This window comes from Sphingomonas chlorellae (genome assembly GCF_056485145.1).
The window spans coordinates 1,337,878-1,424,634 of the sequence record NZ_JBQXXM010000001.1 but is presented as its reverse complement, the minus strand read 5'-3'; the positions used below and the strand labels follow the sequence as shown (position 1 = coordinate 1,424,634).

Sequence of the window (86,757 nt, the reverse complement as noted above, 5' to 3'; positions counted from 1 at the left end):
CCCTCCACCACCGGCCTGCGGCCGGCGGTCCCCCTCCCCGGCGGGGCCGGGGAGGATTGGGATGGGGCTTGGCGGGGGGTGTTCCGCCGCTCGCGCGGCGGCCCCTCCACCACCGGCCTTGTGGGAGGCGGTCCCCCTCCCCGGCGGGGCCGGGGAGGATTGGGTTGGTCAGCCGGAGCGGAGGAGCGTGACGGCGGCGTCGCGTTCGAAGAGGTAGAGCGCGATGCGGGCGGCCTGGCCGCGCGGGGCCTGGAGGCCGCCGTCGCGGTCGACGAGCAGCCGGGCATCGTCATTGGCCGAGGCGATCAGCCGCGGCAGCATCTCCGGCGTCGCGAGGCGGAACTGCATCTCGCCCGACTGGCGCGTGCCGAGCAGCTCGCCCGCGCCGCGCAGCCGCAGATCCTCCTCGGCGATGCGGAAGCCGTCATTGGTCTCGCGCATCAGCGCCAGCCGCGCGCGCGCGGTCTCGCTGAGCGCGGCGCCGCGCAGCAACAGGCACACCGAACGCCCGCCGCCGCGCCCGACGCGCCCGCGCAACTGGTGGAGCTGCGCCAGCCCGAAGCGGTCGGCATGTTCGATCACGATCAGCGTCGCGTTGGGCACATCGACCCCGACCTCGATCACCGTCGTCGCGACGAGCACCGACAGCGCGCCGCCCGCGAAGCGCGCCATCACCGCGTCCTTTTCCGGCCCCTTCATCCGCCCATGGATGAGGCCCACGCGATCGCCGAAGCGCGCCTGAAGCTGCGCGGCGCGTTCCTCGGCGGCGGCGAGGTCGATCTTCTCGCTCTCCTCGACGAGCGGACAGACCCAATAGGCCTGCTTGCCCGCGGCAAGGTGGCGGCCGAGCCCCTCGACCACCTCGGCCAGACGATCCTCGGAAATCACGCTCGTCTCGATCGGCTCGCGCCCCGGCGGCATCTCGTCGAGGCGGCTGACGTCCATCTCGCCGTGCGTCGCGAGCTGGAGCGTGCGCGGGATCGGCGTCGCGGTCATCACGAGCAGGTGCGGCGGCACCTGCGCCTTGGCCTGGAGCATCAGCCGTTCGGCGACGCCGAAGCGATGCTGCTCGTCGACGACGACGAGGCCGAGGTCGCGATACTGCACCCCCTGCTGAAAGATCGCGTGCGTGCCGACGAGGATGTCGATCTCGCCCGCGGCGAGCCCCATCAGCGTCGCCTCGCGGGCGCGGCCCTTGTCTCGGCCGGTGAGGATCGCGACGCGCACGCCGAGCCCCGACAGGAGCCGGTTGAGCGTTTCGAAATGCTGGCGCGCAAGGATTTCGGTCGGCGCGAGCATCGCCCCCTGTGCCCCGGCCTCGGCCGCGATCAGCAGCGCCATCGTCGCGACGAGCGTCTTGCCCGCGCCGACATCGCCCTGAAGCAGCCGCAGCATCGGCTGGGCCTGCGCCATATCGCCTTCGATCTCGCGGATGGTGCGCGCCTGGGCGCCGGTGGGACGATAGGGAAGCCGGAGCGCGGCGCGCAGCCGCCCGTCGCCGCTGAGCGGCCGCCCGCGCTTGGCCCGCGCCTCGCCGCGCACGAGCATCAGCGCGAGCTGCGTCGCGAAGATCTCGTCATAGGCGAGCCGTTCGCGCGCGAGCGCATCGGCGGGATCGGCATGGATCCGCGCCAGCGCGTCGCGCCAGTCGGGCCAGCCATGCTGCGCCTTGAGGCTGGGTTCGATCCATTCGGGCAATTCGGGCGCGCGCGCGATCGCCTGGGCCGCCAGCCCCGCGATCCGGCGCGACGTGATCCCTTCCGAACAGGGATAGATCGCCTCGCGCCCGGCCACCTCGGCCGCCTGGTCGAGCGGGACGACATGGTCGGGATGGACGATCTGAAGCTGGTCGCCATAGGCTTCGAGCTTGCCCGAGACCCAGCGCGGCTCGTCGAGCGGGAGCAGCTTCCTGGCCCAGCCCGAACTGCCGCCGAAAAAGACGAGGCTGACGACGTTGCCGTGCCGGTCCTGCGCCTGGACGCGCGCCGGCGAGCGCGCGCCGCCGCCGAAGCGATAGGCGACCGGGGTAAGCTCGATCGCGATCACGCGGCCGACATCGGCCGAATCGAGCGCATCGCGTTCGACCCGGTCGACAAAGCCCGTCGGCAGGTGGAACGCGACATCGACGACGCGCGCGAGTCCCAGCCGCTCGAGCGGCCGCGACAGCGCGGCACCGATGCCCTTCAGCGCGGACACTTCCGCGAACAGTGGATTGAGAATGTCGGGTCGCATGACTATTTGCCGGGCACCTATAGACCAGCCGGCCGCGCTTTCCAGCGCCGTCGGCCATTGCCCGTTGAGGAAACCGATGGACCGCGAACACCGTCTCAAGCGCCTCCGCTTTCGTGCCTGGCACCGCGGGACCAAGGAAGCCGACCTGCTGATCGGCGGTTTTTTCGACCGGCACGGCGCCGGATGGGACGATGGCGAGATCGCGCTGTTCGAGGCGCTGCTCGAGGAACAGGATGTCGACATCATGGCATGGGCGACGGGAACGCAGCCCGTCCCCGAACGCTATGCCGGCACCGTGACCGAGGCGCTGAAGACGCTGAACTACGTGCCGATCGCGCGCTGAACCGGCCGCGGCGCCACCCCGCCCCGCCCCGCCAGCCCGCCCGCATCCCCGACGCGAGACCTTGATGCCCGACCTTCAGAAGATCCGATCCGCCGCTGCCCCGCTGACGCTGGCGGGCACGCCGACGGGGTTCCTGCCGTGGATGCTGGCGGACCTGACGCGCGCGAGCGGGGTGGCGGTGTTCATCGCGCCCGACGAAGCGGCGATGCGGGCGATCGCGGCGACGGCGCCGTTCTTTGCCCCCGAGATCGAGGTGCTGGCCTATCCGGCGTGGGACTGCCTTCCCTATGACCGCGCGAGCCCGACGCTGCGCGTGATGGCCGAGCGGCTGGCGACGCTCCACGCGCTCCAGGCCAAGCGCGACGTGCCGCGGCTGATCCTGACCACGGTGAACGCCGCGACGCAGCGCACGCTGACGCCGTTCCGCGTGCGCCAGCTCGTCGCGCGGCTGGCCCCCGGCGAGCGCATCTCGCTCGACCGGCTGTCGCACCTGTTGCAGGCCAACGGCTATGTCCGCGTCGACACGGTGAACGACGCGGGCGAGTTCGCGGTGCGCGGCGGGCTGGTCGACCTGTTCCCGAGCGGTGCCGAGCAGGCGCTGCGGCTCGACTTTTTCGGCGACGAGATCGAGAGCGTGCGGACCTTTTCGCCCGAGGACCAGCGCACCACGGGGCGGATCGACGGCTTCACGCTGCTGCCCGCGTCGGAAGCGCTGCTCGACGAGGAATCGATCAAGCGGTTCCGCACGCGCTATCGCGAGAAGTTCGGCGCGACCGCGACCGGCGACCCGCTGTACCAGGCGATCAGCGACGGGCGGCGGCTGGCGGGGATGGAGCATTGGCTGCCGCTGTTCGAGGAACGGCTGGAGACGCTGTTCGAGCATCTGCCCGCGGGGCACGTGATCGTGCGCGACGCCGCGACGCAGGGCGCGGGACAGCAACGGTTCGAGGCGATCGCCGATTACCAGCAGAACCGCGTGCGCGCCGAGTCGAGCGCGCCGGGCAGCTATCGCCCGCTCGACGCCGCCGCGCTCTATCTGACGCCCGACGAATGGCAGGCGCGCGTGGCCGCCGCGCCGGTGCACATCGCGACGCCGTTCCACGAACCCGAAAGCGCGACGGTGCTCGACTTCCAGGTCGACGGCCCGCGCGACTTCGCCCCCGAGCGCGCGGCGGGCAGCAATGTGTACGAGGCGGTGGTCGCGCACCTCGCCAAGGTGCGGCGCGACAAGCGCAAGCCCGTGCTCGCCAGCTATTCCAAGGGCGCGCGCGAGCGGCTGGCGGGGCTGCTCGCCGACCATGGGCTGAAGGGCGCGCGGCCCGCCGAGAGCTGGCAGGAGGCGCTGGGAATCGCGGGCAGCGGAATCGCGCTGATCGTGCTGCCGCTCGACCATGGCTTTACCACGCCCGACGTCGCGCTGTTGACCGAGCAGGACATGCTGGGCGACCGGCTGGTGCGCCGGTCGAAGCGGCGCAAGAATACCGATGCGTTCCTGCAGGAACTGGCGACGCTCTCCCCCGGCGACCTGGTGGTGCATGTCGAGCACGGCATCGGGCGCTACGAGGGGCTGACGCAGATCCCGGTGCAGAAGGCGCCGCACGACTGCGTCGCGCTGGAATATGCCGGCGGCGACAAGCTGTACGTCCCGGTCGAGAATCTGGAAGTGCTGACCCGATACGGGTCGAGCGAGGAAGGCGCGACGCTCGACAAGCTGGGCGGCGAGGCGTGGCAGCGGCGCAAGGCGCGGATGAAGGAGCGCATCCGCGAGATCGCGGGCGAGCTGATCGCCACCGCGGCCAAGCGCGCGACACGCCCGGCCGAGATCGCCGAGCCCGATGCCGGCGGCTATCCGGCGTTCGTCGACCGTTTCCCCTATGAGGAGACCGACGACCAGGACCGCGCGATCGGCGACGTGCTGGAGGACCTGGCCGCAGGACGCCCGATGGACCGGCTGATCGTCGGCGATGTCGGTTTCGGCAAGACCGAGGTGGCGCTGCGCGCGGCATTCGTCGCGGCGATGGCGGGGATGCAGGTGGCGGTGGTGTGCCCGACGACGCTGCTCGCCCGCCAGCACCATCGCAACTTTTCGGAACGCTTCCAGGGCTTTCCGATCGAGGTCGGGCGGCTGTCGCGGCTGGTCCCCGCCGCCGAGGCCAAGGCGACCAAGGAAGGGCTTGCGGCGGGAACGATCGACGTGGTGGTGGGCACGCACGCGGTGCTCGCCAAGACGATCGACTTCAAGCGGCTGGGGCTCGTCATCGTCGACGAGGAACAGCGGTTCGGCGTGACGCACAAGGAGCGGCTGAAGAACCTGAAGGCCGATGTCCACATGCTGACGCTGACCGCGACGCCGATCCCGCGCACGCTGCAGATGGCGATGTCGGGGCTGCGCGAGCTGTCGGTGATCCAGACGCCGCCGGTCGACCGGCTGGCGGTGCGCACCTATGTGATGCCGTGGGACCCGGTGGTGGTGCGCGAGGCGCTGCTGCGCGAGCATTATCGCGGCGGCCAGGCCTATTTCGTCACGCCGCGCATTTCCGACCTGCCCGAGATCGAGGAATTCCTGCGCGAGCAGGTGCCCGAGGTGCGGTACGTCGTCGCGCACGGCCAGATGACCCCGACCGAGGTCGAGGAACGCATGTCGGCCTTTTACGACAAGAAGTTCGAGGTGCTGGTGTCGACGACGATCGTCGAGAGCGGGCTCGACATCCCGAGCGCCAACACGCTGATCGTCAACCGCGCTGACAAGTTCGGGCTGGCCCAGCTCTATCAGCTTCGCGGGCGCGTCGGGCGGGCGAAGACGCGCGCCTATGCCTATCTGACCACACCCGCCGAGCGGATGATGACCGACGCGGCGGAAAAGCGGCTGAAGGTGCTGTCCGACCTCGAATCGCTGGGGGCGGGATTCCAGCTCGCGAGCCACGACCTCGACATCCGCGGCGCGGGCAACCTGCTGGGCGACGAACAGTCGGGGCACATCAAGGAAGTCGGCTACGAACTCTATCAGTCGATGCTCGAGGAGGCGATCCTCGACGCCAAGGCGGGCGGGCTGCGCGACGACGACCGGCCGCGCGACCTGTCGCCGCAGATCACCGTCGACGCGCCGATCCTGATCCCCGAGGACTATGTCCCCGACCTGGACCTGCGCATGGGGCTGTATCGCCGCCTGAACGAGGTCGAGGACAAGGCGGGGCTGGAAGCCTTTGCCGCCGAGCTGATCGACCGTTTCGGCAAGCTGCCCGAGCCGACCGAGAACCTGTTGCAGCTGATCGAGACCAAGATGAACGCCAAGCGCGCGTGCGTCGCCAAGATCGACGTGGGGCCGAAGGGCGCGCTGGTGAGCTTCCACGAGGACCGTTTCCCCAGGGTCGACGCGCTGATCGCCTATGTCGAGCGGCTGGGCGAGACCGCCCGGCTGCGCCCCGACATGAAGCTGGTGATCAACCGCGCCTGGTCCGGACCGCGCGCGCGGCTGCACGGCGCGCTGCAGCTTTCGCGCGGGCTGGCCAAGGCGGCGGGCTGAACCGCCCGTCGCCCCGGCGCCGGACCGGCCCCCCGAACTGTCTCATTGTGGCACTCCGGAAGATTACGTACCTGTCCCAAGGAACAGGGGCGTCGCTTCGTCCTAAAATGGAAGGGTGCGCGTGGGCCACCTCCCACGCGGCGCATGCCAATGGGAGCGACCAGTGAGTCAAGAAATGCGTACACGTCTGACGTTCATGGAACTGTCAGACGAACAGCGCGAAACACTGCGGGCTACGCAGGGTGTTATCAAGCAATATATAGGAAAAGCGCTCGACCGTTTCTATAGCAGAGCGAAGTTAACGCCGGAGACGGCACGATTTTTTCGTGACGATGCGCATATGGGCCAGGCCAAGGCCGCCCAGATCAAGCACTGGTCACATCTGGCAGCCGGCGATTTCGAGGGGGGATATTACGCCAGCGTCCGCCGGATCGGGGCCACGCATGCCCGCATCGGGCTGGAGCCGCGCTGGTATGTCGGCGGCTATGCGCTGATCGTCGAGGAGCTGCTGCGCGCGGTTGCCCGGCAGAATACGCCGTGGCGGCGGATGCTGCGCCTGTTCCGCGGGCCGAGCCAGGCCGATGCGAGCATCGCCGTGGTCAAGGCCGCGCTGCTCGACATGGAGCTTTCGCTGTCGATCTATTTCGAGGAAGCGCAGGCGACGCGCGAAAAGGCCGCGCACCGGCTGGAGACCGCGCTGGCACAGCTGGCCGAGGGCGACCTGACCAACCAGCTGAAGGACATGCCGAAGGACTTCGCGCATATCGAGCACAGCTATAACGACACCATCGCGAAGATCCGGGGCATGATCGGATCGGTGACCGACGGCACCCACCGCATCAACCAGGGCATCGCCGAGATCGCGGCGGCGGCCGACGACCTGGCGCACCGCACGCAGAGCAACGCGGCCTCGCTTGAGCAGACCGCCGCGGCGGTGAGCCAGATGGACCAGCGACTGCGCGCGACCGCGCATGCGGCGACCGAGACGGTCGAACGCGCCGACCAGGCGATCGCCACGGTCGACAGCGGGCGCGAGGTCGCCGATTCGGCGGTGCAGTCGATGCATCGCGTGCTCGAATGCGCCAAGGGCATCGACGGCGTGATCGAGGGCCTCGACAAGATCTCGTTCCAGACGCGCGTGCTGGCGATGAACGCCGCGGTCGAAGCGGGCCGCGCGGGCGATGCCGGGCGCGGCTTTGCCGTCGTCGCCGACCTGGTTTCGGCGCTGGCGATGCGCGCCGAGGAAGAGGCGAAGCGCGCGCGCGAACAGCTTTCGACCACCCAGGCCGAAATCGGCACCGCGGTCGAGGCGGTGCGCCGCGTCGACACCGCGCTGTCCGACATTTCGGGCGATGTCGGCCAGGTCCACGGCCTGCTTTCGGGCATGGCGACCGACAATGGCGCGCAGTCGAGCGCGGTGAGCGAGATCGCGATCGTGATCGGCGCGATGGACCAGTCGACGCAGCAGAATGCGGCAATGGTCGAGCAAACGTCGGCGGCGACGCGGACGTTGCAGCAGGAAGTCGATTCGCTGTGCGCGATGACGCGCAGCTTCCGCACCGATACGGCAAGCGGCGGGCGCGACGCGTCCGCAGCGTTCCGCAACCCGGTGAAGCCGCTGCCCGCGGCTGCGGTATCGGCGCTGGTCCGCCGCGCCTGACCGGCAAGGCGACGCGGGGCGCGCATGCGGGCGGGGCAATCCCCCGCCCGCTGCGCGCCCCGCGGCCGAGCGGGCATGGCGTATGGTGAGAGCGCGGTGCCGGCCAACGTCCGCCGTCAGATTGCCAGCAATAGCAATCTGATGGACAACGACACGGATGTTCTCGAAACTTCCCCCAACATCTTGTGGGGGGGGGACCATGCTGGTATCGCACAGCTTTCTGACACTCCTGATCGTATCCGTGGCGGTGACAGGCTGCGGGCGTCAGCCCGAAGCGGCGACGCAAAACGCGACCCGCGCGACAAAGCCTCCCGAGGCTCAGAATGCTCTCCCCGTATTCGAATTTCGCGGACTTATTCCGGGTGTGACCTCCTATCAGGAGGCGGTCAGTTCACGCGTCGTCCAGTACTGTCAAAACTCGGTAGGACGGCTTAGCTGCGAACTGACGAAGCCCAAGATCGGAGATGTTAACACCTTTCTTGCTTCGGTCGATTTCACCGGCGGCAAGGTTGGCCATATCGGGATGGGGTTCGCGTCGAGTGAATACAGGCGGGTCCGGGAAACACTGATCAAAGCCTATGGCACGCCTTGTCGAACTGGCTCGCAAAAAATGACCAATGCCTTCGGCGCGGAATTTGATTCGGCTACAACAATCTGGTGTTTTAGAGGCGGCGAACTAGCGCTTTGGGAGCATTCTACAGGCCCGAACGGGCGGTATAACGGCTCGCTGGATTACTCGCCCCCAATGCGTGAGAAGCCGATCAAGGCATACACGCCGAAAACGCTTTAGTGGAAAGAAGCGCGAATGGTTCGCAGCCGGGCGCTTGCCGCCGCCCTTTCGTTCGCGCGGTAGCCTACGGTAGCCTGCGGGTGCCTAGCCCGCGACGAGCGCGGTGAGTGCGGGGACGCCGAGCGGCGGGGCGCAGAGGAAGCCCTGATAATATTGGCATCCCTCCTTCGCGAGCAGGTCGAGCTGTGCCTCGGTCTCCACCCCTTCGGCGATGACGGCGAGGCCGAGCGAGCGCGCCATGTCGATCACGCCGCGCACGACGACGCGGTCGCGATGCGAGCCGGTGATGTCGTGACTGAGGCCCTTGTCGATCTTGAGATAATCGAGCGGCAGCGCCTTGAGATAGGCGAGGCTGGAATAGCCGGTGCCGAAATCGTCGATCGCGACGCGGCAGCCGCCGCTGCGCAACTGGGCGAGCAGGCGGGCGGCCTCGCTCAGTTCCTCCATGATCCCGCTTTCGGTGATCTCGACCGTCAGCCGGTTGCGCGGAAAGCCGCTGGCGTCGATGCGCGCGAGCAGGCTGTCGGCGAAACCCGGCCGCGCGACATCGCCCGCGGTGACGTTGATCGACAGCCGCAGCGCGCCGAGCCGCGCGGGCCATTGCGCCGCGCCGATCAGCGCCCGCCGCTGGACATGCTCGCTGAGCGCGGGCTCGATCCCGGCGCGCTGCGCGGCAGCGAAGAGCAATTCGGCGCCGACCTCGCCATGCCGCGGATGCTGCCAGCGCGCGAGCGCCTCGACCCCGACGACGCGGCCCGAGGCGATGTCGACCTGGGGCTGATAGAGCACCCCGATCTCGCCGCGCTCCATCGCGCGGTGGAGATCGTTGACGAGCGCATCGACCGGCGGGCCGCCCGGGGTGGCGGGCGCAGCCTCGCCGAACAGCGCCTCGCTGGCGCGCCGGAGCAGCCGTGCGGCATTGTCGCCCGCGATGCCGGCGACATCGGCAAGCCGCGCGCCGATCGGCACGATGTCGGTGCCGGCGACGAAGGGGCGGCCGAGCGCCTCGTCGAGCCGCACGCGCGCCTCGGCCAGCCGCGCCTCGCCGCCGACATCGGCGAGTTCGGCGGCGACGACGAATTCTGATCCGCCGATCCGCGCGACGATGACGTCGTGCCCGAGCGTGGCGCGCGCGACCTCGGCCACGCGGCGCGACACCGCGCGCAGCAGCTCGTCGCCCACCGCGCGGCCATAGGCGGTGTTGATCGTCTCGAACCGGGTGAGCCCGACGAGCACCAGCCCGACCGCCGCGCCGTCGGCGAGCCGCTGATCGAGCCAGCGCCGCGCGCTGGCGCCGTCGCGCGCGCCGGTGAGCGCGTCGCGGACCGCACGCGCCGCATCGGGGGCGACGCCGAGCACCTCGACGAGGCCATGGATGCGGCCGGTGGCCGAATCGCGCTGAAGATGCTGGACGACGCGACCGACGCCCGCGACGTCGTGCGCGAAGGCGGTGGTGCTGTTGATCGCGTCGAGCCGGCCGAGCGCCATGCGCAGCAGCCCGCGATCGGCCGGCGCGATCCGCGCGAGCACGGGGCGCACGCCGGGCGTCTCGCCCAGTTCGAGCAACCGCGCGAGCGCGGGCGTCAGCTCGATCGAGCGCGTTTCGGGATCATAGTTCCACCCGATCGGATCAGCGGCACCGGCGATCACCGCGGTGCCGCCCGCCAGCCGCTCGACATGACGCTGGGCGAAGCGGATCGCATGCGCCATCGCCGCCGAGGACATCGGGCTGCTGAGGAAATGCGTGGCGCCGGCGTCGTAGAAATGGCGCATATGGACGGTGTCGCTCTGCGCCATCAGCATCAGCAGCGCGCCGCCCTGCGCCTCGACCGTGCGGCCGAGCGCGCGCGCGGCCTGGAGCCCGTCACTGAGCGCGCCGCGCGCGTCGATCACCGCGACCGAGGCGCCGCTGGCCAGGAAGCGCTGTTCGAGCCCTTCGGGCCGGCGCGCGGCGACGACGCGCCAGCCGCCCCCCGCCGCCGCCGCCGCCACTTCGTCACGATGACGGAACGAAAGGACGAACACCGGAACCTCAGGCGTGGCGGCCCGTCCCTCTACGATCGTGAAACTGTCTTCCATTACGCTCCTGGATAGCGACATCGCGTCGCCACCGCCAATCCCATGCCGTGCCAATGCTGTCTCTTGTTTGCGCGAAGGCGAGCCCTTACGCCAGCGCCATGCCTGCTCCCGCTTTCCGCAACCGCACGCACCCCCGCCCCCGCTGTTCGCAGCCGGGCCCGCGCAGGGGCGGTGCGGCATGATCCCGCGCGCGCTGCTCGCCTCCCCCACCCCGGCCGCGCAGGCCGCGGCGGAGGAACTCGCCGACGCCTATGACTGGGTGCCGATCGAGGCGGCCGAACAGGTCGTCGCGCTGGGCGGCGACGGTTTCATGCTCCAGACGCTGCACGCGATGCTCGAGCGGCGGCGAACGTTGCCCGTGTTCGGGATGAACCTGGGCACCGTCGGGTTCCTGATGAACGACTGGAAGCTCGAGGGGCTGATCGACCGGCTGGGCCGCGCCAAGCCGTTCCGCGTCGCGCCGCTGACGATGACCGCGACGAGCATGGACGGCGAACAGTTCACGCTGCCCGCGATCAACGAGGTGTCGCTGCTGCGCGAGACGCGCCAGACGGCGAAGCTGGAAGTGACGGTGAACGGCCGCGTCGTGCTGCCCGAACTGGTGTGCGACGGCATCCTGGTCGCGACGCCGGCGGGATCGACCGCGTACAACCTGTCGGCGAACGGGCCGATCCTGCCGCTGGGATCGGCGCTGCTCGCACTGACGCCGATCAGCCCGTTCCGCCCGCGGCGCTGGCGCGGCGCGATCCTGCCCGAGCGCACGCGGATCGGGCTGCGCGTGCTGGAGGCCGAGAAGCGGCCGGTGAGCGCCGTCGCCGACCAGCGCGAGGTGCGCGAGGTCGCCGAGGTGCAGATCGCGATCGACCAGATGCGCGACCTGACGCTGTTGTTCGATCCCGAACACGCGCTCGACGACCGGATCACGATGGAGCAGTTCGTCGGCTGAGGCGCAAAAAACGGCGGCGGATGCGGGCGAGCGAAAAAGTTTCAAAAAGGGGCTTGCCAGTTCAAAAAACCCGCTGCTATAGGCGCGCCTCCGATGCGGTCCCGGACTGCTTCGGAAGCTGAAAAGACAGTGTTCCCCGGTAGCTCAGCGGTAGAGCAATCGACTGTTAATCGATCGGTCGCCTGTTCGAATCAGGCCCGGGGAGCCACTTTTCAGAACGATCCGAAATCCGAGACGAACAGCCCGGCGGGAACACCCGACCGGGTTTTTTCGTATCCGGCCGGGGCGCGGCTGCACGCCCTGCCCCCCTGCCGAGGGAGACGCGCGATGCGCCAGGCGACGGGAAACGTTGCGATCGACACGCCCGGCCGCGGGCTGCACGAGATCACCGCCGCGGTGACGCGATGGACAGCGGCGCAACGGCTGGACGAAGGGCTGCTGACGCTGTTCTGTCGCCACAGTTCGGCATCGCTGCTGATCCAGGAAAACGCCGCCCCCGAAGTGCGCGACGACATCGAGGCGTGGATGGCGACGATCGCGCCCGAGGCGCCCGGCCGTTACGCGCATGACGACGAAGGCCCCGACGACATGCCCGCGCATCTGCGCACGCTGCTGACCGGCGTGAACCTGTCGATCCCGCTGATCGGCGGCCGACTGGCGCTGGGAACGTGGCAGGGCGTGTACCTGTACGAGCATCGGCGACGGCCGCACCGGCGCGAGGTGGCGCTGCACCTGATCGGCGCCTGACCCGGCTCAGCCACGATCGTCCCCTGTCCCCGCGTCGTCGAGACGAAAGGCGAAGCGACCGCGGATGCGATGATTGAAATAGCGCCCCTTCGACACCGCACGCGCCAGCCCGCGGGCGATCGCGGCCGGCACCGCCGCGTAGCGATAGCGACGCCCGCTGGTGAAACGGATCGTCAGCCGACGGGCATCGGCATCATAGTCCCAGCCCTGGATCACGCTGGACGGCATGGCGGCAGAACGCCGGGCGGCGGCGGATCGTTGCGGTGCGGGCGTTTCGAGCGGCGCCGGGTGCGGAACCGGGAAACGCGGAGGAACCATTTGACGTGTCGCCTTGCGACTCGGGGGACCGTCCGGCAATGCTCGCGCATGACCGATCTCGACGCGTTCATCGCCGGCCTGCCCAAGGCCGAACTCCACCTCCACATCGAAGGCAGCCTGGAGCCCGAGATGATGTTCGCGCTGGCCCGGCGCAACGGGATGACGATCCCCTTCGCCTCGGTCGAGGCGGTGCGCGCGGCCTATGCGTTCAGCAACCTCCAGGACTTTCTCGACATCTATTATGCCGGCGCGGCCGTGCTGCGGACCGAACAGGACTTTCACGACCTGGCGCTCGCCTATTTCGCGCGCGCGGCGGCCGACGGCGTCGTCCATGCCGAGATCTTCTTCGATCCCCAGACGCACACCGAACGCGGCATCCCGTTCGGCGTGGTGGCCGAGGGGCTGCTCGCGGGGATGCGCGCGGCCGAGGCGCAGTACGGCATCACCAGCCAGCTGATCCTGTGCTTCCTGCGCCACCTCGACGAGGACGCCGCGCTGGCGACGCTGGCGGCGGCCGAGCCCTGGCTCGACCGGATCGTCGGCGTGGGGCTCGATTCGTCCGAGCTGGGGCACCCGCCGTCGAAATTCGCGCGCGTGTTCGCGCGGGCGGGCGCGATGGGGCTGCGCCGCGTCGCCCATGCCGGCGAGGAAGGCCCCGCCGCCTATGTCCGCGAGGCGATCGAGTTGCTCCATGTCGACCGGATCGACCATGGCAACCGCGCGCTGGAAGACCCGTTGCTGGTGACGCAGCTTGCGCGCAGCGGCATGACGCTGACCGTCTGTCCGCTGTCGAACGTCAAGCTCTGCAACGTCGCCGGGATCGACGCGCATCCGATCGACACGATGCTGCGGCTGGGGCTCCGCGCGACGGTCAATTCGGATGACCCCGCCTATTTCGGCGGATACATCGCCGATAATTACCGCGCCGTCGCGCGTGCCCGCGGGCTCGACCGCGCCGCGCTCGCCACGCTGGCGCGCAACAGCTTTCTGGGCGCGTTCCTGCCCGATGCGACCGTGACCGCGCTGCTCGCGCGGCTCGACGCTTATGTTGAGGCTCATTGATGTCGAAGATCGTCTTCAACCATTTCACCCATGAGGCGCTGGTCGCCGGGATCGAGGCCATCGCCACCACGCTGGAACAGGAGCCGTGGCGCCCCGCGCTGCTGGTCGGCGTCGGGCGCGGCGGGCTGACGCCGGCCGTCTATCTGTCGCACCGCATGGGGCTGCCGCTGGTCTCGATCGACCATTCGACCAAGATCGACCAGTTCGGCGACGCGCTGGTCGCCGTGCTCGCCGAGCGCACGCGCGCGGGCGAGAAGCTGTTGTTCGTCGAGGACATCAACGACAGCGGCCGGACGATCGGCGAGCTGCGCGCCGCGCTGACCGCACATGGCGGCGTGGCCGCGCAGGTGCGCTTTGCCGTGCTGCTCGACAATATCCGGTCGCAGCAGCAGGTCGAATATCGCGCGCAGACGATCGACCGGGACGTGACCAAGGACTGGTTCATCTTTCCCTGGGAGGCGATGGCCCCGCGCGAGGCGATCGAGGACGACGCCGCCGAAGTGCCCGCGCGGATCGCCTGATTGGTTCGTTCATCCTCCATCAATCGACGATGCGGCACGCTTCATCGTCTCCCCCGGGGGACATAAGCCGGTTGCGGTGCGTTACCCGTGCCACCACGGCTTGGCCCATGACCAAAGGACAGATCCCATGCTGAAAATCAGCAGCAAAGGCCGGCGCATTCGAGCGATTGCACTGGCAGTGGCGGGCGGCCTTTCGCTCGCCGCGTGCATGACGGCGACCCCCTATCGCCCCGCCACGGGGACGGGCGAGTCGCGCACCGGCTATTCGGACGAGCGGATCGAGGACAATCGGTTCCGCGTGACCTTCGCCGGCAACAGCCTGACCTCGCGCGAGACGGTCGAGCGCTATCTGCTCTATCGTGCCGCCGAACTGACCGTTCAGAACGGTTTCGACTATTTCGTGCTGGCCAATCGCGACACCGAGAAAAAGACCGAGGTGTATCGCACCGGCAGTTCGTTCGGTCCCGGGCCGTGGGGATATTGGAGCCCCTATTGGCGCTTCTATCGCCCGCGCTGGGGCTGGCGGAGCTGGGATCCCTTTTATGACGATCCCTTCTGGTACGACCGCGACTTCGACTATCGCACCGTGAACCGGTACGAGGCGATGGCCGAGATCATCACCGGCAAGGGCCCCAAGCCCGCCGACAATCTGCGCGCGTTCGACGCCCGCGAAGTGCTGTCGCGGCTCGGCCCGAACATCCAGGCGCCGCAGCCGCGCTGAACGACCGGCCGCGGGGCCTGGCGGGCGACTTCAGCCCCCGCCGCCAGGCCCCGCCGGTCCGGACATGAAAAGGGCCTCTCCAGCCGATGCCGGAGAGGCCCTTTTTTCGTGCCGGTGCCGCGCCGGCGGCGCGCGCGACGCCCGCCGCCCCCGCCCGAAGCCGTGCCGGGCGGAGCGGCGGCGACCGATCAGGCGGTCAGCGCGCCGTGGCAGTGCTTGTACTTGCGCCCCGAGCCGCAGGGGCACGGCGCGTTGCGGCTGACGACGCCTTCCCATTCGGCGGGATCGGTGCCGAGCGCGTCGGCCGACGGCTGGGGGATGCCGAGCTGCGGCAGCCGCGTCGTGACGAGCCCCGCCGCGCCGCCGTCGAAATCGGCGGTGTCGTCGTCGCCGGTGATCGGATCGATATGCGTCGTCAGGAACTCGGGAAGCTGCGGCAGTTCGGGCGGCGGCGCCATCTGGAACTGGGCGAAGGCGAGCGTGCGCGTCACATCCTCGCGGATGTTGGTGAGCATGCGTTCGAACAGCGCGAACGCCTCCTGCTTATATTCGTTGATCGGCGTCTTCTGCGCATAGGCACGCAGGTGGATCACCTGGCGCAGCGCATCGAGCATCGCGAGATGCTCCTTCCAGTGATGGTCGAGATTCTGGAGGAGGATCGACTTTTCGATCTGGGTCCAGGTCTCGGGCTCGAGCTCGGCGCCCTTGGCGGCGATGAGCGCGTCGGCGGCGTCGCGGATACGCTGCTCGACCATCTCGGGCTCGATCGATTCCTCCTCGGCGATCCACTGATCGACGGGCGCCTCGATGTTGAGCGTCGCGGCGACGCGCTCCTTGAGCGCGGCGACGTCCCACTGCTCGGGATAGGAATTGGGCGGGCAGGCATCGCCGACGATGGCGTTGACCGTCTCCGCCCGCATGTCGGCCACGACCTCGCCCACCGTTTCGGCATCCATGATGTCGGCGCGCTGTTCGTAGATGACCTTGCGCTGGTCGTTCATCACGTCGTCATATTCGACGACCTGCTTGCGGATGTCGTAGTTGCGCGCCTCGACCTTCTTCTGCGCGGTCTCGATCGCCTTGGTCAGCCAGCGCGACGGCGGCATCGCCTCGCCGTCCTCGAGGCTGGAGCGCATCATGCGCGCGAACAGCGTGTTCGAGCCGAAGATGCGCAGCAGATCGTCGTCGAGGCTGAGGTAGAAGCGGCTGAGGCCCGGATCGCCCTGACGCCCCGAACGGCCGCGGAGCTGGTTGTCGATGCGGCGGCTTTCGTGGCGTTCGGTGCCGAGCACGAACAGACCGCCCGCGTCGAGCACGCGCTGCTTCTCGGCGGCGATCTCTTCACGGATGGTTTCGGCCTGCGCGTCATATTCGGGGGTGCCGGCGACGAGATCGGGATGCTCGTCGCGCATGCGGAACTCAAGGTTGCCGCCGAGCTGGATGTCGGTGCCGCGACCCGCCATGTTGGTGGCGATCGTCACCGCGCCCATGCGGCCCGCCTGGGCGACGATATGCGCTTCGGATTCATGGTGACGCGCGTTGAGCACGGCGTGCTTGACGCCCTCGCGCGTCAGGAACTCGGACAGCATTTCCGACTTTTCGATCGACACCGTGCCGACGAGCACCGGCTGGCCCTTGTCGGCGTGCTGGCGGATCGTCTTGGCGATACCGGCGAACTTGTCCTCGATCGACTTGTAGAAGACGTCGTCCTCGTCGAGCCGGCGCACGGGCAGGTTGGTCGGGATGGTGACGACGTTCATCTTGTAGATGTCGTAGAACTCGGCCGCCTCGGTCGCGGCGGTGCCGGTCATCCCCGACAGCTTGGGATACATGCGGAAATAGTTCTGGAAGGTGATCGAGGCCAGCGTCTGGTTCTCGGGCTCGATGTTGACGCCTTCCTTGGCCTCGACCGCCTGGTGCAGGCCGTCCGACCAGCGGCGGCCGTCCATCATGCGGCCGGTGAACTCGTCGATGATGACGACCTTGCCGTCCTTGACGATGTAATCGATGTCGCGCTTGAACATCACGTTCGCGCGCAGCGACTGGTTGAGGTGGTGGACCACCTGGGTGTTTTCGAAGTCGTAGAGGTTGCTGCCCTTGAGCAGCCCCGCCGCCTCGAGCATCCGCTCGACCCGTTCGGTGCCGTCCTCGGTCAGGACGATGCTGCGCTGCTTCTCGTCCTTCTCGTAATCCTCGGGCGAAAGCTGCTTCACCACGGCGTCGACGCCCATGTAGAGTTCCGACCGGTCGTCGGTCGGCCCCGAGATGATGAGCGGGGTGCGCGCCTCGTCGATCAGGATCGAGTCGACCTCGTCGACGATCGCGAAGTTGAAGGGCCGCTGGACCATCGAGGCGCGATCATATTTCATGTTGTCGCGCAGATAGTCGAAGCCGAACTCGTTGTTCGTGCCGTAGGTGATGTCCGCCGCATAGGCGTCGCGGCGTTCCTGATCGGAAAGGTTGGGGATGATGACCCCGGTGGTGAGCCCGAGGAAGCCGTAGACGCGGCTCATCCATTCGGCGTCGCGCTTGGCGAGATAGTCGTTGACGGTGACGACGTGGACGCCCTCGCCCGGCAGCGCATTGAGATAGGTGGCGAGCGTCGCGACCAGCGTCTTGCCCTCACCCGTCCGCATCTCGGCGATCTCGCCGCGATGGAGAACGATGCCGCCGATCATCTGAACGTCATAGTGCCGCTGGCCCAGCACGCGGCGCGCGGCCTCGCGCACGGTCGCGAAGGCTTCGGGCAGCAGCGCGTCGAGCTTTTCGCCATTGGCAAGGCGTTCGCGGAACTTGACCGTCTGCGCCGCCAGCGTGGCATCGTCCATCGCCTGAAGCGTCGGTTCGAAACCGTTGATCTTGTTGACGATCGCGCGCAGCGACTTGACGTAGCGTTCGTTCGACGAACCGAAAAGGGACTTGGCAAGGCTGCCGAGCATGGAGATTCCTGACCTGGTTTGATGGGGTTCGAGCGGGCACGACCCGAAGGGGCGCGGCATCCGCGGAAACGCCGCCGCACGACATCGGCGGCAGCGGCAAGGACAAGGGCACCGCCCCCCGGGGGACGGCGCCGGCAGACGCTATTCGCGCCGTTGATCGAAGGCGAGGCGAAGCGCGGGCCGCGGCGCGGCGGCGCGGTGCAAGACCGGCAGGGCGCCGACGCGGACGAGCGCGGGCAGCACCGCCGCAGCGGCGACGATATGGCGCGAGGGCTGCACCGCCGCCTGCGCCGCCTCCGCCACGCGCACCACGGCCACGCCCTGCATCGGACGCAGCCCATGCTCGCCCGACCCGCCGGCCAGGCTTGCAAAAAGCGCAGTGAGGAGCAGCAGCAGTTCCAAGCGAAACCCTGTGATACACGGTGACGGCGCCGCAGCCGACGGGCCGCAACGCACGACACATAGGGATCGACGCACGCTTCGTCTAATCAAAAGCTAGGGCTTGGCGGGCGCGTCGACGCGGAATGAGACGATATACTCTTGGGGCCCGGCCGCAGGCGCGGATCTGGCCGTCTCGTCCGGAGAAAGCAATCGGAGCTGCGCACAGGCCGCACGGTCGACGGCCGGGCTGCCGCTCGATTCGACGATGCGACAGTCGGTGACGCGGTGATCCTTGTCGAACAGGACGCCCGCCTTGACCGGCTGTCGATAGCCGGAGGGCAAGGCCGCCACGGTCAGTTCGAGCTGGCCGACCTGCGCGACGGGCAGCGAACCGGCGGTACCGTCAGCATCGCGGGCAGGCCCGAACGGATAGGGTGCATCGGTGCGCAACAAGACTGTATACAGCCCGTCATTCTTGCCGGGTGCGCTCGACTTTCCTGCACCGGGAATGGCCAGACGCTGAAGTTGCTGACACGCAAACCGATCGAGGGCGGGCGACCCGCTCGATTGCGAGATCTCGCAATCGACGACGTCGCCTGTTGGCCCGAACACCACCTTCGTTTCAATCGGGCGATTGTAGGCGGCCGAAACCGGCTTCGGGAATGCAAGTTCGATCACATTCGGTGCTGCGGAGTGACTGCGCATGCTCTTCTCCGGCGATTCCCCTGGAAGAGACCAGCGGAACTTTCCGAAATAATATCCGTGCGTCGCCTTTCCCGTTACGCTTATGGCAGGTGAAAATCGTGCACGCCTCATCAGAATGTCACAGGTCGCCTTGTCCAGCACCGGATAGCCGGACGACACGGCGATCGTGCACCGGGCCGGAAGACCGGCGGGGCTCACCAGAAGAATGAAGCTAAGACTTCCCACATGCCCCTGTCGGTTTTCCGAGGCCGGATAGTCATCATGGGTCATCCAGGGACCTCTGGACGCGGGGGTAGCGGCCGGGAGTTCGAGGGGCGGCAGCGACCACGTCATCCGCGTGGAATACGAAGCCGCTATGGGCTTGCCCTTTGGATCGCGCGCCGGGGAAAAGCGCGCGCGATTCGTCAGGATGCTGCACGTCCGCCGGTCGAGTTCCTCGAAGCCGGACGAACTGATGATGCTGCAACCGACAGGAAGTCCGGTCGAATCGATCTCGAGCCGAACCCCCACCTTCCCTTCATGATTGTCACGCATTGCCTCGGCCGGATAATCGTCGGGCATCACCCAGCTCGCCGGGCTGGACAGCGGTTTCAAAGGAGTCGCCAGTCCAGGCACGGACTGTGCCTGCGCCGCCAGCAGCGCCATCACCAAAAGCATTGATCTTTGCCCCCCCATGCACGAAGCACGCGCCAGTTTATTCACCTGAGGCCGGTTCATGTCCACCAGCATCTCCCCGCTTGCGCTTCCGTTTCCCGTCCTGCCCGAGATTGCCGGCGTCGTGCCGCGCGTGGCGCGGGCGCGATACAAGGCGTGGGATCGCTGTGACCTGACGTTCGTCACGTTCGACGAGGGCACCAGCGTCGCGGGCGTGCTGACCAACAGCAAATGCCCGTCCCCCGAGGTCGAGTGGTGCCGCAAGGCGCTGCCGCTGGGGCAGGCGCGTGCGCTGATCGTCAATGCGGGCAATTCGAACGCCTTTACCGGCAATCGCGGCCGCGCCGCCGTTGAGGCGATCACCGCGCGCGTCGCGCAGCAGCTCGGTTGCCAGCCGTCCGACGTGTTCGTCGCGTCGACCGGCGTGATCGGCGTGCCGTTGCCGATCGACAAGGCCGAGGCCGGGCTGGACGCCGCCTTCGCCGCCCCGCGCTGTGGCTGGGAAGACGCCGCAGCGACGATCATGACCACCGACACCTTCACCAAGGGCGCCGTCGCGACCGCAGTGGTCGACGGGCGCACGGTGACGCTGACCGGGATCATCAAGGGTTCGGGGATGATCGCTCCCGACATGGCGACGATGCTGGGCTTCATCTTCACCGATGCAGCAGTGGCGCCGGCCTTTCTCCAGCGTGCGCTGGCCGACGCCAATCGCCACAGCTTTTCGTGCATCACCGTCGACGGCGACACCTCGACCAGCGACACCGTGCTGGCGTTCGCGACGGGCAAGGCGGGCAACGCGCCGCTGACCGAGGACGACGATGCGGGTGCCGACGCCTTCCGCGCGGCGCTGGCGGCGCTGTGCCGCGAACTCGCGCTGCTCGTCGTGCGCGATGGCGAAGGCGCGCAGAAGCTGATCGAGATCACCGTCGAGGGCGCGGTTTCGGACGAGAGCGCGCACCGCATCGCGATGTCGATCGCCAATTCGCCGCTGGTCAAGACTGCCGTGGCGGGCGAGGACGCCAACTGGGGACGCGTCGTGATGGCGGTGGGCAAGGCGGGCGAGCCCGCCGAGCGCGACCGGCTGGCGATCCGGTTCGGCGCGACGCAGGTGGCGCGCGGCGGGCTGGCGGTCGAAGGCTATGACGAGGCGCCGGTGGCGGCGCACCTGAAGGGCCGCGAGATCGAGATCGGCGTCGAACTGGGGCTGGGCGACGGGCGCGCGACGGTTTGGACGTGCGACCTGACGCACGGCTATATCTCGATCAACGCCGACTATCGGAGCTGATCCGCGCTCCAGGACGCAGCCGCAGCATTACCGACACGAAAAGGGGCCGGCATCCGTGCGATGCCGGCCCCTTTTCGATGCGGGCGGTGGGGCGGCAGGGCAACCGCCCCGCTCGCCCCGGGCCGTTCAGGCGATCAGAGCGCGCCTTCGATCCACTGACGGATCGCGTTCTTGGGCAGCGCGCCGACCTGAGTCGCGGCCTGCTTGCCGTCCTTGAACAGGATCATCGTCGGGATGCCGCGCACGCCGAAACGGGTCGGCGTATCGGGGTTTTCGTCGATGTTGATCTTCACGATGTCGAGCTTGTCGCCCAGTTCCTCGCCCAGCTCCTCGAGCGCGGGGGCGATCATCCGGCACGGGCCGCACCATTCGGCCCAGAAATCGACGAGCACGGGCTTGCCGGACTGAAGAACGTCGGCTTCGAAGCTGGCGTCGGTGGTCGCCTGGGTGGCCATCGGGAAAATCTCCTCGGGGGTAAGTGTCGGCGCCCTATCTATGAAGGCAAGGGGCCGGGCTCAAGCACCGAGCGGCAAGCTTTGCTGCGCATCGTTCAATCCCGGCTTGTGCGCCGCGAGCAGCGCGTCGGAAAGACGGTGGAGCACCGGACCGCTCGCATAGAGCAGCGCCGCCTCGATCGTCCGCCCCGGAAAGATCACCGCGAGCGCGGCGGCATAGGCCGCCATCTGGCGCAGGTGATAGACCGGGATGTCCGCGGGCACGCGCGGCGCGCGGCGGCCGGTCTTGAAGTCGATCACGCGCACGCAGTCGGGGGTGACGACCAGCCGGTCGACCGTGCCCGAGACGACGTGCCCGCCCGCCACGACTGCCGCGATCGGCGCCTCCGCCAGCGCATCGCCCGCGAACAGGTCGGCGAAACGCGGATCCTCGGTTACGGCAAGCGCGGCTTCGACGAGTTCGACGCGCACCGCCGCGTCGGCCACGCCCCCCGCCCCCGCGAGCCAGCGATCGGCCGCCGCGCGACGCGCGGGAGGCGCGACCGCGGGCAGTCGCTGAAAGAGCGCATGGAGCAGCCGGCCACGCTCGGCCGCCTGCCGCAAGGCGGGCCCGGGCGGCGGATCGGCGACCCGATCGTCGCCCAGCGCCGAAGGAGCGAGCGGCCGCGGCGGCCGCGACTCTTCTGGCGCGGGGCGGCTCGCCCAATCGGGGAGCGGGGCGCGCGCGACCGCGGCGGCGGGCGTCGCTGCGGCACGGCGCGGCGGCACGATCGGCCGCGGCGGCACGATCCCGCGGAACTGGCGGCGCTCACCCTCGGGTACGCCGAGCGCATCGAAGGCGCCCGAACAGGCGGCGTACCAGCTCATCGCGGGCGCGACGCCCTTGGCCCTCGGCCCCAGCGCGCCGGCGATCACGAGATGCTCCTCGGCGCGGGTCGCCGCGACATAGAAGAGACGCCAATGCTCCTCGAGCTCGCGCCGCTCGGTCCGAGCGACGAGCGGCCCCAGCGCCTCGCCGCGCTCTGCCGAGCCGGGGCGCGGGATCGGAAAGGCCGGACCGTCATGATTGTCCGGCGTCCAGTCGAGGATGTCGCGGCGGGCATTGCGCGGATCGAGCGTCGCGTCGGCAAGGATGACGAGCGGCGCCTGCAGCCCCTTCGATCCGTGCGCGGTCATCACGCGCACCGCCCCCTGCGGCTGGCCGGCATCGCGGACGATCTCGACATCGCCGCGATCGAACCAGTCGAGGAAACGCTGAAGCGTCGGCGTCGCCGTGGTTTCGAAGTTGAGCGCGGCGTTGAGCAGTTCCTCGATCGGATCGCGCGCTTCCTCGCCGAGGCGACAAAGCAGCCGGCGGCGGCCCTGCATCGGCCCCGACAGGATTTCCTCGAGAAAGCGATAGGGCGTCGCGATGTCGGCGCGGCGAAGCAGCGCATGGAGCGGCGCGAGGCGTTCGGTCGGCTGCGTGGCGCGCAGGTGACGCCACAACCCGCCATTCTCGCGCAGCGCCGCGGCCATCAGTTCGTCCTGGCTCCACCCGATCAGCGGCGAGACGAGCAGCGCGGCGAGCGACAGATCGTCCTCCGGCTGAAGCGCGAAGCGGACCGCGGCGAGCAGATCCTGCACCGCGAGCGGCGCGTTGAGCCGCAGGCGGTCGACGCCGGCGACGGGCACCCCCTCCGCATAGAGCCGCGCGACGAGGAGCGAGGCGAGTTCGCTGCGCCGCTTGACGAGGATCATCACGTCCTCGGCACGGAGCGTGCGGCCCTTGCTCTCGAGTTCGAGATTGCCGATCCAGTGGCGGATCGTCGCAGCGAGATCGGTGGCGAGCTTGCGCGTCGCATCGTCGACCCAGCCTTCCTCGTCCTCGTCGCTGCCCCCGGCGACGGTGGGCGCCCAGAGCGTGACCGTGCCCGGGCCGGGCACTTCGCTAGCGTGCGGTTCGAGATCGCTGAACTCGCCCATGCCGGGTTCGGGAAGCGCCGCGAGCGCGGCATCGACAAATTCGAGGACGGGGCGCGTCGTGCGGAAGCTGTGCGTGAGCGACAGCGTCTCGATCGGCGGGGCGGCGACCTCGAAATCGGGGTCGGGCTGGGCGAGGCGGACGAAGCGATCGAGCGCGGCGCGGAAATAGATCGGGTCGGTCCCCTGAAAGCCGAAGATCGCCTGTTTGTAATCGCCGACCGCGAACAGCGTGCGCAGTGTTTCACGCGCGCCCTCGCCGGCGAAGAATTCGTCGGCAATCGCGCCGACGATCGCCCATTGCGCGGGGTTGGTATCCTGTGCCTCGTCGATCAGCACATGCTCGGTGACCTGATCGAGCTTGTAGCGCACCCATTCACCCATGCCGGGACGGCCGAGCAGATCGACCGCGCGGCGGATGAGATCGTTGAAATCGACCGCGCCCTGGCGCCGCTTGGCGCGCGCATAGGCCTCGGCATAGGCGCGGCCCGCGGCGAGTCCGCCGGCCAGCAGATCGGCGAACCGCGCGCGGGCGCGCAGGTCGAGCAGCGCGGCGCAACGATCATAGAGGCGCGTGGCGTGCTCGGCATAACCGTCGTCGGGCGGGGCGTAGCGCTTGGCGAACGAACGCAGCTTGCCCGCCCCCGTCGCCCAGACGAGGTGCAGCCGGTCGAGCGCCGCCGCGCGATCGGGCGGCGCCATCGCCAGCCAGGCGGCGATCGTATCGGCGCGTTCCAGCCCGGCGGGCGCGCCCCATGCGGCGTTCATCGCGGCGACGGCACGAAGGCTGGTGCAATCGAAGGCCGCATCGGCACAGGCGCGTTCGAGTTCGAGATCGATCGGCCCGTGCGGCAGGCCCAGCGAGTCGCGCAGGAAGCCCGGCAGATCGGCGGGGAGCGCCGCCATCGCATCGGGCACCGCGGCACAGGCGCGCAGAAACGCCTCGGCCTTGCCCTCGCCCAGCCGCGTGCTGAGCGCACCGACCGCATCGATGAGCGCCCCCTGCCCCGCCCCTTCGGCCGCAACGAGCATCTCCGCCAGCGCCTCCCGCGCGAGCTGTTCGGCCTCGCGCGCTTCGAGCGGACGGAAGCCGGGGGTGAGCCCGGCCTCAAGCGGGAATGCGGCGAGCAGGCTCTGGCAGAAGCTGTGGATCGTCTGGATGCGGATGCCGCCGCCGGGGGCGTCGAGCACCTTGGCGAACAGCGTGCGGGCGCGATCGAGCCCGTCGGGCGAGATGCTTTCGCCCAGCGCCTCGAGGTCGGCGACGAGCACGGCATCGTCGGCACGGACCCAGGCGGCAAGGCGACCGGTGATGCGTTCGGACATCTCCGCAGCGCCGGCCTTGGTGAAGGTGAGGCACAGGATCGCCGACGGATCGACGCCGGCGAGCAGCAGCCGCCAGACGCGCGCGGCGAGCACCTGGGTCTTGCCCGTGCCCGCCGAGGCGGAGAGCCAGATGTGCCGATCGGGCTCGCTCGCCAGGCGCTGATTGCCCTTGAGCGGATGGAGCGGGCGCAGCTCAGCCATGCGCGGCCTCAATCACGGCCGTACCATTCGTCGCGGCGCATGAGCTGGTCGTAATCGGCATAGGGGGCATATTCCGGATGAAGCTTGGCGGTGAACGGCACGTCGCCGGTCAGCAGCGCCTCGACCGCCTCGCCCAGCGTCGAGGCCGCGCGCGCGACGAATTCGTCGGCGGCGAGCGCCCCCCGCCGCCTGGGGTCGCAAGGCGACTCGACATAGCCGAAACCGCCGTCACGATTGCGCGAGAGCGACCAGTATTCGAAGCCGGTCGCCCGCCCCGCGATCCGATCGAAGCCGCCGCGTTCGGCGATGAGGCCGAGCAAGCCGAGCTGAAGGCTGAACCCCTCGCGCACCGCGGCGATCGAGGGAGGCTTGCCCGTCTTGTAGTCGACGATGACGAGCCCGCCGTCGGTCCCGCGGTCGATGCGATCGAAGGTGCCGCTGAGTTCGACGCCGGCAAAGTCGATCACGCCGCGCGTTTCCACCGCAAGCACGCGGCGCCCGGCAGCGCGGGCCTCGGCGATCTGTGCGGCGATCCAGTCGATCGCCTCCATCAGCCGCGGCTTCCAGAGCGCGCGCATCATCGGATGGGTACGCGCGTCGTCGAGCATCGCCTCGGCGCGCGCGCGCAACCGTTCGGGCGCGCAATCATCCTCGCGGAACCAGCGTTCGAGCACGGCATGGACCGCGGTGCCGCGCCATGCCGCGCTGGGATCGGCGTCGATCGGATCGAGCGGCATCAGCCGGAGCATGCGGCGGGCGTAGAAGGCGTAAGGATCGGCCTTGAGCCGGTCCACCTCGGTGACCGAGATGCGGCGCGGACGATCGGCAGCGGGCGGGCACGGCGCGGGGCGCGCGGCGGGTCGGTAATCGCCGGGATCGTCGAGCCGGCGCACCCAGTCGGCCAGCTCCTGCGCGCGTTCCAGCCCGCCCGACAGCGCCTCGAGCCGCAACCAGAAGCGCGATGCGATCGTGGGCGCGCTGGCGTCGCGCCGCGCGCGGGTGAGCAAGACCTCGGGCGCGCCGAGCGCCCCGGCCAGATCGTGCGCCGACAGGCCGATCCGGCGTTCGAGCCCGGGCAGCCCGAGTTCGGCGCGGATCCGCGGCGCGAGCCACGGGTCGGGCGCGGGCAGACCGGGCCAGACGCCTTCGTTGAGCCCGCCCAGGATCATCAGGTCGGCGGTCTGAAGCCGCGCTTCGAGCAGGCCGAGCACCGCGATGCGGGGATGTCCGCCCTGGGGCGGGCGCACGGGCACCTCGTCCATCAGCGTGCGCAGGATCGGCGCGAGCGATCCGGGATCGGCGCGGTGCGGGCCGTGGATCGATTCGCGTTCGAGCGCATCGAGCAGGTCGGCGGCGGCGCGCCCCTCTGCCCGGCTCCACAAACCATCGCCGCCGAGCGCCTGCGCCGCCTCGCGCAACGCCGCGAGCAGCTCGGGAAGCGGCTGGGGCCCGCGCGCGAACAGCGTTTCGAGCGGCGCGAGCAACGGCCGCGCCGCCTCGCTCCACCAGCGCTGCGCGGCGCGGCGCAGCGGTGCGTCACGTCCCGACTGATCGGCAAGATGATCGTCGATCCCGACCAGCCCCGGCGCCGGCCGCGGCCCGCGCAGCGCGCGATCGAGCGTGCGTGCGCCCTCGAGCCAGCCGAGCCGGTCCTCCGGCTGGACCAGCGGGTGCTTGAGGAGGCTGAGGAGCGGCATCGGAGCGAAGCCCTGTGCCGCTGCCTCGGCCAGCGCGAGCAGCAGCGTGCCCGGCGGCAGCAGCGACAGGGGCTGCCCCGCGCTGTCGTCGACCACCAGGTTCCAGCGCGCGCAATGCGCCGCGACGCGGCGGGCCAGCGCGCGATCGGGGGTGACGAGTGCTGCGGTGCGGCCCGGCGTCTCCAGCGCCCCGCGCAGTGCGAGCGCGATCGCCTGCGCTTCCTCGGCCGGCGTGGCCACTTCGAGCACGCGGACGCCGCGCAGGCGCCGTTCGCCCTCGGGCAATTGCGTCCAGCGATGGGTGAATTCGGGCGGTGCCATCGCCGAGGCGATCGCCTTGCTGCGTGCCGGGGCGGCATCATGGTCGCTGGCGCCGCGCCATGTTTCGAACTCGTGCCGGTGGACACCCATGCGGTCGAGCAGCAGCTTGAGATGGAACTGCGGATGCGTTTCGACCGATCGGCGGCGGCGGCCAGTGACGGGATCGGGACGATGCGGACCGAGCGAATCCCATTCGGCATCACTGATCGCGGTGGCCAGCCCGGGAAGCACGACCATCCCGCCCTTCATTCCCGCGACGACACGCAGCAGCCGGGCGATCGCGGGCGCGGCACTGGTGATGCCCGCGGCGCAGACGAAACCGCCGGGCGGCTGTGCCCGCCAGCGCGCCGCGACGCGATCGATCAGCGCGCGTCGCCGCTCGACCAGATCGACGCGGCCGAGCCGTTCGAGCTCGCGCGGCCAGTGATCGAGCACGATCGCGAACTGAGCGAGCGAATGCTGCCAATGCGCCGACAGCGTATCGTCAAGATCGAGCGCGCGCAGCCGCGCCGGCGGCACCTCCTCGACCAGTAGTTCATCGAGCGTCCCGGCAAGCTCACCGGCGAGGCGCACGGCCTCGGCCGCGTCGGCGGCAGGGTTCGCGGCCTGGACGAGCCGGGCGAGGATCATCCGGCGTTGCAGCGGATCGACCGCAGGCGGCAGCGGATCGGCCTCGCCGATCCCTTCGAACACGGCCTCGTCGAGATCGGGATCGCCCACCGCCACCAGGCGCGGGAGCAGCAACCCGCCGCCGCTGGCGCGGACGAACGCGTCCTGGATGGCACGGCGCGCGCGATTGTTGGGAACCAGCACCACGCCGCGCGCCAACGTCATCGGATCGGCGCCGAAACGGCGGATGAGCCCGCTCGCCAATGCATCGGCAAAGGCACGGTGCGGGGGAATGGTAAAGAGATTCAAGCGGCTGGTGTCGGGCATGCGACGCGGAGCCTAGAACAAATCAGGCCCGCACGGAATGGGGCGTGCGGCGGCACCCGCCGACGACGCTGCGGAGCAATCGGTGGACAAGCTGTGGATAGTTTCGGGATATCGGGTGGAGCAGTCGTTGGCGACACGCCCGGGCGGCGGGACAGGCATGTGGACAAGATGTGGGCAGGCTGTGGAGCAGCGGTGGAAGGTGCCGGGACGGGCTGTGCATTGCGCTGCGACACCGGCCGCGGCGGCTGCATGGTTGTCGAAGCTGTGGACAAGATCGGGGATAAGGCGGGGAGAACGACGGGATCGTCGGCGCGCAGCCGCCTTGCCGGGCGCACGCGTGCTGCCACGCCGCGTTATCCACGGCGCGTCGGGGATAAGCCTGTGGACAAGTGTGTCACGGGGCGGCGACGCGACGCGCGGGAAGGCGGCAAGCCCCCTTCCCGGTCCCGGCGACCCGCCGGCGGCGCCGATCAGAGGTTGGCGAGCACCGCCTCGGTTGCGCCGATCGCACGCGGCGAGCCGACGTCGAACCACAGCCCCTCATGCACCACCGCCCAGAGCCGGCCGGCGGCGAGCGCCCGGTCCCAGAACAGGTTGGTCGAGAACGGGCCTTCGGGCCAGTCGCGGATCAGCCGCGGCGAGAGGATCTGGACCCCGGTAAAGACGAAGGGCGCAAGCCGGCCAGGCCGGCGCCGTTCGATCACGCGCCCCTGCGCGTCGAGGCGGAAGTCGCCCGTGCCGGGATGGTTGTGCGCGCGCGCCAGCGGCACGACGAGCAGCAACGCGTCCATGCGATCGGCATCCCAATGCGCCGCGAGCAGGCGAATCGCGTCGACCGGACCGTCGACCCAGAGATTGTCGCTGTTGACGCAGACAAAGGGCGCGTCGCCGATCAGGTCGCGCGCCTGAACCAGCGCGCCGCCGGTTTCCATCAACTGCGGCCGCTCGTCCGAAATCGTCACTTCCATGTCGGTGACGCGGGTGCGGACATGCGCTTCGAGCTGGTCGGCGAGATAATGGACGTTGACGATCGCCCGCTGGATGCCGGCCGAACGGAGCCGGTCGAACACATGGTCGATCAGCGGCTTGCCCGCCACCTGGACGAGCGGCTTGGGCCGGGTGGCGGTGAGCGGCCGCATCCGCTTGCCGAGGCCGGCGGCGAGCACCATCGCGGTTTCGGGGACGATCGCGTCGGGCTGCGGCCGCAGCGCATAGGTGGTGGCGCCGGTCATGCGCGGGCGATCGCCAGCGGGTCGCCGCGCAGCGACGCGGGAAGATGGGTTTCGAACCAGTCGGCGACCGGTTGCAACGCGGGATGCTTCAAATCACGCTCCAGATAGCCCCACACACGCGGGCACAGGCCGGGGTAGCGCGGCTTGTCGTCGCGCCGCCACAGGCGGGTGAAAATGCCGATGATCTTGGCGTTCCGCTGGGCGCCGAGCACATGATAGGCGAGCCGGAACGCATCGCCGGCACCCGTCGCGGCGCAATAGCGATCGAGCATCGCCTGTTCGAGCGCCGGCGGCACGTCGCGTCGCGCGTCCTGCAACAGCGAGACGAGATCATAGGCCGGGTGCCCCGCCAGCGCGTCCTGGAAATCGAGCAAACCCAACGCGTCACGCCCTTCGATCACCATGATGTTTTCGGCATGGTAATCGCGCAGCACAGTGACGGGCGTATGACCCGTAAGCACCGGCGCCAGCGCGGCATCCCAGGCACGGGCATAGGCGGCGGCGTCGACGTCGAGCCCGACCGCCGGGCAATACCATTCGGTGAAGAGCGCGGCCTCGCGCTGATAGGTCGCGCGGTCATAGGGCGCGACATCGGCGGCGGGAACGCGATGCAGCCGGACAAGCAGGTCGATCGCATCGGCATAAAGCGCGGTCTCACGCGCGGGATCGGCCTCCACGGTCTCGCGCAGGCGGGCGTCGCCGAAATCCTCGAGCAGCACCAGCCCCTGGCCGAGATCTTCGTGCAGGATCGCGGGTGCGGCGAAACCGTGCCCCGACAGCCAGCGCGCGACATGGATGAACGGGCGCGGATCCTCGTGCGGCGGCGGCGCATCCATCAGGATCGCGCTGCGCCGGGGTTCGACCACGCGGAAATAGCGTCGGAACGAAGCGTCACCGGCGAGCGGGCGGATTTCGGCGCCACCCCAACCAGCAGCATGGAGAAATGCGGGAGCGCCAAGCGGCGGAGTCATGTCAACGGCCATCGGCCCTTCCATGCCGCCGGCACCCGGGCTGTCAAGCGCCGCGGGCCGTCGGCAGGCGCTTCGAGCGAAAGCCGCAGTGCATCGTGCCAATAGCTGTCGGGAAGCCGTTCAGGCCATTCGACGAGCAGCAGCGAGTCGTGCCGCGCATCGTCGAGCCCGAGTTCGACCGCCTCTTCGGGCGAGTCGAGACGGTAGAGATCGACATGGAGCACCGGGAAGCGAAGCTCGGGCGGATCATAGGGCTGGACGATCGCGAAGCTGGGCGACGGCGCCTCGCCCTCAAGCCCGAGTTCGGCGAGCAGCCCGCGCGCGATGCTCGTCTTGCCCGCCCCCAATGGGCCGGACAGCGCGATGACGTCGCCCGGCCGGGCGACTCGCGCGAGCGCCGCGCCGAGCGCGAGCGTTTCGTCGAGCGAGGCGAGCGAAACGACCGTCGTGTTCGTCACCGCGGCAACTCCACCGTCACCAGCGTTCCCTCCCCCGGCTCCGACAGCATCGCGATGCGCCCGCCATGCGCCTCGACAAACTGCTTGGCGAGCGGCAGCCCGAGCCCCAGCGCGCGTTCGCCCTCACGCGTCGTCCCCGGCTGGACGAAGCGGTCGAACGCGCGCTTGACGGCTTCGGGCGACATGCCGGGGCCGTTGTCCGAGACGATGATGCGCGCGCGCTTCTGATCGCCGTCGAGGTGGAGCAGCACGCGGCCCCCGCGCGGCGTTCCCGCCACGGCATTGCGGAGCAGATGCTCGATCGTCTGGCGCAATCGCCGGGGATCGCCGGTCACCTCGCCCGCGCCGCCCGAATCCTCGAGTACCAGCTCGATCTGGCGATTGCGCGCGAGCGGTGCGATAGCCTCGGCCGCCTGGGCGGCGGTGCGTTCAATGTCGACCGCGACGCGATCGAGCGCGGTGCTCTCGCTCTGCGTCAGGTCGAGAACGTCGTCGATCAGCTTGCCGAGCCGTTCGGCGGAGGTGAGGATCGCGCCGGTATATTCGACGGCACTCGCGCTGAGCTCGCCCGCCAGCCCCTCGTGCAGCATCTCGGCAAAGCCCTTGATCGAGGTGAGCGGGGTGCGCAGTTCGTAGCTCATATTGGCGACGAACGCGGTCTTGACCCGGTCGGCAGCCTCGAGCGCGTCGTTGCGGTCGCGCAGCGCACGCTCGGCTCGGTGATGATCGGTCGTGTCGAGCATCGTCACCAGCGCATTGCCGTCGGGCAACGGCACGGCGGTGACGTCGAAATGCCGGCCGTCGGCAAAGGCGATGCTCGATCCGCGCGACTGGCGATCCTTTGCCGCAAGGCGGATGAGGTCGCCGATCACCTCGGCCCGATCGGGATTGCCGAGGCGCGGACCGGCGGCCTTGACCACGGCGGGAACCGGCGGGTGTTCGTCGAGGAACGCCTCCTCGAAGCCCCAGACCTGGCGGAACTTGCGGTTCCAGAGCTGGAGCCGCCCCTTGCCGAACACCGCCACGGCCTCGGCCAGGCTTTCGAGCGTGGCGGTGCGCACCTGCTGCATCTCGCCATGCTCGCGCTGCAGTTCGAACTGCTGCGTCTGGTCCTCGAAAATCAGCAGCAGCCCGCCTTCCGGAAGCGGCTGGGCCACGACGCGCAGATGGGCGCCACCGGCGCTCCAGGTTTCCTCGACGGCCTCGCGCGCGGTGAACCATTCGCGCCGCTCCGCCTTCCATGCCGGAAAGTCGCGGACTTCGGGCAGGCGATTGGCCTCGCGCATCCGTTCGAGCACGCGGTCGAACTCGGGGCGATCGGCGAGCCATTCGGTGCGCATGGCGAACATGCGCCGGAACGGCTGGTTGCAGAAAACGAGCCCGCGATCCGAACCGAACTGTGCCACGCCCGCCGACAGCCGGTCGAGCATCGCGCGCTGGGCCTCGGCCGAACGCTTGATACCGCCGCGCAACTGCTCGAGCTCCTCGACATCGATCGCGAAGCCCGCGACCCCGCCTGTCGGCAACGGCACGTCGTGGAGGCGGAGCATACGGCGCGCGCCGTTGATCGTCGCGGGCATGGCGGCGATCTGCGGTTCGCCGGTGTCGCGCGCGATCGCGGCATTGGCGAGCGGCCCGCCGAGGCCCGCCCCTTCGACCAGTTCGAGTCCGCGCGCGACGACATCCTCGGCATCGCGTCCCTCGACCGCGCTGACATAGGCCGAATTGACCATCATCAGCCGGAGATCCGGGCCGCGATACCACATCGGCATCGGCGCCGCCTCGATCAGCGCGCTGAGCGCGTCGAAGGCGGCACGAAGCCGCGTCGTCTCACCGTCGAGCCGTGCGATCTCGGCGTGCGATTCGCTCGCATCTGTGAACCACAGGAGCACGCCCCCGCCCCCCGCCAAGGCGGGCGCCGCCCGTTCGCCGAGGATAACGAGGGTGCGTTCGGAACCGCGCAGCCGCACCGTCTGCCGAAAGCCGCGCCCGGCCTTTTGCGCGGCGAGAACGTTGGCCGCGAGCGTCGCCCCGTCCGCCGGCGCAAAGCCGCCGCCCTCGGCCCGCGACAGATCGGCGAGCGTGCGCGGCGCCGGATCGATGCCGAGCCAGTCGGCCAGCCGGCGCGCGAGATCGAGCCGACCGTCGGCGCGCACGATCATCGCCTGCGCCGGCGACTGACCGATCAGCGCCTGCATCCGTTGGCGCAACGCCTCGCCCGCCGCCGCGCCCGCGCGCGCGCGAAGGCCCGACCACAGCATCCATCCCGACAGGAGGATGAGCAGCGCAAGCACGACACCGGCAAGCACGGCCGCCGATTGCGGAATCTGGATCAAGCCGCTTCTCCGGGGCGGCAGCACACGAACATGCCGGTATCTTTAGGCGTTGTCCCGTCGATCGGGAAGATCATTGCGTATCCGGCCGCACAAAGGCCGATCCGGACACGTCGGCATGAAAAAAGGGACCGGTGCCAAGGCACCGATCCCCCTTTTTCGACGAAATCGCGTGGGCGATCAGAACTTAACGTTCGCCGCAACGCGGAAGTAGCGACCGAGCACGCCCGAGAAGTAGGTCGACGTCGTGCCTGCGCCCGCAATCGCCGCATAGGGCGGCTTACGATCGAAGACGTTGTCGACGATGAACTTCAGACCCATGCGGTCATTGATCCTGGCGCCCACCGTCGCGTTGACGAGGAACCAGTCGTTCACGCCCTTCACGTCACGGGCGTTGGCCGCCTCGTCGACATTGAAGCGGCTCTTGCCGAAATACTGACCCTGGATCAGCACGTTGAACGCATCGCCTTCATAGGTGAAGTTGGCGGTACCCGAATGACGCGGATAGCCGACTTCGCCGACGATGTGGTCGATGCTGCCCAGCCCGACCTGCTGTTCGAGCTTGTCGCGGTAGAAGTAGTTCACCGACAGGCCGAGTGCGCCGTTGCTCGCCAGGCCGATCCGCTGGAGCGGAAGGCGATACGCCGCCGTGACGGTCAGGCCCGACGTCTTGTACGACGCCGCGTTGTAATAGCCCTCACGGATCATCGTGAGCTGACCGTCGGTCCCGCGGGTGAACAGCGAGCAGAAGTTGTTGCTCGGATAGTTCGGCGAGTCATAGCAGGCGTTCAGGATGTCCGTCCCGCCGAGGCTGGTGATCGCGTCGGTCAGCTTGATGTCGATCCAGTCGACCGCAACCGACAGGCTGCGGGCGAAACGCGGCTGGATGATCGCACCGACCGTCCAGCTCTTCGCGATTTCGTTGCGCAGATTGGGGTTGCCCGAAACGGTGACGGGGATCGTCGCGCTGTTGAAGTCCGACACGAAGTTGGTCGTGTCGATGCCGGCAGCCCGGCAGTTGGCAGCGCGAACGGCCGGGTTGGTGCCGTTGGCGACCTGGGTCTTGTCACAGGGGTCGGAACCGCTGTCGAAAGCACGCGAGGTCGGGTTGAAGATCTCGGTGATCGCCGGCGAACGGATCGACCGCGTGTAGTTGCCGCGGAAGGTGATGTCGCTGAAGAAGCCGAGACGGCCGCCCGCGGTCCAGGTCAGGTCGTCACCCGAAATCGAGTTGTCGACCCAGCGCACCGCACCGTCGAATTCGAGCGTCTTCAGCCAGCTGATGCCGTTCGAGGGCGTCACCAGCGGAACGACGAGTTCGCCGAACACTTCGTTGGTGTGATAGCGGCCCGAGATCGGGTCGATCGGGATCGAACGCCCGTACTGGGTGCGCGTGCCGTCGCCATTGTCCTGACCATAGTAGAAGGCGCCCGGATCGAACCGGGTTTCCTCGCGACGATGCTCATAGCCCAGCGACACGCTGACGTCGTTGTTGAACAGCTTGAACACCGGGCCGTTGACGTTGGCGTTGAACACCAGCTGCTCGTTGACCGACACCGGGCGCGCGATGGCGTAGATGTAGTCGAGCGCAGCCTGGCTCGCGCGACCGTTGCCGAGCACATTGAGCGGAGCGCAGGTGTTGCTGAGCGTCGGCGCAGTCGAGCTGGTGTAGCCCGGGCGGCAGACGATGTTGCCGCTGGCGTCGGTCACCGCGTCGAGCGCGTTGAAGAAGTTACGATTGTCGATTTCGTAATTCTTGCCCTCGGTGCGCGAGCGGCCATAGGTGACCGATGCTTCCCACTTGAAGTTGTGGTCGGCGATGCCGAAGTCGCCGGACAGGCCGCCGACGAAACGATAGGTCTCGACAGTCGCCTGGGCGCGGCCGGTCGTGATGTCGGTCAGCGCACGGCCCAGATAGAAGCTGTCCTGACCCGCCGGCAGGTTGGCCGCGATCGTGGCGCGGTCAGCCGCACTCAGATACGGGTTGTTGAGCGAGATGACGAGGTTGCCATCGGGCCTGCCCGCATCGTCGAACAGCGCGGTGTTGTAGTTCGGCTGGGCGATCAGGTTGATGCCCTTGCTGTGCGAATACCACGCCTCACCGAACACCTGGACGTGATCGGTGATGTCGTAATGCGCCTGCGCGCTGGCGAGATAACGCTCCGAGCTCGACAGCAGGTTGCCGGTCCGCGCAATGTCGAAGCCGTTGCCGCCGCTGCTGATGTAGCCGACGCCCGTCGGCGTGCCGAGATCAAGCGGCACCAGCGTGCCGTCGGCACCGAACTGAACCAGCTGCCCGGCCGCATTGCGGATGCCCGAACGGGTGACGAACGCATCGTCGGCGCTGAACGGCACGCCGCCGCCGGTGAATGCGGTGTAGCGGCGGCTGGGCATCAGCACCCGGCGGAACGCCGAGGCGCCGGCGGGCGTGGCGAAGAAGTCGCCCGCTGCGGTGATGCCGCGATCCGAATTGGTCAGGCCGGTCGCGTTGTCATACTCGCCCGAGATGGTGATGTTGCCGCGGCCACCGGCAAAGTTCTTGCCGGCAAGGAAGCTGAGGCGCTGTTCGGGCGCATCGCCGCGTTCCGAAATGCCGTACTGGCCTTCGAGGTTCAGGCCCTCGAAGTCCTTCTTGAGGATGACGTTGACGGTCCCCGCGATCGCGTCCGAGCCATAGATCGGCGCACCGCCGATCGCGACAGTCTCGACACGCTGCACCAGCGTTGTCGGAATGTTGTTCAGGTCGACCTGGCTGCCGGGGTTGACCGGGCCGAAGATGCTGGCGGTGTTCGACGACACGAAGCGACGGCCGTTGACGAGAACCAGCGTGCGCTGGGTGCCCAGGCCGAAGAAGTCGACGAAGGTCTGCGCCGGACCGAACGACGACTGCGTACCGACGGGGCTGTTGCCCGGAGGGCCGAAGGCCGGCAGCTCGGTGAGCGCCTGGCCGACATTGGTGTAGCCGCGCGATTCGATCTGCGCGGCGCCGATCACCTGGGTCGGCTGAACCGTGTCGAACTCAGGACGCGCGATTCGCGAGCCGGTGACGACGATAGTAGCGCTATCGTTTGCGGTTTCGTCGACGCTGGTGCCTGCGGCCTGAGCGCTGTCACCGGCGGGAGCGGCGGTCTGGTCCTGCGCATAGGCGGGGGCGGAAAACTGCGCGAATGCCGCCAACGCGGCGACGGAGGCGGTAAGGCGCAGGCCGAAGCGGCTGCGGCTGCTGTGGTACGCCATGATACGGATCCCTCTTGTGGTATCGTTATCGTTTGGAACGGGATCCACTTGGCTCGGCACGTTTCCGCAATTTGTCCGCCCCTGCGCAACGGGATTGCGGGGAACGAATGCGGATTCGTGTCGCAAATATGCAACACATACCGTTGCCGAAATGATCCACAAACGAAAAGGGCCGCACCTCAGACGAGGCGCGGCCCGAACCACGAAGCGTAGGAAGTCGTTGAATCAGTAGCGGTAATGATCGGGCTTGAACGGCCCCTCGACCGAGACGCCGATATAGGCCGCCTGCTTTTCCGAAAGCTTCGACAGCTTGACGCCGAGCTTTTCGAGATGAAGCGCCGCGACCTTCTCGTCGAGGTGCTTCGGAAGCACGTAGACCTCGTTCTTGTAGTTCTCGCTCTTGGTCCACAGTTCGATCTGCGCGAGCACCTGGTTGGTGAAGCTCGACGACATCACGAAGCTGGGGTGGCCGGTGGCGCAGCCGAGATTGACGAGACGGCCCTTGGCAAGAACGATGATCTTCTTGCCGTCGGGGAACTGGACCTCGTCGACCTGCGGCTTGATCTCGGTCCACTTCATGTTGTTGAGCGCGGCGATCTGGATCTCGCTGTCGAAGTGGCCGATGTTGCACACGATCGCCATGTTCTTCATCTCGCGCATATGGTCGAGCGTGATGACGTCGGCGTTGCCGGTAGCGGTGACGAAGATGTCGGCGCGCTTGGCCGCCTCTTCCATCGTCACGACCTCATAACCCTCCATCGCCGCCTGCAGCGCGCAGATCGGGTCGATTTCGGTCACGAGCACGCGCGCACCGCCGTTGCGCAGCGACGCGGCCGAGCCCTTGCCGACATCGCCGAAGCCGGCGACGCAGGCGACCTTGCCCGCCAACATCACGTCGGTCGCACGACGGATCGCGTCAACGAGCGATTCCTTGCAGCCATAAAGGTTGTCGAACTTCGACTTGGTGACGCTGTCGTTGACGTTGATCGCCGGGAAGGGAAGCTTGCCGCTCTTGGCGAGTTCGTACAGGCGATGCACGCCCGTGGTCGTCTCTTCCGAGACACCCTTGATCGTCTGAACGGTCTTGGTGAGGTAGCCCGGACGCTCGGCGAGGAAGCGCTTGAGCGTCGCGCAGAAGATTTCCTCTTCCTCGTTCGACGGGGTGAACAGTTCCTCACCCGCCTCGACGCGCGCACCCCACAGCGCGAACATCGTCGCGTCGCCGCCGTCGTCGAGGATCATGTTGGCCGTGGCGTCCTGGCCCCAGTCGAAGATGCGGACGACATAGTCCCAATATTCTTCGAGCGTTTCGCCCTTCACGGCGAAAACGGGGATGCCGCGCGCGGCGATCGCAGCAGCAGCGTGGTCCTGCGTCGAGAAGATGTTGCACGACGCCCAACGCAGTTCGGCGCCCAGCTCGGCCAGCGTCTCGATGAGCACTGCGGTCTGGATCGTCATGTGGAGCGAGCCGGTGATGCGCGCGCCCTTGAGCGGCTTCGACGCGCCGAATTCCTTGCGCAGCGCCATCAGGCCCGGCATTTCGGTCTCGGCGATCTCGATTTCCTTGCGGCCGAAATCGGCGAGGGCGATGTCCTTGATCACATAATCGTTTTCGGTTGCCACGGGCTGCCTCCAAGCAAAAATCGGGCGCGGACGGGGCTCCCCGCCGCGGATGCGCGCGCACTAGCGGTTCGGTCGCAACCGCGCAACGCCAATATAAAGATGTCTTTATATGATTACGACGCCGGACGGAAACGATCCGCGCAACTTTCCCGCGGCAGCCCGCGAAAAGGCGCGCAGACTCGCCACCGCAAGGGCATGGAAACAACCACGAGCGTCAAAGCGTGAACGCAGGCGTCAGGATGAACCGGCGGCGGCGACGACCGTCCGCACCGGTACGATCGTCGGCGCAGACCGTCAGCTATGGTTCACTACGAAGGATGTTGCGCCCACGCCGAGCAAAACGAGCGCGAGCAGGCCATAAGCGAGCACAAACTGGATGCGCTTCATCATCTCTCTCCCGGACACGGGATCGTGCGTCCCGTTGTCGCGGCAGCGAAGGTAACGCGGAACGCACCGCCGCACCATCCTGAAACGCACGGGACACAATGCCCCGGGGGTCGAGCGTTCAGGCGGTGCCGGTGGCGCTCGACAGCAGCCGGGGATCGATCCCCGCCCGCGCGAAACTGCGCGCCCAGCGGTCGGTCGCATCCGCGTCGGGGTCGAACAGCAGCTCTGCCTCGCCCGGCAGGTTGAACCAGCCGTGGCGCGTCATCTCCGATTCGAGCTGCCCTTCGCCCCAGCCGGCATAGCCCAGCGCGACCAGCCAGCCGCGCGGCCCCGTTCCCTCCGCGATGGCGCGCAGCACATCGACCGTGCCCGACAGCGCCCAGCGACCGTCGACGTTGATCGTGTCCTGCCCGCCCCAGTCGAGCGTGTGGAGCACGAAGCCCCGACGCGGCTCGACGGGGCCGCCCTGATGCACGGGAGCGTCGGGCGCATCGCCGGGATCGATGTCGAACTGGCGCAGCAATTCGTGGAGCCCCAGCCCCTCGATCGTCGTGCCGATGCCGATGCCGAGCGCGCCATCGGCGTCATGCGCGCACATGGCGATGATCGCCCGTTCGAAGCGCGGATCGCCGATGCCGGGCATCGCGAGAAGGAACTGGCCACTGAGATAGCGTCTGGAATCCATGCGGGGTCAGCATATCGCGGTGTCGGCAGCGGCGCCACGCTTGAAAAACGCTGCGCCGAACCCGATTGAACGGGGCCAGATCAAAGCAGGAGCGAAGGCAATGACGATCCAGGTTGGCGACAAGATCCCCGCGGTGAAGCTCACCAAGGTCACCGATTCGGGTGCCGAGCCGGTCGATTCGGCCGATTTCTTCAGCGGCCGCCGCGTTGCGCTGTTTTCGGTGCCCGGCGCCTTCACCCCCACCTGCTCGGCCCGTCACCTGCCGGGCTTTGTCGACAAGGCGGAAGCGATCCGCGCGAAGGGCATCGACGAGATCGCCTGCACCGCGGTCAACGACGCATTCGTGATGGGCGCATGGGCCAAGGCATCCGGCGTCGACGACCGCGTGACGATGCTGGCGGACGGCAACGGCGACTTCGTCGGGGCGCTGGGGCTGACGTTCGACGGTTCGGGATTCGGCATGGGCCAGCGCGGGCAGCGTTTTGCGATGGTCGTCAACGACGGTGTGGTCGAACATCTGTTCGTCGAGGCGCCGGGGCAGTTCGAAGTGAGCTCGGCCGAATATCTGCTCGGCAAGCTCTGAAGGTCCGTGCCGGGCGGGCTCCAGCCGGAACCCGCCCCGCCGCGACGACGTTGATCGCCCGTCAAACCGTGAGGAGAGCCGCGATGGCGAGCAACAGCAACACCGGCAGCGACACCATGACCGAAAGCCCGACCCAATCGCAACGGAACGAGGCGGGAACCGGCCGGGATACCGGCCCGGACAAGGGCAAGTCGCAGCCTGGTGACGGATCGTTTCTCCAATCGGCGCAGCAGGTGATCGGCGATGCCTTTGACGCGACGGTGACTGCCGTTCGCGAGAATCCGGTGACGTCGGCAGCGATTGCCGCGGGTGCCGCCGCCGCGATCGGGGGTGCGGCCTATGCCGCGACGCAACTGCGCGCGAACCGAAACGAACCGCACGACGACTGAGTACGTTCCGGCGGCGCCGCCCCGATCGGATGCGGCGCCGTGCGGGCTTGCCAGCCGCGGCGCGGGTGCTTAGCCCAAGGGCGATGAGCAGAGCATCCGAGATCGTCGCCGAACTGGATCGGCTTTATGGCGCGTCGGTCGACCGCCTTCAGTCCGCCATCACTCGTTACATCACCGAAGGGACGCCGCCCGATCCGAGCGATCGCGCGAACGGCGCCTTCGCCTATCCCGAAATTCACCTGTCCTATCGCGGCGGGCACGACCGCCCCACCCCGCGCCGCTCCTTCGGGCGACTGGTCGATCCGGGCGATTACCACATCAGCGTGTCCAAGCCGGCGATGTTCGCCGAATATCTGGTCGACCAGCTCACGCTGCTGATGGAAGACTATGACATCGAGGTCACCGCGCAGCCGGGGCACCAGGAAATCCCCTTTGCCTATGTGCTCGACCCCGGGCATATCGCGAGCCTCGACCAGATTTCGACTGCCGAACTGGCCCGCCATTTTCCCGCGACCGAACTGGCGCATATCGGCGACGAGATCGCCGACGGGCAGTGGATTTCGCCCGACGGCACCCGGCCGCTGGCGCTGTTCGATGCGTTGCGAACCGATTTCTCGCTCGCGCGGCTGCGCCATTATACCGGCACGCCGCCCGAACATGTGCAGCAATATATCCTGTTCACCAACTATCATCGCTATGTCGACGAATTCGTCCGCTGGGCATGTGCGCAGCTGGGCGACGACAGCCGCTTCACCGGCGTGTCGGGTGCCGGCGGGATCGTCATCAAGCGCGCCGAGGACATGGACCGGCTGGTCAGCGACGGCGCGTGGCGGCGGCACCAGATGCCGGCCTATCACCTGATGGCGCCGGGCCGCACCGGCATCACGCTGGTCAATATCGGCGTCGGCCCGTCGAACGCCAAGACGATCACCGACCATCTTGCCGTGCTCCGTCCCGAGGCGTGGCTGATGATCGGCCATTGCGGCGGGCTGCGCCCAAGCCAGCGGATCGGCGACTATGTGCTCGCCCATGCCTATCTTCGCGACGATCACATCATGGACGACGTGCTGCCGCCGGAAATCCCGATTCCGGCCATTGCCGAGGTCCAGCAGGCGCTCGCGCGTGCGGCGGAGACGGTATCGGGCCAGTCGGGCGACGAACTGAAGCAGCGGCTGCGCACCGGAACGATCGTGACCACCGACGACCGGAACTGGGAGCTGCGCTATTCGAAGACGGCGCTGCGCTTCTCGCTGAGCCGCGCGGTCGGCGTCGACATGGAATCGGCGACGTTGGCGGCGCAGGGCTATCGCTTCCGCGTTCCCTATGGGACGCTGCTCTGCGTCTCGGACAAGCCGCTCCACGGCGAGCTGAAGCTGCCGGGCCAAGCCAACCGCTTTTATGAGCGCGCGATCGCCGAGCATCTGAAGATCGGGATCGAGGCGTGCGAGGAATTGCGGCGCGAAGGCGCAAAATTGCACAGCCGCAAGCTGCGTGCCTTCAACGAACCGCCCTTCCGCTGAGCGGCGGCTGCCGAACCGGGATATCGGGGAAGGCGGGCGCGTTCTCTCCGGCAAAGGAGAGCGCAACATGACCAACCCCGAACCCACGCGTGAAACGCCGTCGACGGACAAGCCCGGCGAAAAGTCGGGCCACGCGCACCAGCCCGACGGGACCGACAGCTCTGCCGAGTGGAACGCCCGCATCGCCGACGAGAACATGATCCCCGACGGCGACGAAGACTGAGCTGAGGCGTCGGCAAAGGGCGGCGCCCGCCCCCCCCCCGCCGGCGCGCCGCCCCCGTCGGATTACCAGCCCTGGGGCTGGCCCTTGTTCTGCTCGTCGAGCCACTTCTTGAGCGGCGCGAAATATTCCATCATCGCCCGGCCCGAGATTTCGCGGGTTCCGGTGAACGCCTGCAGCGCCTCCGGCCACGGCTTCGACGCGCCCATTTCGAGCATCGTGTTCAGGCGTTCGCCCACCTGCTTGTTGCCATAGAACGAGCAGCGGTGGAGCGGCCCCTTCCAGCCGGCCTGGTCGCAGGCCGCCTTGAAGAACTGGAACTGAAGCAGCCGCGCGAGGAAATAGCGGGTATAGGGCACGCTGCCCGCGACGTGGTATTTGGCGCCGGCATCGAACTTGGTCTCGTCGCGCGCCACCGGCGGGACGATCCCCTGATACTGAAGCCGCAGCTTGTTCCACCCGGCCTCGTACTGGCTGGTCGGGATGGTGCCGTCGAACACCTGCCACCGATATTTGTCGACGAGCAGACCGAAGGGCAGGAACGCGACCTTGTCCATCGCCTGACGCAGCAGCAGCCCGATGTCCTTGTCGGCGCTGGGAACGCGGCTCTTTTCGAGCAGTCCGATCTGGACCAGATATTCGGGCGTGATCGACAGCGCGACGAAATCGCCGATCGCTTCGTGGAAGCCGTCGTTGGCGCCGTTGCGATAGAGCGTCGGCTGCGCCTGATAGGCGCGCTGATAATAATTGTGGCCGAGTTCGTGGTGGATCGTGACGAAGTCGTCCGAGTTCACCTTGATGCACATCTTGATGCGCACGTCGTTCTTTTCGTCGAGATCCCATGCCGAGGCATGGCAAAGCACTTCGCGATCGCGCGGCTTCAGGAACTGCGAACGTTCCCAGAAGGTCTGGGGCAGCGGCTTGAAGCCGAGCGAGGAGTAGAAGCCCTCGCCCGTCTGCACCATCTTGCGCCAGTCGTAATCCTTGGCCTTGAGCAGATCGCCAACGTCATAGCCGAGGTCGCCCGCCCCCTTGGGCGCAACGACGTCATAGATGTTGCCCCATTCCTGCGCCCACATATTGCCGAGCAGGTCGGCGCGGATCGGCCCCGACTTGGGCTGGACCGCATCGCCGTATTTCTCGTTGAGCTTGCGCCGGACATAGGTGTGGAGCGCGACATAGAGCGGCTTGACGTCGTTCCACAGCTTGTCGGTCAGCTTGGCGAATTCGGCGGGCGGCATGTCATAGCCCGACCGCCACATCGTGCCGACATCGGGGAAGCCGAGTTCCTTGGCCCCCTCATTCGCGATCGCCGTCATCTTGGCATAGTCGCCGCGCATCGGCGCACCGACCTGATCGTGCCAGCTGACCCACATTTCCTTCAGCTCGTCGGGATTGCGGCTCTCACCCATCGCGGCTTCGATGTCGCTGCCGCTGATCGGCTTGCCGCCGCGGAGACCGTGCCCCTTGCCATAGAAGGAGCCGAGGCGCGTCGAGATCTCGGAGAGCGTCTGCGCCGCGCCCGCGCGCGTCGGCGCCGGCAGCGTGATGCCCGCGCGCAGCATGTCGAGCTGGCGCTTCTGTTCGGCGCTGAGCCCCGGTGCCGACTGGAGCCGCGCGGCCTCCGATGCCCATCGCACCGCCATTTCGGTGCCGCGCGCGCCATATTCGGCGGCCAGCGCGTCGGTATCGTCGGTGATGTAGGTCGCGTTAATCCACGCAACACGCTGCGCCGTCAGGTTGAAATCGGCCAGTTCCTTCTGGACGCGATCGATAAAGGCCTGGGCATCGGCGGCGCTGGGCGCCGTCGCGGGGGCCGCGGGTGCGGCAGCCGTCTGCGCGAAGGCCGGAGTGGCGCTGGCCGCCGCGAGCGCGACGGCGGAAATGGCGGTACGGAACATAAACCCCCAAAATATCGTGGTTTGGATGGGATGACCCTCGCGCGCGGATGCGGGCGGGTCAAGCGGGATGCGTCGCTTGTCAGGCGCCGAGGAAATCGGCGATCGCAGCACCGAGTTCGGGGCGGGCCACCGCACTCATATGATTGCCGGGAATCGACACGAAATGCGCGTTGGGCATCAGTTCGGCGACATCGTGCGCCGATCCGTTGTCGAAATCCTCCTCGCCCGCGATGATCGCGGCGGGCTGTGCCATCGCGGCGATCGCCTCGCGGGGCGTGTCGACAAAGGTGTCGAGAATGCGGAGCAGCGCGACCGGGTCGCCCTTGGTCGTCTTGAGGAACGCCTCGGTCAGCCATTCGGAGCTGCCGCGTTCAAAGCTGCCCAGGTTCGACAGCACGCGACGGAAATAGGTGCCGCGACCGTGGGTGTCGACCAGCCCGGCGAGCCCCATGCCCGCCAGCACGACGCGCCCCGGCGTGGCGCCGTTGGCGAGCATGCGGACCACCGTCCGGGCGCCGAGCGAATAGCCGCCCAGATCGTAATCCGTCAGCCCCAGATGCGCGATCAGCGCGAGGCCGTCCCGCATCAGCACGTCGGGCGGATAGGCTTCGGCGCCGTGCGGGCGTGCGCTTTCGCCATGCGCGCGCAGGTCGGGCATGATGACGCGAAAACCGCGCGCCGCGATCAGATCGGCATGGCCATAGCGGATCCAGTTGACGAACGCGTTCGAGACATAGCCGTGGATCAGCACGACCGGACGCCCCTCGCCGCGCTCGGTCCAGGCGAGCTCGACCCCGTCGAAGCTGGCGAAACGATGATAGACGGGGGGCTGGCTGGCCACGGGAAACTCCTTCACGACGATGGCGATACCCGCCCCCGTTGCGCCGGGCCGAAAGGCCAAGTCAAGCGCGCCACGCCCGCAACCATGCCATCAAAAAGGGCGGAGCGGCCGCCGGCCACCCCGCCCCGATTTTTTCCGGGCGCGCGCGCGTGCCGGATCAGTCCGCCTTTTGCAGATGACGCCGGCCCAGCAGCTCGGCGATCTGCACCGCGTTGAGCGCCGCGCCCTTGCGCAGATTGTCCGATACGCACCACAGCGACAGGCCGTTATCGACGGTGGAGTCCTCGCGCACCCGGCTGACATAGGTCGCGTATTCGCCGACGCATTCGACGGGGGTGACATAACCGCCGTCCTCACGCTTATCGACGAGCATGACCCCCGGGGCCTCGCGCAGGATCGACTGGGCGGTCTCGGCCGAAATCTCGTCCTCGAACTCGAGGTTGATCGCCTCGGAATGGCCGACGAACACCGGCACCCGCACGCAGGTCGCGGTCACCTTGATCTTGGGATCGAGGATCTTCTTGGTCTCGACCACCATCTTCCATTCCTCCTTGGTCGAACCGTCTTCGAGGAAGCTGTCGATGTGCGGGATCACGTTGAACGCGATCTGCTTGGTGAACTTCTTGGGTTCTGCCTGGTCGCCGACGAAGATGTTGCGGCTCTGCTCGAACAGCTCATCCATCCCCGCCTTGCCGGCGCCCGACACCGACTGATAAGTCGCGACGACGACCCGCTTGATCTTTGCGGCGTCGTGCAGCGGCTTGAGCGCCACCACCATCTGGGCGGTCGAACAATTGGGGTTGGCGATGATGTTGCGCGCCTTGTACCCGTCGATCGCCTCCGGATTCACCTCGGGCACGATCAACGGCACGTCGGGATCCATGCGATAGAGCGACGAATTGTCGATCACCGTGCATCCCGCCGCCGCGAACTTGGGCGCGTAGATCTTGGTCGCTTCGGACCCGATCGCGAACAGCGCCATGTCCCAGCCGGCCGGATCGAAATGCTCGATGTTTTTGACTTTGAGTTTGCGCCCGGTCTCGCCGAACTCGACCTCGTCGCCCGTCGAGCGGGACGAAGCCAGAACGGCGATGTCATCCAGCGGAAATTCACGCTCCGCCAGGATGTTCAGCATTTCGCGCCCGACATTGCCGGTAGCGCCAGCGACCACGACACGGTAGCCCATCATCAATCCTTCAGTTTCCGGCCCACAAAACGGCCGGTGCCGCGGCACATGGCCGTCCCGGCGTCGCAGGTAAAGCCCTTTTCGACTTACAAGGCGAAAGATTCATCGCGCCATAGCGCAATTTTGTTACGCACGCTCGCCGTCATCCGGCAAAGCCTTCCAGCGCCTCGCTCGCCTCCATCCACGCCATTTCGGTACGCTCGATAGCGCTTTCAATCTCGGCGCGGCGTTTCATCAGCTCGGTCATCGACAGCTTGGCGAGCGGTCCCTTGGCGGCAGCCGGGTCAGCCATCACCTGATCGACGGCGTCCCGGTCGCCGGTAAGCCGCACAAGCTCGGCCTCCGCGGCCTTGACCGCCTTGCGCAGCGATTGCGATTTCTCGCGAGCATCGGCCGCCTGACGCCGCGCGTCCTTGCGGCTCTGCCGCGCCTCTTCGCGAGCCGCAGGCGCGGCGTCACGCTGAAGGACGAACGCGATATAATCCTCGATGCTGCCGTCGAACGGGCGCGCCGTCCCCTCGTCGACGAGCACCAGCCGGTCGGCTGTCGTCTCGATCATGTGGCGATCGTGACTGACGATCAGCACGGCGCCAGAATAGGCGTTGAGCGCCTGGATCAACGCTTCACGCGCATCGACGTCGAGGTGGTTGGTCGGTTCGTCGAGGATCAGCAGGTGCGGTGCATCGCGCGTGATGAGCGCCAGCGCGAGCCGCGCCCGCTCCCCCCCCGAAAGCCGCCCGACCTCGGTGAGCGCCTTGTCGCCCGAAAAGCCGAACCGGCCGAGCTGGGCTCGCACCGCAGCCGGGGTCGCGCCCTTCATCAGCCGCGCCATGTGCGTCAGCGGCGTTTCGTCGCGATCGAGTTCCTCGACCTGGTACTGGGTGAAATAGCCGATCCGCATCTTGCCGCTGGCAGCCATCGCCCCCTGCATCGGCGCGAGCTGCCCGGCGAGCAATCGCGCGAGCGTGGTCTTGCCGTTGCCGTTGCGGCCAAGCAGCGCGATCCGGTCGTCCGGGTCGATACGCAGGTTCAGGCGGCGCAGCACCGGCCGCTCGCCATAACCGACTTCGGCCATGTCGAGCGTGATGAGCGGCGGGCGCAAGGCCTCCGGATCGGGGAAGTCGAAGCTGAGTGTCGGGTCGTCGACCATCTCGGCGATTGGCTGCATCCGCGCCAGCGCCTTGGCACGGCTCTGCGCCTGCTTGGCCGTCGACGCGCGTGCCGAGTTGCGGCGGATATAGTCCTGGAGCTTCTCGCGCTCGGCCTGCTGCTTGGCCCGCGCGGCGGCGACCTGCGCCTGGCGCTCCGCACGCTGACGCTCGAAGGCGTCATAGCCGCCGGGATAGAGGCTGAGCTTGCCGCGATCGAGGTGCAGGATGTGATTGACGACGTTGTTGAGGAAATCGCGCTCGTGGCTGACGAGCACGATCGTCGCGGGATAGGATTTGAGGAAATCCTCGAGCCACAGCACCGCCTCGAGGTCGAGGTGGTTCGAAGGCTCGTCGAGCAGCAGCAGATCGGGCTGGGAGAAGAGCAACGCGGCCAGCGCGACGCGCATCCGCCAGCCGCCCGAGAAGCTTTCGAGCGGCCGGTGTTGCGCGGCCTCGTCGAACCCCAGCCCTTCCAGGATGCGCGCTGCCCGTGCCGGGGCAGCATGCGCATCGATCGCAATCAGCCGTTCGTGCAGTTCCGCAAGGCGTTCGGGATCGGCACAGGTCTCGCTCTCGACCATCAGCGCAGCGCGTTCGCGGTCGGCCTCGAGCACCGTTTCGAACGGCGTCGCCTGGCCGGCCGGCGCCTCCTGCGCGACATAGCCGAGCCGCGCCTGACGCGGCATGTCGACGCTGCCCTCGTCCGGGTCGAGCTGGCCCGCGATCACGCGCACGAGCGTCGACTTGCCCGCACCGTTGCGACCGACCAGTCCGATGCGACCGCGCGGCGGCAATGCCGCGCTGGCACGGTCGAGGATGGTGCGGCCGCCCAGCCGCACCGTGATGTCCGAAAGCGTCAGCATTGCACGATCGTCCGGCCCGAAACGCGGCCGACAGGTAAACGGGAAACTGGGCAGATCACTGGCCGGGAGCGCTCCGTTCGAGGAAGTTGAGGATCGTGCCCCACAGATGTTCGCTGATCCCAGGCCCGGCGACGCGATGCGTCTGGCCCGGATAGAGCATCATTTCGAACGGCACCTTCTGCTGCTGCAACGTCGCCGCCATCGCGGTGTGGTGTTCGAGCACGACATTGTCATCGGCCATGCCGTGGATCAGCAGCAGCGGATCGCGGATGCGTGCCGCGTCGCGGATCGTGTTCGATGCCGCATAGGCCTCGGGCACCTGACTGGGGTTGCCCATATAGCGTTCGGTATAGTGGGTGTCGTACAACTCCCACTTGGTCACCGGCGCGCCCGAGACACCCGCCGCGAAGGCGCCCGGGGCGGCTTCGAGCATCTTGAGCGTCATATAGCCGCCATAGGACCAGCCATAGGTCACGATCCGCTTGGGATCGACGAACGGCAGCGTCTTCAGATAGTCGGCGCCGGCAAGCTGGTCCTTGACCTCGACGCTGCCCATGGCCTGCCAGATCGCGCTTTCGAAGCGCACGCCGCGATTGGCCGAGCCGCGATTGTCGATCTGGAACCAGATATAGCCGCGATCGACCAGATATTGCTGCAACGTCCCGCCCCAAGCACGGCTGACGGTCTGGACGTGCGGCCCGCCATAATGCTGGAAGAACACCGGATAACGCTTGCCGGGTTCGAGCGGCGGCGTGATCATCTCCCAATGAAGATCGGTGCCGTCCTCGGCCTTGATCGTGCCGAAGCTGCGTTCGCGATGGCTGGCGAGATAGGCGTGATAGGGATGCTGCGGGTCGCTGACCGCGTTCTCGCTGACCCAGGCCACCCGCTTGCCGGTCGCGTCGGCAAGATAGACCTGCGCCGGCTGGCTGGGGTTGGACCGCGTGATGATCGCCCGGCTCGCCGTGCGGTCCATCGTCGCGCCGTTCCACCAGCCGCGCTCGGTCAGCCGCGTCACCGTGCCCGGATGGGCGAGATCGACCGAATAGAGGTGCCGCTCGAGAACGTCATCCTTGTTGCCGAGGAAGAAGATGCGCCCCTTCTGTTCGTCGACGCCGACGACGTCGGCGACGACCTCCCACGGCCCCTTGGTGAGCTGCGTCCATTTGCCCGCCTTGAAACGATAGAGATGGCCATGGCCGTCGCGTTCGGACCACCAGATCAGGCCGCCGTCCTTCAACGGCGTCAGCGCATAGGACAGGTTCACCCAGCTGCGCGGGGCCGCCTTTTCGGTGAACAATATTTGCGAGGCGCCGGTCGACGGATCGACGGCGAGTAGGTCGAGCTGCGTCTGCGCGCGGTTCTGGCGCTGGACATACAGCGTCTTGCCGTCTTTCGCCCAGTCGACGCGCGCCAGATAGATGTCGCGATCGGCGCCGAGGTCGACCTTGACGCGTCCGCCGCCTGCGGGATCGAGCACCCAGAGCTCGACGAGCGCATTGGGCGTTCCGGCCTTGGGATAGCGTTGCTGATAGATGCTCGTCCCTTCGGCGCCGATCGCGGCACGCGTCACCACGCCGACGGGCGCCTCGTCGAACCGCTCGACCGCCACGCGCTTGTCGTCGGGCGACCACCAATAGCCGCTGAAGCGCGCCATTTCTTCCTGCGCGACGAACTCCGCCTCACCCCAATGCACGGTGCCGGCACCGTCGTCGGTGATCCGCCGCGGCGTCCCGCCCCCCAGCGCCATGACGACCAGGTTCTGGTCCTGGACATAGCTGGCATAGCCGCCCGCGGGGCTCACCTCGGCGTTGAGCTTCGGACCCGCACCGGCGGGAAGCTTGCGAACCGACCCGTCGATCGACGCAAGGTAGAGCTCGCCATCGAGGGGAACGAGCAGCGACCGCGCATCGGGCGCCCAGTCATAGGCGATGATCCCCTTGCTCCCCGCGATACGCGCGCGCTCGCGCTGCATCTTTTCGGCTTCGGACAGTTCGGCGGTGCCGCCGAACTTCTTCGAATCGACGAGCATCCGCCACTCGCCGGTGGCCGTATCCATCGCCCACAGGTCGAAGCGTTCCTTTTCGTCGGGGCGGTTGCGCAGCATCGTCAGCCACTTGCCGTCGGGCGACAGCGACATGCGGCGGGGCGCGGTGCCATCGAGGCCCGGGCTCGCAAAGACACGTTGCAGCGTCAGGTCGCTCGACTGACCGACGATCTGCGCGCCGGCCTGCGCCAAGGCCTCACCGTTCGCCACAACACCCCCAAGGCTCAACAGCGTCAGTCCCAGCAACCATTTGCGCATTCCCACGACTCCGAAAGGCCCCCGCATCGGCGGGGCAGGCGGGCGTTATTGCGGGACGAACGCCGGGGGTAAAGTGCCGAGCGTCGGAGCTCCCCGCAAAGGCGGACAATGCACGATCTGAGCGGACGGGGCGCGCCCCGCCCTGCAAGTCAATCGTATACCGATACTTGGAATTTCCCAGTAACTTTTCGACCAGCGAAGTCATTTGGCAGGACAACCGCGGTTTTCGCACCACGCATCGCCACTTCGCCAACTAAATCATCAGATTAACCCATTTTTAACGCTTATTGTCCAGAAATGAGACCAATCCTCCTCGAAGAAGGAGGGCTTGTCCCCCCGGGCCGCGCGTTTTTGGGCAGAGGGCTTGCGTATGTCGTCCGTTGACGGCCAGTACCACGGCGTTGCCAGCGAACTGGGGCTGCTCGTGCAGCTTCTGCGGGAAAGCTGGCCTGTTCCCTGTTCGGTCACGCCAGCCACGCTGGGGATCGGCACGGGTCCAGGCGCGCGCCGCGCCTTTCTCGATGCCGTGCTCTATATGAGCGATCACGGCCTGCTGTCCTATGAGGCGCTGGTGGTGTGCAACGGCGATCCGCGCATCATCGAGGCGACGCTGACCGCGCGCGGCCGGATCATGCTGAATACCCCGGTTCCGGGTGCGATGGGCGCCGGCGTCGGCGCCGGAAGTGCTACGCCGCCACCCGCTGCGGCTTGCTGATCGGATTTTCGCCCGCTTCGGCGAGTGCGACGACCGCCTGGGCGATATCGGCCAGGTGACGCAACAGGTCGCGCGTGTTCTGGTCGGGCGCTCGCCCGCGGCGCCCCAGAATGACGAGTTGCCCCCGCGGCGCATCATCGTCACCGCGGAACGGCAGCGAAACGAACCGGGCAAAACCCGCTTCGGCGGCATGGATCGGGTTGGCGAGCCGCGCGCGGCCGACTGCCAGGAAAGGGAAGCTGCCGTCCGCGAACGAGGGAAGCGTACCCTCCTCATCGAGCCCGAGCTGTTCGCGAACGTCGGCCGAACAATGGGGAGCAATCAGCATCGCGCCTTCGGCCTCGGCCGTCGAACGGGCGAGTTCGAGCAGGCCGCGAAGCATCGCACCGCCCTGGCTGGGCAGCATCGCATCCTGCGCTTCGCAACCAAGAATCGAAGGCTCGAACACTGCGCTTCTCCTACCCGCATTCTGGGCCGATCTGCCCATGGCCAAACCCGGCCTGCATGATTTGGGTAGATGTTCCGTTAACGCAGGCCAAATCACGAATTGTACGATACGGTGCAGGCCATAGGCACCAAAGGGCAGGCCGCGCCCGGCCGGGCAGCCCACGAATTCGGGCAAAAAGAAAGGGCGCCAGAGCCTTGCTCCGGCGCCCCTGCAGAACTCCCTGACGGGCCGCGCCTTACTCGGCGGCAGTCGCCGTTTCGGTACGGGTGTCGCGACGCTCGGCAATACGCGCCGACTTGCCGGTACGGCCACGCAGATAATAGAGCTTCGCGCGACGGACGACGCCACGACGGACGACGTCGATCGATTCGACATTGGGCGAATAAAGCGGGAAGACGCGCTCGACGCCTTCGCCGAACGAGATCTTGCGCACGGTGAACGAGCTGCCCATGCCCTTGTTGGCGCGCGCGATGCAGACGCCTTCGAAGTTCTGGACGCGGGTACGGTCGCCTTCGACGACCTTCACGCCGACGCGCAGCGTGTCACCGGGACGGAATTCGGGAATCTTCTTCGCTTCGTTGAACTTGGCGATCTGCTCGGCTTCGAGCTTCTGAATCAGGTTCATTTCGTAACGTCCTGTTTTCGTTGCCGCGCGCCAGAGGGAGACTGGACCCGAGCGCCCTCATGACGCTCCCAAAGATCCGGCCTCCTTAGCCGTGTGTCTTGCTCGGATCGCGCCTGACGCCAGGCGGCGATCTTTGCATGATCCCCCGATCGCAGCACTTCGGGGATCGTGCGCCCTTCCCATTCGACAGGTCGGGTATATTGCGGATATTCGAGCAGCCCCGTTTCGAAGCTCTCTTCCATTCCGCTGGAAGCGGCGCCCATTACGCCGGGAACGAGCCGAATGCAAGCGTCGAGCAGCGTCAGCGCCGCCATTTCACCGCCCGAAAGAATGTAATCGCCGATCGACACTTCCTCGATCTCGCGCGCTTCGAAGATCCGCTCGTCGAAACCCTCGAACCGGCCGCACAGCACGATCACGCCCGGCCCCGCCGCAAGTTCGCGCACGCGCGCCTGGCGCAGCGGCCGCCCGCGCGGCGTCATCGCAAGCAGCGGCCGACCGTCCCGGGCGACGCTGTCGATCGCGGCGGCAACCACATCGGCGCGCAGCACCATCCCCGCCCCGCCCCCGGCCGGCGTGTCGTCGACCGAACGATGCTTGTCGGTCGCGAAGTCACGGATCTGGACGGTCTCGATCGACCAGAGCCCCTCGCGCAGCCCCCTGCCCGCCAGCGAAATGCCTAGCGGACCGGGGAACATCTCCGGATAGAGCGTCAACAGGGTGGCAGCAAAAGTCACAGCGTCCAGTTCTCGATCTTGGGGCCGGGCGTATCGGCAAAACCGCCTTTATCGTCGACGAAGTGGCGCGCCTGGCGGAAAACAGGAGCCCCCGCGATGGCGCGCTCGCCCGTTCGCCCGGCGCCCCCATCGACGCGCCGTGTATACAGCGCGCGGCCCGGGAGCAATGCGAGCGGCTTCAACGCCAATGCTCGACGCGCAGCCCTGCCACCGGGCGGAAATCACCGACATTGTCGGTGACGAGCACCGCGCCGAGCGACAAGGCGTGCGCCGCGATCAGCCGGTCGTGCCGCCCCCGGGCCGCCCGCGCCGCCGGATAGGCGCGCGCCGCAGCCGCATCGAACGCGATGACCGGAATGGTACCGATCAACCTGTCGAGCGCCGCCAGCCCCGCCTCGCCGCGCCGAGCGGCACCGGCAACCAATTCGGCGTGGCTGATCGCCGACATCGCGATCGTGCCCGGATCGGCGGCCGCGATACGCCGCATCGCCGGTGCGCTGCTCCCCCGCAACACGCGGATGCATACGCAGCTGTCGATCAGATAAGTGGGCGTGGACATCGGCAGGGCCGATAGCATTCGCGCCCGGAACCTGTCGCGCCCCTTGCGCGCTTCGCCCACGATGGACGACTGCATCATCATCGGCGCCGGCCCCGCGGGACTGACCGCGGCAATCTATCTCGCGCGCTTTCACCTGCGGATCCGCCTGTTCGACTGCGGTTCGAGCCGCGCCGCGCTGATCCCGCGCACGCGGAACCATGCCGGTTATCCCGACGGCATCGCCGGCACCGAATTGCTGGCGCTGATGCGCACCCAGGCAGAACGCTATGGTGCGGTGTGCGAAGCCGCCGAGGTGACCGGGCTGCGTCTCGTCGACGCCGACCCCGGCGCCCCCGTCTTCGGCGTGCGCGTGCGCGACGAGGAGCGTGCCGCGCGCACGGTTCTGCTCGCGACCGGCGTCGTCAATCATCGCCCGGACATGCCCGACGCCCTGCACGACGCGGCGCTGGCACGCGGCCTCATTCGCTATTGCCCGATATGCGACGGCTATGAAGTGACCGACCGCCGCGTCGGCGTGGTCGGAACCGGCGAGCATGGCGCACGCGAGGCGCTGTTTCTGCGGAGCTACACGCGCGACGTGACGCTGATCGCACCCGATCGCCACGCGCTGCCGGATGCGATGGCCGCACGGCTGCGCGAGGCCGACGTCGATTGTATCGACGGACCGCCGCGTGAATGGGCGATCGATGGCGATTGCATCGCACTCACCACGGCACGAGGCCGCATGGGTTTCGACAGCATCTATCCCGCGCTCGGCTCCCGCATCCGGTCGGGCCTTGCGGTCCAGGCGGGCGCCCGCGCCGATCCGGTCGGCTGTCTCGAGGTCGACGACCACCAGCGCACGTCGGTTCCGGGCCTCTTTGCCGCCGGCGATGTCGCGCGCGGCCTCGACCAGATCAGCCATGCGATGGGCGAGGCCGGAGTCGCCGCGACGACGATCCGCAACATGCTCGACGCGCGACGCCCGCTCTGGCGCTGAGCTTTCGGAAGGGGACGCATGGCGCCCCGCCGGTCATTCGACGAAGGCGCTCGCAACCACCAGTCGCGCGGCATCCCATTCGGGTACCGCCTCGGGGCGCATCGGCACCATGAAGCGCTTGCCGTCGGGGCGCTCGATCTCGAGCACATCGCCGGCACCGAAATTGTCGATGGCGGCGACCCGGCCGACCGGATCGCCGGCATCGCTGACCACGGGCAGGCCGATCAGATCGACGTGATAATATTCACCCTCGGCGAGCGGCGGCAGCGCCGAGCGCGGAACCGTGAGTTCGGTCCCGCGCAATCCCTCGGCAGCGTTGCGATCGCCGACCTCGGCAAAGCGCGCGATCGCACCGTTCGGGCCTTCGCGCAGGCTCTTGAGCGTCAAGGTGCCGCCGTTGAAGCGGCGATATTGCGCCAGATCGTCGGCAAAGACCTTCAATCGGACCTCGCCCGCGATTCCGTGCGCGCCGATCACGACGGCAAGCGTTACCGCCCGTTCGCTGTTCATCGTTTCCCTCGGAAACAACACCGCCCCGGACGCTCGCGTCCGGGGCGACGATGGATTGGCATCCGGCTCCGATCGGGCTCAACCTTCGGGCGAACCCGGCTGCGGGCCGGGCACCTCGTCGGCGCCTTCCGTCGGCGCATCGGTCGAAACGCCGGTCGGGCGAGGATGCGGATCATCCGGCGTAGCGGGCACCTGCCCCGCCGGTTCCTGCGGCTGCTTGCTGGTCATGCGGCCTTCCTTTCGCTGCAAAGACGCAGGGGAAACGCCGCACGACCGGCAACGGCCTCACGCCTCGGCGGCTTCCTCGGCCGGAGCGGCTGCAGCCTCGGCAGCAGCGCGCGCCTTTTCGGCACGCTCTTCGGCGCGTTCCTTGGCCTTTTCGCCCGGCTCGGCCTTCTTCGGATTGTTGCGCGGCGAACGCTCCTTGACGCCGGCGGCGTCGAGGAAGCGGGCGACGCGGTCGGTCGGCTGCGCGCCCATCTTCAGCCAGTGCGCCGCACGCTCGGTGTCGAGCTTGATGCGCTCGGCCGAATCCTTGGCGAGCAGCGGATTGTACGTGCCGATCTTCTCGATGAACTTGCCGTCACGCGGCGCGCGCGCGTCGGCGATCACGATCCGGTAATAGGGGCGCTTCTTCGAACCGCCGCGCGACAGACGCATAGAGAGAGCCATAGTCTTCCTTCTTCTTTCTTCGTTTCGTCCGGCGGTTCGCCGGCAGGTCTTGGTTGGGGTTGCGGTCTGGCTCGGACGACGCGGTGGCGCCGTCTCCGCCCGGTCACTTCTTCTTCAAGAAATTCTCGAAGCCCGGCGGCAGGTTGGGCATGCCCTGTCCTGCCCCCGGCAGGCCGGGCAGTCCGCCGCCCGCCTGCTTCATCATCTCGCCCAGTTCGGGACCGCCGAGCCGGCTGCCCAGCCCGCCGAGTCCGCCGCCGGGACCACCCTTGCCGAGAAGGCCGAGCATGCCCTTCAGGCCGCCCATCTTCTTCAGCTTCTTCATCGCCGTCTGCATTTCCATATGCATCTTGAGCAGCTTGTTGACGTCCTGCACGGTCGTCCCGCTGCCCTTGGCGATGCGGATCTTGCGCTTGGCGTTGATCAGTTCGGGCTTGGCGCGTTCCTTGGGCGTCATGGACGTGATCATCGCGTCCATGCGCAGCAGGATCTTCTCGTCGATTGCGCCCGACGCCATCGCCGCCTGCGCCTTCTTGAGCCCGGGGATCATTCCCGCCAGCGCGCCCAGGCCGCCCATGCGGCGCATCTGCTGGAGCTGCGCACGCAGGTCGTTGAGGTCGAACTGGCCCTTGGCCAGCCGACTCGCCATGCGTTCGGCGTCTTCCTGCTCGATCGCCGCCGCGGCCTTTTCGACCAGGCTGACGACGTCGCCCATGCCCAGGATGCGGCCCGCGACACGCTTCGGGTGGAAAGCCTCGATCTGGTCGAGTTTTTCGCCCATGCCGGCGAACTTGATCGGCTTGCCGGTGACGGCGCGCATCGACAGCGCGGCGCCGCCGCGCGCATCGCCGTCCATACGGGTCAGCACCACGCCGGTCAGCGGCACCTGCTCCGAGAAGCTGGTGGCGACGTTGACCGCGTCCTGGCCGGTCAGGCTGTCGACGACGAGCAGGATTTCATCGGGACGCGCGATGTCGGCAACCGACTTCATCTCGTCCATCAGCGCCTGATCGACATGGAGGCGGCCCGCGGTATCGAGCATCAGCACGTCGAAGCCCTGCAGCTTCGCCGCCTGCAGCGCACGCCGGGCGATGTCGACGGGCTGCTGCCCGGCGATGATCGGCAGCGTCGCGACCTCGATCTGGGTGCCGAGCACCGCGAGCTGCTCCTGCGCGGCGGGGCGATTGACGTCGAGCGACGCCATCAGCACCTTCTTGCCCTTGGTCTTGGAAAGCAGCCGCGCGAGCTTCGCGGTCGTCGTCGTCTTGCCCGAGCCCTGAAGGCCGACCATCATCACCACGGCAGGCGGCGTGACGTCGATTTCCAGTTCGGCGGTATCGGGGCCGAGCATGTCGACCAGCGCGTCGTGGACGATCTTGACGACCTGCTGTCCCGGCGTGACCGAACGCAGCACCTGCTGCCCCACGGCCTCCTCGGTCGCCTTGTCGACAAAGCTGCGCGCCACCGGAAGCGCGACATCGGCTTCCAGCAGCGCCACCCGCACTTCGCGCATCGCGGTGCGGACATCGGCCTCGGTGAGCGCGCCACGCCCACGCAGGCGCTCAAAGACGCCGCCCAGCCGGTCGCTCAGATTATCGAACATGGGTCCAGAACCACTCCACTTTGCACCACCCTGCCAAACGCAAAACGCGCCGGCGGACGAAACCTCGTCGGCCGGCGTCACCCCTCAGGGTGTCGATGTCGTGCGTCCCGCAGGGAACGGCAAGGCGAGGCCATACGCATTTCCATACGCCCACGCAAGGCAATTGCGCGCGCCTCCGGCCCGACCGGGCGGCAGGAGCCGTCGCGAAAGGATTTGTAAAGGCCCGCACTTAACCCGATCTACACCCTCCACCGCCACAAGGTCGTTTCGCAATCGCATTGGGAGGGAAGCGGACCGGAAATGGTGGCCGAGGTGGACGACCTGTTCGACGCGGATCGCGGCCGCCCCGAAGCCAGCCTGATCGCAGGCGCGGTCAGCGTTGCGTCGGTGCTGCTGTTCATCGGGATCGGCAGTGCGGTGCTCAACCGCACCGTCGACCATTATCTGCACGGCGGCGCGCCCGCCGACCGCTCGCTCGTCATCGCGCTGTTGCTCAACATGGCGCTGATCCTGATCGGCTGGCGCCGCCACCGCATGCTCGCGACCGAACTCCAGATCCGCGCCGCCGCTGAAGAGCGGGCGCAGCATCTGGCCAGCCGCGACCCGCTCACCGGCTTCCTCAATCGCCGCAGCCTTGCCGAAGAAGGCGCCGCGATGCTCTCTCGCGCCGCCAAGCGCCATCGTGCGATGGTGCTGATGGTGCTCGACCTCGATCACTTCAAGACGATCAACGACATGCATGGCCACGCGGTCGGCGATGCCTTGCTGCGCGATGCCGCGGCCGAGGTGCGTTCGATCCTGCCGCCGGCGGCGCTGGTCGCGCGGCTGGGTGGCGACGAGTTCGCGTGCGGCTTTCTGTTCGATCCCGCCGATCCCGGCGTGGTCGAGCGCATCGCGCAGCAGATGGTCAGCCGCATGGCGCAACCGTTCGAGGCCGAAGGGCTGCGGCTGCACATCAGCTGCTCGCTCGGCATCGCGCGTTCGGACTTCGACTGCGGCACGATGGACGCACTGCTCCGTTCGGCCGATATCGCGATGTATCAGGCAAAGAAGGGCGGCCGAAACCGCTATGCCTGGTTCGACCGCTCGATGGAGCGCGAACTGCAGCTTCGCAACGAGATCGAATCCGGGTTGCGCCTTGCCCTGCCCCGCCAGGAAATCGTCCCCTATTTCGAGCAGCAGGTCGATCTTGCGACCGGGCGGCTCCACGGGTTCGAGGTGCTGGCGCGCTGGGAGCACCCCGAACGCGGCACGATCCGGCCCGACGTGTTCATTCCCGTCGCCGAGGACACCGGCATGATCGCCGAACTTTCGCTTTCGATCATGCGCCAGGCGTTCACCGCCGCGCGCGACTGGGACCCGTCGATCAGCCTGTCGATCAACATCTCGCCCTGCCAGCTTCGCGACGCGTGGCTTGCGCAAAAGATCATCAAGACGCTGACCGAAACGCGCTTCCCGGCCAACCGACTGGAAGTCGAGATTACCGAAAGCGCGTTGTTCGACAATCTGGCGCTCGCCCAGTCGATCGTCGGCAGCCTGAAGAACCAGGGCGTCCGGCTCGCACTGGACGATTTCGGCACCGGCTATTCGTCGCTGGCGCATTTGCGGGCGCTGCCGTTCGACCGGATCAAGATCGACAAGAGCTTCATCATGTCGCTCAACGACAATCCGGACTCAGCGGCGATCGTCAACGCGATCATCGGGCTGGGCGAAAGCCTCAACCTTCCGGTCACGGCCGAAGGCGTCGAGGAACCCGCGATCGAGGAGCGGCTGCGCGCGCTCGGCTGCGCCAAGGCGCAGGGCTGGCTCTATGGCAAGCCGCTTTCGATCACCGGCGCCCGCCGGATGCTCGCCGAACGCCGGCTGTTGCTGCAGTCGAACCCGCTCCCGCCGTCGGGCACGCAACGCCTGGTCGGCTGAACCGACACCGGGCGCGTGGACTTCGCGCCTGACCATGCCTAGATCGCGCCGGCATGTCCGCCACGCCTACGATCATCAATCTCGGATGCCGGCTCAACCTTGCCGAGGGTGAGTCGATCCGCACGCTCGTCGGCGGACGCGCGGCGGTCGTGGTCAACAGTTGCGCCGTGACCAACGAGGCCGTGAAGCAGACGCGCCAGGCGATTCGCCGGGCCCGACGCGCCCATCCCGACGCCGAACTGGTCGTCACCGGCTGCGCGGCACAGATCGATCCCGCCGGCTTCGCCGCGATGCCCGAGGTCGACCGCGTGCTGGGCAACGCCGAAAAGCTCGATCCCGCCGCCTGGGCAGCGCCCGCGCGCGTCCAGGTCCAGGACATCATGGCGGTGCGCGAAACCACCCCGCACCTCGCCGCCAGCTTCTCTGCGCACGCCCGCGCCTTCGTCGAGGTGCAGAATGGCTGCGACCATCGCTGCACCTTCTGCGCGATCCCTTTCGGGCGCGGCAACAGCCGTTCCGTGCCGGCGGGCGCGGTGATCGAACGCATCCGCGGCCTCGTCGCGGCGGGCCATGCTGAAGTGGTGCTCACCGGCGTCGACCTTACCAGCTATGGTCCCGATCTGCCCGGCCAGCCGAGCCTCGGCTTGCTCGTCCAGCGGGTCCTCGATCAGGTGCCCGGGCTTCGGCGCCTGCGCCTGTCTTCGCTCGATTCGATCGAGATCGACGCCCGACTGTTCGAGTTGCTGACGCAGGAAGCGCGCGTCATGCCGCACGTCCACCTCTCGCTCCAGGCGGGCGACGACATGATCCTCAAGCGGATGAAGCGGCGGCACAGCCGCGCCGACGCCGTCGCGATGGTCGATCGCCTGAAGGCCGCGCGGCCGGAAATCGCGATCGGCGCCGACCTGATCGCGGGCTTTCCGACCGAAGATCCGGCGATGTTCGCCAACAGCCTGGCGCTGATCGACGATTGCTACATCGTCCATGCGCACATCTTCCCCTACTCGCCGCGGGAGGGGACGCCGGCCGCGCGCATGCCGCAATTGCCGCCGGCGCTGGTCCGCGAACGGGCCGCGACCCTTCGCGAGGCCGCGGCGGAACGGCGCGACCGCTGGCTCGCGAACCAGGTGGGCAGCGTGCAACCGATCCTCGTCGAGCGCCCGGGCGACCGCGGTCATGCGCCCAACTTCGCCGAGCTGCGTTTGCTTCGCGACGATTCGCCGCGGGCGCCGACTTCTGCTAGCGCCGCGCAACAAGGGGACGGCCCTGCCCGTCCGCCATCAGGAACTGGAATGCCGGAAACTGGAATGCTGCCAACTGGAATGTGTGAGCCGGGAACGATCGTGCAGGCGCGGGTGACGGGCGTCGCCGACGGGCGGCTCGTCGGGGTGCGCGCATGAGCGGGGCGTCGTGGCACGAGCGCCTGCTCGGCGGCCTCAAAAAGACCTCGGACCGGCTGCTGGGCAACCTGGCCGGCCTATCGGGCGCGCGGCTCGACGACGCGACGCTCGACGAGATCGAGGAGGCGCTGATCGCGTCCGACCTCGGCCCCGAAATGGCCGCGCGCGTCCGCACCCGGCTCGCCGAGGGGCAGTTCGAGCGCAACCTCGAGGAACTGGGCATCCGGCTGATCGTCGCGGACGAGATCGCCAAGGCGCTCGCGCCCGTCGCCCGCCCGCTCGAGATCGACGCCTTCCCGCGCCCGCACGTCATCCTGGTGATCGGCGTCAACGGGTCGGGCAAGACGACGACGATCGCCAAGCTCGCCAACCAGCTCGCCGAGCAGGATTACAGCGTGATGCTGGCGGCAGGCGACACCTTCCGCGCCGCCGCGATCGGCCAGCTCAAGACCTGGGCCGACCGGATCGGCGTGCCGATCGTGTCGGGCGCCGAGGGCGGCGACGCCGCGGGCATCGTCTATGAAGCCGTCAAGCAGGCGACCGCGAACGGCACCGACGTGCTGATCGTCGACACCGCCGGGCGCCTTCAGAACAAGCGCGAACTGATGGACGAGCTGGCCAAGATCCGCCGCGTCCTTGGCCGGATCAACCCCGCCGCGCCGCACGACGTCGTGCTGGTGCTCGACGCCACCACCGGCCAGAACGCGCTCAACCAGATCGAGGTGTTCAAGGAGGTCGCCGGCGTCACCGGGCTGGTGATGACCAAGCTCGACGGCACCGCGCGCGGCGGCGTGCTCGTCGCTGCGGCCGAGAAATACGGTCTGCCCATCCACGCGATCGGCGTGGGCGAGAAGGTGGACGACCTGCGCGGCTTCGATGCCGGCCAGGTTGCCCGCATCATCGCCGGCGTCGACGAACTCACCGGCGAGGGGCGGCGCTGATCCGCGCCGCACCCGTTCCCCCATCCATCCCCCGCCGGCCCGGCCGGCGGGGACTGCGCTAGAGGATCTATGGCCGAAACCCGCCCCCCGCTCTCCCCCGGTCTGCGCATGCTGATGGACTATGGTCCGCTGGCGGTGTTTTTCCTGGTCAACAGCTTTGCGCCCGGCATCCAGCTGATGCGCATCCTGGCCGCAACCGCCGCCTTCATGGTCGCGATGGTGGCGGCGATGCTGTTCTCGTGGTGGCGCGCGCGCCATATCTCGCCGATGCTGTGGATCACCGGTGCGCTGGTGATCGTGTTCGGCAGCCTGACGCTCTATTTCCACGATCAGAGCTTCATCCAGATGAAGCCGACGATCGTCTACGCGATGTTTGCGGTCATCCTCGGCTATGGCCTCGTCGCCGACAAGCCGCTGCTCCAGACGATGCTCGAAACCGCCTATCCCGGGCTTTCCGCGCGCGGCTGGCGGTTGCTTACGATCAACTGGACGGGCTTTTTCGCAGTCATGGCGGTGCTCAATGAAGTGATGCGCCATATGCTCGACTGGGACCGCTGGGTCACCTTCAAGACCTGGGTGGTCATTCCGCTGACGCTCGTCTTCGCGATGCTCAACATCCCGATGCTGCTGCGCAACGGGCTGCAACTCGATCGCCCCGAGGACGCGCCGGTTCCGCCCGAAGGCTGAACGGAGCGCCCGCACGATGCGCCGCCCTGCCCATGTGACGCTCCACGCGCTCAACGCGCTCCGCCGCCGGGTCCGCAGCAGCGAGACCTGGTTTCTGGGGCTCGCCGTGGTCGTCGGGATGCTGGGCGGGCTGACCGCGATCGGGACGGGCGAGTTCGCCCGGTGGCTACAGCGCATCCTGTTCGACCTCGATCCCGGCGAGCATCTGAGTGCCGCCGGTTCGATTTCACCCTGGCGCCTGCTCGCGCTGCCGCTCGGCGGCGCGGTGCTGGGGCTGGCGCTGTGGCTGACCCGCAAGCGCACCCCGATCGACATCGTCGAGGCGACGGCCCTCCACGGCGGTCGCATCCCCCCGCGCGACACGGTCACCGTGGTCGGCCAGACCGTGCTTTCGAACGGCTTCGGCGCATCGGTCGGGCTTGAGGCGGCCTATGCCCAGGCGGGCGGCGGAATCGCCTCCTTCGTCGGTGAACGCTTCAAGCTGCGGCGCAACGACCTACGCACGCTCGTGGCCGCCGGGGCCGGCGCCGCGATCAGCGCCGCGTTCGGCGCGCCGCTCACCGGCGCCTTTTATGCATTCGAGATCGTGCTCGGCGCCTACACGCCGCCCGCGATCGCACCGGTGATGGCGGCCTCGATCGTCGCAGCGGTGACCGCCCGCAGCATCGGCGCGCCCCCATATGTGATCGCTGCCGGGGGCACGCACGGTGCCACCACTGCCGACTATGCGCTGTGCGCCGTGCTCGGGCTGGTCTGCGCGCTCGTGGGCATCGCGTTGATGCGCCTCGTCTCGATGGCCGAGGTAGCGGTGCGACGCTCGCCGATCCCGCGTCCGCTGGCACCGATCCTGGGCGGCCTGCTGCTCATTCCGCTGGGGATGGTCACGCCCCAGGCGCTGTCGGCGGGGCACGGCGCGCTCAACCTCACGCTGATCAGCCAGGTGACCGCGCTTTCGCTCGTCACCGTGCTGGGACTCAAGATCGCCGCCTCCGCCATTTCGCTGGGTTTCGGCTTTCGCGGCGGCCTGTTCTTTGCGTCGCTGTTCCTCGGCGCGCTCGTCGGCCGGCTCTATCAGCTCGTACTCGCCCAGTTCCCCGAGTTCCATGCCCTCGCCGCGGTCGACGCGACCATCGTCGGCATGGCCGCGCTCGCCGTCGCCGTTGTCGGCGGGCCGATGACGATCGCTTTGCTGGTGCTCGAGGTGACGCACGATTTCGCGATCACGGGTGTCGCCATCCTCGCGGCGATGATCTCGACGACGGTGGTGCGCGTCACCTTCGGCTACAGCTTCTCGACCTGGCGACTGCATCTGCGCGGCGAGACCATCCGCAGCGGACGCGACATCGGCTGGATGCGCAACCTCACCGCCGGACGGCTGATGCGCCGCGATCCGCGCATGGTCCGCGCGACGACGACGCTCGGCGCATTCCGGACGCTGTTTCCGCTGGGATCGACCTCACGCGTCGTGCTGACGGGGATCGACGATCAGTATCAGGGGATCGTCCGCACCGCCGATGTCTGGTCGTCGACGCTCGCGGAGGAGGCGCCCGTCGCACAACTGGCGACGCTGACCGACACCGCGCTTTCGCCCGAAATGCACATCGGGACGATCATGGAGACGTTCGACGCGAGCGAGGCGGACGATCTGGCCGTCGTCGGCGAGGACGGCCATGTGATCGGCCTCATCACCGAGCGCCATGCCCGCAAACGCTATGCCGAGGAACTCGAAAAGGCGCAGCGCGACCTGTTCGGCGAAGACTGACCGCGGCAGCGCGCGTCAGCAGCAAGCCCCTTCCCCATGCGACACCGCCGCAGGGGGAAGGAAGCAGGCAATGTCGATCAGCCCTGGTCGGCGCGGCTGACGCCCTGGCCGTCCAGATTCTGCGCGACGAAATCCCAGTTGATCAGATTTGCCGAAACCGCGTTCAGATACGCCGGGCGCGCATTGCGATAGTCGACATAATAGGCGTGTTCCCACACATCGATCGTCAGCAACGGCTGCATGCCGTCATAGACGATAGGCGTGTCGGCATCGTGCAGCGACGTGACCTTCAGCTTGCCGCCGTCAAGGACCAGCCAGCCCCAGCCGCTGGCGAAGTGGTTGGTCGACTCAGCGACCAGCTGCTTGACCAGTTCGTCGGTCGTGCCGAAGCTCTCGGCGATCAGTTCGGCGAGCTTGCCCGACGGCGTCTGCTTCTCGGGCGACAGGCACTGCCAGAAAAAGCTGTGGTTCCAGATCTGGGCCGAGTTGTTGAACAGGCCCTTGTCGCCCGTTTCCTTGGCCTTCTTGATCACCTCGGAAAGCTTCAGCCCCTCGAGCTTCTTTTCGACGACAAAGCCGTTGGTCTTGTCGACATAGGCCTTGTGGTGCTTTCCATGGTGGAATTCGAGCGTTTCGGCCGACATGTGCGGCGCCAGCGCATCCTTGGCATAGGGCAGCGCCGGAAGTTCGAAAGCCATGAGCGTCCTCCTTTTGGGTGGTTCTTGCCGGATGCCCGCCTAACGCATCCGCCGGGCGTTCGCCGCAACAAATTTTCGCATCCCGCCATTGAGCGGTTCGATTGGACGAGGCGCGCGCCCGCAACTCATCCCGTGGCGCCCAACAGCCCGTGCCGTTTGAGCGCATGACGAAGCTGGTCATAGCTAAGCCCCAGCCCCTCGGCGGTTGCGCGCTGGTTGTAACGATGCTCAGCAAGTGCCTGGCGCAGCAACTGCTTTTCGAACTGGGCGACGCGCGCCTTGAAGTCCCCACCCGACGGCGCATCGTCGGTCGGCACCGGCATCCGCTCGACCGTCTCGGCGAGCGGTGCGATCGTCGGGGTTTCCGGCTCCGCCGACGCCGCGCCCCGCGTGCCGCCCCCGGCCGCCCCCGGCATCGCGCGCGGGCGAAAGGGTGAATCGAACGGGTCGATCTGAACCGCATCGATCGGCCCCTCGCGCTCCCACCGGTACACGGCGCGCTCGACGACGTTGCGCAGTTCGCGGACATTGCCCGGCCATTCATAGCTGGTGAGACGATCGAGCGCGTTGGGCCCCCAGCCCGGCCAGTCGGTCCAGCCGATCTCCGCCGCCATCCGCCGGCCGTAAAAATCCGCCAGCACCTCGACGTCGCCGCGGCGCGCCCGCAACGGCGGCAACGTCACCACCTCGAAGCTCAGCCGGTCGAGCAGGTCGGCGCGGAACGTGCCGCGCGCGACCCGGTCGGGCAGATGCTCGTTCGTCGCCGCGACGATGCGCACGTCGACGCGGATCGGCCGCGACGCGCCGATCCGCGTCACCTCGCCATATTCGACCGCGCGCAGCAGCCGATCCTGCGCCGCCATCGACAGCGTCCCCAGCTCGTCCAGAAACAGCGTGCCGCCATCGGCTTCCTCGAACCGTCCGGCCCGCGCCTTGGTCGCGCCGGTAAAGGCGCCGGCCTCATGTCCGAACAGTTCGGCCTCGATCAGCGTCTCCGGAAGCGCGGCACAGTTCATGACGACCAGCGGCTGGTCCCAGCGGGGGCTCAACCGGTGAAGACGCTCGGCAACCAGTTCCTTGCCGGTGCCGCGCTCACCGATCACCAGCACGGGCCGGTCCAGCCCCGCCGCGCGGCTCGCCCGTTCGAGCGCGTCGAGAAAGGCCGTGGACTGGCCGATGACCTGTGTGGTTCGCTCCATGACGAATAGTTGGGGATTTTCCCCAACATTTGGCAAGCGAAATCCGCGTCCACCAGGTCTCAGACCAGCGAAAAGCACGGAAATCCGCCACTTTCAAAAACTGGCACGCCCCCTGCAATAGTTTGAGCAAGCCCGATCAAGGGCAGGTTGAAACCAAGGTTCAGGAGGTCACCATGTCGTACCAGGCTACCAATCTTCGCAATGCGTTCGTCGCCGTCTCGCTCTCGCTGCTCGTGAGCGTGGTGATGCTGGCCAACACCGTCTCGGTGCCGATGGCCTGACGCGCCGACCATCGATGCCGCCGGCCCCGGGGCTTCCCCTTGGCTCCCCCGGCGGGTTCAACTGAAGGAGTTTGAAATGGGTATCTTCTCGCGGACCCGGGACATCATCGCCGCCAACGTCACCGACCTGCTCGACAAGGCCGAAGACCCGGCCAAGATGATCCGCATGATCATCCTCGAGATGGAGGAGACGCTGGTCGAGGTCCGGGCCTCCGCCGCGCGCACGATCGCCGATCAGAAGGAAATGCGCCGCCACATCGCCAAGCTCGAAAAGCTTCAGGAAAGCTGGACCGAAAAGGCCGAGCTGGCGCTGAGCAAGGGTCGCGAGGATCTCGCCAAGGCGGCTCTTGTCGAAAAGCGCAAGGCCGCGGACATGTGCGACCAGCTCGAAGCGGAGATCGCGGTGCTCGAAGAGACGCTGCGCGCGTCCGAAGAGGACATCGCCAAGCTCCAGAACAAGCTGCGTGAGGCGCGCACCCGTCAGAACTCGATCAGCGCCCGGCTGGAAAGCGCCAACAACCGCTTCCGTCTGCGCGAAATGACCAACGGCAGCCGGATGCAGGACGCCTTCTCGCGCTTCGAGGTGCTGGAACGCCGCGTCGATCTCGCCGAAGGTCGCGCCGATGCGGCCGGAATGGGCACCGCGCCCAAGTCGCTCGAGGAAGAGATTGCCGAGCTGCGGTCGTCCGACAAGGTCGACGCCGAGCTCGAGGCGCTCAAGGCACGACTGAACAAGGGAGCCTAAGCCATGGAAGATGTGCTGGTCCCGATCGGGGTGGTGGGGATGCTCTTCATCGGGCTTCCCTGGGTGGTGATGCACTATGTCACCAAGTGGAAGCAGGCCGGCACGATCACCGGCGAGGACGAAAAGCTGCTCGACGAACTCTATTACACGGCGCGGCAGCTCGAGGAACGTCTCAACACCGTCGAACGCATCATCGCCGCCGACAATCCCGATTTCCGTCCGCTCTCGGCGAGCCGCCCCGAGCCGAACCCCTATGACATTGCGAGGAGGAACTGAAATGTCCGCTCGTACCAAGTTCTACCGCGACAAGCAGAACGGCAAGTGGATGGGCGTGTGCGCGGGCATCGCCGACTATACCGGGATCGACGTGACCTGGGTGCGCGTAGGCTTCGTCCTGCTCACCCTGGCGACGGGCTGGGCGCTGCTCGGCTATCTCGCGATCGGCATGATCGCCGAAAAGCGGCCGATCGACCTCTATGAAGGGCCCGAAGACGCCCGCTTCTGGCAGGGGGTCCGCACCAATGCCCGCCGCTCGACCGCCGAGGTCCGCTCGAAGTTCCGCGACGTCGATCGCCGGCTCGCCGACATCGAACTCTATTACACCAGCCGCAACAAGCGCCTGGCCGACGAAATCGACAGCCTGCGCTGACCCGATGACCCGGGAACGGACGACAAGGCAACAGGGAGGTTCAAATGCGTGAGTTGAGCTGGCTCGTCCCGGTACTGATCGTCACCGCGGTGATGGCGTCCCGGGCTTTCCAGACCTGGGTCCGCGCCAAGCACGGCTACCCGATCGAGGACGAGAATTGCTCGCGGCGGCGCAGTCGCCGCATCGGTGAGGAGGCGCTGGAGGCAGAACGCAAGATCGCGCTGCTGTCGACCGAGAACGAACGGCTGACCGGCCAGATCAGCCGCCTCGAAGAGCGGATCGCGGTGCTCGAACGGATCGCCACCGACCCCGCCGAACGCGTCGCCCGCGAAATCGAATCGCTGCGCTGATCCGCGGCAGGAGACGGAGGAAAGACGATGGACGTCAACATGATCGCGTTCTTCACGATCGTCGTCGGCATTCCGGTGATCGCCGGCGTCGGCTCCGACATGTTCCGCCGCTGGCTTCGCTACAAGACCGCGATGGCCGAGGCGCTCGCCGCCCGCACCGCCGAACAGGCCGCGCAATATGCGGCGCAGACCGAGCGGCTGGAGCAGCGGGTCCGGGTTCTCGAACGCATCGTCACCGACCGCGGCATCGCGGTCGCCGAAGAAATCGAACGGCTGCGCGAAGCACCGCTCAACTAAAAGGGATCAAAAACATGCTGATCGTTTCGCTCGCAGTGCTTGCGGCACTGTGCGGGGGCGCTATCGTCCTCGCCGAATCCCGGGATCGCCCTCGCCGCCGCGCCATGCGGCTTGCCGAGGCCCAGCAGAAAGACTGAGCGCCGGGGGCGCCAAAGAGGGGAGTTACTACGATGAACGCGGCAGAACTGGTCGTCGCCATCGTGATCATCGTGACGGTGGGGAGCGTGCTCAAGGCCCGCTATGCGGCCCACCGCGCCGCTGGCCATCGCGTCGGTCCCTCGGCCGAACCGGCGGCGGCCGACGAGGCCCGGCGGCTCCGCGAGGAGGTCCGCGCGCTCAAGGAGCGGATCCAGGTGCTCGAACGCGTGATTACCGACAACGAAAGCAGCCTGCGGCTCGATCGCGAGATCGAAGCGCTGCGCGAACCCAAGCTGTGATCCGGGAGGACATTCGATGACCACCGATCCCAATTTCTACCTCACCTGCGCGCTGTCCGCGCTGGCGACGGTCAGCATCGTGACCTGGGCCGGGCTCGCCGGCTGGCGCGGCTGGCTCGAACTCAAACGACAGGAACTGGCCGAGCGCAGCCGCGGCCCCGCCGGCGAGGCCGCGGCGCTGCCGACCACCGCCTCGCGGATCGAGATTGCCGATCTCAAGGAACGCGTCCGCAAGCTCGAAGCCATCGCGGCCGGGGTTGACCTCTGACCCCACGCCGCCACGCCGGTCCCGCCGACACCCGGGCGGGGCCGGCGGCCCCTTGCGACCGCGCGGGACCGCGTCCCGGCGCCCCAAGCGCCGCCCTGATACTGGCATCATCCAGCACAAGGGCTATAGGGGCCCGATGACGAGCCTTGCCGACCTCAGCGAAGAATATGAATTTCTCGACGCCGACGACCGCTATCGGCTGCTGATCGATCTGGGCCGGGCGCTCGAGCCCATGCCCGATGCGCTCAAGACCGATGCGACGCTGGTACGCGGCTGTTCGGCATCGGTCTGGGTCTATCCCACCCGCACTGCGACGGGAACGCTGCACTTCCTTGCCGATTCGAACGCGGCGATCACCAAGGGGATCATCGCGCTCGTCCTGCTGGCGGTTCAGGATCAGACGCCCGCGGCGATCCTGGCGACCGACATCGAAGGCGCGCTCGCGCCGTTCGATCTGCGCAACCAGCTCAGTTCGAACCGGACGCAGGGCATCCCCAACATGATCGCGCTGATCCGCGAGACCGCCGCGCGCTACGCGGACGCCTGAACGCCCGCGCAGCCGCCGCTCTGGCTATTTCGCGTAGGCGCGCACGCCATAGGCACAAGGCGATGCCGAACACGATGCCATGATGACCCGCACGGTGTAGTTGCCGCTCTGCGGGACATGGACGATGGGGAAATCATCGTCCAGCTCGTCGCGGTCGACCTCCTGGCCGTTGAGGTCGACGATCTGGATATCCATGTCCTTGCAATCGCCGTCGCAAGCACCGACGAGCTTATAGGACTTGCCGCCGGTCAGCTTGACGGCAAGCTCGGCACGCTCGCCCTGCTTGAGGTCGCCTGAGCGCGTCCATCCGGTGGGCCGGTATCCATCGTTGCGGGACAGTTCGTCAGCCTTGGCGAGCAACCGCCCCACCAGGTCGTCCTGCGCCATTGCGCCGCCGACCGGCACCATCATCGCCAGCGGCACCAGTGCCGCACGCATCGCTTTCTTCATGACACCCCCCGTCCCTGATGAACGTGCCGGATCTCGGCTGCGGCAAGCGTCGCTGTCAAGTCGGGGGATGTTCGACAGCCGTCAGGCCCAGCCGGTCTGCCACCGCGCCCACATCGGCGCCCAGCGGCACCGTCAGCGACGCGCGCTCGCCGGGCCGGCGGACCGTCACCGCCCCGCGCGGACAGACGGCCAGGCACGCCACTTCGGCGATCGGTGCCGGCTTCGGCCCTAACGGCCACCACCATCGCCGCGGCGAGAGGTGACGACGCAGCGCGCGTGCCAGCGACCAGCGACGGCCAGGACCGAAACCGCCCCCTGCCCGCGCGGTACACCGGGCGCAGATCAGCAGCGCCGGCGTCGTCGGCGCGCGCCTCACTCCGGCTTCCAGCTCCGGCGTTCCTCGGCCGCACGCAGGACTTCATAGGCCGCCTGGATCGCCTGAAACCGCTGCGCCGCGTCGGCATCGCCCGGACGCACATCGGGATGGTTGGCCTTGGCCAGCCGCCGCCAGGCGTTGCGGATGGCTTCGAAATCGGCATCGACCTCGAGCTCGAGAATGTCGAGCGCGCGCATCTCCTCGCGCGAACGGCTGCCGTCGCCGGCGCCGCCCCAGCCATGATAGGATGCGCTCGCATAGCCATTGGCGGTGCGGCGCTCGTCATGCTCGCGCTGGGCTGCGGTCTCGGCGTCGAGCCCGGCGAAATAGTCCCAGTTCTTGTTGTACTCGGCCGCGTGCGTCGCACAGAAATACCAGCGCTCGCGGCTGTTGGGCGATTTGGGCGCGGGGCAATTGCCCGGCTGGTCACAGCCATGACGGTCGCACATCCGCACCTGCTGCGCCTCGCTCGACGCGCCATAGCCGCGCCAGCGTGGGAAGCCCCAGTCCGTCGATCGAGTCTGCCGCGCCATAACGCGCCCCAGATAGGCGCGACGGGCACGATTGACCAGCATCAACGCCAACCGCCGCGCTACGGAAAGCACATGTGCCAACTCCGGCACGGCACACTAGGAAAAACCCGCGGATTTCTGCGGAAACAATGCCAGAGGGTCTATAAGCCGGGTTCTGTCCTCGCCCGATGGGCGATGGGCGACCATTCCTCTAGGGGACGGCTCGCACCGCCCCTCAAGCAACCAACCCGGACGACGCGCCGGAACCGGGCGCATGTGCCGTCCCTATTCGGTCTTGCTCCCGGTGGGGTTTACCGTGCCGCTTCCGTTGCCGGTCGCGCGGTGCGCTCTTACCGCACCCTTTCACCCTCACCCTTACCCTTGCGGGCAGTGGGCGGACTGCTTTCTGTGGCACTTTCCCTGGGGTCGCCCCCGCCGGGCGTTACCCGGCACCGTGGTTCCGTGGAGCCCGGACTTTCCTCGGGCGCTTCGATGAAGCGCACGCGGCCGCCCGACCCTCTGGCCGGGCCGCTCTAGCCGCGCAGCTTCGCGCGGCCAAGCGCTTATTCAGAGCTTCTCGACGTCGGTGGCCGACGGATCGGGATCACGCACGGGCGTGCCCCAAGCCTGGACCTCGATCACCGTCTGCGTGCTCAACGGTCCCGAAGCGATCGCGGTCCGGCGATAATCCGAACCGACGCGCACCAGCCCGTCGGCGCCCGACACCCGCGCCGCCTGGCGGAGCGCCGCGGTCGCGTCGGCAACGGTCGGCGTCGTGACCGACACGACCTCGCGGCCGCTCGAATCCTGCTTCGCCACACCCGACATCCGCACCCGCAGAACACCGAGCGTCACCTGTGCCTTGATCGGATCGTTGCCCATCATTGGCTCAGGCTACCAGCACGTCCTTTCCAAAGCGTAACCAAATATTATGAATTGGCCGATAACCGGGCGATTATCCCCGAATCTCAGGCGTCGCCCTGCGGCGACGGCAGCAGCAGCGCGAACAGCAGGCAACAGCATTCGCGGTCGATCTCGCCGTCGATCAGTTCGGGCCGAAACCGGCGCTGAAACGCCGTCACCGCAGCCACCGGATCGCTCACGTCATAGCCGAACCGTTCGAGCGCGAGCATGAACGCCCCGTCTCCCCAGCCCGGATCGACCAGGTTGCGCGTCGGCCGCGGCAGCGCCAGCCGCAGTCGGGCCAGCGCATGCCAGTCGAACAGTTCGCCCGGATCCTGCTTGCGCGCCGGCGCGACGTCCGAATGGCCGACGACGTTGCCGCGCGTGATGCCGTGTCGCGCCTTGATCTCGGCGACGAGCGGGATCAGCGACTCCATCTGCGTCGGCGGGAACGGACGATAGCCGAATTCATGCCCCGGATTGACGATCTCGATCCCGATCGAGGCCGAATTGACGTCGGTGATCCCGCGCCAGTGCGACCGGCCGGCGTGCCACGCGCGCTTGTCCTCGGGAACGAGCCGCAGGATCCGGCCGTCCTCGTCGACGACATAATGCGCCGAAACCTTCGCCTCCGGATCGCGCAGCCGGGCGATTGCCGCGCCCGCGCTCTCCATGCCGGTATAGTGCAGCACGATCATCGTGATCGGCAGCGTGCGCGCGTCGAAATTGGGCGACGGTGCGTCGACAATGGCAAGTCCCGCGGTCATCGGACGCGTTTACGAGCGCGCAGGGGCATGGGGCAAGCGCGATGCACGGCGGTGCGCGGCGTCATCGGTCAGGCGGGCAGTCCGGCCGCCGCGCTCCGCTCGGCAGCGCTGCCCGCGACATAAAGCCCGCGATACTGCTCGCTCGGCTTGAAATGGCTCGTCTGGCCGATCACCGTCTCGCCCGCACCCAGTACGAGCAGCCCGCCGGGGCGGATCGCCTGCGCCATCATGTCGAACACGCGCTGGCGCAGCGGCAGCGAGAAATACAGCAGCACGTTGCGGCAAAGCACGATGTCGAACCGCCCCGACGGCGCCGGATCGACGACCAGGTTGTGCGGGCGGAACTGGATGCGACGCACCAGCTCGGGCCGTGCCGCCCAGTCGTTTCCCGCCGGCTCGAACCACTCGACCATCCGCCGCACGGGCAGCCCCCGCTGGATCTCGAACTGCGAATAGCGTGCCGCCCGCGCGCGGGCGAGCGCCGCCGGCGAGATGTCGGTGCCGATGATCTCGGGCGCGGTCGGTCCGTCGAACAGGCCGTTCTCGTGCAACAGCATCGCCAGCGACAGCGGCTCCTGCCCGTTCGAGCAGCCCGCCGACCAGATGCGCAGCCGCCGCCCGCCCGCCTCGGCCTGCATCGCGATCGCTGCGGCGGCGACCATCTCGATCACCGCGGCGTCGCGGAAAAAGCTCGTTTCCTGGTTGAGCAGCGCATCGACCACCGCCTCGCCCAGCTCGGGCGACCGCGACAGCACCAGTTGCGCGACCAGCGCGTCGAGCGAGGCGAGCTGCTTTTCGCGCAGCAACGGCTTCAGCGCCGTCTCGATGCGCCAGGCCCGGTTGGCCGCGATCTGCTGTCCCGTGCGCTGTTCGAGCAGCGCGGCGATGACGTTCATCGCGCTCGCCGATGCCGTGGGGGCCGGCGTTGGGCTGTTTCCCGCCATCACCGGCCGCCTCCCAGCGTGGCGATCAGCCGGCCGATCTCGTGCGGCGGCAGCACCGCGCTGGCACAGCCCGACGTCGCCACCGCGCCGGGCATTCCCCAGACGACCGAAGAGGCCCGGTCCTGCGCGACCACACGCGCACCGGCCTCCACCAGCGCCCGCGCGCCCTCGGCCCCGTCGCGCCCCATGCCGCTCAGCACGACGCCGACCGCCCGCCGGCCGAACACGTCGGCGGCCGATTCGAACATCGGGTCGACCGAGGGGGTACAGCCGCTGACCGCACGCTCGTCGCTCAACCGCACCGCCGCACCGTCGCTCGTCCGCACGACGCGCAGATGCGCATCGCCCGGTGCAACCAGGATATGCCCGGCGCGCACCCGCATATGGTCGTCGGCGACCTCGCACGGTCGCCGCCCCAGATCGGCGACCTGCGCCGCGAAATAGGGCATGAACGATGCCGGAAGATGCTGCGTGATCAGGATCGGCACGGTGAAATGCGGCGGAATGGCGCGCAGCACCTGGCTCAGCGCATGGATGCCGCCCGTCGACGCGCCGATCGTCACCAGGTCGACCTCGTGCGTGCCGAGTGCGGGGGGCGCCGCGACCTGCGGTGCCGGATGCACCTCCCCCATCGCCGGTTCGACCAGCCGCAGCAACCGTTCCTGCAGCTTCTCGGCGAATCGCCCCGCAAACGCGCCGATCCCCGGTTTGACGAGCGTGTCGGCCGCGCCCAGCGCAAGCGCCTGCACCGTCACCGCCGCGCCTTCATCGGCCGAGGACGAAACGATCAGCACCTTCGCGCCGCGTCCCGCCGCGATCACGTCGGGCAATGCGGTGATCCCGTCGATCCCCGGCATCGCGATGTCGAGCAGCACCACGTCGACCGCATGGTCGTGCAGATAGGCGAGCCCCGCACGCACGTCGCTGAACGACCCGGCCACCTGAAAGCGGCCGGTCGCCTCGATCATCCGCGCCAGCACCGTGCGCGCGACGACCGAATCGTCGATGATGACCACCTGCGCGGGCAGGCCGGCATGCACCGTTGCGGCGGGAGAGACCGATCCGACGATCACTGCGGCAGGCTCAGGCGACGCCCACGATCTGCAGCTTGCTCTCCAGCGTCTCGCGGTCGAACGGCTTCATCACATATTCGTCCGCGCCCGCCTCGATCGCGGCGCGGATATAGGCCATGCCGTTTTCGGTCGTGCAGAAGACCACCTTGGGCTTGCGCGGCAGGTCCGAAGCCTTGAGCGCGCGCAGGAAATCCATGCCGCTCATCACCGGCATGTTCCAGTCGAGCAGCACCACGTCCGGCGTCGACGCCAGGCACGAATCGAGCGCCTCGCGCCCGTCTCCCGCTTCGCGCACCTCGAACTCCAGCGTCTCAAGGATGTGTCGAGCGACCTTTCGGATGACCTTCGAATCATCCACGACCAGACAAGTTTTCATGATTCCCCGTTCCCGGCAGCCTGCTACCGCCCAACACCTTGCCTGAAGAATGTAAGTGCCGCGTTAATCGAAGCTATTTCCACTATTTGAGAGGGAATAACCGGGGACCAGCGCGGTCAGGTCGATCGCCAGGATCGGTTCGCCGTCGCGCTCGATGATGCCGCGCCCGGCACGGCGCCACGCATCGTCGAGCACCACGCCGCCGCCCAGCGGGCGCAGCTCGAACGGCGCGACGTCGTCGAGCGCGTCGACGAGCATCGCGTAATGATGCCCCTCGACCTGGGTGATCACCGCCCGGTGCGCCTCGCCCATCGGGGCAAAGCCCAGTGCGGACTGCGTGTCGACCACGGTGACGACCCGGCTGCGCAGCGCCGCCAGCCCGCGCACATGCTGCGACGCGCGCGGCACCGCGGTGACCTCGCCGATATCGACGACCGATTCGACCTGCGCCGATTCGATCGCGACGGTGCGGCCGGCGACCTCGGCGATCAGGAACAGCCCGTCCATCATCGTCCCTGCCCCGTCACGCGCGCTTCCAGCGCGCGCAACAGCCCCGCGCGGTCATAGCGATAGACGCTGTCGTCGTTCGCCCCGGCGGCCGCGCGCGTGCGGCGCAGCCGGACGACGGGCGCCGCCGCCCCGGCCGGGGGTGTCGCGCCTTCCTCGCTCGCCAGCACCACCGCCGCACGTTCACCGGGCGGGAGCTGCGCCGCCACGCGATAGCCCGCGCTTTCGAGCAGCGGGCGCACGAACGAGGTCATCCAGCCATCGGCATCGCCCGCGATCAGGCACAGCGGCGCGTCGTCGGCGGCCTCGCGATCGGCATGTTCGTCGAACACCCACAGCATGTCGAGCAGCTCGATCTGCTCGTCGTCCATCAGGACGACGCCCGCGACCGGCCCCGGCTCGCGCGCCGGCGCCACCGCGTCGGGCAGCACGACGATGTCGTGCGCCTCGGCGATCGCATAGGCGACCTCGCTGGTGTCGTCCTTCAGCCGCAGCAGGTCGATCTGCGTCCGCCCTTCCAGGTCGCCCTGCGCCGCCAGCGGCAGCAGCCGCCCCTCGATCGCGACGCGGAACCGCCCGGCGGCAAAGCGCACCGCGCTTCCCGGCACCTGCTCCACACGGTCGACGACGCTCAGCGGCACTGCGCGCCGCACGCCGTCGAGATCGCGGAACAGCAGCGCGGGGATCCCCGGCGGCGGCGCTTCCTCGGCCTCGTCCTCGAACGCTTCCTCGACGTCGCGGGTAAAGACCAGCCCCGCCTGGCGCGCCACGCCCGCACAGTCGAGCATCAGCATCGGCAACCCGCTGTCGGGCAGCGTCTGCCCCGCATAGATGCCCGTGCTCATCACCGCGGGCGACGCGGGCTTGACCACCAGTTCCTCATTGTCGAGCACGGTGTCGACCGCCAGCGCATAGCTGCCGTCGCTCACGCTCACGATCGCGAGCAGTTGCGGCCCGTCATTCGCCGCGCGCCGCACGCGCAGCAGCCCGCCCAGATCGACCAGCGGCATCCGCCGGTCGCGCACCGTCGCCACCGGCGTCGCGCCGAGCATGTCGATGCGGATCGCGTCGCTGCGGTCGGTGACGATCTCCTCGATCGCCTGGCGCGGGATGGCAAAGCGCTGGCCGCCCACCCCGACGATAATCGCCGAGATGATCGAAAGCGTCAGCGGCACATGGATGGCGATGCGCAACCCGCGGCCCGGTGCGTTGTCGAGTTCGATCCGCCCGCCGATCTGTTCGATGGCGGCGCGCACCACGTCCATGCCGACGCCGCGCCCCGAAATCTGGCTCACCTCGTCCTTGGTGGTCAGCCCCGGCTCGAAGATCAGGTCGAGCCGCGCGCGCGGCGAGAGCGCCCGCAACTGCGCCTCGTCACGTCCGGCCTCGACCAGCTTGCGGACCAGCTTCTCGGAATCGATTCCCCGCCCGTCATCGGCGATCTCGATCACGATCTGATTGCCCGACTGGCGTGCAGCGACGCTCAGCCGGCCGCTCTCGCGCTTGCCCGCCGCACGCCGCTCGGCCGGTGCCTCGATGCCGTGGTCGATCGCGTTGCGGACGATGTGGACCAGCGGATCGCGCATGATCTCGATCATCTCGCGGTCCAGTTCGACATCGGCGCCGTCGACGTGCAGCGCCACCGATTTGCCCAGCCCGTTCGCGGTGTCCCGCACCATCCGCGGCAGTGCCGAAAACAGCGCGTCGATCTTCTGCATCCGCGTCCGCGTCACCGTGTCGCGCATCTCGCTGACCGTCAGCGACAATCGTTCCAGCGCCGCCTCGATCGCCGGATCGACCTCCCCTTGGCGCAGTCGCCGCGCCAGTTCGTTGCGCGCCAGCACCATGTCGGACATGCCCAGCATCATCCGGTCGAGCAGCTCGACGTTCAGCCGCACGCTGCGCGTCGGCGCGCGGGGCGCGCTTCCGGGCGCGGCCTGCATCACCTGCTCGGCGCCCTCCGCCAGCGCGGCGATCAGCAGTTCGTCGCCGCTCGCGTCGAGCGCGGTTCCCGATTCGATGGCCTCGACCAGTTCGCCGATGCGGTCGACCACCGCGAGCACGGCATTCACCAGCGCCCGGTCCGGTACGCGCTCGCCCGCGCGCACCTGCGCCAGCACGTCCTCGGCGGCGTGGCTCAGCCGGCCCAGCCGCGGCAGTTCCAGAAAGCCGCAGCTTCCCTTCACGGTATGGACGAAGCGGAAAATGGCATCCAGCCGCGCGCGATCGCCGGGGTGAGCTTCCCATGCGACGATCTCGCCCGAAAGCGCCTCCAGCGTTTCGCGCGTCTCGGCGATGAATTCCTGAATCAGGTCGTCCATGGTGCCCCGAGCAGAATTGCCGGAGCCTTGTGCCGCACGGAAGTTAAGAGGCGGTTAGTCAACCACCCGCCATCCCCCGCTTTTCCCGTCCGATTTCGGCTGTGCGATCAGGCGACGCTGAAGCTCGCGCCGAACAGCAGCACTTCCGAATCGGGCGGCGAAATCTGGAGCGTCCCGCCGCCCTGCGTCACCAGCGCATGCGCCAGATAGGCAGCGGCGGCGCGCGGCGTGATCGGCATGTCGTCGCTCCCGCCCGAAAGCGCGGCGCGCAGCTCGGGGTCCAGGATGATGCGCGGCCCGTCGGCGCGCACGACGATCTCGATCTGCCCCTCGACGATCTCGGCGCCGATATCGAGCTGGCCGCCGCGGATCAGCGCATCGCCGCCGATCAGCGCCAGGTTGAGCAGCACCTTGATCGCCTGCTTGGGGAGCACCGGCTCCTCGACCATCCAGCCGATCTTGACGCGGTGATTGTCGCCGAACAGCCCCTCGATCGCCGCCTGCGCCTCGCGCGTGTCGACCGTCTCGCCAAAGCCGCCCGCCGCGCCGAAGGCCAGGCGAAAGAATTTCAGCTTGTTGGCCGAAGCCCGCGCGCTTTCGCTCAGCAGTTCCAGGCAGCGCGCGCGCATTTCCGGATCATGTTCGTCGGCGAGCAGCTCAAGGCCGTTGTTGAGCGCACCGACGGGGCTCAACAGATCGTGGCAGAGCCGCGAACACAACAGGCTGGCGAAATCGGTCGGGCTGATATTCAAGGGTTGTGGCTCCAACTTGCCGCCCCTCTTTGGCCCAGTCGCCCCGTCATCGCAAGCCGGGGCGGGTGCAGGCACGGCCGGCGGGCCGATGCGACGCCCGCCGGTCGTGCCGCCGGCGTCAGACTGCGCGCCGACCGGTGAAGAGCTGGATCAGCCCGACGATGATCGCGATCACGAGCAGGATGTGGATCAGCCCGCTCGCGACGTGAAAGGCAAAGAAACCGAGCAGCCAGAGAACGAGGAGGATCAGTGCGATGGTCCAGAGCATGGGCATCCCTTCCGTAACAAATGATTGCCCGTGCCAACGAGGGGACGCGCCGAACGTTCCGCCGCCCGCCCCCGCGGTCGCTCAGCGCGCGGCGCGCACCTCGTCCCATGCCACCGGATCGAACCGTCCCTCGACGGCCCCCGCCGCGACCGCGCGCCACAGCCCGATCGCCGCGCCGCCGACGATCAGCCACAGCCGTCCGTCGGGATCGGCCATCGCCGCATCGGTCGCCGACGGGCGCGGGTCGCCGCTCGGGTGCGAATGCCAGTATCCGATCAGCGCCGGCCCGCCCGCCCGCGCGCTTCGCTGCGCTGCAAAGATCGCGGCGGGATCGATCTCGAAACGGCGCAGCGGGTCGTGGGCGCAGTTCGCCGTCTCGGATGCCGTCAGGATCGCGCAATCGCGGCCCAGCAACAGCCCGCACGCCTCGCGCGGCGCGGCCGCGTGGGCGCGCGCGCGGATGAATGACAACGCTTCACTTGCAATTGTGCACCGCATCCCCATTTCGTTAACAGAATGACCAGGGGGGTTGCCATCATTGATGCGTGCATCGCGCCGGGCGCCGACGGTTGGCGGCTCGATCGCGCGCTTGCCGACGCGGTGCCGACGCTGTCGCGCGAGCGGCTGAAGGCGCTGATCGCATCGGGTGCGGTCAGCGCGCCCGACGGCACGCTGGTGCGCGATCCCGCGCGCAAGGCGCCCGCGGGGGCACAGTTCCGCATCGCGGTGCCCGAGCCCGAGCCTGCGCACAACATCGCCCAGGAAATCCCGCTCAACGTCGTGTTCGAGGACGAGCATCTGATCGTGCTCGACAAGCCTGCGGGGCTCGTCGTCCATCCGGCGGCGGGCAATCTCGACGGCACGCTCGTCAACGCGCTGCTCCACCATTGCGCGGGGCAGCTTTCGGGGATCGGCGGCGTCGCCCGGCCGGGGATCGTCCACCGGATCGACAAGGACACCTCCGGCCTCATAGTCGCGGCCAAGACCGATCGCGCGCATGAGGGGCTCGCCCGCCAGTTCAAGGTGCACAGCATCGAACGCCGCTACAAGGCGATCGTCGCCGGGCGGATGAAGACGGGCGCGGGCACCGTCGACGCGCCGCTTGCGCGTTCGCCGGCGAACCGCAAGAAGATGGCGATCGTCGGCGGCGCGGCGGGAAAGCGCGCGGTGACGCACTGGCGCCTGCTGACGCCGCTGCGCGCCGCCGCGCTCGTCGAATGCCGGCTGGAAACCGGGCGCACGCATCAGGTGCGCGTCCACATGACCTCGCTCGGCCATCCGCTGCTCGGCGATCCGGTGTACGGAAGTACGCGTGGCGAACACCGCGAACTTCTGGCAACGCTGGGTTTCCGGCGGCAGGCATTGCACGCCGCGCATTTGGGGTTCATCCACCCCATCAAAAGCAACGCCCTGGCGTTCGACAGCGAAATGCCTGCAGATATGCAGGAACTGTTCAACAAGCTTGTCGTATGAAAAGACGAACCACTGCCGAACGCGAATCCGCGACGGCGCAAAGGGAGAAGTGATCATGGCTGGCGGAAGCAACGTCCCTGCGACGATCCCCGCTCTCGGCGGCGAGGCGAGCCTCAACCGCTATCTGGCCGAGATCAAGAAGTTTCCGATCCTGAGCCCCGAGCAGGAATATATGCTCGCCAAGCGGTTTCAGGAACATGGCGATCCCGATGCGGCGGCGCAGCTTGTCACGTCGCACCTGCGGCTCGTCGCCAAGATCGCGATGGGCTATCGCGGCTATGGCCTGCCCGTGTCGGAACTGATCTCGGAAGGCAATATCGGCCTGATGCAGGGCGTGAAGAAGTTCGAGCCCGATCGGGGTTTCCGCCTCGCGACCTACGCGATGTGGTGGATTCGCGCGTCGATCCAGGAATTCATCCTGCGCTCGTGGAGCCTCGTGAAGATGGGCACCACCGCGGCCCAGAAGAAGCTGTTCTTCAACCTGCGGCGGATGAAGGCCAAGCTCGACGCGTTCGACGACGGCGATCTCAGCCCCGAACATGTCGCCAAGATCGCGACCGACCTCGGCGTGACCGAGGACGAGGTGACTTCGATGAACCGTCGCATGGCGATGGGCGGCGACACCTCGCTCAACGTCTCGATGCGCGAGGATGGCGAGGGCCAGTGGCAGGACTGGCTCGCCGATGAGGATCCGCTCCAGGACGAACGCGTCGCCGAGGCGCAGGAGGCCGATGTCCGCCACGAGATGCTCGTCGAGGCGATGGCGGACCTCAACGAGCGCGAGCGGCACATCCTCACCGAACGCCGCCTCACCGACGATCCCAAGACGCTCGAAGAGCTGAGCCAGGTTTACGGCGTCAGCCGCGAGCGCGTCCGCCAGATCGAGGTGCGCGCCTTCGAAAAGCTGCAAAAGGCGATGATGCGCATCGCGGGCGAAAAGCGCCTGCTCGCCGCGCACTGATCGCGCGTCGTCGCCCGCCGCGCCGGCCGGCTCACCCGGCGCCGGCCCGGCGGGCAGGCGCCGCTTGCGCACAAACCGCCTTCCGCTTTGCCGGCCATGATGGCAGACGGTCGGTCATCCGCTGATCCGAATCCCGATGTCCGACACACCCTCGCCTTCTCCTCGCAAGCGCAGTTCCCGCTCCTGGCCCCGTCGCCTGGCGATGCTGGCGGTCAAGGCGGTGCTGCTGTTCGTCGGCGGGTCGCTGCTCTGGGTGCTCGCGCTGCGTTTCGTGCCGCCGCCGATCACGCTGACGATGATCGGCGACATCGTCGAAGGCCATGGCGTCTCCAAATCCTGGATGTCGCTCGACCGGATCGACCCCAGCATGGCGCGTGCGGTGATCGCGGCCGAGGATGCGCGCTTCTGCCTCCACGACGGCTTCGACTTCAAGGCGATGGAGGCGGCGTATCGCCGCAACCAGCAGGGCGGCCATATCCGCGGCGGCTCCACGATCAGCCAGCAGACCGCGAAGAACGTGTTTCTCTGGCAAGGCGGCGGCTATTTCCGCAAGGGCCTCGAAGCATGGTTCACGCTGCTCATCGAGCATCTGTGGGGCAAGCGGCGGATCATGGAGGTCTATCTCAACGTCGCCGAAACCGGCATCGGCACCTATGGCGTCAACGCCGGCGCGATGCGCTATTTCAAGCATGACGCCTCGCGCCTCAGCGACCGCGAGGCCTCGCTGATCGCCGCGGTGCTGCCCTTGCCCAAGAAGCGCGCCGCGATCGATCCGCGCGGCTTCACGCGGCGCTACGGCAACCGCATCGACGCGCGGATCGGCATCGTCGCGCGCAGCGGGCTCGATCGCTGCCTGCGCTGATCGTCGCGGCGCGTCGGCGTTATTTCGGCCGCGTCGTGTCGCGCGCGGCGTCCCCGACATCCTTGGCGGCATCGCGCACGCCGTCGGCGGCGGCGGTAACCGCGTCGGTCCGCGCCTTTTCGCGCGCATTCTGGCTGATGAAATAGATCGCCGCGACGACGGCCAGGATCAGCAGCGCCACGGCGGCGATCATCCCGCCCCCGCCGCTGCGCCGTTCGATGATCGTGGTCGTATGGCCGGCGTCGCGCGCATCGGCGCGTTCGCGCGTCTCGATGACGGGGTCGCTCATTTCCGCATCTCCTCTCTCGGTGGTGCGGTCACCAACCGAAGAGCGGGCGCGCGGGTTCCGCCCCCGCGCGCGGGCGGGGGCGTCGTTCGGGTCGCGTGCCGGTCAGAAGGGCAGCTTGAACCCCGGCGGCAGCGGCAGGCTGCTGCTCATCTTGGCCATCTCGGCCTGCGCGGCGGCATCCGCCTTGACGCGCGCGTCGTTGAACGCCGCGGCGACCAGATCCTCCAGCACCGCCTTTTCGGCGGGCTGCATCAGCGAATCGTCGATCGCGACGCCGATGATGCGGCCCTTGGCCGATGCGCGGACCTTCACCAGCCCGCCGCCCGCTGCGCCCTCGACCTCGATCGTGTCGAGATTTTCCTGCGCGCGGCTCAGTTCGGCCTGGACGTTCTGCGCCATGGCCATGATCTCTTCAAGGCTCTTCATCCCCTGTTGCTCCTGGTCTTGCTCCAGCCGATCAGTTCGGCTTCGGGAAAGGCTTGCATCGCTGCCGCCACGATCGGCGATTGCAGCACGGCTTCGCGTTCGGCGGCCTCCTGGGCCGCCTGTTCCTCGCGCAGCGTCATCGCGGTGGCCCCTTCGACGACGCGGATGCGCCAGTTGGTGCCGGTGATCTCGCGCAACGCCGCGGCAAGGTCGCGGACAAAGTCATAGGGTAACGGCCGCGCCTCGCCAAATTCCAGCTCGCACTCGCCGAAGCGCACCGGGCGCAGATAATCGCGCACCTGCTGCGCGAGCTGGAACCGGCGATTGGCCTCCAGCCATGCCGCCAGCTCGGCCATGTCGGCAAAGGCGCGCACGGGCTCGGGTTCGGCCTCGGCCTCGACTTCGGCTTCGACGGCACCGTCGGTCTCGCCTTCCGCCTCGGCGGTGGACGAATCGCCGCCGCCCGCGACTGCCGGTGCGGCGCTCACCGCGGGGGGGGCGGCGTTGGGCACGCTCGTCGATGCCGCGACGGCCGGCGCCGCCGCTGCCGTCACCGGCCCGCCTGCTGCCAGCTGGCGCGCGAGCTCACCCGGATCGGGAAGCTGCGAGGCATGGATGACGCGCAGCAGCGCCATCTCGCACGCCTCGATCGGCAGCGCGGCCTTCGCCACCTCGTCATGCCCGCGCAACAGCAATTGCCACAGCCGGTGGAGCACCGGGAACGACAGTTGCGCCGCCCATTGCTCCAGCGCCTCGCGCTCCTCGGCCGCCTGGCCGGGGTCGGCGGCGGTGCCCAGCTTGGTCAGCGTGATCCCGTGCACCGTCTCCAGCAGCGTGCGCAGCACCGCCTGCGGGTCGACGCCCAGGTCATATTGCGCGCGCAGCCCGGCCAGCGCGCCCTTGCCGTCGCCGCCCAGCAACAGCCCGAACAGCGTGCGGATCGCGCCGCGGTCGGAAAGCCCGAGCATGTGCCGCACCGCGTCGGCGCGCACGCCGCCGCCTTCCAGCCCGGCATGGGCGATCGCCTGGTCGAGGATCGACAGCCCGTCGCGCGCCGACCCTTCGGCCGCACGCGCCACCAGCGCCAGCGCCTCGGGCTCGGCCTCGACATGCTCGGCCTCGCACACATGCGCGAAATGCGCGGCGAGCAGGTCGGCAGGGATGCGCCGCAGGTCGAATCGCTGGCACCGCGACAGCACCGTCACCGGCACCTTGTTCACCTCGGTCGTGGCGAACAGGAACTTCACATGGCCCGGCGGCTCCTCCAGCGTCTTGAGCAGCCCGTTGAAGGCCGCCTTGGACAGCATGTGGACTTCGTCGATGATATAGATCTTGAAGCGCGCCGACACCGCGGCATAGCGCGCCGCCTCGATGATCTCGCGGATGTCGTCGATGCCGGTATGGCTTGCCGCGTCCATCTCGATCACGTCGATATGGCGCCCCTCGGCGATCGCGCGGCACGGCTCGCACACGCCGCAGGGGTCGATCGTCGGCCCGCCCTGCCCGTCGGGGCCGATGCAGTTGAGCGCCTTGGCGATCAGCCGCGCGGTCGAGGTCTTGCCCACCCCGCGCACGCCGGTCAGCAGAAAGGCGTGCGCCAGCCGCCCGCGCTTGATGGCGTTGCCCAGCGTCTGGACCATCGCGTCCTGCCCGATCAGCGCGCTGAACGTCTGCGGGCGATATTTGCGCGCCAGCACGCGATAGGCTTCGGCGTGCGGCTGCGGCGGTTCGTCAAGGCCAAGCATGGAATCGGACATTGTGCCCCTATCTAGGGCCAGCTTCGCGCTTTGTCGAAGCCGCAGGCGCGGGCATCCGCACGCGCGGCGGCGGCACCCGGATCGCGCGGCGCCCCGCCCCGCTCGCCAGCGCGCGCGCGAACAGCAGCATCCCCCACGCCATCACCGCCGCCGACACGCCCGCCTGCGCCCATCCGCCCACCGCGCTCGCCGTCGCGAAATTGTACAGCGTGTGCCACAGCGCCACCGCCAGCACCGCGCCGTGCGCGCCCGCCGCGACGCGCGCCAGCACGAACGCGCCGCACATCAGTCCCAGCCCGAATCCGAACACCAGCCCCGCCGCGCCCATGCCGCGATAGGTCTCGACGATCGCGAACAGCGGCGCGTGCCACCCGGCCCAGATCGCGCCCTGCACCAGCACGCCGCCCACCGCGCCGAACCGCCGCTGGAGCCGCGGCAACAGGAATCCGCGCCAGCCGCCCTCCTCGCCATAGCCGTTGACGATCAGCACCGTCGCGAACAGCAGCCATCCCGGCATCGCCGGCAGCCCGCTGAAGCGCGCAAGCCCCGCCGGGCTTCCCGGCGCCCCCGCGACCGCGCCCAGACCCAGCGCGAGCAGCAACAGCGCGCCCGGCACCAGCGCCAGCGCCCAGCCGCGCGCGCCCAGCCGCCAGCGCCGCAACCGCACGCCCAGGTCGCGCCGCGCGGCGCTGCGTCCCGGCAACAGCCATGTCGTCAGCACTGCGGCGAGCAACGGCGCGAGCAGACCGGGGAAATGCGTCGGCAGGGTTCCCGCGCGCACCACGACGCCCGCCCGCCACAACGGCAGCCAGCACGCCCAGGCGATCGCATAGGCAAGCCCGCAAAAGACAAGGATCTCGGCGCCCTCGCGCCGCAACAGCGCCGCGCGCCGCGCCCGCTCGGGGATCGCCGCGCTCATGCCGCCGCCCTCGCGCAAAAATCCCCCGCGCAGCATCTGCACGAGGGTTCGGGGCGATCGGCCCGGCATCGGCGCATTGCGCCGGCAAACTGGTTGGGGTGGGAGCCGGAACGACCCGCTACGAAATCGTTACGGCTGCTTCCTTCCGGATCTGACCGGGTTGGCGACGGTACCGTCCGCCCGACTCCCGCGGCGCATATGGTCGATGCCGCCGCCCGACGCAAGGGGGTGTCGCCCGCCATCGCCCTTCCCCCACCGGCCGGCGTTCGCCTCAGTCGCCCGCCGCCGCGGCCGCCCGCGCATGGCGTTCGGCCAGCACGTCCTCGGCACGGTCGCCGGTGCGGCGGAGCGCCTCCAGCTCGGCCTCGCTCTTGGTCTCGATCCCCATCACCTCGTCGCGCGCGCCCTGCATCGCGTGAATCAGCTCGTCGATCTTGAGGTGGAGCGCCGCTTCGTGCCGCTTCTGCTGGTTGAGCACCATCTGCGTGAGCGTGATCGCCAGCACCGAAAGCACCAGCGTCAGGATCTCGGTCGCCTGCTTGCCCAGCGGCAGCAGGAACCAGGCGGCGCAAAACAGCACCATGCCGATCTGGGCCAGCGGATGCCCCGCAATGTCCGCGCCCACGTCGGAAACGCGGCAGCCGACGTTGTACAGGCCCTGAAAAAGCGCGGATTTCGTCACGCTGCCCCAACGATCGGCTCCGTCATCGGGTTCCTGCGCGGCGTTGCGATCAGTGTCCGGTCACGCCCCACAGCTTGACGAGCACGCCGATCACCAGGCTCGCGACCGCCAGCACCGCGATCAGCGTGGCAAAGCGCGGTCCGAAACCCGATTGGGGATTTTCGCTGGTATCAAGCTTCATTTTTCCGCCTCCCGCGCCCCTTTGGCCGCAGGCAAGCTAGCATCGTCCCCCGGGGCTGCCGGAATCCGGATTGATACGCAGGCGAAGCGAGTCGGCTCCGCCGCCGCGCCTCACCGCCCCTGCATGTCGCGATGCGCGGGCGGCATCCGCACGGTCAGCCCGTTCAGCGCCTCGCCGAGCACGATCTGGCACGCCAGCCGGCTCGTCCGCGTCGCGCCGATCGCCAGGTCGAGCATGTCCTCCTCTTCCTCGCTCGCCGGGGCCAGCCGCGCAAAGTCCTCGGCGGCGACGATGACGTGGCAGGTCGAACACGCCATCTGCCCTTCGCACGTCCCCTCCAGCGGCTGCCCCGCCTCCTGCGCGACGTCGAGCAGCGTGTCGCCCGCGCGCGCGTCGACTTCCTGCACCGTCTCGCCGTCGGCGCCCACGAAACGCACGCGGATCATGCCCGCAGCCCCTGCGCCCGCGCCGCACTGTCGATTCGACCGATCGCCCCCATCAGTTCCTCCTCGCTCGTATAGCGGCCAAAGCCGATCCGGATGCTCGACCGCGCCTCGGCGTCGGTCAGCCCGATCGCCCGCAGGACGTGGCTCGGCCGCCCCGATCCGCTGGCACAGGCCGATCCCGCCGAAAAGGCGATGTCCCGCAGGTCCGAGATCAGCCGCCCCGCGTCAAGGCCCGCGCGACGGATGTTCAGATTGCCGCGATACCGCGCCTCGGCGCTGCCGTTGAGCACCCATTCGGCCCCCAGCGCAGCGCGCGCCGCGTCGAACAGCCGCGCGACATGCGCCGCGTCCGCCGCCGCGCCCGCGCCGGCCAGCGCCGCCGCCGCGCCGAATCCCGCGCACAATGCGGGCGAAAGCGTTCCCGATCGCCCCGCCGCCTCCTGCATCCCGCCGTGGAGCAGCGGCGCGATCGTCACCCCGTCGCGGATCCACAGCGCGCCGATCCCCTTCGGTCCGTGGATCTTGTGCGCCGACACGGCGACCAGGTCCGCCGTCGCGGGCACCGGCATCCGGCCATAGCCCTGCACCGCGTCGCACAGGAACAGCGCGCCCGCCGCGTGCGCCAGTTCGGCCAGCGCCGCGACCGGCTGGCACACGCCGATCTCGTTGTTGACGCGCATCGCCGCGACCAGCGCCGTGCCCGGCCCGATCGCTGCGCGCGCCGCGTCCAGGTCGACGATCCCGTCGCGCCCGACCGGCAGCACGATACAGCGCCGCCCCGCCGCCGCCAT

86 protein-coding genes, 1 tRNA gene and 2 other RNA genes (1 of these 89 only partly in view) are annotated in these 86,757 nt (G+C 68.2%); 34 read left to right on the top strand and 55 right to left on the bottom strand.

The window, feature by feature from the left end; translation table 11 throughout:
* Window positions 1-168 precede the first annotated feature (168 nt).
* Window positions 169-2,232, bottom strand: a complete 2,064-nt coding sequence (gene recG, locus ACT3CF_RS06615; RefSeq protein WP_478421284.1) for an ATP-dependent DNA helicase RecG — start codon at window positions 2,230-2,232, stop codon at window positions 169-171.
* A 76-nt stretch (window positions 2,233-2,308) separates the two neighbouring features.
* Between recG and ACT3CF_RS06610 the strand changes: the two genes are divergently transcribed.
* The 4 genes from ACT3CF_RS06610 to ACT3CF_RS06595 all read left to right on the top strand — a co-directional run bounded on the left by ACT3CF_RS06610 (window position 2,309) and on the right by ACT3CF_RS06595 (window position 8,548).
* Window positions 2,309-2,575, top strand: a complete 267-nt coding sequence (locus ACT3CF_RS06610) for an FAD assembly factor SdhE (RefSeq protein WP_478421282.1) — start codon at window positions 2,309-2,311, stop codon at window positions 2,573-2,575.
* A gap of 64 nt (window positions 2,576-2,639) precedes the next feature.
* Complete coding sequence (gene mfd, locus ACT3CF_RS06605) at window positions 2,640-6,098, top strand: transcription-repair coupling factor (protein ID WP_478421281.1); 3,459 nt, start codon at window positions 2,640-2,642, stop codon at window positions 6,096-6,098.
* 175 nt (window positions 6,099-6,273) lie between these two features.
* Window positions 6,274-7,758 (top strand): methyl-accepting chemotaxis protein, encoded by a 1,485-nt coding sequence (locus ACT3CF_RS06600; RefSeq protein WP_478421279.1) that lies wholly within the window; start codon window positions 6,274-6,276, stop codon window positions 7,756-7,758.
* A 199-nt stretch (window positions 7,759-7,957) separates the two neighbouring features.
* Complete coding sequence (locus tag ACT3CF_RS06595) at window positions 7,958-8,548, top strand: hypothetical protein (RefSeq protein WP_478421277.1); 591 nt, start codon at window positions 7,958-7,960, stop codon at window positions 8,546-8,548.
* Window positions 8,549-8,632: 84 nt separating this feature from the next.
* Here the strand turns inward: ACT3CF_RS06595 and ACT3CF_RS06590 are convergent, their stop codons facing one another.
* A complete protein-coding gene (locus ACT3CF_RS06590; protein ID WP_478421275.1) occupies window positions 8,633-10,627 on the bottom strand; it encodes a putative bifunctional diguanylate cyclase/phosphodiesterase in 1,995 nt (664 codons plus the stop codon).
* A 178-nt stretch (window positions 10,628-10,805) separates the two neighbouring features.
* Here ACT3CF_RS06590 and ACT3CF_RS06585 point away from each other — a divergent pair, with 178 nt between their 5' ends.
* The 3 genes from ACT3CF_RS06585 to ACT3CF_RS06575 all read left to right on the top strand — a co-directional run bounded on the left by ACT3CF_RS06585 (window position 10,806) and on the right by ACT3CF_RS06575 (window position 12,320).
* Window positions 10,806-11,573, top strand: coding sequence for an NAD kinase (locus ACT3CF_RS06585; protein WP_478421273.1), 768 nt, complete (start codon window positions 10,806-10,808; stop codon window positions 11,571-11,573).
* A gap of 133 nt (window positions 11,574-11,706) precedes the next feature.
* Window positions 11,707-11,781, top strand: a tRNA-Asn gene (locus ACT3CF_RS06580).
* A 119-nt stretch (window positions 11,782-11,900) separates the two neighbouring features.
* Window positions 11,901-12,320, top strand: coding sequence for a secondary thiamine-phosphate synthase enzyme YjbQ (locus ACT3CF_RS06575; protein WP_478421271.1), 420 nt, complete (start codon window positions 11,901-11,903; stop codon window positions 12,318-12,320).
* Window positions 12,321-12,326: 6 nt separating this feature from the next.
* Here the strand turns inward: ACT3CF_RS06575 and ACT3CF_RS06570 are convergent, their stop codons facing one another.
* A complete protein-coding gene (locus tag ACT3CF_RS06570; RefSeq protein WP_478421269.1) occupies window positions 12,327-12,638 on the bottom strand; it encodes a KTSC domain-containing protein in 312 nt (103 codons plus the stop codon).
* A 48-nt stretch (window positions 12,639-12,686) separates the two neighbouring features.
* Here ACT3CF_RS06570 and ACT3CF_RS06565 point away from each other — a divergent pair, with 48 nt between their 5' ends.
* From ACT3CF_RS06565 to ACT3CF_RS06555, 3 genes are all read left to right on the top strand, one after another.
* The gene (locus ACT3CF_RS06565; protein WP_478421267.1) at window positions 12,687-13,700 is read left to right on the top strand and encodes an adenosine deaminase; all 1,014 of its coding nucleotides are present in this window, start codon (window positions 12,687-12,689) and stop codon (window positions 13,698-13,700) included.
* Window positions 13,700-14,221, top strand: a complete 522-nt coding sequence (locus ACT3CF_RS06560) for a phosphoribosyltransferase (RefSeq protein ID WP_478421265.1) — start codon at window positions 13,700-13,702, stop codon at window positions 14,219-14,221. Before ACT3CF_RS06565 ends, ACT3CF_RS06560 begins: the two co-directional genes overlap by 1 nt.
* Window positions 14,222-14,348: 127 nt before the next feature.
* Window positions 14,349-14,942: a CC0125/CC1285 family lipoprotein gene (locus ACT3CF_RS06555; protein WP_478421263.1), complete on the top strand. Its 594-nt coding sequence runs from the start codon at window positions 14,349-14,351 to the stop codon at window positions 14,940-14,942.
* Between the two features lie 188 nt (window positions 14,943-15,130).
* On the opposite strand, the gene secA is transcribed toward ACT3CF_RS06555, so the two are convergent.
* The 3 genes from secA to ACT3CF_RS06540 form a co-directional block, all read right to left on the bottom strand.
* Entirely contained in the window at window positions 15,131-17,881 is a 2,751-nt protein-coding gene (secA, locus tag ACT3CF_RS06550) for a preprotein translocase subunit SecA (protein WP_478421261.1), read from the bottom strand.
* 141 nt (window positions 17,882-18,022) lie between these two features.
* Complete coding sequence (locus ACT3CF_RS06545; RefSeq protein ID WP_478421259.1) at window positions 18,023-18,283, bottom strand: hypothetical protein; 261 nt, start codon at window positions 18,281-18,283, stop codon at window positions 18,023-18,025.
* Between the two features lie 93 nt (window positions 18,284-18,376).
* Window positions 18,377-19,612 carry a TonB family protein gene (locus tag ACT3CF_RS06540; RefSeq protein ID WP_478421393.1) on the bottom strand — a complete coding sequence of 412 codons (1,236 nt, stop codon included), beginning with the start codon at window positions 19,610-19,612 and terminating at the stop codon, window positions 18,377-18,379.
* 70 nt (window positions 19,613-19,682) lie between these two features.
* Between ACT3CF_RS06540 and argJ the strand changes: the two genes are divergently transcribed.
* On the top strand, window positions 19,683-20,909 hold the full coding sequence (argJ, locus tag ACT3CF_RS06535) for a bifunctional glutamate N-acetyltransferase/amino-acid acetyltransferase ArgJ (RefSeq protein ID WP_478421257.1): 1,227 nt from the start codon (window positions 19,683-19,685) through the stop codon (window positions 20,907-20,909).
* Between the two features lie 134 nt (window positions 20,910-21,043).
* On the opposite strand, the gene trxA is transcribed toward argJ, so the two are convergent.
* The 10 genes from trxA to ACT3CF_RS06485 form a co-directional block, all read right to left on the bottom strand.
* Entirely contained in the window at window positions 21,044-21,406 is a 363-nt protein-coding gene (gene trxA, locus ACT3CF_RS06530) for a thioredoxin (RefSeq protein ID WP_478421391.1), read from the bottom strand.
* Window positions 21,407-21,424: 18 nt separating this feature from the next.
* Complete coding sequence (addA, locus tag ACT3CF_RS06525; protein ID WP_478421256.1) at window positions 21,425-24,853, bottom strand: double-strand break repair helicase AddA; 3,429 nt, start codon at window positions 24,851-24,853, stop codon at window positions 21,425-21,427.
* A gap of 8 nt (window positions 24,854-24,861) precedes the next feature.
* A complete protein-coding gene (addB, locus tag ACT3CF_RS06520; protein ID WP_478421255.1) occupies window positions 24,862-27,807 on the bottom strand; it encodes a double-strand break repair protein AddB in 2,946 nt (981 codons plus the stop codon).
* A 470-nt stretch (window positions 27,808-28,277) separates the two neighbouring features.
* Window positions 28,278-29,039 carry a nucleotidyltransferase family protein gene (locus ACT3CF_RS06515; protein ID WP_478421253.1) on the bottom strand — a complete coding sequence of 254 codons (762 nt, stop codon included), beginning with the start codon at window positions 29,037-29,039 and terminating at the stop codon, window positions 28,278-28,280.
* On the bottom strand, window positions 29,036-30,010 hold the full coding sequence (locus tag ACT3CF_RS06510) for an aminoglycoside phosphotransferase family protein (RefSeq protein ID WP_478421390.1): 975 nt from the start codon (window positions 30,008-30,010) through the stop codon (window positions 29,036-29,038). The genes ACT3CF_RS06515 and ACT3CF_RS06510 overlap by 4 nt, the downstream gene beginning before the upstream one ends.
* Window positions 30,007-30,468 carry a tRNA (adenosine(37)-N6)-threonylcarbamoyltransferase complex ATPase subunit type 1 TsaE gene (gene tsaE / locus ACT3CF_RS06505; protein WP_478421252.1) on the bottom strand — a complete coding sequence of 154 codons (462 nt, stop codon included), beginning with the start codon at window positions 30,466-30,468 and terminating at the stop codon, window positions 30,007-30,009. Before tsaE ends, ACT3CF_RS06510 begins: the two co-directional genes overlap by 4 nt.
* Window positions 30,465-32,804, bottom strand: coding sequence for a sensor histidine kinase (locus ACT3CF_RS06500; protein WP_478421250.1), 2,340 nt, complete (start codon window positions 32,802-32,804; stop codon window positions 30,465-30,467). The genes tsaE and ACT3CF_RS06500 overlap by 4 nt, the downstream gene beginning before the upstream one ends.
* Before the next feature lie 177 nt (window positions 32,805-32,981).
* Complete coding sequence (locus ACT3CF_RS06495) at window positions 32,982-36,038, bottom strand: TonB-dependent receptor plug domain-containing protein (protein WP_478421249.1); 3,057 nt, start codon at window positions 36,036-36,038, stop codon at window positions 32,982-32,984.
* Window positions 36,039-36,263: 225 nt separating this feature from the next.
* Complete coding sequence (gene ahcY, locus ACT3CF_RS06490; RefSeq protein WP_478421247.1) at window positions 36,264-37,661, bottom strand: adenosylhomocysteinase; 1,398 nt, start codon at window positions 37,659-37,661, stop codon at window positions 36,264-36,266.
* A gap of 505 nt (window positions 37,662-38,166) precedes the next feature.
* Entirely contained in the window at window positions 38,167-38,733 is a 567-nt protein-coding gene (locus ACT3CF_RS06485; protein WP_478421246.1) for a YqgE/AlgH family protein, read from the bottom strand.
* 100 nt (window positions 38,734-38,833) lie between these two features.
* Between ACT3CF_RS06485 and ACT3CF_RS06480 the strand changes: the two genes are divergently transcribed.
* From ACT3CF_RS06480 to ACT3CF_RS06465, 4 genes are all read left to right on the top strand, one after another.
* Window positions 38,834-39,316, top strand: coding sequence for a redoxin family protein (locus tag ACT3CF_RS06480; RefSeq protein WP_478421244.1), 483 nt, complete (start codon window positions 38,834-38,836; stop codon window positions 39,314-39,316).
* An 83-nt stretch (window positions 39,317-39,399) separates the two neighbouring features.
* Window positions 39,400-39,705 carry a hypothetical protein gene (locus ACT3CF_RS06475; protein WP_478421242.1) on the top strand — a complete coding sequence of 102 codons (306 nt, stop codon included), beginning with the start codon at window positions 39,400-39,402 and terminating at the stop codon, window positions 39,703-39,705.
* 83 nt (window positions 39,706-39,788) lie between these two features.
* Window positions 39,789-41,225 (top strand): AMP nucleosidase, encoded by a 1,437-nt coding sequence (locus ACT3CF_RS06470; protein ID WP_478421240.1) that lies wholly within the window; start codon window positions 39,789-39,791, stop codon window positions 41,223-41,225.
* Window positions 41,226-41,292: 67 nt separating this feature from the next.
* Window positions 41,293-41,448, top strand: a complete 156-nt coding sequence (locus tag ACT3CF_RS06465) for a hypothetical protein (RefSeq protein ID WP_478421238.1) — start codon at window positions 41,293-41,295, stop codon at window positions 41,446-41,448.
* Between the two features lie 62 nt (window positions 41,449-41,510).
* Here ACT3CF_RS06465 and ACT3CF_RS06460 read toward each other — a convergent pair whose 3' ends face one another.
* The 5 genes from ACT3CF_RS06460 to ACT3CF_RS06440 all read right to left on the bottom strand — a co-directional run bounded on the left by ACT3CF_RS06460 (window position 41,511) and on the right by ACT3CF_RS06440 (window position 49,692).
* Window positions 41,511-43,346, bottom strand: a complete 1,836-nt coding sequence (locus ACT3CF_RS06460; RefSeq protein ID WP_478421237.1) for a M2 family metallopeptidase — start codon at window positions 43,344-43,346, stop codon at window positions 41,511-41,513.
* Window positions 43,347-43,425: 79 nt separating this feature from the next.
* Window positions 43,426-44,187: an alpha/beta fold hydrolase gene (locus ACT3CF_RS06455; protein WP_478421236.1), complete on the bottom strand. Its 762-nt coding sequence runs from the start codon at window positions 44,185-44,187 to the stop codon at window positions 43,426-43,428.
* A 157-nt stretch (window positions 44,188-44,344) separates the two neighbouring features.
* A complete protein-coding gene (locus tag ACT3CF_RS06450) occupies window positions 44,345-45,373 on the bottom strand; it encodes an aspartate-semialdehyde dehydrogenase (RefSeq protein ID WP_478421388.1) in 1,029 nt (342 codons plus the stop codon).
* A gap of 142 nt (window positions 45,374-45,515) precedes the next feature.
* Window positions 45,516-47,387, bottom strand: coding sequence for an ABC-F family ATP-binding cassette domain-containing protein (locus ACT3CF_RS06445; protein ID WP_478421235.1), 1,872 nt, complete (start codon window positions 47,385-47,387; stop codon window positions 45,516-45,518).
* 55 nt (window positions 47,388-47,442) lie between these two features.
* A complete protein-coding gene (locus ACT3CF_RS06440) occupies window positions 47,443-49,692 on the bottom strand; it encodes a S9 family peptidase (RefSeq protein WP_478421234.1) in 2,250 nt (749 codons plus the stop codon).
* 370 nt (window positions 49,693-50,062) lie between these two features.
* On the opposite strand from ACT3CF_RS06440, the gene ACT3CF_RS06435 reads away from it, so the two are divergent.
* Entirely contained in the window at window positions 50,063-50,407 is a 345-nt protein-coding gene (locus ACT3CF_RS06435; RefSeq protein ID WP_478421232.1) for a hypothetical protein, read from the top strand.
* Here ACT3CF_RS06435 and ACT3CF_RS06430 read toward each other — a convergent pair.
* The 5 genes from ACT3CF_RS06430 to ACT3CF_RS06410 all read right to left on the bottom strand — a co-directional run bounded on the left by ACT3CF_RS06430 (window position 50,379) and on the right by ACT3CF_RS06410 (window position 52,776).
* Complete coding sequence (locus tag ACT3CF_RS06430) at window positions 50,379-50,855, bottom strand: hypothetical protein (RefSeq protein ID WP_478421231.1); 477 nt, start codon at window positions 50,853-50,855, stop codon at window positions 50,379-50,381. The genes ACT3CF_RS06435 and ACT3CF_RS06430 overlap by 29 nt on opposite strands.
* A 235-nt stretch (window positions 50,856-51,090) precedes the next feature.
* Window positions 51,091-51,480 (bottom strand): 50S ribosomal protein L19, encoded by a 390-nt coding sequence (gene rplS / locus ACT3CF_RS06425; RefSeq protein WP_478421229.1) that lies wholly within the window; start codon window positions 51,478-51,480, stop codon window positions 51,091-51,093.
* Window positions 51,477-52,217, bottom strand: a complete 741-nt coding sequence (gene trmD, locus ACT3CF_RS06420; protein ID WP_478421227.1) for a tRNA (guanosine(37)-N1)-methyltransferase TrmD — start codon at window positions 52,215-52,217, stop codon at window positions 51,477-51,479. Before trmD ends, rplS begins: the two co-directional genes overlap by 4 nt.
* Entirely contained in the window at window positions 52,214-52,399 is a 186-nt protein-coding gene (locus tag ACT3CF_RS06415) for a hypothetical protein (RefSeq protein ID WP_478421225.1), read from the bottom strand. Before ACT3CF_RS06415 ends, trmD begins: the two co-directional genes overlap by 4 nt.
* Entirely contained in the window at window positions 52,396-52,776 is a 381-nt protein-coding gene (locus ACT3CF_RS06410; protein ID WP_478421223.1) for a PIN domain-containing protein, read from the bottom strand. The genes ACT3CF_RS06415 and ACT3CF_RS06410 overlap by 4 nt, the downstream gene beginning before the upstream one ends.
* A gap of 61 nt (window positions 52,777-52,837) precedes the next feature.
* On the opposite strand from ACT3CF_RS06410, the gene ACT3CF_RS06405 reads away from it, so the two are divergent.
* Window positions 52,838-53,755 (top strand): NAD(P)/FAD-dependent oxidoreductase, encoded by a 918-nt coding sequence (locus ACT3CF_RS06405; protein WP_478421387.1) that lies wholly within the window; start codon window positions 52,838-52,840, stop codon window positions 53,753-53,755.
* Between the two features lie 33 nt (window positions 53,756-53,788).
* On the opposite strand, the gene rimM is transcribed toward ACT3CF_RS06405, so the two are convergent.
* The 4 genes from rimM to ffh all read right to left on the bottom strand — a co-directional run bounded on the left by rimM (window position 53,789) and on the right by ffh (window position 56,540).
* Window positions 53,789-54,265, bottom strand: coding sequence for a ribosome maturation factor RimM (gene rimM, locus ACT3CF_RS06400; protein WP_478421221.1), 477 nt, complete (start codon window positions 54,263-54,265; stop codon window positions 53,789-53,791).
* A 78-nt stretch (window positions 54,266-54,343) separates the two neighbouring features.
* Entirely contained in the window at window positions 54,344-54,493 is a 150-nt protein-coding gene (locus ACT3CF_RS06395) for a hypothetical protein (RefSeq protein WP_478421220.1), read from the bottom strand.
* A 57-nt stretch (window positions 54,494-54,550) separates the two neighbouring features.
* Entirely contained in the window at window positions 54,551-54,937 is a 387-nt protein-coding gene (rpsP, locus tag ACT3CF_RS06390) for a 30S ribosomal protein S16 (RefSeq protein ID WP_478421219.1), read from the bottom strand.
* Between the two features lie 103 nt (window positions 54,938-55,040).
* Entirely contained in the window at window positions 55,041-56,540 is a 1,500-nt protein-coding gene (gene ffh / locus ACT3CF_RS06385) for a signal recognition particle protein (RefSeq protein ID WP_478421217.1), read from the bottom strand.
* A gap of 300 nt (window positions 56,541-56,840) precedes the next feature.
* Between ffh and ACT3CF_RS06380 the strand changes: the two genes are divergently transcribed.
* The 5 genes from ACT3CF_RS06380 to ACT3CF_RS06360 all read left to right on the top strand — a co-directional run bounded on the left by ACT3CF_RS06380 (window position 56,841) and on the right by ACT3CF_RS06360 (window position 63,250).
* Window positions 56,841-58,460 (top strand): putative bifunctional diguanylate cyclase/phosphodiesterase, encoded by a 1,620-nt coding sequence (locus tag ACT3CF_RS06380; RefSeq protein WP_478421215.1) that lies wholly within the window; start codon window positions 56,841-56,843, stop codon window positions 58,458-58,460.
* 53 nt (window positions 58,461-58,513) lie between these two features.
* Window positions 58,514-59,860, top strand: a complete 1,347-nt coding sequence (gene mtaB, locus ACT3CF_RS06375) for a tRNA (N(6)-L-threonylcarbamoyladenosine(37)-C(2))-methylthiotransferase MtaB (RefSeq protein WP_478421213.1) — start codon at window positions 58,514-58,516, stop codon at window positions 59,858-59,860.
* The gene (ftsY, locus tag ACT3CF_RS06370) at window positions 59,857-60,801 is read left to right on the top strand and encodes a signal recognition particle-docking protein FtsY (RefSeq protein WP_478421211.1); all 945 of its coding nucleotides are present in this window, start codon (window positions 59,857-59,859) and stop codon (window positions 60,799-60,801) included. Before mtaB ends, ftsY begins: the two co-directional genes overlap by 4 nt.
* A gap of 69 nt (window positions 60,802-60,870) precedes the next feature.
* Window positions 60,871-61,488, top strand: a complete 618-nt coding sequence (gene ispZ / locus ACT3CF_RS06365; protein ID WP_478421209.1) for a septation protein IspZ — start codon at window positions 60,871-60,873, stop codon at window positions 61,486-61,488.
* A gap of 16 nt (window positions 61,489-61,504) precedes the next feature.
* A complete protein-coding gene (locus tag ACT3CF_RS06360) occupies window positions 61,505-63,250 on the top strand; it encodes a chloride channel protein (RefSeq protein WP_478421207.1) in 1,746 nt (581 codons plus the stop codon).
* 77 nt (window positions 63,251-63,327) lie between these two features.
* On the opposite strand, the gene ACT3CF_RS06355 is transcribed toward ACT3CF_RS06360, so the two are convergent.
* Window positions 63,328-63,948: a superoxide dismutase gene (locus ACT3CF_RS06355; protein ID WP_478421205.1), complete on the bottom strand. Its 621-nt coding sequence runs from the start codon at window positions 63,946-63,948 to the stop codon at window positions 63,328-63,330.
* A 125-nt stretch (window positions 63,949-64,073) separates the two neighbouring features.
* The gene (pspF, locus tag ACT3CF_RS06350) at window positions 64,074-65,147 is read right to left on the bottom strand and encodes a phage shock protein operon transcriptional activator (RefSeq protein ID WP_478421204.1); all 1,074 of its coding nucleotides are present in this window, start codon (window positions 65,145-65,147) and stop codon (window positions 64,074-64,076) included.
* A gap of 357 nt (window positions 65,148-65,504) precedes the next feature.
* On the opposite strand from pspF, the gene pspA reads away from it, so the two are divergent.
* The 9 genes from pspA (at window position 65,505) to ACT3CF_RS06305 (ending at window position 68,721) form a co-directional block, all read left to right on the top strand.
* Window positions 65,505-66,173: a phage shock protein PspA gene (gene pspA, locus ACT3CF_RS06345; RefSeq protein ID WP_478421202.1), complete on the top strand. Its 669-nt coding sequence runs from the start codon at window positions 65,505-65,507 to the stop codon at window positions 66,171-66,173.
* A 3-nt stretch (window positions 66,174-66,176) separates the two neighbouring features.
* Window positions 66,177-66,449, top strand: a complete 273-nt coding sequence (gene pspB / locus ACT3CF_RS06340) for an envelope stress response membrane protein PspB (protein ID WP_478421200.1) — start codon at window positions 66,177-66,179, stop codon at window positions 66,447-66,449.
* 1 nt (window position 66,450) lies between these two features.
* Complete coding sequence (gene pspC / locus ACT3CF_RS06335; RefSeq protein ID WP_478421199.1) at window positions 66,451-66,822, top strand: envelope stress response membrane protein PspC; 372 nt, start codon at window positions 66,451-66,453, stop codon at window positions 66,820-66,822.
* Window positions 66,823-66,875: 53 nt separating this feature from the next.
* The gene (locus ACT3CF_RS06330) at window positions 66,876-67,172 is read left to right on the top strand and encodes a hypothetical protein (protein WP_478421386.1); all 297 of its coding nucleotides are present in this window, start codon (window positions 66,876-66,878) and stop codon (window positions 67,170-67,172) included.
* Window positions 67,173-67,199: 27 nt separating this feature from the next.
* Window positions 67,200-67,469 (top strand): hypothetical protein, encoded by a 270-nt coding sequence (locus ACT3CF_RS06325; protein ID WP_478421198.1) that lies wholly within the window; start codon window positions 67,200-67,202, stop codon window positions 67,467-67,469.
* Window positions 67,470-67,483: 14 nt separating this feature from the next.
* Window positions 67,484-67,606 carry a hypothetical protein gene (locus ACT3CF_RS06320; RefSeq protein ID WP_478421196.1) on the top strand — a complete coding sequence of 41 codons (123 nt, stop codon included), beginning with the start codon at window positions 67,484-67,486 and terminating at the stop codon, window positions 67,604-67,606.
* A gap of 33 nt (window positions 67,607-67,639) precedes the next feature.
* Window positions 67,640-67,906: a hypothetical protein gene (locus ACT3CF_RS06315; RefSeq protein WP_478421194.1), complete on the top strand. Its 267-nt coding sequence runs from the start codon at window positions 67,640-67,642 to the stop codon at window positions 67,904-67,906.
* Between the two features lie 16 nt (window positions 67,907-67,922).
* Window positions 67,923-68,174, top strand: coding sequence for a hypothetical protein (locus ACT3CF_RS06310; protein WP_478421192.1), 252 nt, complete (start codon window positions 67,923-67,925; stop codon window positions 68,172-68,174).
* Between the two features lie 136 nt (window positions 68,175-68,310).
* Complete coding sequence (locus tag ACT3CF_RS06305) at window positions 68,311-68,721, top strand: SufE family protein (protein ID WP_478421190.1); 411 nt, start codon at window positions 68,311-68,313, stop codon at window positions 68,719-68,721.
* A 24-nt stretch (window positions 68,722-68,745) separates the two neighbouring features.
* Here ACT3CF_RS06305 and ACT3CF_RS06300 read toward each other — a convergent pair whose 3' ends face one another.
* From ACT3CF_RS06300 to ACT3CF_RS06235, 14 genes are all read right to left on the bottom strand, one after another.
* On the bottom strand, window positions 68,746-69,171 hold the full coding sequence (locus ACT3CF_RS06300) for a hypothetical protein (protein ID WP_478421189.1): 426 nt from the start codon (window positions 69,169-69,171) through the stop codon (window positions 68,746-68,748).
* 55 nt (window positions 69,172-69,226) lie between these two features.
* Window positions 69,227-69,547: a (2Fe-2S) ferredoxin domain-containing protein gene (locus tag ACT3CF_RS06295; RefSeq protein ID WP_478421188.1), complete on the bottom strand. Its 321-nt coding sequence runs from the start codon at window positions 69,545-69,547 to the stop codon at window positions 69,227-69,229.
* Window positions 69,544-70,080, bottom strand: coding sequence for a J domain-containing protein (locus tag ACT3CF_RS06290; protein WP_478421187.1), 537 nt, complete (start codon window positions 70,078-70,080; stop codon window positions 69,544-69,546). Before ACT3CF_RS06290 ends, ACT3CF_RS06295 begins: the two co-directional genes overlap by 4 nt.
* Before the next feature lie 127 nt (window positions 70,081-70,207).
* Window positions 70,208-70,582: RNase P RNA component class A (gene rnpB / locus ACT3CF_RS06285), an RNA gene on the bottom strand.
* Window positions 70,583-70,626: 44 nt separating this feature from the next.
* Window positions 70,627-70,944: a hypothetical protein gene (locus ACT3CF_RS06280; RefSeq protein ID WP_478421185.1), complete on the bottom strand. Its 318-nt coding sequence runs from the start codon at window positions 70,942-70,944 to the stop codon at window positions 70,627-70,629.
* An 83-nt stretch (window positions 70,945-71,027) separates the two neighbouring features.
* Window positions 71,028-71,729: an N-acetylmuramoyl-L-alanine amidase gene (locus ACT3CF_RS06275; protein WP_478421184.1), complete on the bottom strand. Its 702-nt coding sequence runs from the start codon at window positions 71,727-71,729 to the stop codon at window positions 71,028-71,030.
* Between the two features lie 68 nt (window positions 71,730-71,797).
* Window positions 71,798-72,673 carry a CheR family methyltransferase gene (locus ACT3CF_RS06270; RefSeq protein ID WP_478421182.1) on the bottom strand — a complete coding sequence of 292 codons (876 nt, stop codon included), beginning with the start codon at window positions 72,671-72,673 and terminating at the stop codon, window positions 71,798-71,800.
* Complete coding sequence (locus ACT3CF_RS06265) at window positions 72,673-73,641, bottom strand: chemotaxis protein CheB (protein WP_478421384.1); 969 nt, start codon at window positions 73,639-73,641, stop codon at window positions 72,673-72,675. The genes ACT3CF_RS06270 and ACT3CF_RS06265 overlap by 1 nt, the downstream gene beginning before the upstream one ends.
* A gap of 115 nt (window positions 73,642-73,756) precedes the next feature.
* Window positions 73,757-74,122 carry a response regulator gene (locus tag ACT3CF_RS06260; protein ID WP_478421180.1) on the bottom strand — a complete coding sequence of 122 codons (366 nt, stop codon included), beginning with the start codon at window positions 74,120-74,122 and terminating at the stop codon, window positions 73,757-73,759.
* Between the two features lie 63 nt (window positions 74,123-74,185).
* Window positions 74,186-74,629, bottom strand: a complete 444-nt coding sequence (locus tag ACT3CF_RS06255) for a chemotaxis protein CheW (RefSeq protein ID WP_478421179.1) — start codon at window positions 74,627-74,629, stop codon at window positions 74,186-74,188.
* Window positions 74,629-76,950, bottom strand: a complete 2,322-nt coding sequence (locus ACT3CF_RS06250; RefSeq protein ID WP_478421177.1) for a chemotaxis protein CheA — start codon at window positions 76,948-76,950, stop codon at window positions 74,629-74,631. The genes ACT3CF_RS06255 and ACT3CF_RS06250 overlap by 1 nt, the downstream gene beginning before the upstream one ends.
* 107 nt (window positions 76,951-77,057) lie before the next feature.
* Complete coding sequence (locus tag ACT3CF_RS06245; RefSeq protein ID WP_478421175.1) at window positions 77,058-77,702, bottom strand: histidine phosphotransferase family protein; 645 nt, start codon at window positions 77,700-77,702, stop codon at window positions 77,058-77,060.
* 118 nt (window positions 77,703-77,820) lie between these two features.
* Window positions 77,821-77,970 carry a lmo0937 family membrane protein gene (locus tag ACT3CF_RS06240; RefSeq protein WP_478421174.1) on the bottom strand — a complete coding sequence of 50 codons (150 nt, stop codon included), beginning with the start codon at window positions 77,968-77,970 and terminating at the stop codon, window positions 77,821-77,823.
* 81 nt (window positions 77,971-78,051) lie between these two features.
* Window positions 78,052-78,441 carry a M67 family metallopeptidase gene (locus ACT3CF_RS06235; protein ID WP_478421173.1) on the bottom strand — a complete coding sequence of 130 codons (390 nt, stop codon included), beginning with the start codon at window positions 78,439-78,441 and terminating at the stop codon, window positions 78,052-78,054.
* Window positions 78,442-78,486: 45 nt separating this feature from the next.
* Here ACT3CF_RS06235 and ACT3CF_RS06230 point away from each other — a divergent pair, with 45 nt between their 5' ends.
* The 3 genes from ACT3CF_RS06230 to mtgA all read left to right on the top strand — a co-directional run bounded on the left by ACT3CF_RS06230 (window position 78,487) and on the right by mtgA (window position 81,266).
* Window positions 78,487-79,443 carry an RluA family pseudouridine synthase gene (locus ACT3CF_RS06230; RefSeq protein ID WP_478421171.1) on the top strand — a complete coding sequence of 319 codons (957 nt, stop codon included), beginning with the start codon at window positions 78,487-78,489 and terminating at the stop codon, window positions 79,441-79,443.
* 55 nt (window positions 79,444-79,498) lie between these two features.
* On the top strand, window positions 79,499-80,404 hold the full coding sequence (gene rpoH / locus ACT3CF_RS06225) for an RNA polymerase sigma factor RpoH (RefSeq protein WP_478421170.1): 906 nt from the start codon (window positions 79,499-79,501) through the stop codon (window positions 80,402-80,404).
* A 136-nt stretch (window positions 80,405-80,540) separates the two neighbouring features.
* Window positions 80,541-81,266 carry a monofunctional biosynthetic peptidoglycan transglycosylase gene (gene mtgA, locus ACT3CF_RS06220; RefSeq protein WP_478421168.1) on the top strand — a complete coding sequence of 242 codons (726 nt, stop codon included), beginning with the start codon at window positions 80,541-80,543 and terminating at the stop codon, window positions 81,264-81,266.
* Window positions 81,267-81,285: 19 nt separating this feature from the next.
* Here the strand turns inward: mtgA and ACT3CF_RS06215 are convergent, their stop codons facing one another.
* The 9 genes from ACT3CF_RS06215 to ACT3CF_RS06175 all read right to left on the bottom strand — a co-directional run.
* Entirely contained in the window at window positions 81,286-81,555 is a 270-nt protein-coding gene (locus ACT3CF_RS06215) for a hypothetical protein (RefSeq protein ID WP_478421166.1), read from the bottom strand.
* A gap of 102 nt (window positions 81,556-81,657) precedes the next feature.
* Window positions 81,658-81,981 carry a YbaB/EbfC family nucleoid-associated protein gene (locus tag ACT3CF_RS06210; RefSeq protein ID WP_478421164.1) on the bottom strand — a complete coding sequence of 108 codons (324 nt, stop codon included), beginning with the start codon at window positions 81,979-81,981 and terminating at the stop codon, window positions 81,658-81,660.
* Window positions 81,978-83,738, bottom strand: a complete 1,761-nt coding sequence (locus tag ACT3CF_RS06205) for a DNA polymerase III subunit gamma/tau (RefSeq protein ID WP_478421162.1) — start codon at window positions 83,736-83,738, stop codon at window positions 81,978-81,980. Before ACT3CF_RS06205 ends, ACT3CF_RS06210 begins: the two co-directional genes overlap by 4 nt.
* Window positions 83,739-83,745: 7 nt before the next feature.
* Window positions 83,746-84,657 carry a lysostaphin resistance A-like protein gene (locus ACT3CF_RS06200; protein WP_478421160.1) on the bottom strand — a complete coding sequence of 304 codons (912 nt, stop codon included), beginning with the start codon at window positions 84,655-84,657 and terminating at the stop codon, window positions 83,746-83,748.
* A gap of 94 nt (window positions 84,658-84,751) precedes the next feature.
* Window positions 84,752-84,849, bottom strand: an RNA gene (gene ffs / locus ACT3CF_RS06195) — signal recognition particle sRNA small type.
* Window positions 84,850-84,928: 79 nt separating this feature from the next.
* The gene (locus tag ACT3CF_RS06190; RefSeq protein ID WP_478421159.1) at window positions 84,929-85,339 is read right to left on the bottom strand and encodes a low affinity iron permease family protein; all 411 of its coding nucleotides are present in this window, start codon (window positions 85,337-85,339) and stop codon (window positions 84,929-84,931) included.
* Window positions 85,340-85,388: 49 nt separating this feature from the next.
* A complete protein-coding gene (locus tag ACT3CF_RS06185) occupies window positions 85,389-85,520 on the bottom strand; it encodes a hypothetical protein (protein WP_478421157.1) in 132 nt (43 codons plus the stop codon).
* 110 nt (window positions 85,521-85,630) lie between these two features.
* Window positions 85,631-85,966, bottom strand: a complete 336-nt coding sequence (locus ACT3CF_RS06180) for a 2Fe-2S iron-sulfur cluster-binding protein (RefSeq protein WP_478421156.1) — start codon at window positions 85,964-85,966, stop codon at window positions 85,631-85,633.
* Window positions 85,963-86,757: the 3' portion of a cysteine desulfurase family protein gene (locus tag ACT3CF_RS06175; RefSeq protein ID WP_478421154.1), read on the bottom strand. It continues 300 nt past the right edge of the window; 795 of the gene's 1,095 nt are visible here — the last part of the coding sequence; its start codon lies off the right edge, out of view; the stop codon is at window positions 85,963-85,965. The genes ACT3CF_RS06180 and ACT3CF_RS06175 overlap by 4 nt, the downstream gene beginning before the upstream one ends.

Bases quoted from the DNA above. Each gene is read 5' to 3' on its own strand.
- ACT3CF_RS06355 (WP_478421205.1), bottom strand. From the start codon at position 63,948: ATGGCTTTCGAACTTCCGGCGCTGCCCTATGCCAAGGATGCGCTGGCG.
- ACT3CF_RS06445 (WP_478421235.1), bottom strand. From the start codon at position 47,387: ATGCTGACGCTTTCGGACATCACGGTGCGGCTGGGCGGCCGCACCATC.
- ACT3CF_RS06290 (WP_478421187.1), bottom strand. From the start codon at position 70,080: ATGGCGCGGCAGACTCGATCGACGGACTGGGGCTTCCCACGCTGGCGC.
- ACT3CF_RS06300 (WP_478421189.1), bottom strand. From the start codon at position 69,171: ATGAAGAAAGCGATGCGTGCGGCACTGGTGCCGCTGGCGATGATGGTG.
- ACT3CF_RS06405 (WP_478421387.1), top strand. From the start codon at position 52,838: ATGGACGACTGCATCATCATCGGCGCCGGCCCCGCGGGACTGACCGCG.
- ACT3CF_RS06465 (WP_478421238.1), top strand. From the start codon at position 41,293: ATGACCAACCCCGAACCCACGCGTGAAACGCCGTCGACGGACAAGCCC.
- rpsP (WP_478421219.1), bottom strand. From the start codon at position 54,937: ATGGCTCTCTCTATGCGTCTGTCGCGCGGCGGTTCGAAGAAGCGCCCC.
- ACT3CF_RS06395 (WP_478421220.1), bottom strand. From the start codon at position 54,493: ATGACCAGCAAGCAGCCGCAGGAACCGGCGGGGCAGGTGCCCGCTACG.
- ACT3CF_RS06205 (WP_478421162.1), bottom strand. From the start codon at position 83,738: ATGTCCGATTCCATGCTTGGCCTTGACGAACCGCCGCAGCCGCACGCC.
- ACT3CF_RS06450 (WP_478421388.1), bottom strand. From the start codon at position 45,373: ATGGGCTACCGTGTCGTGGTCGCTGGCGCTACCGGCAATGTCGGGCGC.
- ACT3CF_RS06475 (WP_478421242.1), top strand. From the start codon at position 39,400: ATGGCGAGCAACAGCAACACCGGCAGCGACACCATGACCGAAAGCCCG.
- ACT3CF_RS06210 (WP_478421164.1), bottom strand. From the start codon at position 81,981: ATGAAGAGCCTTGAAGAGATCATGGCCATGGCGCAGAACGTCCAGGCC.
- ACT3CF_RS06570 (WP_478421269.1), bottom strand. From the start codon at position 12,638: ATGGTTCCTCCGCGTTTCCCGGTTCCGCACCCGGCGCCGCTCGAAACG.
- ispZ (WP_478421209.1), top strand. From the start codon at position 60,871: ATGGCCGAAACCCGCCCCCCGCTCTCCCCCGGTCTGCGCATGCTGATG.
- ACT3CF_RS06480 (WP_478421244.1), top strand. From the start codon at position 38,834: ATGACGATCCAGGTTGGCGACAAGATCCCCGCGGTGAAGCTCACCAAG.
- ACT3CF_RS06360 (WP_478421207.1), top strand. From the start codon at position 61,505: ATGCGCCGCCCTGCCCATGTGACGCTCCACGCGCTCAACGCGCTCCGC.
- pspF (WP_478421204.1), bottom strand. From the start codon at position 65,147: ATGGAGCGAACCACACAGGTCATCGGCCAGTCCACGGCCTTTCTCGAC.
- ACT3CF_RS06255 (WP_478421179.1), bottom strand. From the start codon at position 74,629: ATGGACGGGCTGTTCCTGATCGCCGAGGTCGCCGGCCGCACCGTCGCG.
- mtgA (WP_478421168.1), top strand. From the start codon at position 80,541: ATGTCCGACACACCCTCGCCTTCTCCTCGCAAGCGCAGTTCCCGCTCC.
- ACT3CF_RS06485 (WP_478421246.1), bottom strand. From the start codon at position 38,733: ATGGATTCCAGACGCTATCTCAGTGGCCAGTTCCTTCTCGCGATGCCC.
- ACT3CF_RS06440 (WP_478421234.1), bottom strand. From the start codon at position 49,692: ATGCGCAAATGGTTGCTGGGACTGACGCTGTTGAGCCTTGGGGGTGTT.
- ACT3CF_RS06380 (WP_478421215.1), top strand. From the start codon at position 56,841: ATGGTGGCCGAGGTGGACGACCTGTTCGACGCGGATCGCGGCCGCCCC.
- ACT3CF_RS06215 (WP_478421166.1), bottom strand. From the start codon at position 81,555: ATGAGCGACCCCGTCATCGAGACGCGCGAACGCGCCGATGCGCGCGAC.
- ACT3CF_RS06320 (WP_478421196.1), top strand. From the start codon at position 67,484: ATGCTGATCGTTTCGCTCGCAGTGCTTGCGGCACTGTGCGGGGGCGCT.
- argJ (WP_478421257.1), top strand. From the start codon at position 19,683: ATGTCCACCAGCATCTCCCCGCTTGCGCTTCCGTTTCCCGTCCTGCCC.
- secA (WP_478421261.1), bottom strand. From the start codon at position 17,881: ATGCTCGGCAGCCTTGCCAAGTCCCTTTTCGGTTCGTCGAACGAACGC.
- ACT3CF_RS06280 (WP_478421185.1), bottom strand. From the start codon at position 70,944: ATGATGGGCAACGATCCGATCAAGGCACAGGTGACGCTCGGTGTTCTG.
- ACT3CF_RS06325 (WP_478421198.1), top strand. From the start codon at position 67,200: ATGGACGTCAACATGATCGCGTTCTTCACGATCGTCGTCGGCATTCCG.
- ACT3CF_RS06180 (WP_478421156.1), bottom strand. From the start codon at position 85,966: ATGATCCGCGTGCGTTTCGTGGGCGCCGACGGCGAGACGGTGCAGGAA.
- ACT3CF_RS06435 (WP_478421232.1), top strand. From the start codon at position 50,063: ATGTCGTCCGTTGACGGCCAGTACCACGGCGTTGCCAGCGAACTGGGG.
- pspA (WP_478421202.1), top strand. From the start codon at position 65,505: ATGGGTATCTTCTCGCGGACCCGGGACATCATCGCCGCCAACGTCACC.
- ACT3CF_RS06240 (WP_478421174.1), bottom strand. From the start codon at position 77,970: ATGCTCTGGACCATCGCACTGATCCTCCTCGTTCTCTGGCTGCTCGGT.
- ACT3CF_RS06460 (WP_478421237.1), bottom strand. From the start codon at position 43,346: ATGTTCCGTACCGCCATTTCCGCCGTCGCGCTCGCGGCGGCCAGCGCC.
- ACT3CF_RS06510 (WP_478421390.1), bottom strand. From the start codon at position 30,010: ATGACTCCGCCGCTTGGCGCTCCCGCATTTCTCCATGCTGCTGGTTGG.
- ACT3CF_RS06270 (WP_478421182.1), bottom strand. From the start codon at position 72,673: ATGGCGGGAAACAGCCCAACGCCGGCCCCCACGGCATCGGCGAGCGCG.
- ACT3CF_RS06315 (WP_478421194.1), top strand. From the start codon at position 67,640: ATGAACGCGGCAGAACTGGTCGTCGCCATCGTGATCATCGTGACGGTG.
- ACT3CF_RS06590 (WP_478421275.1), bottom strand. From the start codon at position 10,627: ATGGAAGACAGTTTCACGATCGTAGAGGGACGGGCCGCCACGCCTGAG.
- pspB (WP_478421200.1), top strand. From the start codon at position 66,177: ATGGAAGATGTGCTGGTCCCGATCGGGGTGGTGGGGATGCTCTTCATC.
- ACT3CF_RS06265 (WP_478421384.1), bottom strand. From the start codon at position 73,641: ATGATCGAGGCGACCGGCCGCTTTCAGGTGGCCGGGTCGTTCAGCGAC.
- ACT3CF_RS06575 (WP_478421271.1), top strand. From the start codon at position 11,901: ATGCGCCAGGCGACGGGAAACGTTGCGATCGACACGCCCGGCCGCGGG.
- ACT3CF_RS06595 (WP_478421277.1), top strand. From the start codon at position 7,958: ATGCTGGTATCGCACAGCTTTCTGACACTCCTGATCGTATCCGTGGCG.
- addB (WP_478421255.1), bottom strand. From the start codon at position 27,807: ATGCCCGACACCAGCCGCTTGAATCTCTTTACCATTCCCCCGCACCGT.
- ACT3CF_RS06600 (WP_478421279.1), top strand. From the start codon at position 6,274: ATGCGTACACGTCTGACGTTCATGGAACTGTCAGACGAACAGCGCGAA.
- addA (WP_478421256.1), bottom strand. From the start codon at position 24,853: ATGGCTGAGCTGCGCCCGCTCCATCCGCTCAAGGGCAATCAGCGCCTG.
- ACT3CF_RS06565 (WP_478421267.1), top strand. From the start codon at position 12,687: ATGACCGATCTCGACGCGTTCATCGCCGGCCTGCCCAAGGCCGAACTC.
- ACT3CF_RS06495 (WP_478421249.1), bottom strand. From the start codon at position 36,038: ATGGCGTACCACAGCAGCCGCAGCCGCTTCGGCCTGCGCCTTACCGCC.
- ACT3CF_RS06310 (WP_478421192.1), top strand. From the start codon at position 67,923: ATGACCACCGATCCCAATTTCTACCTCACCTGCGCGCTGTCCGCGCTG.
- ACT3CF_RS06305 (WP_478421190.1), top strand. From the start codon at position 68,311: ATGACGAGCCTTGCCGACCTCAGCGAAGAATATGAATTTCTCGACGCC.
- ACT3CF_RS06470 (WP_478421240.1), top strand. From the start codon at position 39,789: ATGAGCAGAGCATCCGAGATCGTCGCCGAACTGGATCGGCTTTATGGC.
- ACT3CF_RS06200 (WP_478421160.1), bottom strand. From the start codon at position 84,657: ATGAGCGCGGCGATCCCCGAGCGGGCGCGGCGCGCGGCGCTGTTGCGG.
- mtaB (WP_478421213.1), top strand. From the start codon at position 58,514: ATGTCCGCCACGCCTACGATCATCAATCTCGGATGCCGGCTCAACCTT.
- ACT3CF_RS06540 (WP_478421393.1), bottom strand. From the start codon at position 19,612: ATGGCGCTGCTGGCGGCGCAGGCACAGTCCGTGCCTGGACTGGCGACT.
- pspC (WP_478421199.1), top strand. From the start codon at position 66,451: ATGTCCGCTCGTACCAAGTTCTACCGCGACAAGCAGAACGGCAAGTGG.
- ACT3CF_RS06185 (WP_478421157.1), bottom strand. From the start codon at position 85,520: ATGAAGCTTGATACCAGCGAAAATCCCCAATCGGGTTTCGGACCGCGC.
- ACT3CF_RS06260 (WP_478421180.1), bottom strand. From the start codon at position 74,122: ATGAAAACTTGTCTGGTCGTGGATGATTCGAAGGTCATCCGAAAGGTC.
- ACT3CF_RS06585 (WP_478421273.1), top strand. From the start codon at position 10,806: ATGATCCCGCGCGCGCTGCTCGCCTCCCCCACCCCGGCCGCGCAGGCC.
- ACT3CF_RS06515 (WP_478421253.1), bottom strand. From the start codon at position 29,039: ATGACCGGCGCCACCACCTATGCGCTGCGGCCGCAGCCCGACGCGATC.
- mfd (WP_478421281.1), top strand. From the start codon at position 2,640: ATGCCCGACCTTCAGAAGATCCGATCCGCCGCTGCCCCGCTGACGCTG.
- ACT3CF_RS06230 (WP_478421171.1), top strand. From the start codon at position 78,487: ATGACCAGGGGGGTTGCCATCATTGATGCGTGCATCGCGCCGGGCGCC.
- ffh (WP_478421217.1), bottom strand. From the start codon at position 56,540: ATGTTCGATAATCTGAGCGACCGGCTGGGCGGCGTCTTTGAGCGCCTG.
- ACT3CF_RS06555 (WP_478421263.1), top strand. From the start codon at position 14,349: ATGCTGAAAATCAGCAGCAAAGGCCGGCGCATTCGAGCGATTGCACTG.
- ACT3CF_RS06250 (WP_478421177.1), bottom strand. From the start codon at position 76,950: ATGGACGACCTGATTCAGGAATTCATCGCCGAGACGCGCGAAACGCTG.
- rpoH (WP_478421170.1), top strand. From the start codon at position 79,499: ATGGCTGGCGGAAGCAACGTCCCTGCGACGATCCCCGCTCTCGGCGGC.
- ftsY (WP_478421211.1), top strand. From the start codon at position 59,857: ATGAGCGGGGCGTCGTGGCACGAGCGCCTGCTCGGCGGCCTCAAAAAG.
- ACT3CF_RS06410 (WP_478421223.1), bottom strand. From the start codon at position 52,776: ATGTCCACGCCCACTTATCTGATCGACAGCTGCGTATGCATCCGCGTG.
- ACT3CF_RS06610 (WP_478421282.1), top strand. From the start codon at position 2,309: ATGGACCGCGAACACCGTCTCAAGCGCCTCCGCTTTCGTGCCTGGCAC.
- ACT3CF_RS06560 (WP_478421265.1), top strand. From the start codon at position 13,700: ATGTCGAAGATCGTCTTCAACCATTTCACCCATGAGGCGCTGGTCGCC.
- rimM (WP_478421221.1), bottom strand. From the start codon at position 54,265: ATGAACAGCGAACGGGCGGTAACGCTTGCCGTCGTGATCGGCGCGCAC.
- ACT3CF_RS06275 (WP_478421184.1), bottom strand. From the start codon at position 71,729: ATGACCGCGGGACTTGCCATTGTCGACGCACCGTCGCCCAATTTCGAC.
- recG (WP_478421284.1), bottom strand. From the start codon at position 2,232: ATGCGACCCGACATTCTCAATCCACTGTTCGCGGAAGTGTCCGCGCTG.
- rplS (WP_478421229.1), bottom strand. From the start codon at position 51,480: ATGAACCTGATTCAGAAGCTCGAAGCCGAGCAGATCGCCAAGTTCAAC.